117 protein-coding genes and 1 pseudogene (2 of these 118 cut by a window edge) are annotated in these 115,343 nt (G+C 40.6%); 61 read left to right on the top strand and 57 right to left on the bottom strand.

The features are described 5' to 3' along the window. Together LDM98_RS10045 and LDM98_RS10040 are read left to right on the top strand one after the other, a co-directional pair. Positions 1-41, top strand: partial view of a response regulator transcription factor gene (locus tag LDM98_RS10045; RefSeq protein WP_223899272.1) — the end only. The gene continues 613 nt to the left of window position 1, outside the view; 41 of the gene's 654 nt are visible here — the last part of the coding sequence; its start codon lies beyond the left edge, outside the window; it ends in the stop codon at positions 39-41. After that, on the top strand, positions 38-1,228 hold the full coding sequence (locus LDM98_RS10040) for an ArsS family sensor histidine kinase (RefSeq protein WP_223899271.1): 1,191 nt from the start codon (positions 38-40) through the stop codon (positions 1,226-1,228). The genes LDM98_RS10045 and LDM98_RS10040 overlap by 4 nt, the downstream gene beginning before the upstream one ends. A gap of 1 nt (position 1,229) precedes the next feature. Here the strand turns inward: LDM98_RS10040 and LDM98_RS10035 are convergent, their stop codons facing one another. Further along, a complete protein-coding gene (locus LDM98_RS10035; RefSeq protein WP_223899270.1) occupies positions 1,230-2,576 on the bottom strand; it encodes a class II 3-deoxy-7-phosphoheptulonate synthase in 1,347 nt (448 codons plus the stop codon). Between the two features lie 117 nt (positions 2,577-2,693). After that, positions 2,694-3,401 carry a carboxy-S-adenosyl-L-methionine synthase CmoA gene (cmoA, locus tag LDM98_RS10030; RefSeq protein ID WP_223899269.1) on the bottom strand — a complete coding sequence of 236 codons (708 nt, stop codon included), beginning with the start codon at positions 3,399-3,401 and terminating at the stop codon, positions 2,694-2,696. Between the two features lie 146 nt (positions 3,402-3,547). Here cmoA and LDM98_RS10025 point away from each other — a divergent pair, with 146 nt between their 5' ends. Next, on the top strand, positions 3,548-5,392 hold the full coding sequence (locus tag LDM98_RS10025; RefSeq protein WP_223899268.1) for a diguanylate cyclase domain-containing protein: 1,845 nt from the start codon (positions 3,548-3,550) through the stop codon (positions 5,390-5,392). A 34-nt stretch (positions 5,393-5,426) separates the two neighbouring features. Here LDM98_RS10025 and LDM98_RS10020 read toward each other — a convergent pair whose 3' ends face one another. The 9 genes from LDM98_RS10020 to LDM98_RS09980 are packed head-to-tail and all read right to left on the bottom strand — an operon-like array spanning position 5,427 to position 13,569. Then, a complete protein-coding gene (locus LDM98_RS10020) occupies positions 5,427-6,245 on the bottom strand; it encodes a bifunctional riboflavin kinase/FAD synthetase (protein ID WP_223899267.1) in 819 nt (272 codons plus the stop codon). Between the two features lie 2 nt (positions 6,246-6,247). Beyond that, positions 6,248-6,967 carry a TlyA family RNA methyltransferase gene (locus tag LDM98_RS10015; RefSeq protein WP_223899266.1) on the bottom strand — a complete coding sequence of 240 codons (720 nt, stop codon included), beginning with the start codon at positions 6,965-6,967 and terminating at the stop codon, positions 6,248-6,250. Next, positions 6,964-8,910, bottom strand: a complete 1,947-nt coding sequence (gene ligA, locus LDM98_RS10010; RefSeq protein WP_223899265.1) for an NAD-dependent DNA ligase LigA — start codon at positions 8,908-8,910, stop codon at positions 6,964-6,966. Before ligA ends, LDM98_RS10015 begins: the two co-directional genes overlap by 4 nt. Next, entirely contained in the window at positions 8,907-9,554 is a 648-nt protein-coding gene (locus LDM98_RS10005) for a vancomycin high temperature exclusion protein (RefSeq protein WP_223899264.1), read from the bottom strand. The genes ligA and LDM98_RS10005 overlap by 4 nt, the downstream gene beginning before the upstream one ends. 4 nt (positions 9,555-9,558) lie before the next feature. Then, positions 9,559-10,698 carry a dihydropteroate synthase gene (gene folP, locus LDM98_RS10000; protein ID WP_223899263.1) on the bottom strand — a complete coding sequence of 380 codons (1,140 nt, stop codon included), beginning with the start codon at positions 10,696-10,698 and terminating at the stop codon, positions 9,559-9,561. A 27-nt stretch (positions 10,699-10,725) separates the two neighbouring features. Then, a complete protein-coding gene (locus LDM98_RS09995; protein WP_223899262.1) occupies positions 10,726-11,340 on the bottom strand; it encodes a DNA polymerase III subunit delta' in 615 nt (204 codons plus the stop codon). Then, a complete protein-coding gene (locus LDM98_RS09990; RefSeq protein ID WP_223899261.1) occupies positions 11,337-11,885 on the bottom strand; it encodes a HobA family DNA replication regulator in 549 nt (182 codons plus the stop codon). The genes LDM98_RS09995 and LDM98_RS09990 overlap by 4 nt, the downstream gene beginning before the upstream one ends. 4 nt (positions 11,886-11,889) lie before the next feature. Next, positions 11,890-13,095 (bottom strand): aspartate kinase, encoded by a 1,206-nt coding sequence (locus LDM98_RS09985; RefSeq protein ID WP_223899260.1) that lies wholly within the window; start codon positions 13,093-13,095, stop codon positions 11,890-11,892. Further along, on the bottom strand, positions 13,096-13,569 hold the full coding sequence (locus LDM98_RS09980) for an RNA pyrophosphohydrolase (RefSeq protein WP_223899353.1): 474 nt from the start codon (positions 13,567-13,569) through the stop codon (positions 13,096-13,098). A 238-nt stretch (positions 13,570-13,807) separates the two neighbouring features. On the opposite strand from LDM98_RS09980, the gene hemW reads away from it, so the two are divergent. Genes hemW through LDM98_RS09950 form a run of 6 tightly spaced genes read left to right on the top strand, consistent with a single transcriptional unit; the run spans position 13,808 to position 18,741 of the window. Next, positions 13,808-14,863: a radical SAM family heme chaperone HemW gene (gene hemW / locus LDM98_RS09975; protein WP_223899259.1), complete on the top strand. Its 1,056-nt coding sequence runs from the start codon at positions 13,808-13,810 to the stop codon at positions 14,861-14,863. 37 nt (positions 14,864-14,900) lie between these two features. After that, positions 14,901-15,362 (top strand): Sec-independent protein translocase protein TatB, encoded by a 462-nt coding sequence (gene tatB, locus LDM98_RS09970; protein ID WP_223899258.1) that lies wholly within the window; start codon positions 14,901-14,903, stop codon positions 15,360-15,362. After that, complete coding sequence (gene tatC / locus LDM98_RS09965; RefSeq protein WP_223899257.1) at positions 15,362-16,153, top strand: twin-arginine translocase subunit TatC; 792 nt, start codon at positions 15,362-15,364, stop codon at positions 16,151-16,153. Before tatB ends, tatC begins: the two co-directional genes overlap by 1 nt. Before the next feature lie 8 nt (positions 16,154-16,161). Next, entirely contained in the window at positions 16,162-17,199 is a 1,038-nt protein-coding gene (queA, locus tag LDM98_RS09960; RefSeq protein ID WP_223899256.1) for a tRNA preQ1(34) S-adenosylmethionine ribosyltransferase-isomerase QueA, read from the top strand. A gap of 12 nt (positions 17,200-17,211) precedes the next feature. Continuing rightward, a complete protein-coding gene (locus LDM98_RS09955) occupies positions 17,212-17,844 on the top strand; it encodes a C40 family peptidase (protein ID WP_223899255.1) in 633 nt (210 codons plus the stop codon). Between the two features lie 12 nt (positions 17,845-17,856). After that, positions 17,857-18,741 carry an NlpC/P60 family protein gene (locus LDM98_RS09950; protein WP_223899254.1) on the top strand — a complete coding sequence of 295 codons (885 nt, stop codon included), beginning with the start codon at positions 17,857-17,859 and terminating at the stop codon, positions 18,739-18,741. A 12-nt stretch (positions 18,742-18,753) separates the two neighbouring features. Here LDM98_RS09950 and LDM98_RS09945 read toward each other — a convergent pair whose 3' ends face one another. Then, positions 18,754-20,901: a response regulator gene (locus tag LDM98_RS09945; protein ID WP_223899253.1), complete on the bottom strand. Its 2,148-nt coding sequence runs from the start codon at positions 20,899-20,901 to the stop codon at positions 18,754-18,756. A 206-nt stretch (positions 20,902-21,107) separates the two neighbouring features. Between LDM98_RS09945 and ruvX the strand changes: the two genes are divergently transcribed. Next, positions 21,108-21,494 (top strand): Holliday junction resolvase RuvX, encoded by a 387-nt coding sequence (ruvX, locus tag LDM98_RS09940; RefSeq protein ID WP_223899252.1) that lies wholly within the window; start codon positions 21,108-21,110, stop codon positions 21,492-21,494. Positions 21,495-21,498: 4 nt separating this feature from the next. Here ruvX and LDM98_RS09935 read toward each other — a convergent pair whose 3' ends face one another. Then, on the bottom strand, positions 21,499-22,587 hold the full coding sequence (locus LDM98_RS09935; protein ID WP_223899251.1) for a glycoside hydrolase family 3 protein: 1,089 nt from the start codon (positions 22,585-22,587) through the stop codon (positions 21,499-21,501). Between the two features lie 480 nt (positions 22,588-23,067). Between LDM98_RS09935 and LDM98_RS09930 the strand changes: the two genes are divergently transcribed. After that, on the top strand, positions 23,068-23,601 hold the full coding sequence (locus tag LDM98_RS09930) for a TlpA disulfide reductase family protein (RefSeq protein ID WP_223899250.1): 534 nt from the start codon (positions 23,068-23,070) through the stop codon (positions 23,599-23,601). Between the two features lie 35 nt (positions 23,602-23,636). Here the strand turns inward: LDM98_RS09930 and LDM98_RS09925 are convergent, their stop codons facing one another. The 3 genes from LDM98_RS09925 to ilvC form a co-directional block, all read right to left on the bottom strand. Then, positions 23,637-24,413 carry a DNA-processing protein DprA gene (locus LDM98_RS09925; RefSeq protein ID WP_223899249.1) on the bottom strand — a complete coding sequence of 259 codons (777 nt, stop codon included), beginning with the start codon at positions 24,411-24,413 and terminating at the stop codon, positions 23,637-23,639. A gap of 137 nt (positions 24,414-24,550) precedes the next feature. Further along, positions 24,551-25,648, bottom strand: coding sequence for a divergent polysaccharide deacetylase family protein (locus LDM98_RS09920; protein ID WP_223899248.1), 1,098 nt, complete (start codon positions 25,646-25,648; stop codon positions 24,551-24,553). Between the two features lie 185 nt (positions 25,649-25,833). Next, positions 25,834-26,859 (bottom strand): ketol-acid reductoisomerase, encoded by a 1,026-nt coding sequence (gene ilvC, locus LDM98_RS09915; RefSeq protein ID WP_223899247.1) that lies wholly within the window; start codon positions 26,857-26,859, stop codon positions 25,834-25,836. A 127-nt stretch (positions 26,860-26,986) separates the two neighbouring features. Between ilvC and LDM98_RS09910 the strand changes: the two genes are divergently transcribed. From LDM98_RS09910 to LDM98_RS09890, 5 genes are all read left to right on the top strand, one after another. Continuing rightward, on the top strand, positions 26,987-27,448 hold the full coding sequence (locus LDM98_RS09910) for an NfeD family protein (RefSeq protein ID WP_223899246.1): 462 nt from the start codon (positions 26,987-26,989) through the stop codon (positions 27,446-27,448). Positions 27,449-27,462: 14 nt separating this feature from the next. Then, complete coding sequence (locus tag LDM98_RS09905; RefSeq protein WP_223899245.1) at positions 27,463-28,320, top strand: SPFH domain-containing protein; 858 nt, start codon at positions 27,463-27,465, stop codon at positions 28,318-28,320. Positions 28,321-28,938: 618 nt separating this feature from the next. Then, positions 28,939-29,787 (top strand): formate/nitrite transporter family protein, encoded by an 849-nt coding sequence (locus LDM98_RS09900; RefSeq protein WP_223899244.1) that lies wholly within the window; start codon positions 28,939-28,941, stop codon positions 29,785-29,787. Between the two features lie 39 nt (positions 29,788-29,826). Next, positions 29,827-30,267: a cyanase gene (gene cynS, locus LDM98_RS09895; protein WP_223899243.1), complete on the top strand. Its 441-nt coding sequence runs from the start codon at positions 29,827-29,829 to the stop codon at positions 30,265-30,267. 173 nt (positions 30,268-30,440) lie between these two features. Beyond that, a complete protein-coding gene (locus tag LDM98_RS09890; protein WP_223899242.1) occupies positions 30,441-32,162 on the top strand; it encodes a bifunctional protein-serine/threonine kinase/phosphatase in 1,722 nt (573 codons plus the stop codon). A gap of 266 nt (positions 32,163-32,428) precedes the next feature. Here LDM98_RS09890 and LDM98_RS09885 read toward each other — a convergent pair whose 3' ends face one another. Continuing rightward, entirely contained in the window at positions 32,429-33,064 is a 636-nt protein-coding gene (locus LDM98_RS09885; RefSeq protein WP_223899241.1) for a M15 family metallopeptidase, read from the bottom strand. A gap of 92 nt (positions 33,065-33,156) precedes the next feature. Between LDM98_RS09885 and htpX the strand changes: the two genes are divergently transcribed. From htpX to holA, 3 genes are all read left to right on the top strand, one after another. Beyond that, positions 33,157-33,987: a zinc metalloprotease HtpX gene (gene htpX, locus LDM98_RS09880; protein WP_223899240.1), complete on the top strand. Its 831-nt coding sequence runs from the start codon at positions 33,157-33,159 to the stop codon at positions 33,985-33,987. Between the two features lie 66 nt (positions 33,988-34,053). Beyond that, positions 34,054-36,024 carry a ribonuclease R family protein gene (locus LDM98_RS09875; protein WP_223899239.1) on the top strand — a complete coding sequence of 657 codons (1,971 nt, stop codon included), beginning with the start codon at positions 34,054-34,056 and terminating at the stop codon, positions 36,022-36,024. Beyond that, positions 36,024-37,001: a DNA polymerase III subunit delta gene (holA, locus tag LDM98_RS09870; RefSeq protein WP_223899238.1), complete on the top strand. Its 978-nt coding sequence runs from the start codon at positions 36,024-36,026 to the stop codon at positions 36,999-37,001. The genes LDM98_RS09875 and holA overlap by 1 nt, the downstream gene beginning before the upstream one ends. A 153-nt stretch (positions 37,002-37,154) precedes the next feature. On the opposite strand, the gene LDM98_RS09865 is transcribed toward holA, so the two are convergent. After that, the gene (locus LDM98_RS09865; protein ID WP_223899237.1) at positions 37,155-38,519 is read right to left on the bottom strand and encodes an FAD/NAD(P)-binding oxidoreductase; all 1,365 of its coding nucleotides are present in this window, start codon (positions 38,517-38,519) and stop codon (positions 37,155-37,157) included. A gap of 196 nt (positions 38,520-38,715) precedes the next feature. Continuing rightward, on the bottom strand, positions 38,716-39,441 hold the full coding sequence (locus LDM98_RS09860; RefSeq protein WP_223899236.1) for a Rieske 2Fe-2S domain-containing protein: 726 nt from the start codon (positions 39,439-39,441) through the stop codon (positions 38,716-38,718). Positions 39,442-39,668: 227 nt separating this feature from the next. On the opposite strand from LDM98_RS09860, the gene rpsF reads away from it, so the two are divergent. The 6 genes from rpsF (at position 39,669) to LDM98_RS09830 (ending at position 46,097) form a co-directional block, all read left to right on the top strand. Further along, positions 39,669-40,070: a 30S ribosomal protein S6 gene (gene rpsF, locus LDM98_RS09855; RefSeq protein WP_223899235.1), complete on the top strand. Its 402-nt coding sequence runs from the start codon at positions 39,669-39,671 to the stop codon at positions 40,068-40,070. A 25-nt stretch (positions 40,071-40,095) separates the two neighbouring features. Further along, positions 40,096-40,593 (top strand): single-stranded DNA-binding protein, encoded by a 498-nt coding sequence (locus LDM98_RS09850; protein WP_223899234.1) that lies wholly within the window; start codon positions 40,096-40,098, stop codon positions 40,591-40,593. Between the two features lie 320 nt (positions 40,594-40,913). Next, positions 40,914-42,029 carry a site-specific integrase gene (locus LDM98_RS09845; protein WP_223899233.1) on the top strand — a complete coding sequence of 372 codons (1,116 nt, stop codon included), beginning with the start codon at positions 40,914-40,916 and terminating at the stop codon, positions 42,027-42,029. Beyond that, positions 42,026-43,555: a site-specific integrase gene (locus tag LDM98_RS09840; protein ID WP_223899232.1), complete on the top strand. Its 1,530-nt coding sequence runs from the start codon at positions 42,026-42,028 to the stop codon at positions 43,553-43,555. The genes LDM98_RS09845 and LDM98_RS09840 overlap by 4 nt, the downstream gene beginning before the upstream one ends. Continuing rightward, a complete protein-coding gene (locus LDM98_RS09835; protein ID WP_223899231.1) occupies positions 43,552-45,678 on the top strand; it encodes a hypothetical protein in 2,127 nt (708 codons plus the stop codon). The genes LDM98_RS09840 and LDM98_RS09835 overlap by 4 nt, the downstream gene beginning before the upstream one ends. Then, a complete protein-coding gene (locus tag LDM98_RS09830; protein WP_223899230.1) occupies positions 45,675-46,097 on the top strand; it encodes a hypothetical protein in 423 nt (140 codons plus the stop codon). Before LDM98_RS09835 ends, LDM98_RS09830 begins: the two co-directional genes overlap by 4 nt. Positions 46,098-46,199: 102 nt before the next feature. On the opposite strand, the gene LDM98_RS09825 is transcribed toward LDM98_RS09830, so the two are convergent. Beyond that, positions 46,200-47,342: a hypothetical protein gene (locus LDM98_RS09825; protein ID WP_223899229.1), complete on the bottom strand. Its 1,143-nt coding sequence runs from the start codon at positions 47,340-47,342 to the stop codon at positions 46,200-46,202. 86 nt (positions 47,343-47,428) lie between these two features. On the opposite strand from LDM98_RS09825, the gene LDM98_RS09820 reads away from it, so the two are divergent. Then, positions 47,429-47,692 (top strand): helix-turn-helix domain-containing protein, encoded by a 264-nt coding sequence (locus LDM98_RS09820; RefSeq protein WP_223892381.1) that lies wholly within the window; start codon positions 47,429-47,431, stop codon positions 47,690-47,692. Positions 47,693-47,736: 44 nt separating this feature from the next. Here LDM98_RS09820 and LDM98_RS09815 read toward each other — a convergent pair whose 3' ends face one another. Further along, a complete protein-coding gene (locus LDM98_RS09815; protein WP_223892380.1) occupies positions 47,737-48,132 on the bottom strand; it encodes a hypothetical protein in 396 nt (131 codons plus the stop codon). A 513-nt stretch (positions 48,133-48,645) separates the two neighbouring features. On the opposite strand from LDM98_RS09815, the gene LDM98_RS09810 reads away from it, so the two are divergent. Continuing rightward, entirely contained in the window at positions 48,646-49,266 is a 621-nt protein-coding gene (locus LDM98_RS09810; protein WP_223892379.1) for a hypothetical protein, read from the top strand. A gap of 190 nt (positions 49,267-49,456) precedes the next feature. Here LDM98_RS09810 and LDM98_RS09805 read toward each other — a convergent pair whose 3' ends face one another. Both LDM98_RS09805 and LDM98_RS09800 read right to left on the bottom strand, forming a co-directional pair. Next, positions 49,457-49,741, bottom strand: a complete 285-nt coding sequence (locus tag LDM98_RS09805; protein ID WP_223899228.1) for a hypothetical protein — start codon at positions 49,739-49,741, stop codon at positions 49,457-49,459. Between the two features lie 9 nt (positions 49,742-49,750). Further along, positions 49,751-50,881 carry a porin gene (locus LDM98_RS09800; RefSeq protein ID WP_223899227.1) on the bottom strand — a complete coding sequence of 377 codons (1,131 nt, stop codon included), beginning with the start codon at positions 50,879-50,881 and terminating at the stop codon, positions 49,751-49,753. A 133-nt stretch (positions 50,882-51,014) separates the two neighbouring features. On the opposite strand from LDM98_RS09800, the gene LDM98_RS09795 reads away from it, so the two are divergent. From LDM98_RS09795 to LDM98_RS09785, 3 genes are all read left to right on the top strand, one after another. Continuing rightward, positions 51,015-51,455, top strand: a complete 441-nt coding sequence (locus LDM98_RS09795) for a hypothetical protein (protein ID WP_223892376.1) — start codon at positions 51,015-51,017, stop codon at positions 51,453-51,455. A 114-nt stretch (positions 51,456-51,569) separates the two neighbouring features. Beyond that, positions 51,570-52,190 (top strand): hypothetical protein, encoded by a 621-nt coding sequence (locus LDM98_RS09790; RefSeq protein WP_223899226.1) that lies wholly within the window; start codon positions 51,570-51,572, stop codon positions 52,188-52,190. A 3-nt stretch (positions 52,191-52,193) separates the two neighbouring features. Continuing rightward, a complete protein-coding gene (locus tag LDM98_RS09785; RefSeq protein ID WP_223892374.1) occupies positions 52,194-52,931 on the top strand; it encodes a YHS domain-containing protein in 738 nt (245 codons plus the stop codon). On the opposite strand, the gene LDM98_RS09780 is transcribed toward LDM98_RS09785, so the two are convergent. From LDM98_RS09780 to LDM98_RS09770, 3 genes are all read right to left on the bottom strand, one after another. Then, positions 52,928-54,256 carry an APC family permease gene (locus LDM98_RS09780; protein ID WP_223892373.1) on the bottom strand — a complete coding sequence of 443 codons (1,329 nt, stop codon included), beginning with the start codon at positions 54,254-54,256 and terminating at the stop codon, positions 52,928-52,930. The two genes, LDM98_RS09785 and LDM98_RS09780, sit on opposite strands and share 4 nt — an antisense overlap. A 22-nt stretch (positions 54,257-54,278) precedes the next feature. Continuing rightward, positions 54,279-54,749, bottom strand: a complete 471-nt coding sequence (locus LDM98_RS09775; RefSeq protein WP_223892372.1) for a hypothetical protein — start codon at positions 54,747-54,749, stop codon at positions 54,279-54,281. 404 nt (positions 54,750-55,153) lie between these two features. After that, complete coding sequence (locus LDM98_RS09770) at positions 55,154-55,462, bottom strand: helix-turn-helix transcriptional regulator (protein WP_223892371.1); 309 nt, start codon at positions 55,460-55,462, stop codon at positions 55,154-55,156. Positions 55,463-55,570: 108 nt separating this feature from the next. On the opposite strand from LDM98_RS09770, the gene LDM98_RS09765 reads away from it, so the two are divergent. From LDM98_RS09765 to LDM98_RS09730, 8 genes are all read left to right on the top strand, one after another. After that, positions 55,571-56,698, top strand: a complete 1,128-nt coding sequence (locus LDM98_RS09765) for an SO_0444 family Cu/Zn efflux transporter (RefSeq protein ID WP_223892514.1) — start codon at positions 55,571-55,573, stop codon at positions 56,696-56,698. Positions 56,699-56,774: 76 nt separating this feature from the next. Then, a complete protein-coding gene (locus LDM98_RS09760; protein ID WP_223892370.1) occupies positions 56,775-57,164 on the top strand; it encodes a DUF302 domain-containing protein in 390 nt (129 codons plus the stop codon). Between the two features lie 65 nt (positions 57,165-57,229). Then, a complete protein-coding gene (locus tag LDM98_RS09755) occupies positions 57,230-57,769 on the top strand; it encodes a c-type cytochrome (protein WP_223899225.1) in 540 nt (179 codons plus the stop codon). 157 nt (positions 57,770-57,926) lie between these two features. Beyond that, positions 57,927-58,241: a hypothetical protein gene (locus LDM98_RS09750; protein ID WP_223892369.1), complete on the top strand. Its 315-nt coding sequence runs from the start codon at positions 57,927-57,929 to the stop codon at positions 58,239-58,241. 63 nt (positions 58,242-58,304) lie between these two features. After that, on the top strand, positions 58,305-59,480 hold the full coding sequence (locus LDM98_RS09745; protein ID WP_223892368.1) for a TolC family protein: 1,176 nt from the start codon (positions 58,305-58,307) through the stop codon (positions 59,478-59,480). After that, positions 59,473-60,612 (top strand): efflux RND transporter periplasmic adaptor subunit, encoded by a 1,140-nt coding sequence (locus LDM98_RS09740; protein ID WP_223892367.1) that lies wholly within the window; start codon positions 59,473-59,475, stop codon positions 60,610-60,612. Before LDM98_RS09745 ends, LDM98_RS09740 begins: the two co-directional genes overlap by 8 nt. A gap of 6 nt (positions 60,613-60,618) precedes the next feature. After that, a complete protein-coding gene (locus tag LDM98_RS09735; protein WP_223892366.1) occupies positions 60,619-63,669 on the top strand; it encodes an efflux RND transporter permease subunit in 3,051 nt (1,016 codons plus the stop codon). 4 nt (positions 63,670-63,673) lie between these two features. Beyond that, on the top strand, positions 63,674-64,024 hold the full coding sequence (locus LDM98_RS09730) for a DUF3147 family protein (RefSeq protein ID WP_223892365.1): 351 nt from the start codon (positions 63,674-63,676) through the stop codon (positions 64,022-64,024). A 102-nt stretch (positions 64,025-64,126) separates the two neighbouring features. Here the strand turns inward: LDM98_RS09730 and LDM98_RS09725 are convergent, their stop codons facing one another. The 4 genes from LDM98_RS09725 to LDM98_RS09710 all read right to left on the bottom strand — a co-directional run bounded on the left by LDM98_RS09725 (position 64,127) and on the right by LDM98_RS09710 (position 67,865). Beyond that, on the bottom strand, positions 64,127-65,098 hold the full coding sequence (locus LDM98_RS09725) for a HAMP domain-containing sensor histidine kinase (protein ID WP_223899224.1): 972 nt from the start codon (positions 65,096-65,098) through the stop codon (positions 64,127-64,129). Positions 65,099-65,267: 169 nt separating this feature from the next. Then, positions 65,268-65,921, bottom strand: a complete 654-nt coding sequence (locus LDM98_RS09720; protein ID WP_223892363.1) for a response regulator transcription factor — start codon at positions 65,919-65,921, stop codon at positions 65,268-65,270. Between the two features lie 824 nt (positions 65,922-66,745). Next, positions 66,746-67,627: an ADP-polyphosphate phosphotransferase gene (locus LDM98_RS09715; RefSeq protein WP_223892362.1), complete on the bottom strand. Its 882-nt coding sequence runs from the start codon at positions 67,625-67,627 to the stop codon at positions 66,746-66,748. A gap of 10 nt (positions 67,628-67,637) precedes the next feature. Beyond that, on the bottom strand, positions 67,638-67,865 hold the full coding sequence (locus LDM98_RS09710) for a hypothetical protein (protein ID WP_223892361.1): 228 nt from the start codon (positions 67,863-67,865) through the stop codon (positions 67,638-67,640). A gap of 179 nt (positions 67,866-68,044) precedes the next feature. Between LDM98_RS09710 and LDM98_RS11825 the strand changes: the two genes are divergently transcribed. Both LDM98_RS11825 and LDM98_RS09700 read left to right on the top strand, forming a co-directional pair. Next, positions 68,045-68,152 (top strand): heavy metal-binding domain-containing protein, encoded by a 108-nt coding sequence (locus tag LDM98_RS11825; protein WP_223892512.1) that lies wholly within the window; start codon positions 68,045-68,047, stop codon positions 68,150-68,152. Then, positions 68,149-70,131 carry a copper-translocating P-type ATPase gene (locus LDM98_RS09700; protein ID WP_223899223.1) on the top strand — a complete coding sequence of 661 codons (1,983 nt, stop codon included), beginning with the start codon at positions 68,149-68,151 and terminating at the stop codon, positions 70,129-70,131. Before LDM98_RS11825 ends, LDM98_RS09700 begins: the two co-directional genes overlap by 4 nt. Before the next feature lie 549 nt (positions 70,132-70,680). Here LDM98_RS09700 and LDM98_RS09695 read toward each other — a convergent pair. From LDM98_RS09695 to LDM98_RS09675, 5 genes are all read right to left on the bottom strand, one after another. Then, entirely contained in the window at positions 70,681-70,932 is a 252-nt protein-coding gene (locus LDM98_RS09695; protein WP_223899222.1) for a DUF5676 family membrane protein, read from the bottom strand. Positions 70,933-71,448: 516 nt separating this feature from the next. Continuing rightward, positions 71,449-71,889, bottom strand: coding sequence for an ion channel (locus LDM98_RS09690; RefSeq protein ID WP_223892358.1), 441 nt, complete (start codon positions 71,887-71,889; stop codon positions 71,449-71,451). Then, positions 71,883-72,155, bottom strand: coding sequence for a hypothetical protein (locus LDM98_RS09685; RefSeq protein WP_223892357.1), 273 nt, complete (start codon positions 72,153-72,155; stop codon positions 71,883-71,885). Before LDM98_RS09685 ends, LDM98_RS09690 begins: the two co-directional genes overlap by 7 nt. Before the next feature lie 9 nt (positions 72,156-72,164). Beyond that, entirely contained in the window at positions 72,165-72,407 is a 243-nt protein-coding gene (locus LDM98_RS09680) for a hypothetical protein (RefSeq protein ID WP_223892356.1), read from the bottom strand. A gap of 39 nt (positions 72,408-72,446) precedes the next feature. Then, positions 72,447-72,614, bottom strand: a complete 168-nt coding sequence (locus LDM98_RS09675) for a hypothetical protein (protein WP_223892355.1) — start codon at positions 72,612-72,614, stop codon at positions 72,447-72,449. Positions 72,615-72,906: 292 nt separating this feature from the next. Between LDM98_RS09675 and LDM98_RS09670 the strand changes: the two genes are divergently transcribed. The 6 genes and pseudogenes from LDM98_RS09670 to LDM98_RS09650 all read left to right on the top strand — a co-directional run bounded on the left by LDM98_RS09670 (position 72,907) and on the right by LDM98_RS09650 (position 76,472). Next, complete coding sequence (locus LDM98_RS09670) at positions 72,907-73,275, top strand: DUF1104 domain-containing protein (protein WP_223899221.1); 369 nt, start codon at positions 72,907-72,909, stop codon at positions 73,273-73,275. 25 nt (positions 73,276-73,300) lie between these two features. Continuing rightward, positions 73,301-73,568, top strand: a pseudogene (locus tag LDM98_RS11820) (amino acid permease); the annotation flags it as partial. A gap of 8 nt (positions 73,569-73,576) precedes the next feature. Further along, the gene (locus LDM98_RS11815; protein ID WP_374706131.1) at positions 73,577-73,762 is read left to right on the top strand and encodes a DUF302 domain-containing protein; all 186 of its coding nucleotides are present in this window, start codon (positions 73,577-73,579) and stop codon (positions 73,760-73,762) included. A 67-nt stretch (positions 73,763-73,829) separates the two neighbouring features. Continuing rightward, positions 73,830-74,036: an SHOCT domain-containing protein gene (locus LDM98_RS09660; protein ID WP_223892352.1), complete on the top strand. Its 207-nt coding sequence runs from the start codon at positions 73,830-73,832 to the stop codon at positions 74,034-74,036. 11 nt (positions 74,037-74,047) lie between these two features. Then, on the top strand, positions 74,048-75,778 hold the full coding sequence (locus LDM98_RS09655) for a copper resistance system multicopper oxidase (protein ID WP_223892351.1): 1,731 nt from the start codon (positions 74,048-74,050) through the stop codon (positions 75,776-75,778). Between the two features lie 10 nt (positions 75,779-75,788). Further along, positions 75,789-76,472 carry a copper resistance protein B gene (locus LDM98_RS09650; protein ID WP_223892350.1) on the top strand — a complete coding sequence of 228 codons (684 nt, stop codon included), beginning with the start codon at positions 75,789-75,791 and terminating at the stop codon, positions 76,470-76,472. A gap of 100 nt (positions 76,473-76,572) precedes the next feature. On the opposite strand, the gene LDM98_RS09645 is transcribed toward LDM98_RS09650, so the two are convergent. Continuing rightward, complete coding sequence (locus tag LDM98_RS09645; protein ID WP_223892349.1) at positions 76,573-77,229, bottom strand: class I SAM-dependent methyltransferase; 657 nt, start codon at positions 77,227-77,229, stop codon at positions 76,573-76,575. Positions 77,230-77,584: 355 nt separating this feature from the next. On the opposite strand from LDM98_RS09645, the gene LDM98_RS09640 reads away from it, so the two are divergent. From LDM98_RS09640 to LDM98_RS09615, 6 genes are all read left to right on the top strand, one after another. Next, on the top strand, positions 77,585-78,031 hold the full coding sequence (locus LDM98_RS09640) for a hypothetical protein (RefSeq protein WP_223899220.1): 447 nt from the start codon (positions 77,585-77,587) through the stop codon (positions 78,029-78,031). 74 nt (positions 78,032-78,105) lie between these two features. Further along, entirely contained in the window at positions 78,106-79,071 is a 966-nt protein-coding gene (locus LDM98_RS09635) for a cation diffusion facilitator family transporter (RefSeq protein WP_223892347.1), read from the top strand. Positions 79,072-79,446: 375 nt separating this feature from the next. Continuing rightward, on the top strand, positions 79,447-80,640 hold the full coding sequence (locus LDM98_RS09630) for a TolC family protein (protein ID WP_223892346.1): 1,194 nt from the start codon (positions 79,447-79,449) through the stop codon (positions 80,638-80,640). Continuing rightward, positions 80,640-81,824, top strand: a complete 1,185-nt coding sequence (locus LDM98_RS09625) for an efflux RND transporter periplasmic adaptor subunit (protein WP_223892345.1) — start codon at positions 80,640-80,642, stop codon at positions 81,822-81,824. The genes LDM98_RS09630 and LDM98_RS09625 overlap by 1 nt, the downstream gene beginning before the upstream one ends. Beyond that, positions 81,824-84,952: an efflux RND transporter permease subunit gene (locus LDM98_RS09620; protein WP_223899219.1), complete on the top strand. Its 3,129-nt coding sequence runs from the start codon at positions 81,824-81,826 to the stop codon at positions 84,950-84,952. The genes LDM98_RS09625 and LDM98_RS09620 overlap by 1 nt, the downstream gene beginning before the upstream one ends. Then, on the top strand, positions 84,949-85,338 hold the full coding sequence (locus LDM98_RS09615) for a hypothetical protein (RefSeq protein ID WP_223899218.1): 390 nt from the start codon (positions 84,949-84,951) through the stop codon (positions 85,336-85,338). Before LDM98_RS09620 ends, LDM98_RS09615 begins: the two co-directional genes overlap by 4 nt. Before the next feature lie 681 nt (positions 85,339-86,019). Here the strand turns inward: LDM98_RS09615 and LDM98_RS09610 are convergent. From LDM98_RS09610 to LDM98_RS09600, 3 genes are all read right to left on the bottom strand, one after another. After that, on the bottom strand, positions 86,020-86,943 hold the full coding sequence (locus LDM98_RS09610) for a sulfurtransferase (RefSeq protein ID WP_223899217.1): 924 nt from the start codon (positions 86,941-86,943) through the stop codon (positions 86,020-86,022). A 139-nt stretch (positions 86,944-87,082) separates the two neighbouring features. After that, positions 87,083-87,436, bottom strand: coding sequence for a DsrE/DsrF/TusD sulfur relay family protein (locus tag LDM98_RS09605; RefSeq protein ID WP_223899216.1), 354 nt, complete (start codon positions 87,434-87,436; stop codon positions 87,083-87,085). Continuing rightward, positions 87,436-87,873 (bottom strand): DUF302 domain-containing protein, encoded by a 438-nt coding sequence (locus LDM98_RS09600; RefSeq protein WP_223899215.1) that lies wholly within the window; start codon positions 87,871-87,873, stop codon positions 87,436-87,438. Before LDM98_RS09600 ends, LDM98_RS09605 begins: the two co-directional genes overlap by 1 nt. Positions 87,874-87,960: 87 nt before the next feature. Here LDM98_RS09600 and LDM98_RS09595 point away from each other — a divergent pair, with 87 nt between their 5' ends. The 5 genes from LDM98_RS09595 to rpsR (LDM98_RS09575) all read left to right on the top strand — a co-directional run bounded on the left by LDM98_RS09595 (position 87,961) and on the right by rpsR (LDM98_RS09575) (position 91,309). Then, a complete protein-coding gene (locus tag LDM98_RS09595) occupies positions 87,961-88,335 on the top strand; it encodes a helix-turn-helix transcriptional regulator (protein ID WP_223899352.1) in 375 nt (124 codons plus the stop codon). Positions 88,336-88,634: 299 nt separating this feature from the next. Then, positions 88,635-88,922 carry a hypothetical protein gene (locus LDM98_RS09590; RefSeq protein WP_223899214.1) on the top strand — a complete coding sequence of 96 codons (288 nt, stop codon included), beginning with the start codon at positions 88,635-88,637 and terminating at the stop codon, positions 88,920-88,922. A gap of 441 nt (positions 88,923-89,363) precedes the next feature. Further along, a complete protein-coding gene (locus LDM98_RS09585) occupies positions 89,364-89,816 on the top strand; it encodes a transposase (protein ID WP_308443048.1) in 453 nt (150 codons plus the stop codon). 415 nt (positions 89,817-90,231) lie between these two features. Next, positions 90,232-90,495 (top strand): 30S ribosomal protein S18, encoded by a 264-nt coding sequence (rpsR, locus tag LDM98_RS09580; protein WP_223892334.1) that lies wholly within the window; start codon positions 90,232-90,234, stop codon positions 90,493-90,495. A gap of 550 nt (positions 90,496-91,045) precedes the next feature. Beyond that, positions 91,046-91,309: a 30S ribosomal protein S18 gene (gene rpsR, locus LDM98_RS09575; protein WP_008245396.1), complete on the top strand. Its 264-nt coding sequence runs from the start codon at positions 91,046-91,048 to the stop codon at positions 91,307-91,309. Positions 91,310-91,451: 142 nt separating this feature from the next. On the opposite strand, the gene LDM98_RS09570 is transcribed toward rpsR (LDM98_RS09575), so the two are convergent. Then, entirely contained in the window at positions 91,452-93,434 is a 1,983-nt protein-coding gene (locus LDM98_RS09570) for a molybdopterin oxidoreductase family protein (RefSeq protein WP_223899213.1), read from the bottom strand. A gap of 167 nt (positions 93,435-93,601) precedes the next feature. Here LDM98_RS09570 and LDM98_RS09565 point away from each other — a divergent pair, with 167 nt between their 5' ends. From LDM98_RS09565 to LDM98_RS09550, 4 genes are all read left to right on the top strand, one after another. Then, entirely contained in the window at positions 93,602-94,978 is a 1,377-nt protein-coding gene (locus LDM98_RS09565) for a CmpA/NrtA family ABC transporter substrate-binding protein (protein WP_223899212.1), read from the top strand. 171 nt (positions 94,979-95,149) lie between these two features. Next, complete coding sequence (ntrB, locus tag LDM98_RS09560) at positions 95,150-95,965, top strand: nitrate ABC transporter permease (protein ID WP_223899211.1); 816 nt, start codon at positions 95,150-95,152, stop codon at positions 95,963-95,965. Then, positions 95,965-96,762 (top strand): ABC transporter ATP-binding protein, encoded by a 798-nt coding sequence (locus LDM98_RS09555; RefSeq protein WP_223899210.1) that lies wholly within the window; start codon positions 95,965-95,967, stop codon positions 96,760-96,762. Before ntrB ends, LDM98_RS09555 begins: the two co-directional genes overlap by 1 nt. Positions 96,763-96,855: 93 nt before the next feature. Further along, the gene (locus tag LDM98_RS09550; protein ID WP_223899209.1) at positions 96,856-98,097 is read left to right on the top strand and encodes an alginate export family protein; all 1,242 of its coding nucleotides are present in this window, start codon (positions 96,856-96,858) and stop codon (positions 98,095-98,097) included. Positions 98,098-98,157: 60 nt separating this feature from the next. On the opposite strand, the gene LDM98_RS09545 is transcribed toward LDM98_RS09550, so the two are convergent. The 17 genes from LDM98_RS09545 to secD all read right to left on the bottom strand — a co-directional run. Next, complete coding sequence (locus LDM98_RS09545; protein ID WP_223899208.1) at positions 98,158-98,865, bottom strand: class I SAM-dependent methyltransferase; 708 nt, start codon at positions 98,863-98,865, stop codon at positions 98,158-98,160. Then, a complete protein-coding gene (gene hisG, locus LDM98_RS09540) occupies positions 98,858-99,478 on the bottom strand; it encodes an ATP phosphoribosyltransferase (protein WP_223899207.1) in 621 nt (206 codons plus the stop codon). Before hisG ends, LDM98_RS09545 begins: the two co-directional genes overlap by 8 nt. Further along, complete coding sequence (locus LDM98_RS09535; RefSeq protein ID WP_223899206.1) at positions 99,472-100,107, bottom strand: type III pantothenate kinase; 636 nt, start codon at positions 100,105-100,107, stop codon at positions 99,472-99,474. The genes hisG and LDM98_RS09535 overlap by 7 nt, the downstream gene beginning before the upstream one ends. Next, complete coding sequence (locus tag LDM98_RS09530; protein WP_223899205.1) at positions 100,097-100,426, bottom strand: hypothetical protein; 330 nt, start codon at positions 100,424-100,426, stop codon at positions 100,097-100,099. Before LDM98_RS09530 ends, LDM98_RS09535 begins: the two co-directional genes overlap by 11 nt. Continuing rightward, the gene (locus LDM98_RS09525; protein WP_223899204.1) at positions 100,423-101,247 is read right to left on the bottom strand and encodes a tyrosine-type recombinase/integrase; all 825 of its coding nucleotides are present in this window, start codon (positions 101,245-101,247) and stop codon (positions 100,423-100,425) included. The genes LDM98_RS09530 and LDM98_RS09525 overlap by 4 nt, the downstream gene beginning before the upstream one ends. Further along, positions 101,240-102,253 (bottom strand): hypothetical protein, encoded by a 1,014-nt coding sequence (locus LDM98_RS09520; RefSeq protein WP_223899203.1) that lies wholly within the window; start codon positions 102,251-102,253, stop codon positions 101,240-101,242. Before LDM98_RS09520 ends, LDM98_RS09525 begins: the two co-directional genes overlap by 8 nt. Beyond that, on the bottom strand, positions 102,253-102,831 hold the full coding sequence (locus tag LDM98_RS09515; RefSeq protein ID WP_223899202.1) for a hypothetical protein: 579 nt from the start codon (positions 102,829-102,831) through the stop codon (positions 102,253-102,255). Before LDM98_RS09515 ends, LDM98_RS09520 begins: the two co-directional genes overlap by 1 nt. 58 nt (positions 102,832-102,889) lie before the next feature. Further along, on the bottom strand, positions 102,890-105,112 hold the full coding sequence (locus LDM98_RS09510) for an endonuclease MutS2 (protein WP_223899201.1): 2,223 nt from the start codon (positions 105,110-105,112) through the stop codon (positions 102,890-102,892). Between the two features lie 4 nt (positions 105,113-105,116). Beyond that, positions 105,117-106,433: a UDP-N-acetylmuramate--L-alanine ligase gene (murC, locus tag LDM98_RS09505; protein WP_223899200.1), complete on the bottom strand. Its 1,317-nt coding sequence runs from the start codon at positions 106,431-106,433 to the stop codon at positions 105,117-105,119. Positions 106,434-106,435: 2 nt separating this feature from the next. Continuing rightward, positions 106,436-107,038, bottom strand: a complete 603-nt coding sequence (locus LDM98_RS09500) for a hypothetical protein (RefSeq protein ID WP_223899199.1) — start codon at positions 107,036-107,038, stop codon at positions 106,436-106,438. A 72-nt stretch (positions 107,039-107,110) separates the two neighbouring features. Continuing rightward, entirely contained in the window at positions 107,111-108,235 is a 1,125-nt protein-coding gene (locus LDM98_RS09495) for a succinyldiaminopimelate transaminase (RefSeq protein WP_223899198.1), read from the bottom strand. Between the two features lie 44 nt (positions 108,236-108,279). Further along, complete coding sequence (gene dacB, locus LDM98_RS09490) at positions 108,280-110,022, bottom strand: D-alanyl-D-alanine carboxypeptidase/D-alanyl-D-alanine-endopeptidase (RefSeq protein ID WP_223899197.1); 1,743 nt, start codon at positions 110,020-110,022, stop codon at positions 108,280-108,282. Beyond that, positions 110,016-111,170, bottom strand: a complete 1,155-nt coding sequence (locus LDM98_RS09485) for a MalY/PatB family protein (RefSeq protein WP_223899196.1) — start codon at positions 111,168-111,170, stop codon at positions 110,016-110,018. The genes dacB and LDM98_RS09485 overlap by 7 nt, the downstream gene beginning before the upstream one ends. Next, on the bottom strand, positions 111,163-113,265 hold the full coding sequence (gene ovoA / locus LDM98_RS09480; RefSeq protein ID WP_223899350.1) for a 5-histidylcysteine sulfoxide synthase: 2,103 nt from the start codon (positions 113,263-113,265) through the stop codon (positions 111,163-111,165). The genes LDM98_RS09485 and ovoA overlap by 8 nt, the downstream gene beginning before the upstream one ends. 56 nt (positions 113,266-113,321) lie before the next feature. Continuing rightward, the gene (locus LDM98_RS09475) at positions 113,322-113,660 is read right to left on the bottom strand and encodes a DUF6394 family protein (protein WP_223899195.1); all 339 of its coding nucleotides are present in this window, start codon (positions 113,658-113,660) and stop codon (positions 113,322-113,324) included. A gap of 38 nt (positions 113,661-113,698) precedes the next feature. Further along, positions 113,699-114,670, bottom strand: a complete 972-nt coding sequence (gene secF, locus LDM98_RS09470; RefSeq protein ID WP_223899194.1) for a protein translocase subunit SecF — start codon at positions 114,668-114,670, stop codon at positions 113,699-113,701. Beyond that, positions 114,670-115,343, bottom strand: partial view of a protein translocase subunit SecD gene (gene secD, locus LDM98_RS09465; protein ID WP_223899193.1) — the 3' portion only. It continues 907 nt past the right edge of the window; the window shows 674 of its 1,581 coding nt (coding positions 908-1,581); the start codon falls outside the window, past its right edge; it ends in the stop codon at positions 114,670-114,672. Before secD ends, secF begins: the two co-directional genes overlap by 1 nt.

Here is a 115,343-nt window from a genome sequence, read left to right as displayed (position 1 = left end):
GTATACAGGCCGTGCGTGGTGTAGGATATAAACTCGTATGATCATCACATCGTTACGCAGTAAAATAAGGCTGGTTTTTTCTGTGACACTGCTTTTGCTGGGGGCACTCTTTATCTTTTCCATCAAATATGATCATGCGATGATAGAAGAGAGGAATATTGCGCAAGAACAAGCCATTTCCCATTATCTCTATACCTATTATCTAAAATACGGAAAGATCGATGAGGCATACCTTGAGGCACAGAATGTTTCGCTTATTACCGACAAAGGCATGGTAGTTCAGATAGAACGTTTCTTCAAAGAGAAAGGGGAACTCAAACGTTATGCCGTAGACACTTTTCATTTAAAGCGTATTATTATTATCAACAATGATCGATTTAAACTCATACTGGAGAACAAGAATAAACCACAGTTCCCTCTTAAACGTGTACTTATTTTCGCCATTGTCTTTCTACTCATTATCCTTTTATATTTGTGGATCATGAAAAGTTTACAACCACTTTCTACGCTCAAAAGCCAGATCAAAACCTTCTCTAAAGGAAACCTGGATATAGAATGTAAAAGTGATAAAAAAGATGAAATAGCCGAGGTAGCAAATGAGTTTGATCATGCCGTCACCATGATACGTGAACTTCTTCACTCCCGTCAACTCTTTTTGCGTGCCATCATGCACGAGCTTAAAACACCTATAGCCAAAGGGCGTCTTGTAAGTGAAATGCTCGAGGATGAGAAAAATAAAGCCCGTATGCATAGTATCTTTGAGAGACTTAATCTTCTGATAGATGAATTTGCAAAGATCGAACAGATCACTTCTAAGAACTTTGAACTGACGATCAAACCTTACAAAATGAGTGACTTGCTTGAAGCCAGTGAAGATATGCTCATGATAGAAAATCCAAAACGTCTTATCACAACAAAAATTGAAAAAGATTATACTGTATCTGTTGATTTTGAACTTTTCACTCTCGTGATCAAGAACCTGCTGGATAACGGTATAAAGTACAGTACCGATAAGCATATTACCGTGTTGATCGATGGCAACAGACTGAAAGTCATCAACAAAGGCGAAGCGTTACCTGAGCCATTAGAAAATTATTTCAAACCTTTCCATGCCTCTAAAAAAGGGTTAGGGTTAGGACTGTATATTGTAAAGAGTATTTTGGATATTCATCAAATGGAGTTACACTATCAGCATGAAGATGGAGAAAATATCTTCACGCTGGCATAGATCATTCAGATTCTCCGTCTGTATGTGAAAGCATAAATGCAAGCTCCAGGGCTTGGGATGCATTCAGTCTTGGGTCGCACTGTGTATGGTAGCGGCTTGCAAGACCTTCTGCGGTAATCGCACAAGAGGTACTACCTGTACATTCGGTGACATCATTTCCTGTCATCTCCAAATGGATACCTGCAGCGACAGTTCCCATCTCTTTATGTATAGCAACAAACTGTTTAACTTCTGAGAGTATGTTATCAAAATCTCTGGTTTTAAACCCGGTCGAACTCTTTTCAACATTCCCATGCATAGGGTCACAGGACCATACGACATTTTTCCCTTCATCTCTTACACGTTTAAGCAGTTTAGGGAAATACTCTCTGATCTTACTGGCACCCATACGAACGATAAGGTTCAATCTTCCCTCTTCGTTATCCGGGTTCAATGCATCAATCAGTTCAATGAGTTCATCTTCTTCCATCGTTGGACCGACTTTACAGCCAATAGGGTTTTTGATCCCTCTGAAGTACTCGATATGTGCTTCATTCAGATCTCTTGTTCTGTCACCGATCCATAGCATATGGGCTGAGCAGTCGTACCATTCACCTGTCTCAGAGTCCAGTCTTGTCAATGCCTCTTCATAGTTGAGAAGCAGTGCTTCATGTGATGTGTAGAGTGTGGTTTGGTGCAGTTGAGGCATCGTCTCACTGTTAAGCCCGCATGCTGCCATAAACTTCATCGCATGATCGATTTTGGTACTGAGTTCATCATAACGCTTACCAAGCGGATTGTCTTTAATAAACTCAAGGTTCCATTGGTGCACTTTGGTAAGGTCTGCCAAACCACCTCTTGCAAAAGCACGCACAAGATTCAGTGTCGCTGCAGACTGATTATAGGCTTTGAGCATATTTTTAGGGTTCGGTACCCTTGCCGCTTCATTAAACTCGATACCATTGATAATATCACCACGGTAACTTGGTAAACTTACGCCATCGATCTCTTCAAAATCAGACGATCTTGGTTTTGCAAACTGTCCCGCGATACGCCCTACTTTTACAACCGGTTTACCAGTACCATACATGAGAACCATATTCATCTGAAGCATCAGCCTAAAAAGGTTTTTTATATTTTTTGCATTAAAATCGGAAAAACTTTCTGCGCAATCTCCACCCTGAAGTAAAAATGCTTCCCCGCGTCCTGCTTTTGCAAGCTTCTCTTTCAAGTCTCTTGCTTCACCGGCAAAAATAAGTGGCGGGTAAGAACTTAATTCAGCTTCTACTTTTTTAAGAAGTTCCTGGTCTTGGTATGTTGGTTGTTGCTTTATGGGAAAATCTCTCCAACTGCTCGGTGTCCAACTCATAGTATATCCTTAAAATAAATTGGATGATTATAGCTAAAAAAAATGAAAAGAAGGAATCAAGTTATTCACAGGGGTGAAATAGAGGTGAATAACTTTACTTTATGATCAAGATAAGATTTACTTTTTCACAACAAATGTCACGAAATTAGCCCATTGAAATATCGTTTCAACGCTTTTAAATCCTGCATCTCTACACATTTGTATATTCTCTTTGATCGTAAAAGGAATCAAGACATTTTCCAGTGCTTCGCGCTTTTGTGCGATCTCATATTCACTGTATCCCTGCCCTTTTTTATACTCATAATAGATATCTATAAGCTCCTTGTCAAGCTTCTTGTCTTCAAAAACCACTTTCTCGGAAAAAATGAACAATCCCTCCTCATTCAACCCTTTATAAAGCTTCTTGACAAGTTCAACACGCTGCATAGGCCGAATGAACTGTAAGGTATAGTTTGCCACTATGATATCTTCGTTTTCGTAGTCATACGTCAACATATCGGCCAATTCCAGCTCTATGCTCGCACCGAAAGCCTGACATTTCTGCTCTGCCCTGTCCAGCATTGCCTGTGAATTATCCAGACCTTTGAGTTGCATCTTGACATCCATTTTACTGTGAAGGTCGAGCAGGAACTTTGCTGTAGACGAACCAAGATCCAGTACTTTTTTCCCCTCTTCCTGTTCTGCAAGTATCAAAGAGATGATCAGCTTGCGTACCTCATCATAAAAAGGGACCGAACGGCTTAACATATCATCAAAAACAGACGCGACGGCTTCATCGAATTCAAATTTTTTTTCTATAGGCTTATTAAACACTTTATCTTGCATCATTTTTTCTTTACATTTTATTTTTATCATTATATTCAAAGAGTATACTAAATAAGTTGAAGTATTAAATTTGCTGATCTCATGTTTTTTCATGAAAATCAAAGCTTTTTCTATTAGAATTAGAATAAGGGATTAGAATTGGAAATATGGAAAAATTAATTATACTTATTGTAGATGATGACAAAACAACTACCTCTATACTTAACCATATGTTATATGGGTATACAGATAATATTCTCACGGCATCCAATGGACTAGAGGGACTTGAACTCTATCAGGAACATCGACCGGATATTATCCTCTCTGATATCAATATGCCGCATATGAACGGCCTGGAGATGGTTGAGCAGATAAGAAAAAAAGATGAACATGTGAAGATAGCCATCTTTACAGACTTCGAAGAACGTGATATTCTTCTTAGAGCGATCGAGCTTGGAGTGAATCAGTTCCTTTCCAAGCCGTTTGCTTCTAAAAGCTTTTCCAAGACCATACAAAGCCTGTATGATGATGTCATAGAGAAAAGATATAGTAACAGAGAGATTCAACGACAGCAGAACATCCTTCATGCCATCAATGAAATGTCCCATAATTTTTTACAACAATCAGACTGGATGCAAGCACTCAAACAAGAGATGCAGAACCTTAAAGAAGCTTCTGACATGTCATCCATATTTATCTACCAAAATGATCAGGATGAAAATAACCTCTCAGCACATAAACTTCTCTACATCAACGATAACCCTGAAGCGAAAAGTAAAAAACGTATCCACTACCGCAAACACTATGTCATGCGATGGAAGAACCAATTAGAGAAGAACCTGCCTATCAATGGAAGCAGAGAAGATTATGACAACTCAAAAAAGAAACTCCTGGACCTCTTTAAGATCAATTCTCTTCTGATATTGCCTATCTTTGTACAGGATAAATGGTGGGGATTCCTGGGTATCGGGGATGAACACAAACAAACACTCGAATCCACCAATGTCGAAATGCTCAGTACTGCTGCCTCCATTATCGGTGCAGCTATCAACAACAGAAACAACCTCAGGTCACTTGAAATGTCTTCAGCGGTCTATGAACATACCATGGATGGCGTTTTGATCACAGACAGCCATAACCGTATTTTGCATGTGAATGATGCATTTATTGACATTACAGGCTATTCACTCGAAAATGTCGTAGGCAAAGATCCCAAGATCCTCAAATCCGGAAAACACGATAAACACTTTTACCAAAAAATATGGAACCAATTGTCTGTGAACGGATATTGGCAGGGAGAGATCACCAATCGTAAAAAAAACGGTGAGATCTATATCGAGTGGCTCAGTATCAATACGATCAAAAATGCTCAGGGTAAGATCGAAAACTTTATAGGTATCTTTTCCGATGTCACACACCAGCGAAAAGATGCGCATGACCACGCTTACTTGGCCACGCATGATCCCCTTACCGGTCTTTCCAACCGGCTTTTGTTCAACGACAGGTTGGAACATGCGATCAACCATGCAGACAGGTTCAATAAATGTATCAGTCTCATATTCTGTGACCTGGACAATTTTAAGCCGATTAATGATACCTTTGGTCATACCATAGGTGATGAGATACTCAAAAGAGTAGGAAGTTCGCTTCAAGGGATCTTAAGAAAAGAGGATACCGTGTGTCGTTTCGGTGGGGATGAATTTGTCATCCTTCTTGAAGAGCTGCACAGTTTTGAGTATCTGAACGACATTTTACACAGGATCAATGCACTGACACAAACACCTTACGTCATCGAAGGAAATACGATATCCATAGGTATGAGTATCGGTGCTTCGATCTACCCGGATGACGGCGTAACACCGGAAGCCTTGATCAAATCTGCAGATGCAGCGATGTACAAAGCAAAGAACAATGGTAAAAACCGTATAGAGTACTCTCAGATAGATCCTGATCACTACTGTCTAAAAAAATACAAAGAGATAGGGGAAACAGACGTACACTACTCTACATAATCTATGGTAAAAGATGATCGGTCAAACCTCTCCTCTAGACCTTACTGGAGGATAATCTCTTTTTTGTGACCTCTATATCATCAAGAATTTGTGCTCTCAAGGCATCCAAACTTTTAAACTTTTGATTGATACGGAGAAAGTCCACAAATTCCAACGCGATCTCTCCACTGACTTCGCCGATCTCTTGTTCTAAGATATGTGTCTCTACTGCATAGGAGTCATCCGTGGTCACACGATGGCCTAAAAAGCTGACAGAGTCTAACCATTGTCCCTCAATACATGTGCGTGTTGCATAGACACCTTCCAATGGGAGCTGGTACTCTTTGACATCTAAATTGATCGTAGGGACCAACTCTTTTTTACCCAATCCCTGTCCCGGAACCACCCTGCCTTCTATATGATAGGTTCTGCCCAGCAATTGATTGGCCCGTGCGATCTTCCCCTCACGCAGATACGTTTTGATGATACGGGAGTGGACAGGTGTCTCACCAAGCGTGACCTGATCCACGATGGATATCTGTTTATCCGTCAGTGTTTTCATCATCTGCGCATTCCCTGCTTTATTTTTACCAAAATGAAAATCATACCCCACTACGATCGTTTCCAGTGCAGGGAAATCAGCTTCCAGAGTCTGAACAAATGCTTCAGGTGTCAATGATTTTATCTTATCAAAATGGTAAAAACAGCATACTTTGGAAGTAAAGAGCGAACGTTTATATCCTGGTGTCAGGTAACCGCTGTTTCTCTCTATGATCACCAATGCATCCACCTTATCTATGAGCGCCTGATGTCCAAGATGTATACCGTCAAATGAACCTATAGCGATACGCTTGATCTGATTAAGCAACGGCAACGCTACTTCTCACTTTTTCTAAAATGATAGAGATACTCTTGATTGCCCTCTTTGCCCTGGACCTGTGAAAGTGCCTGGTAATTCAGTTCCCATCCCAACTTTTCAGCCTGGGCTTCAAACGCCTCTTTTCGTCTGGCTATCGCATCAAGATCCTGTACCACACCTCTGCTGTCACGTTTTACATCCTTACCCACTTCAAACTGCGGTTTGTAAAGTATAATGATATCTGTACCCTTCTGGCTAAGCCTGTCTATATCATCCATGATCTGCAAGATAGAGATAAACGAGACATCACAGGTGATCAGTTCAAATGCATCATCACTTTGAAATTCACGTATATCTGTCTCTTCATGCAATGAAAGTGTTTCATTGTTGCGCAGCGAGATATGCAGCTGGTCTTTGCCTACATCCACACAGGAGAGACTTGCCACACCGTTTTCCAGTACGATCTGAGCGAACCCACCTGTACTCGATCCGATGTCCAACGCTTTTTTCCCTTGAAACGCCATGGGATGCTCAGCCAAAAAGTTCTCTAACTTACGGGCGGCACGGCTTACATAAAATTTCGTATCTTCCACTTCGACTATGCTGTTCTCATCTACTTTAGATGAAGCCTTGGCCTTCTTGCCATCTATAAGGACCTGTCCGGCCTTTATCGCATCATTTGCACGGTTACGGCTCTCAAAGTACCCCTCTTCTACCAAATATTTATCCAGTCTCACAGCATTTCCCTCATCTCTTCTTCTGTCAGTGTTTTCACTCCCAGACTCTCAGCCTTGGTCAACTTGGACCCTGCATCCTCACCATAGACCACATAGTCTGTCTTTTTACTCACAGAACCACTGACCTTGGCTCCCAGTTTCTCAAGCATCTCTTTGATAACCCCGCGGCTGACAGACATAGATCCGGTCAGTACGACCGTTTTACTTTTGAAAGGGTTCTCTTCTGCTTCGACTTTCTCTTCTACGGTAGGCTGGATCACTTCAAAAAGTTTGAGGACAAAATCATGGTTCACACGCATGAACTCAAGCAGTGAATTTGCCATCTCTTCACCGATACCGTCTATAGCCACTACCGCATCAAATTCAGCATCTACGATACCCAAACCAAACTCCAGTGCCAACGCTTTACTCGCTACTTCTCCGATATGCTCGATACCCATCGCATTGATCAGACGGTACAGCGGTACGCCTTTGGTTGCCTGGATAGCCCCTATAAGATTGTTGATCCGCTTCTCTTTAAAGCCTTCAAGGTGTTCAAGGTCTTCATACTTGATGAAATAAAGATCAAGGATATCTTTGATGATCCCCTCTTTGACGAGCAGTTCAACGATCTTGCCTCCCAACCCGTCGATATTCATACACCCTTTTCTCGCAAAGTGTATGATCGAGTTGATCACACGGTCAGGACAGTGAAGGTTCTGACATTTGATAAGCGTGCCCTCATCAAGCAGTTCACTGTGGCATGTAGGACACACTGTAGGACGTGTAACGATCATTTCATTTCCGTCTCTGCGATCTTCCAGGACTTTGATGATCTTCGGTATCACATCCCCGCTTCGTATGATGATGACAGCGTCACCGATATGGATATCCTTACGCTCGATCTCATCGAAGTTGTGTAGTGTGGCACGGCTTACCATCGCACCTTCAATGTTCACAGGTTCGATCTCTGCTACAGGTGTGACTACGCCCGTACGCCCCACCTGAAGTGTGATTGCATTGATCTTGGTGACTTTCTCGACTGCAGGGAACTTATAGGCACACATCCACTTGGGAAACTTCACCGTGTATCCAAGCTCCTCCTGTTTGGCGACTTCATCGACCTTGAGTACCATCCCGTCCATCATCATCGGTATCTCATCACGCTTCTCGATGAGCATACGGTAAAAGGCTTCTATCTCATCGATGCCCTGACAGTCCTGTGCAAACGGCGGCTCTAAAAAGCCCAAAGTATAGACATAGTCCATCTTCTCTGAAAGCTTTCGATGTGCCAGGCTGTTCTCACCAAGCCCCCACGGATAGAAGACCAGTCTTCTTTTAGCCGTAATGGAACTGTCAAGCTGTCGTAAACTTCCTGCTGCGGCATTACGCGGATTGGCAAAGAGAGTTTCACCCTCTTCAAGCCTCTCTGCATTGATCTTCTCAAAGTCACTCTTGCGTATCACCACTTCACCACGTATCTCGATACGTCCATCATAATCGATCGTAAGTGGTACAGAACGTATGGTCCGTACATTATCCGTTACCTCTTCACCGATCACACCATCTCCTCGGGTGATGGCACGCACAAGCTTTCCACCTTCATAAAGAAGGTTCATACTCGCACCGTCAAACTTGGGTTCACAGAAATACTCACACGCTCCTACATTCTTTTCAACACGCTCCAGCCACTCAACCACTTCACTGCGGTCAAAGACATCCTCCATACTCCACATGCGTTTGATATGTTTCGCTTTGGAAAACTCATCACGCACCACACCCCCTACACGTTTTGTAGGAGAATCTTCAGCCACATCTGCAGGGTTCTCCCTTTCATACTCCAACACTTCATGGTAAAGGCTGTCATACTCTTCATCTGTGGCGACAGGGTTATCTTCGACATAGTAGGCATGGGCCCATTTTTTAAGGAGTTGGATCTTTTTTTGATATTGTTCGTTTGTCATTTTTTATAGTTTACTTTCTCTTTTTTTCCGTCATACTTCGGCACGGTATGCAGGATATACACATCCATAAAAGCTTTTGCCCTTGCAAAATACTCTCTTGCTTTCATCCTGTAGGCAGTCATCGTACCCGGTATATCTTTGGCTATAAAACCTATGGCTTTCTGTCCTTTGGCTCTGGCGATGAACAACGCCCTTTCAAGGTGAAATTTCTGAGAGACGATTATATAGTCTTTTAGGTCAAAAATCGCTTCAGCTCTTACCACAGAATCGAGGGTTCTTAACCCAAAAGGATCCATGGTAATATAGCGGCGTGGCACCCCTGCTTTTATCAGATCTTTTTGCATCTTGCTGGTCTCATTATAATACTTGGTACTGTTGTCCCCGGAAACCACTATGGCTTTTACTTTTCCTGCCTTAAAAAGATCGACCGCAGCACGTATACGATAGGTATAAAAGTAGTTTTTCCCGCCACCGACCATATATTTGGCTGTACCTAATACCAAAGCAGCTTTTTTTACCGGGATTTTGTCGACCGTGTCATAGAGATTCGGCTCTGCCTGTTTTGAGACAGAGATATATATGACAATCAGGGCTGTCACTGCAAGCAGGACAGAACCGAGTGTCCATTTTAGTATACGTACCACGATCTTACTGCATCGCTCTCAAAACTGCCAAAGCCTGTTGATGCTCAGCCACATCATGACAACGTACGATCGAAGCCCCGTTCTCAACCGCTTTAAGGTGGATCGCCAAGGTACCCGGCAAACGTTGCTCCGGTGTGGAAGTGCTGATTTTGTCTATCATCCCTTTCCTGCTTGCACCCACCAGCACTTCACAGCCAAAGACTTTAAAGTGCGCCATGTTCCTGATCAACGTCAGATTGTGTTCCAAGGTTTTGCCAAAGCCTATCCCTACATCCAGAATGATGTTTTTTCTCTGAATCCCCAATGCTTCACATTGAGCGATACGCGCCTCAAAAAAATCACTGATCTCCACCATGACATCATCATAGTGTGGGTCACTCTGCATGGTCTTCGGCGTGCCTTTCATATGCATGATGCAAAGCCTGGCATCATATTTCACTGCAAGCTTGATAAGCGTATCATCACTCGCTCCCGTGATATCGTTGATCAGCGTGAATCCGCTCTGAAGCGCATACTCAACGACAACAGGGGTATAACTGTCTACAGAAAATGTTACCTGCTCATAGAGTTTTTCCGCTTTGATGATGTCGCAGACAGGTTTCATGCGTGCCAACTCCTCTTCTGCACTGACCTCATCTGCCCCCGGACGGGAAGAGACAGCGCCGATATCGATGATCGTTGCACCCTTGTCTATCATCTCTTTGATCTTTCTGATGGCATCTTCAGCCTTGAATCTGCTTCCCGAAAAGAAACTGTCATCGTTCGCATTGATCACACCCATGATCTGTGTAGGATAGGTTTTAGCGGAGAGAAATCTCTTCAGTTCCATAGCAACCGTTTTAAGTCCAAAAGGCTGTGCCAACTCTTTTCTAGAAAGGGTCTCCATATGTTTTCTCGTTCCCATAAGAATACAGTCATAAGTGGGTTTTTCACAGAGTATGACCCCTCCGGGCACAGCAAGTTCTGCGCCTATGCTGAGGGCATCTTGTTTGAGTATATTTGCAGCGGGAGTTTTAAGGTCTTTGATGAAAAAATGGAGAAGTTCCATCTTCTTTGCCATTATATCCACACCGCCACTCTCTACATTGAGTGCTTTAAGGGCTGCTTTTTTGTCTGTGATATGTCCAAGTTGATATATTTTCATGAGGCCCCTTTAGAGTCTTAATATATTTTACCGTTTTTTTCGAGCCAGAAGTTTCAAAAGTAGCGTATTCAGTACAAATGGTGGTGGGGATCCCACATCCAAAGCGATAAAGGCATTCGAAAATAGATTTAACGTTTTTTCATCCAGATAATAGGCCTGTGAATGGATAGCCTCTTTGCTGATACGTTCCACAAGTGTTTTCATTGCTTTGGCATCTGTACGTTTATGGGTCTGTACAAACCCATAGACCGTAGCCAAAGAGAGTTGTGCTACATCCAGTTCCAACGCTTCCTCTTCTACATACGAAGCACATACCGTGATAGGCAAACGTGAACGGATCGTATCCAGGATCGTCGCTTTATTCGGTGTAATGAGAACAAACTCTGTTCTGGGCGGGGGTTCTTCTATCACTTTTAAAAGTTTGTTCTGTACCACTGGAGAGAACGTTTTTGCCGCAAGTATGATGACAGTGGTCTCATCGCTGGCCATATGCGCCTTTTCTATCGCCAGTTTTGCATCTTCGACTAAAAAATTATCTTCTTTGATGATCTTTACAAAACGTTCATTTTGCTGCAGTCCTTCGAGCTGGATCACCGTGTCATCGATATCGCTGCTGATGATCACTTGGCTAACTAGTCTCATGACTCTAGATCTAGGTCCCCGAAAAGTGCTGCTGAGAGTGTATTGTCAAAAAGCTTGTAGAGCTGTAGGAGTTTAATATCCAGTAAAGGATCCGAACTACGGAAGGCAAAACTGTCTTGGACCTCTTCATCCATGACCCACAAAAAACTGTTTTCATTTCTGTAGGCGAGTTTTGTCAAAGGGTGGTCTCCCTTGCCGATATACCAGATATAATAACCGTTAGGATAAGAGATCTCCAGCATATCTTCAAGCAGTTGCAGATCTTGTGTCGATTTCATCGCATGAAGATGCGGGAAGCAGCTCAATAAAGCATAAAAAGGGAGAAGCGGCCTGTTCTTTTTCAGATCATTGATATGATTCAAGATATATTTAGCAAACCACTCATGGGATTCATCCGTAATGATCAGTGCTGTTTTTCCTTCAATACTCTGTGAAACTGCACTTTTGGCTAAAGGTGCCCACTCATAACGGTACTCTTCCATCCATGAGAAAGAGGACTCCTCTTCACGAATGGTCTCCAGTGTCCACTTTAAAAGCTGCTGCATCAGGCTACTTGTCTAATTCGTAAGCTTCATGAAGTGCGCGGATAGCAAGCTCGCCATACTTCTCATCTATCACCATAGAGACCTTTATCTCTGATGTAGAGATCATCTGTATATTGATGTTATTTTCAGCAAGTACAGTAAATGCTGCAGCAGCCACTCCTGAGTGAGATTTCATACCTACACCCACCACAGAAACTTTACAGACATGCTCATCAAAATCCATCCCCTGAATATCATGGTCAAAACTTTCCATCAGTCTTTTGGCATTTTCATGTTCACTTTGCGGTACCGTAAAGCCAAGATTTGTAGAACCGTCGGTCCCCATATTCTGAATGATCATATCGACATTAATGTTCGCCTCTGCCAACATGGTAAATATCTCTGCTGCGATCCCCGGTCTGTCTGAAACACCTCTGAGTGTCACTCTTGCTTGGTTTTTGTCAAGGACAACACCACTTACTAATACCTCTTCCATACTATTGCTCTCCTTTGTAATAAGCGTACCTTCATTGTCGCTAAAACTGCTTTTAGCGTAGAGTTTTACATTAAGTTTTTTTGCCAATTCCACTGAACGGTTCTGTAACACCTTCGCACCCAGTGACGAAAGCTCCAACATCTCATCATAAGAGATCGTGTCGAGCTTCTTTGCATTGGGTTCAATACGCGGATCTGTTGTATAGATACCATCCACATCAGAATAGATCTCACACTGGTCAGCCTTCAAGGCTCCAGCCAGTGCAACAGCAGAAAGATCCGAACCGCCACGTCCCAGTGTCGTGACCGAACCGTCTTTATTGATACCCTGGAAACCTGCAACAATGACGATCTTACCTTCACCTATGGCATCCTGCATTGCAGACGGATCTATAGACTCGATCCGTGCATAGGTATGTGTATTGTCTGTCACGATACCCGCTTGGCGTCCGGTCATGGCTACGGCATCATAGCCTTTTGACTGCAAAGCAATAGAGAGCAGTGCAGCCGTAACACGTTCTCCCGAACTCAGCAGCATATCCATCTCTTTTTTTGCAGGATTCTTTGTAAAGTGCTCTGCATAGCTTATGAGTTTATTGGTTTCACCGCTCATCGCAGAGACAACGACCACAATGTCATTACCCGCTTCTTTTGCTTTGGCTACACGGTTGGCCACATTTTCAATACGATCTAAATCTCCAACACTTGTACCGCCATATTTATGTACAACTAACATCTATATCAAACCCTCTTCTATAAAATAATCGATCACCCTACGATAGACTTTGCGTTTAAAGTAGGTCACCTTTTTAAATAACTGTTCATACTCTACAAACTCATACTCTTCAAATTCAGGAATATCATATGCCTGTAAATTGATGGTTGCACTCTCTTTAAGGCGTACCAAAAAATATTTTTGTGTCTGCCCGTCAAAAGGGTATGTCTTACCTCGTGATCTTTTGGGAAAGTCGTACGTGATCCATTCCGGAAACTCCCCCAGTACCTCTACATTATCACAGCCTATCTCTTCCAGCAATTCCCGTTTCAGTGCTTCTCGAGGTGTTTCACCTTCATCGATACCCCCTTGAGGAAATTGCCATGCGTTCTTGATATCACTTCGATGTGCTACAAAGAACTCACACTTGTCCGGATATCTGGAAGAGAGTATTACAGCTGCAACATTGGGCCTATAGCTCTTTTTCTTTTGCATACTTTTACTCATTTCACTATCTAATTCAATAGGACGCAACAAAGATTCCATTCTTCTATTGCATTGGTACTGTGCCTTCTTCTTCCAAAGGAAAGCAAAGAGATGCGCCTCTTTTGATAATCAGCACCAAATTGTATTTTTACTCTAAATTGACTAAAGTTTATCGATACATTCCTGATTTTCTGATATTATTCTATCTAAACTGCGGTTACAAACATTTGAAAAGTGAGAAAACTATTTGCTAATTTATCTTCATATTCCCTACTGTGATTCTAAGTGTCACTACTGTAGCTTCAACACCTATGTCGATAAATTTGAAACCCAGTCCAAATATATGAAAGCGCTCTATCAACAACTTACTTTTGAACTGGGACGTTTTGATGTCAAACCGCAAAGTGTAGAAACGCTTTTTATAGGCGGAGGGACACCTTCAACGGTAGACCCTGAACTCTATGCTCCCATTTTTGAACTGCTTCATCCCTATCTGAAAAAAAATGCGGAGATCACTACAGAAGCAAACCCGAACTCTGCAGACAAAGCGTGGCTTGAGGGGATGAGAAAACTTGGTGTGAACCGTGTCAGTTTCGGGGTGCAGAGTTTTCATGCACAAAAACTCAAAGCCCTGAACCGGGCACATAACCCGCAACAGGCCAAAGACGCCATACATACTGCCAAAGCGCTTGGATTTGAGCATCTCTCTTTGGATCTGATCTACAACTACCGGGGTGACACAAAAGAACTGCTTTTAGATGACATAAAGGAAGCCTTTTCTCTGCCTATCGATCATATATCTGCCTATGAACTGACCATAGAGGACGGGACAAAGTTTTCAATGACCCCTGAGTTGAGGCAGGACAATGAGGATCTTGCTTTCTTTGTCTCCGATGAGATAGAAAAACGAGGCTTTAAGGCCTATGAGATCTCAAACTTCGGTACCTATCAAAGCAGACATAACAGAGGGTATTGGGAACTCAAGAACTATATAGGTGCAGGCGCCGGTGCCGTAGGATTTTTAAAGAACAGACGTTTTTATCCCCAAACCGATATCGAAACCTATGTGGCAGATCCGCTTAGCATCACAGAAGAAGCACTCACCCCGGATGAACTGCTGACAGAAAAGATCTTTTTGGGCTTACGAAGCAGCGTAGGTGTAGAAAAGGCTCTTCTTACAGAAGCGATGCTACAAAAAGCATATACACTTTGTGAAAAAAAGAAACTGCGCTGCGATACTACACATTACTATAATGATAATTTCTTCCTGAGTGATGAACTCGCACTCTACATTTTAGGATAATTTGATAAAATACAGCAATTAAATTACAAGGTATATTATGTTTGGTATCGGCTTTACTGAGTTACTTCTTATTTCCATTGTTGCTATACTCTTTTTGGGGCCAGATAAACTACCTCAGGCAATGATAGAGGTCGCTAAATTTATCAAAGGTGTTAAAAAGACCGTAAGTGAGGCAAAAAGTTCTCTTGAAGAAGAGATGAAGATCGCAGACCTTAAAGAAGAAGCGCTCAATTATAAAAAACAACTGGATGATGCAACCAACGAACTGAGAAATTTTAAAAACATAGATTTTGATGAGTTTGAGGAGGAGATCTCAACAGAGTCTCCTAAAGCAGTTTCGAAAGAGAATCAATCTGACACTGCAGAAACAGCCCAAAACGAAGGTGTTGCCACACAGGTTGAGGCAAAGAATGACACGGTCACATTTACAAAGCCAAAAAAGCAAAAGAAAAAAGAAGCGACGGATGAAACAACAGACAAACCTGAAGGTGATGCATAATGTTTAGTGAATTAAGGCCTCACCTTGTTGAACTACGAAAAAGACTCGGACTCTCAGTACTCTCGGTATTTATTGCATTTGTCATTGCATTTTTCTTTCATGAAGCGATATTGGCATGGATCACTGCACCTTTGAACGAGGCTCTGGACCAAGTGGCACACCTTTCAAAAAAGGCTGCTGATGGCATGGTAACGACCCACCAGGTCGGCGGTGCATTTTTTGTCGCACTGAAAGTTTCATTTTTTGCGAGTATCTTGGGTGCACTGCCGTTCATACTCTATCAGATCTGGCTTTTTGTTGCACCCGGCCTGTACAATAATGAAAAAAAGATGATCCTTCCATTTGTGATAGGCGGTTCCGTCATGTTCTTTGTAGGTGTGCTGTTTGCCTACTATGTCGTGACGCCATTTGGATTTCAGTTCCTCATTACCTTTGGTTCTTTTCTCTATACGCCACTGATCAATATCGAAGACTATGTCGGCTTTTTTACAAAGATCATGATGGGATTCGGTATTGCATTTGAACTGCCGGTATTTGCCTATTTCTTAGCCCTTCTCGGCCTTGTTACGGATAAAACACTTAAAGATTTTTTCAAATATGCTGTACTGATCATCTTTGTCGTGGCTGCACTGCTTACACCACCGGATGTACTGACCCAGCTTCTTATGGCTGCACCGCTTGTCCTCCTTTATGGTCTCTCTATCCTCATCGTACGTGTCGTGAATCCACACGTTGAAGATGAAGATGAGGATGAAGATGCAGATGAAGAAACTGCCCAAAGCACACTCTAACCCTCTGTATGAATGAAGAGCTTCTGACAAAAAATTATGACTATGAACTCCCCGAAGGGTTCATAGCCACTGCACCCGTTCAGCCCAGAGACCATGCAAAGCTGCTGGTGTATGACAGAAAAACCGACACAGTAACCCATACTACGTTTAAACACTTACTGGAGTATCTTCCAAAAGAGTGTGATGTCTTTCTCAATGATACACGTGTCATCAAAGCACGTATCTTTGGTCATAAAAGATCTCTCAATAATCAGGGTGGGGGTCAGGTAGAGCTTCTCTTTAACAAACCCTTGGATGCACACCATTATCTTGTACTCATCCGGGGCAAGGTCAAGATAGGCACGGAACTTGTTTTTGATGATGCACTTGTAGCTACGGTGACAGGATTAAATGATGACGGTTCACGTATCGTGACGTTTACACATCATGGCAAAGAGATACGTTTTGAGGAACTGGTGCTTGTGCTTGATACCATAGGGCATATCCCTTTGCCGCCCTATATGCAAAGAGAAGACAATCAAGAAGATGAAACAGACTACCAAACGCTCTTTGCCAAAAATGCCGGTGCTGTGGCCGCCCCTACTGCTTCTCTTCATTTTACCCCTGAACTTTTCACCGCGTTAAAAGCGAGACATAAAACACATACGGTCACACTCCATGTGGGTGCGGGCACTTTTAAACCTGTCGAAGCCGAAGAGATACTGGACCATCCTATGCACTCTGAGTATTTTGAAATTCCTGAAACCTCTGCAAAAGTACTTGACAGCGATACTCCTCTGTTGGCCATAGGGACAACCGTGACCAGAACGATCGAGTATTATGCACGGACGAAAAAGACACAGGGGGAGTGTGATCTCTTCTTAAATCCTTCCAATCCGCCCCAAAGAGTCACCTATCTACTCACCAATTTTCATTTGCCTAAAAGTACCCTTATCATGCTTGTCTCTTCTTTTATCGGAAGAGAAAAAACGTTAGACTTATATAAAGAGGCCATAGAGAAAAAGTATAGATTTTTCTCCTATGGGGATGCGATGTTAATATTGTAGAGAGGTATACCTATGAAAGTCAAATGTGAATATATTTTACTCTTTATTTCAACCCTGTTTCTTTTGAACGGGTGTGCGCAGAAGAAGCCCTACAGTTACCCCAATTATGAAATCATCAAACCTGAAAAAACCTGCACTCCCAACAGAAATAATATTCAGGATCTGCTCTATTCTTATCTTGGAAAACCTTATGTATGGGCAGAAGAAGGGCCTTATGCCTTTGATTGTTCAGGACTTACCTATAATATTTACGGATCTATGGGGATAGAGATCCCCCGTGTTGCAAGGGAACAGGCAAAGATGGGTAAACAGGTGAAGTTTAAGAACTTATATTACGGTGACCTCATCTTTTTCGGTTCTCCAAACAAAAGAAGCAAAACGATCAATCATGTAGGTATCTATCTAGGTGATGGGTGGTTCGCACATGCGAGCAGTAAGGATAGAAGGGTCACGGTCAGTCACTTTGACAAAGAACCCATCTATGTCAAACGTATGAAAGTATGTAAACGCTATTTGAGTGAAGATGAACGTGCAAAATATATGAATTGTGATGTCCCTTTGGAAAAAATGGAAATTACGACTTCACGCTATACCACACCGTGGCAGCCAGGCATGAAACTGCCTAAAAAAGCTGTACCGAGCTAAAGCGTTGATCCAGTGAATTTCAATGGAGTCATCTATCCTAAACGTATGAAAAAGATCGTCTCTCTCTCCTTCACCTTTACACTCTTAGTGCTGCTTACTGCATGTAAACCTGATCCTCATCCTAAAAATCCCAATTATGCGATTCAAAAACCGATGATCAAATATGCACCCAGTAAACAGCACCTTGACAAAATGGTGAAAGAACTTCAGGGAAAGCCTTATGTGTGGGCAGAGGAAGGTCCCGATCAGTTTGACTGTTCCGGTTTTACCTACTATCTGTACGGCAGTATGGGTATAGAGATACCCCGAGTTGCCAGAGAACAGGCAAAAAACGGAAATGAGATCAAAATGAATGAACTGGTCTATGGTGACCTCATCTTCTTTGACACGGACAAAGATCCCAAAGGAAATATCACCCATGTAGGTATGTATCTGGGTAACGGCTGGTTTACCCATGCAAGCACCACTGAATATGAGATCGTCTATTCCAACCTCAATACTTCACCATATTATAAAAAAAGACTGCGTATCTGCCGAAGATATTTTCCTGATTCAAAAGAAAAGATCGCAATGGACGATACCAAACCATGGAAAACAAAAGAAGCGTTAAAAGACAAAGTTTCTCCCGTCACTACATTGCCTAAAGTCACACAGAAACATGTTTTAGGCAACTTTTATGTACAGTTAGGCTCCTTCTCCGGAAGACCACAGGATGCATTGCTTCAGAAAATTACTAGAGCAGGATACCACTATAAGCTTATCGCATTTTCTCTCCAGGGCAAAGAGATCATCAAACTTCTTATAGGACCCTACAGACAAAGATCCGATGCTGTGGCACTTTTAGATACTATCAAAAAACAGATCCAAAAAGATGCCTTCATTGCGGAGATCCGTTAATTGCAACAGTGATCAAGCTGCTGTAATATACTGTTCGATAGAACGATTCAATGTTTGTATCCCGGATTTATACTTCTCATCATAATTGGCAAGGAGTTCATACTTCTTATAGAGGATCTGATGCAGGATATCATTGATCAAATCATGCATATCCTCTGCACCGATAGCGCCTGTCAATCCTCTCATATCTACACATAACATCTTTACCTGTTCATATCGGTGTTCTTTTATCAATTTAGTGAAGATCTCATCACTGGTACCATAGGCGGTCGTAAACTCTTTCAATATTTCTCGATAGAGCGCTTCACTGTTATTGGCATGGCTGATACCCTCATGAATATTGATCCCCTGATAACTAAGGGTCTCTTTAGGCTCACTGTCTTTCTTCTCGGATTCCGCATCACCAAGATAGGTAGAGAATACCGTATAGAGCTTGCCTATATTGAGCGGTTTTGATAAAAACGCATTGATACCGCAGTTGAACATCTTATCTATTTCACTCTCAAGGACCAATGCTGTAAAGGCAACGATAGGCATAGCATCATACTGACTGTCAAGACGTATCGTTTGTGTCGCTGCAAAACCATCCATGATCGGCATATTGATATCCATAAGTACCAGATCAAATGGGATCTCACTCTGCTTCACCATATCAACGGCTTCTTGTCCGTTGTTTGCCACACTGATATTCATTTCGGAAAGATGCAGCAGGTTAAGCAGTACTTTCTGGTTAATGAGGTTGTCTTCTACCAGCAGAATATTTTTTCCGGAAAACGCTTTAAAAGAGTTTTGCGTGATACCTTTTGTCTCGATCATATCTTTTCTGAAGGTTTGTGCCTGTTTCGTTTCATCTTTCTGTTCTTCTTCCTCAAGAGGTACTTTAATATCATACATATTGACGATCAGTTCAAACACACGCTCTTGATTGAGTGGTTTAAAGAGATGTGCATCGATCACCTCATCCAGAACTTTATTTTGATTGGACACAAGCAGTGAATGAAGCGCGATCACTTTCAGTTCTTTGTCCATCTTGATAGTATTGAGGTACTCTATCAATCTGATATCGAAGAGACTTTCTTCCAAAATAACGATATCATAAGAGGTAAGGTTAGGCATAGTTTTCATGAATTCTTTTTTAGAAAGCACCGTCACCTCATGTCTGAAATAGGTGAACATTCTTTTGACAGCCAGCGCTGAATTATAATTACTGTCAACAATAAATACCTTTTTCTCTATCAATGTTTTCTCAGGCAGGCGGTATCTTCTCTGATCCGATTTGTTCACTATGTCAAAAGGCAGGGTCAGTGTAAAGGTACTTCCTTTTTCCTCTACGCTCTCTACTATGAGTTTTCCCTTCATCATATCCACCAATGCATTGGCGACAAAAAGCCCTAAACCTACGTATTTACCCGTTTCAACATCATAATACGGTACAAACAGATTTTCCAATGTTTTAGGATCAATCCCTTTTCCTTTATCAGAGAAGTGGAACTGAAGTTCCACTTCTTCTTCAAATGAATCAAACATAGAAACTTCTAATTTGACTTCATCCAGATCCGCTTGTCCCATCAGGTATTCAAGTATACTTTTGAGTGTTTGTCCCAAATGCAAAGAGTCTCCCACCAAGTGTCGTGGAACATTTTTATGTATATCAAAAATAAGTTCGGCCTTGCTGCCCAAAAATTGTGAGCATATAGATCCTGACACTTCATTCAATACGTTATTGATATTAAACGCTTCATTGACGATCTCAACCTGTTTTGATTTTAACCTGAGAAAATCCAAAAGATCATGTGTCACATCTAAAAGTCTACTTTCAGGGTTTCCTAAAACTGTATCTTTATGTGTGGATGTTTTGGAGAGTTGCTGCGTTTCTTCAAGTGTCTGCTTCGCAATATTATGAACATTTTCACTCATATTGGCAAGCAGGAGATTTTGATTTCTTTCCATCTCCAACTGTTTCTCGAACATGGACTTGTAAAACTCTTTCAACTTCTGTGTTTGATAAGATGTAACAAATAATATAGCTATGCCCACTATTCCCAAAGCGAAGAGAGCGATCCATAGCCAGAAAGTTTCCGATCCTGCACCTTGGTCTGTCTGTGCATACCCCATACTGCTTAAGCCTACAATGGCCATACTTATTTTGTTCAAATACATACGATATTACCTTATTTTGATAATTTAATACTCTCCATGCTGACATTTCCCTACTACAATTTTATCGAAGGATTTTATTTTTTTACTTATTTAGAAGTATAATATTTTATATTCTGACAAACCCGAACAAGAGAGTACAATTATGATACATCATAGATACAACCGCCTATGAGAGAAGATGATAAAAGTTTGGGTACAATTTCACTATGAAATTAGCCAGTATAGATGTAGGACTGAAACGTATAGGTGTGGCGATCTGCCTCGATGGGAGTATCGTCATACCTCAAAATGCCATTTTGCGAAAAAACCGTAATCAGGCAGCAAGGGACCTCAAGACATTTTTAGAAGAGTGGGAGATAGAAAAACTCATCGTAGGTCTGCCTAAAGATGCTGAAAGCTCTGAAGAGATGGAAAGACGTATCAAACATTTTGTGTCGCTGCTTGATCTAGATATAGAGGTCGCCTATCAGGATGAACAGAGTTCAAGTATTGAGGCCAAAGAACTGACCATGGGCCAGTTCAGACACAAAAAAGACGGGAAACTTGATTCCATTGCTGCAAAGATCATCTTGGAACGATGGCTTGGAAAGTAAAAAACTAGAGTCTCTTCTTTAATCCCTGAATTCTCTTATATGCTCTGTTGATATGCTCCTCTGTGACCTCTCCGCTTTGAACCAGTGAGCTAATGGTCTCGACCAGTGTCTGTGTAGTGACCGTTTTTTTAGGATCAAGCTGGTTCCCTATCAGTAAGATGTCATCTCCTGCATTGATCGCCAGTCTGAGTGTATTTTTTAACCCATACTTTTGACTGATCGCACCCATTTGAAGGTCATCCGTGATCACCACACCATGATAGCCCAGTTTCCAGCGCAACAGCTTGGTGATCGTCTTATAAGAGAGACTTGCAGGGTATGTGGCATCTATCTTTTGGTTAAAAACATGGGCCACCATAACGGTATCGGCTTTCTCTTTCAAAAGTCTGTAAGGTTCCAGTTCGACTTCCTGCCAAAGGTTCGTCACATCCACAAAACCTTTGTGGGTATCACCAACCGACGAGCCGTGTCCGGGAAAATGCTTGATGGAGGTAAGTACACCGTGACTGTGCATGGCATCGATGAATGCAGAAGCATACGCTGCTACCACTTCAGGATCTTTGCCAAAGGAACGTCCTAAGCCATGAATAACATGGTTCTTTCTATTGATATCCAGATCTACCACAGGGGCAAGATCGTAATTGATCCCCACACTGCTGAGTTCCTCACTCATTTTTGTATAGGTCTCTTTGATGCTGTTTTGATCCATTTTGGTCACATCAGAAGCTTTGGGGAATTGACCGTAAAAGCCGTACCTGCGTTTAAGTCGTTGCACCTTTCCGCCCTCTTGATCTACAGCGATCAGTAATTTTCCGTCACTGCTGCATGCCTGCAGGTCTTGGGTCAGCCTGGCCAATTGTTCTTTGCTGGCAATATTCTTCGGTTTCGTTTTATCCACCGGGTTATAGTCAAATAGAATCACCGCTCCAAGGTTATAGGTTTCTATATCTTTACATATCTGACTCTCTTTGGATGCATGCGTGCCATGAAAACCGACCATAAGCATTTGGCCTATTCTCTTTTCAAGTGCCAACCCTTGTGCCCATGTATACGTACCTAAAAACAGACACAGCAATAAAACTTTTTTTATCATCAAATATCCTTTCTCTCACTGCACTATTATAGTGTAACTACTCTTTATTTGCATACGGTTAACCTTCATGTATTACACTACACTTACAAGAGCATCGAGGGACAGAAAACCTAAAATCTTCCCCCCTCCCTTTTACAAAGTATTTTAGGACTCCTTTTAAAAACATTTTCTCCTCTGTCCCAAAGATGCTCTTTGAAAAATACCTGATCCATTTTCACCTCCCCCTATATCTATAATATGATCTTCTATTAGTGTTCAGTTAACCTTATATCACTATAATACTTTTACAAGAGCATCATAAAAAGATAGACCTCTCTCCCTAATATTTTTTAGGTCTATTTTTTAAATCATTTTTCCCTCCCCTTTTACATACAACTATGATGCTCTTTGAAAAAATCTTTTACATAATTTGAACCAATTACACGATTTTTACATCTTCATAGTGTATAATCTGTAAAATTATCTATAAAGGTGCATTTTATGAAAAAATTATTCTCGATATCTCTTCTACTCTTCTCACTCGTAACCTATACCCACGCTGCTGAAGATAAAAGATATTTAGCAGAAATGACCATGACCGATATCACGGGGAAAACCTATGATGTATCAGGTACGGAACAGGGGCTCAACATTAAAGGCCTTGAAGGGAAAGTCATCTTTCTAGAATTTTTCGGACACAAATGTCCTCCTTGTCTCGCTTCCATTCCACATTTGATCAAACTTCAAGAAAAATATAAAGAGACCTTAGCCATTGTCTCTATTGAGGTGCAGGGCTATACCCATGAAGAGGTCAAAAAATTTGCAGAAGAGAAGGGGATGAACTACATTGTAGCCTCCGAAGAGAAAGCACCTGAATTGGTAAACTATATTCAGCAGAGAGCACAATGGAGGGGAAGTATCCCTTTCTTGGTCGCTATGGACACAAAGGGAGATGTACAGTTTGTACAGGCAGGTATGCTCCCCGAAGCTTCACTGGAAGAACTCATTTCACAACTCTCCAAAACAGCCAAATAGTCTATCTCCCTCTTGCAGCAGGGAGAAATGTTTCACTAAGACAATCTTACAATTCCATTTTGTATCGTAATGATCCCCGCAAGCTCTGCTTCATACACCCTGTCACCAAACTTTTTAAGACTCTCATCAAACGTAGGTGATTTTTGGCAAAAATAAAAAAAATCATCTTTTTCCAGCCCATCATCCGCGATCTGCCCAAACGTAGAGGCAAATACCTCTATATCATGTATCGCTGTGGCTTTCATCGTGTGCAACAACTGATTCGTGCCCAAACTTTCGTTGAGCCTTTGGGGAAGTACAAAGATCTCTTTACCCATCTTTAACGCATACTCAACCGAACGCATGGAACCACTGTTGAGATCCGCTTCTGTAACGACAAGGATATCCCCGAGTGCAACGACAAGCTCATTTCGTACCACAAAACTCCATCCTGTAGCTCTGAAACCATCATTGAACTGGCTAAGCATTAGTCCCTTATCCTCTATACCGGATATAAGATCTTGATTGACCGCAGGATAACGTATATCCAATCCGTTGGCTACCACTGCTATGGTATTCTCTTCTCCTGCTCCGGTGTGTGCGATCGTATCGACTCCCATGGCTGCACCACTGACCACGCATACCCCTCGTTTGGCTAAAGCATTGGCAAGCATGTAGGTAGAGTGACGTGTGTAGTTTGAAGGGCGTCTTGTTCCCACTATAGAGACCTTAGGTCGCTGCAGCAGATCCAAATGCCCCTTATAAAAAAGTGTGGATGGATACTTCTTCATTCCCTCTAAAGCAGGTATATATTGGGTGAGTATTTGACTCATACATTGCCTTTTTACACCCATGATATCATAGAGGTATAGTCAACCTTAAAAATATTGCATATTGTCATACTTTTGAAAAGAGTATGGCAATTCATCTTGTGCCCTGACCAAAAGGAGAAATGCCATTGGGGTGCATATTATTGGTAAAGCTCATCCAAATAGACCAGTTCTACCTCGTTCAAAATGGCTGCTGCACTTGAGAGCGCTTTCATGGTCATTGGATGCGGATGCCCTATAGCGATGGCATACCCTCTTTTCTTGGCCTTCTTCACTGCCTTTTGAAGCTGTCTATGAATATAAGGGACAGTCTGTTCATTGTCTATAAAGGTATCTCTTGCCACATAGGTATCACCAAACTCTTCGGCTATCATGGGGACTTTGGTCGAAGCGATCGTTCGACTATCCACAAAGACAAATCCTTCTTTACGAAGTGCCCTATAGAGTGTCCGCATCTCAACATAGTTGTCTGTAAATACAGAACCTGTATGGTTATTGATATAACGTGCTGTAGGGAAAAGTATGCGAAGCTCTTTCACTCTGGCTTCAATCTCTTCTTGATCAAAATTCGTCATAAGTGTTTTGGCCTGTCGGTTAAATTGTGCAGTGCCAGACTCCATCGGGAGGTGGATCATATAATGTTCTAAGCCTCTTGCCAATCTGTGTGAAGCCCCGGAACGCTGCGACGGGGGAAATATGGATGGGGTGATCTTGATACCTGTTGCTTGTATATCCTTGAGCTGACTGCTTGTAGAGACATCATCTATAATGATCACGAGTTTTGGTTTTTGCATACTATCTGAAGCTATCTTGTGATGTGTGATCTTAGCCTTTGGGACCTCTGCTTTTGTAACGACCTTCTCATGGTTCACTTCTTTTGGGAATAAAGGTCTGGTAGAAGTCTTTTTTTCTTCCTTTGGTGTCTTTTGAACAGCCACTTCCTGTTTTTCACGTGGTGTCTCTGTTTTGATCTTTGAGAGACCCTCTAAAAGTTTCTTTGTACTCTCTTTGGTATCTTGCTTAAAGGTCTGTGTTTTTGGCCTTTGAGCATGTATCCTATCCTGCCGACCCAGAAAATATCCAAAAACAACCATAGCTATCATCAAAAAAACACCTAGAACGATCAAAAGACTTTTTTTGAAAGTAGAGCCCTTTGCAGGCTTTCTACCTCTGCTCTTTTGTGCCGGTTTTTTTCTGGGAGAAGATTTCGTAGTTGTTCTTTTGGGTTGATTTGCCATGAGGTCCACTGGTTTTTAAATTTCAGCTATTGTAACAAAGTAGCATTAAGAATATGTAAAGAAATAAAATTCACTGAAGATTTTTGATTATTTGTGCTTAGATTATGTTGCTTGAGTAAAGGAGGCTACGTGCAAGTAGCTGACTGCACTCATCAACATAAGATGAGTGCAAATAACCAAAAAGACTAGTTAGTTTCTTGGTCTACGATCTTGTTTGCTGATATCCATGGCATCATTTCACGAAGTTTATTACCTGTTTTAGTAATCAACTTCTCTTTGTCATTGTTACGCTCAGCATTCATTCTTGGGTAACCTGCTTGTCCTTCAAGGATAAAGTCTTTAGCAAATCTACCATCTTGGATCTCTTTTAAGATCTCTTTCATCGCTTGTTTTGACTGCTCGTTGATGACTCTTTTACCAGAAACATAGTCACCATATTCTGCTGTGTTAGAGATAGAGTATCTCATGTCAGCGATCCCGCCTTCGAACATAAGGTCAACGATAAGCTTAAGCTCGTGAAGACATTCAAAGTATGCAAGCTCGGGAGCATAACCAGCTTCCGTCAATGTTTCGAAACCAGCTTGTACGAGTGAAGCAGCTCCACCACAAAGTACTGCCTGCTCTCCGAAAAGATCCGTTTCAGTTTCATCTTTAAATGTAGTTTCGATGATCGCTGTTCTACCACCACCGATAGCTGATGCATAAGAAAGTGCCAACTCTTTAGTTGTACCAGATGGGTTTTGACCAACCGCGATAAGATCCGGGATACCACCACCTCTTACGAACTCAGAACGAACCGTATGTCCCGGTGCTTTTGGTGCGATCATTGTAACATTGATGTCTGCTCTTGGAATGATTCTTCCGTAATGGATGTTGAATCCGTGTCCAAATGCGATAGTCGCACCCTCTTTAAGGTTAGGTTCGATCTCATTTTTATAGATCTCAGCCTGGTTCTCATCCGGAAGAAGGATCATAACCACATCGGCTTTTGCTGTAGCATCTGCAACGCAAAGTACTTCAAAGCCTTTAGCCGCAGCTTTTTTCCAAGATGAACCACCTTCTCTTACACCAATAACAACATTGACACCTGAATCTCTAAGGTTTTCTGCATGTGCATGTCCTTGTGAACCGAAACCGATCATTGCTACTGTTTTTGACTTGATGATGTTAATATCACAGTCTTTGTCATAATATACATTTAAAGTTGACATTTATTATCCTTGATGTACGAAGTACGAAAATTTTCGCGATTATACCCAAATAATACTTATTATCAAAAATTTTAACCACATTTGTCTTTTATGCTATAATAAATCTTTATATTGGAAAGGAGTAAATTTGATCGAATTTCTCAACGAAACTGTTTTGTGGTGGCATTGGATCGTTTTTGGTGTGGCACTGCTTATTTGGGATATGAGTATGGGGACATTTTTTGTCCTTGGACTGGGAATTGCTGCCATTATCGTAGGTATACTGGACACGTTTTTAGACACCTCTTTTACCATGGAACTCACCATTTGGATGATACTCTCCATAGTTGTCATTGCTGTATGGTTCAAGTGGTTCAGAGAAGAGCCTGTGACGGAGAGCGGACAGTCGAACTACAGACTCGATACCTTGGGTGTGGTGATGGAAGATATACAACCACACAGCAGAGGAAAAGTCACTTTTGACACACCTGTGCTGGGAAACACTTCCTGGCATGCGATCTCTAAAGTAGATATAGACCAAGGTACACGTGTGAAGATCGTACAGATCAGTGGACAGCTCATAGAAGTTGAGCCTATCACTACAAACTAACTCAAGGAAAAAGAATGGAAATGTTAAATATCGTTATTATACTCGTCATTGCGGTGATCGTTACGCTCTACAAAGGGATCAATATCGTTCCTCAGGGAGAAGAGTGGGTAGTAGAGAGACTAGGTAAATTTACGCGAACACTTACCCCGGGTCTCAACATTATTATCCCTTATCTTGAATCCGTAAGAGAGCGTGTCTCTACGAGGGACCTTATTTTGGACATTCCTGAACAAGAGGTCATCACCAAAGACAATGCAGTCATCCACACCAATGCTGTCACATTTGCTCGTGTGACCAATCCTAGAGATGCCATTTACGGTATAGAGGATTTTAGGGTTGCCATACAGCAGCTTGTCATGACCACCTTACGTTCTATACTTGGAGAGATGAGCCTTGATGATGCACTCTCAAACCGTGAACACATTAAAGCTAAACTCAAAGACTCCATTATTGATGATGTTGCCGACTGGGGTGTCACAGTCAAATCTGTTGAGATACAAGACATTAATCCCAGTGCTTCTATGCAGGCCTCCATGGAGAGACAGGCAGCAGCAGAGAGAGAAAGACGTGCCATAGAGACCACCGCTGAAGGTAACAAAAATGCTGCCATCTTAGAAGCAGACGGTAAACTAGAAGCGGCTAAAAGAGAAGCACAAGCGCAGGTTGCACTGGCAAATGCTTCAGCAGAAGCTATCCGTATGATAAGCGAAAACATAAAGGATCAGGAACTTCCTGCCATGTTCTTGCTGGGTGACAGATATATCAGTTCTTTAGAACAGATCAGTAAAAGTGACAATTCAAAATTTGTGATTTACCCTGCCGATCTGCAAGGTGCGATTAAAGGTATGTTGGGGAATGTCTTTAAAAAGTAACTGACTTGTGCCAGATAACATAAAAACCTTATGTCAAGGATATATTGATGGAGCTTAACATAGAATCTTTCGCTAGCTCTTGTACGTTATTCTAAAATTTCGCCACGCTAACACTGATACTGAGTCTAATGCAAGTATGAGTGTTAGAGAGTGAGCGTGCTGCTTCATTTACTCACACGGTCATCACGACCCCTATCAAACCAATACATCATATTTTAAATTTCATTTTCTTTCTTGATTTTGTCTCTATGCATGGATAAATATAACTCTACAGAAGTCTAGGTTTTTATAGGTTACCGGTTTTGCATATCATTGTATGACCTTATAAATCAATATATTTGATACGTTTGTCTCTGCCTATCAGAAGCTTCTTGAATTCAAATGATTATTTTTTATACAATAAGATGAACACTATTCACTCAAAACTACATTATACTACTCATAAGCAAAACATATAACGCTAATAAATGTTATATCCTGCTGGACAAAGGAGTGATGATTATGTCTATCATCCAGAGGCAATCAAGTTATAGGGTAATCATTTTGCCTGTAACACTATTATGAATGAAAAAAAGGAATGAAAATGTCAAAACTACTGATCACAACATGGAGTAAATCATGTCTTATTTAGCCCCTACAGAATTTGTGAAAAAAATGGTTGATTCTGGAGAATCAAAAGTCTATATGTCTACAAAAGATACACTGATCCGTGCTTACATGGCGGGAGCAATTTTAGCACTAGCGGCTGTATTTGCAATTACTGTTGCGATGAAAACAGGTTCAGGTCTTGTGGGTGCAGCGTTCTTCCCTGTCGGATTTATTATGCTCTACTTAATGAGCTTTGATCTCTTGACAGGTGTATTTGTATTGGTGCCATTGGCATGGATCGATAAACGACCGGGAGTGACTGTAGGTCAGATACTTAGAAACTGGGGTCTAGTGGGACTTGGTAACCTACTAGGTGCATTAACGGTAGCAATTATGATGGCGTTCATCTTTACATTCGGTTTTGATACGGATGGTGGTGCTATCGCTCAAAAAGTTGCAGGTATCGGTGAAGCCAGAACACTGGGGTATCAGGCACACGGTATTTCTGGTTGGTTTACGGTATTCATCCGTGGAATGCTTTGTAACTGGATGGTGGCCATGGGTGTCGTGGGTGCAATGATCTCTACAACAGTGAGTGGTAAAGCGATCGCTATGTGGATGCCGATCATGCTGTTCTTCTTTATGGGCTTTGAACACTCGATCGTTAACATGTTCCTTTTCCCGTTCTCTTTGATCATGGGTGGTGACTTTACAGTCGTAGACTATCTTCTTTGGAATGAGGTTCCGGTTGCACTGGGTAACCTAACAGGCGGTCTTCTCTTTACAGGTCTAACACTGTATGCAACACACATCAAAACTGGAGCAAAACGTGAACTGAACAATGCTTCATACAAATCAAAAAACCCTTCAGCTGCATAAGTTGAAGGGTAAGAAGACTATCAAAAAGGATATATAGATATGAAAAAAATAGAAATGACGGAAGCGATCATCCTGGCAAGAAAAAGTGCCAAGATGAGTTGGGAAGCATTGGCTGAGAAAGTGGGTCTCTCGGCCACATTCGTTACTTCAGCGTGTTTGGGAATGAACAGCCTCAAAAAAGAACCTGCAGAAAAACTGTGTGAGGTACTCGGTTTAGATGAAGAAGTGGCTGTCACTTTACAGGAATATCCTAACAAAACCTGGGATTTTACGATACCTCAAGATCCTCTTGTCTATCGTCTGTATGAAGTGGTCGGTGTGTATGGTGAAACGATCAAAGAGATCGTGGGTGAAAAGTTCGGAGATGGTATCATGAGTGCCATTGATTTCTCTTTGGATATCGACAAAGAAAAAAATACATTGGGTGACAGGGTTGTGATCACGATGAATGGTAAATTCCTGCCATATAAATCATGGTAGTGTAGTGATCAAAGATTAAGTCCGACTGGTCTTGATCTTTCACTACCATCACAGAGAAGATCGTCAAGTTTTGAATTAAGGGCGTTTTTTACTTGAAAAGCTTTTAATTAAACACTTTTAACATTGAATCTGACTGCATAAAAAGTATAGGCTCAAGAAGGCTACTGAACACTATGGACAAGCAAGTAACCATATCTATTGGCGAATATTCCACTAAAGGACGCAAAGAGGTCAATCAGGATTTTCATGATATCTGTGTACCTCAAGAACCCCAATTGACCAACAAAGGCATAGCCATTGCTCTGGCTGATGGGATCAGCAGCAGTGAAGTCAGTCAAACCGCAAGCAAAACAGCGGTCACCTCATTTCTCATGGATTATTTCAGCACACCTGAATCCTGGTCTGTGCAAAAGTCTGCCCAACGCGTGATCACTGCGACGAACGCTTGGCTCTATGCGCAGACAAGACAAAGCCAGTATTGCTATGATGCCGATAAAGGCTATGTCTGTACTTTCAGTGCGATGGTGATCAGGTCAACAACAGCCCATATTTTCCATGTGGGGGATGCACGTATCTATCGATTGAGAAATGACAAGATGGAGCAGTTGACCGAAGACCACCGTATGTGGATCACACAGGAAAAAAGTTATCTTGGTCGTGCCCTGGGTGTGGATTCAGACCTAAAGATCGATTACGATGCTTTACCCGTCGAAGTCGATGACATTTTTTTATTTATGACAGATGGTGTGTATGAATATGTCAGTTCTGCTCTTATGATCAGTATCATAGAGGCATACCATAGAGATCTGAATGCTGCTGCACAACGCATTGTAGAAACGGCGTATGAAAATGAGAGTGATGACAATTTGACCATTCAGCTTGTCAAAGTGGAGACACTGCCCGATAAAGGTGCCAATGAGATCCAAAAACAACTGAGCGAAAAACCCCTGCCGCCCCTACTTGAAGCACGTATGATGTTCGATGGGTACAAGATCATCCGTGAGTTGAGTGCCAGCAGCAGAAGTCATGTCTATCTGGCTGTGGATACTGAAACGGATACCTCTGTGGTTCTCAAAACGCCTTCCATCGACCTCAGCGAAGACAAGGCGTATCTCGAACGATTATTGCTTGAAGAGTGGATCGCCATACGTATGAACAATGCGCATCTGGTCAAGTCCTATCTGCAGACGCGTCAACGTAATTATATTTATAATGTGACAGAATTCATTGAGGGCCAGACCCTGACACAGTGGATGATCGATAACCCGACCCCCACTATAGAAACCGTCCGTGAAATAGCGGAACAGATAGCCAAAGGCCTGCTGGCCATGCATCGCCAGGAGATGATACATCAAGATCTGAGACCCGATAATATCATGATCGACAGCACAGGCACGGTGAAGATCATTGATTTTGGTTCGACCAGGATCAAAGGGATCGTGGAAAGCAATGCCTATATGGAACAGGAGAATATACTGGGAACGGCACCATACACTGCACCGGAATATTTTCTTGGAGAAGTCGGTACCACAAGATCAGATCTTTTTTCACTGGCAGTGATCATCTACCAAATGCTCTCAGGCAAACTTCCTTATGGTACACAGGTAGCCAAATCGACAACCAAAAAGTCGCAAAAAAAACTGAAATACAAGCACTTACATTCTGATACCCATGAGGTACCACTGTGGATCGATGAAGCCTTGAAAAAAGCACTGGAACCCACCCCATACAAACGATATGGAGAATTGTCTGAATTTTTATTTGACCTGCGCCATCCCAATAAAGTCTTTTTGAATAAATCCAGACCGCCACTCTTGGAACGTAACCCCGTACTTTTCTGGAAGATGGTCTCTTTAGTGCTATCCGTCATCATTGTGCTATTGTTAAATCGATGAGATCAAAATGGTTATTTTTTATACAGTTGATTCAAAACCATTGTTTAAATTAAGACTATAATAATCACATGAAAACTGTGAAGGAATCTTGTCCTCCTTTTTATTTATACTTCTGGTTTTCTAGTAACTTTTAAATTTTAAAGTGTATCATTCATCATTGTCTGCATACTTCCTTTAATCTTGTCCAAAGTCTTAAAAGTTACTTTTCTCAAAATCTTATAAAATGTGCAATGTATAGCATATTTTATAAGGGAGATATCAACAACTTATTTTGAAAAGTGCTGATAGTCTTTCACATCGGACCAGTCGCCGCCCCACTCCCAGCCATATTTTTTAAATAGCAGAACGGCTTTATCACTGTTCAACAACACCGCTCTATCTTCGTAGGTAGACTTTTGATGCACCCTTTTCCTATAGATTTCAGAGGCTTTATGGGAGATATGCCCTTTTCTTGAAATATACGGATTCTCTATCGGGTTGATATCGATGGCTTTTCCGTAAGAGTGTTTGGACCATTTTTTACTCCCGGTTGCAGCCCGGCAATTAAATGCTGAAGTATTGTCTGACTCTATGGATTGCCAGTCACTCCCTTTATAGTCACTCACCAATCGCATTTTGTTGATAGGATACCCTGCTTTGTAAAGTGCTTCAAATATCTCTGTCACCTCAGCAGAGACCTCTTTATGCACGATGAGTTCACCCATCTGCTCTTCGCCATTGAAGTTGATATGTGTGATGCGTAAATAACGCAGGTCTCTTAAGGGTACAGGACAACCTGTTCTCCATGAGTCACCCTCTACCATTCTTTGTTCGATCTGAGGCGTGATCTGTGAAACCTGAGATTCAAATCCGGCGAAGGTTGCTACAGTGACAGTGAGTATTGTATAAAATATTCTTACCATATTTTTATTATAACGTATTGTATGATTTACCTTCGGTTTGTACCTATATGGTATATTTATAATAAAAATAACTATTTTAAGGATAGAACACCATGGAACAATTTAAAACCTATGCCCTAATGACGGGTCTTACTCTGCTATTTATCTGGTTTGGGGGGATGATAGGAGGACAGACCGGGATGATCATCGCATTCCTTGTCGCAGCGGGTATGAACTTTTATGCCTACTATTATAGTGATACACAGGTATTGAAACATTACCATGCCATACCTGTAGACCAACACTCTGCCACAGGACTCTATACCATTGTAGAGAGACTCACGCATCGTGCAAATTTACCGATGCCTGCACTCTACATCATTCCTGAAGCACAACCTAATGCATTTGCCACAGGTAGAGACTATGACCATGCTGCCGTGGCTGTCACTGAAGGGCTTTTAGATCTGATGACAGAAGAAGAAGTGGAAGCCGTGATCGCCCATGAACTCAGTCACATCAAACACTACGATATGCTTATAGGGACCGTTGCAGCGACCATTGCCGGAGCCATAGCGATGCTGGCACAGTTTGGTCTATTCTTTGGCGGGGACCGGGACAGACCTACGAACCCTCTTGTGATGATCGCATTGATGATCATCATGCCGCTTGCTGCCACAGTGATACAGATGACCGTAAGCCGTAACCGTGAATTTATGGCAGATGCAGGCGCAGCCAGAATGACAGGTCACCCAGAGTGGCTGCAGAGTGCTTTGGCTAAACTGGATAACTATGCCAGAGGCACTATGATGCATGATGCAGACCCGCAAACAGCACATATGTTCATCATCAATCCTTTTACAGGGAAAGATATGTCACTCAAACAACTCTTTAGTACACACCCAAGTACGGAACAGAGGATAGAGAGACTTGAAGCGTTAAAGTAATATAATAACTCTTAATGAAAGTGACAGAACCGTTTACTTTACAGACCATTTAAGAGAGTTTTGACCATGTCCCCATTTGCTATACAACTTATCAACGGATGCCTCATTTCAGACATCGAACAAGAAGACCAGAACAGTTTTCAGGCGCTCCAGCAATTGGGTGCCGTAGAAGAGGTGGACGGACTTTGGAAACTGAAGTCCATCTATCGTGTGGGAAGACTCTATATAGGTAAAGATGGCAAAGGGTATGTGGAAGCAGAGTTTAAAGAGCAAAGAGACCTGCTGATAGAACCTGATGATCTTCGGGGTGCAAAGCATGGAGATGTAGTCGTTGCCAAGCGCATCATCGCCAGACGCGGACGTGCCAGTGGTAAAGTACAGCTTGTTATAGAAAAAGCCTATCTTTTCACTATCGCTTATACCCATAGAGACGAATCGGGTAATTTCCTTATCCTCAACATCCGTACCGGGGAACCCACACATGCCGTGATGGAGGGTATGGACCTCAAGGCATTTAAACTGGGCACTGTATTGAAAGTAGATGTCGATAATGATAAAGTCCTTGAAGTCATGGGAACTTTGGATGACCCTAAAGTCGATGAAAAGATCTCTCTTGCACTCTATGAACGTGAAGATGAATTCCCGCCAGAGTGTGTTACGGATGCGCTGAAGGTTGAAGTGGAAGTCACCAAGGAGGAGCATCCTGACCGTGTGGATCTCACGCATCTTGATTTCTGTACCATTGACCCGGTGACTGCAAAAGATTTTGATGATGCTATCTATTTTGATATGGAAACCTATACACTTTATGTTGCCATAGCAGATGTCAGCCATTATGTGCCTTTCTTTAGCAACATTGACAAAGAGGCAAAAAAAAGAGGTTTCACCACGTACCTGCCACACAAATCTTTTCCCATGCTTCCTCGTGAACTCAGTGAAAATATCTGTTCCCTCAAACCTAAAGTCGACAGGCTTGCCTTTGTATCGAAGATAGCATTGGACAGGGCCACCCTAAAACCGTTAAAAGAAGAGTTCTTTGAAGCGATCATCCACTCAAAGCACCGTTTTAATTATGACAATATCGATGAGATATTGGAACATGGGACGGGGGGTGTCACTGATACCGTAGCCCAGATCTTGACATGGCTGCTCCCTTTACAGAAAATCACCGTCAGATTGCATAAGGAAAGACTCAAACACGGTTTTGACTTTAGGTCCGAAGAGACCAAGCTCACGATAGATGCTTCACATCTGCTGGTCAGTACAGAGATAGAAACAGGCACACCGTCACATTCACTTATAGAAGAGTGTATGCTTTTAGCCAACCAGGCAGCTGCCAAACGTTTTACAGGTGAAGGTGACAGCATCTTCCGGATACATGAACCACCACAACTCCTCAAGATAGAAGATTTACTGAGTGAACTGGCATCTATCGGTCTTTATGTTGAAGAGTATGAAGACTCACCTTCGCTTATACGTGCCATACAAAAAGAAGCAGCCAAAATGGGTCTTTCAGCAGAAGTGGACTCAATGATCATCAAATCCTTGAAACGTGCAAGTTACGCAGCATACAATGTAGGACATTTTGGACTGGGCTTTAGTCACTACAGTCACTTTACCTCACCGATACGTAGATACTCTGACCTGATTCTGCACCGTCTTATCAAAACACAACTATTTGATGAACCGGAAGAGGCAAGCTATCTGTTAAGAAACATCGAGCCGCTCTGTGCAAGGGTCAGTGATCTTGAAAGAGAAGCGACCAAGGCAGAATGGGACTTTAGAGACCGAAAATTCGCACGTTGGGCAGCCACACACATGGGGGAGATCTTCGAAGCGGAGGTTGTCGAAGCGGAAGAGAGTGCCAAAGCAGTGCTCTTAGGCGAGATCAAAGGGGTCACCGTACATCTCAGGGGTGACAATGTGATGCTTTTTGATAAAATAAGAGTCAAGATCAATGAAGTCAATATCCCACAGGCCATCATCATGGTCGAATTTGTTGAAAAACTGAGTAAAGATGAAATGGAATTAGTGTAATGTACCAAAGGGAATTTGACCAGAAACTCAAGCAGGCTTTTCCGAAGGCTGTCTTGTTCTATGGTGAAAATGACTACCTCATAGACCATTACATTGATCTCTATATTAAAAAAACCGATGCCAAAGAGAGTATGCTCACACTCTACCACGACGAATGGGACTTTGAACAGGCAAAGAACTTTCTCTCCCAAACCTCTCTGTTCGGAGGAACGAATCTGGTCGTGGTCAAACATGATAAAAAAATACCCAAAAAAGAACTTGATACCCTCATAGAACTTGCCAACAAAAGTGAAGACAACTACTTCCTTTACGCGTATACAGGCGCTCCCAAAGATGCAAAGAGTATGCAGTCGGCCTTCAGTGAGAAAAAAGGCGGGGTATGGGTACGATTCTTCGAACCGAACATACGTGACGGTATCGCGATGCTGCAGCAAAAAGCCCAGCAGATACAGCTTGACATTGACCACTATGCCCTGCAGCACCTTATGCTCATACTCAATAACAACTTGGCACTTTGTGCCAATGAACTGGATAAGCTTGCCATTCTGGGCATCAAAGTGACAAGTAAAGACATTGACAGACTTGTCTACTCTACTGCACCTCTGGCAACAGAACAGCTGCTCATAGACCTTTTTAACAAAAAACCTATTACGGCAACCATTACCAAACTGCTTGAGTTGGGAGAAGATGAAGCTTCACTGCTTCGCTCCACACAATATTTTGTCAATCAGATCTTCCTCTTTCATGCCTATATCAAACTCCATGGACATGTAGATTCAGCAGCAATACTGGGCTATAAACTACCCAAACAGATAGAAGAACAAAAAGCACAGTTGGCCTTGCGTGTCAAATCAGCGGCATTGCTGAAAATATTTGAACATTTACTGGAGAGTGAAATACTCATCAAAAAAGCACCGGCTACACAAAAAGAGGTATTGGTCTACAGTATGCTGATCAAACTGCAGGGATATCTGTAAAGTTATTTTTTGTTTAATTTTGAAAAAATTTAATAGGTTAAGATTTTTAATAAGTTGTATTTAGATTTGAGGGTTTGAGTAAAAGAAGCTACATCGGTAGCTGACTGCACTCATCTCTCAAAGATGAATGCAAATCATTACAAAGATGACCTATTAAGAGAAGAGTTCTCTCATGACACCGCCAAACCACTCTCTGGTGGCTTTTGCGGTACCTTTAGAACGGAATTTACCGCCACCGTCATTTGGCTTAGGAACATTACCTGTACCTAGCAGTTTACCACTTTCATCGGCTGTGAACGTATGTGTAACCATGATCGCTTCTTCCGGTTTGCTTCCTACCATTGAGTAACATACATTGGCCGCTTTAGCCGGAAGGCCTTCTTTAGGATCATTTACCCTAGAGTTCAGTTGATCTGAGATCTGCCCTGCTGCTCTGTGGGCTGTCCAGATAGCTGTCTGTCCACTTGCTGGGATCGCATGACTTACAGCATCTCCGACCACGTAAATGTTTGAATCCGTTTTAGATCTGAAGCTATACCCGTCCATCATAGCAAATCCTGCGCCATCTACTTCAATGCCGGCCATGGCAACGACAGGGGAACATTTGTTAATAGGTATAAGGTTACACACTTCATATTTCTCCGTCTTTGTTACACCTTGTTCATCAACTTCATCCTCAAACACTTTGTATGTAATTGTTTTTTTAGCTGTATCGACATCAATGACCTCAGTTAACCCATGGTACTCAATGATATCCGGGAATAGATCGTTCCAAGACTCCTGAAATGCCTTACCTTTGGCAAAATTACCGTTTCTTGTATCCAGTACGATCACTTTCCCTTCTATACCTTCATTCTTCATATAATTCGCTAACATCGCTGTTCTCTCATACGGTGCCGGAGGACATCTGTATTTCCCACTTGCCGGCGGTACGATGATCACATTGCCATCATCCATATTCTCAAGTTGACGTTTCAGTGCAATGTGTTCATTACCTGGCATCAAGGCAGCCGGACAAGCTTGTGATACTTCTGCGATTTTTTCTGCTGACCAGGCGGGGAATTGCTTTTCATAATCATAGGCGATACCCGGAGAAAGGACAAGAATATCATAAGCGATATCACCAGTAGTCGTTGCAACCGTTTTTGATTTTCTATCGATATCCGTTACTGTCGCATGCACAAAATTATACGCATACTTCGCAGCCGGCTGATAATAGTCACCTACCAAAGTGTCTAAACTTACCCCATCCAGACCGCCAAGCAGTGTATTGGAAAAAGGACAAGCCATGAAGATATTGTTTTTTTCGATCACGGTTACTTCAATATTTTCATCTTTCTTTCTCAGTGCTTTGGCTATAGTCAATCCCCCAAAACCTCCACCTACGATCACAACCGATTTACCCGTTGTCTTTTTTGCGGCTGCTTTTTTCTCGCTTGCTACTGCCATACTCGGCATCGCTGCAACAGCTGCAGCAACACCGGCAAGCTTAAACGTATCTCTTCTATTCATTGCCATAATGTCTCCTCTTAGAATGGTATTTTAAACACTTTACCTAACGTAAAGTGTTTCCATTATGACAAATTTTTACTTTAATTCAACTATTTTGAAGATGATAATGAATAATTTTGAAGACATAACAAAAAACTACATTCAAATTTGGATCCCACAACGATAAATATGATGTTGTGTATCCTCCTCTTATAGCTTGCGTTTACAGTCGGATGATGTCAGCAGAAAAATTTTTGAGTGGCTGTACTTTTGCTTCTTCTTTTGTAAGTTTTTTCGCTTTTCTTCTGTTCCCGTAGAACTTTTGAAACTCGTCTTTAAATGCATCAAAGTAATCCTGGAACTTCACCGGACCCAATACTGCAACTGCCCAGATGTTATCTTCTGCATCCACTTCCAAAATAATAGATGCCAAACCTTGAGCAGCCGGTCCGCCTACGACTTTCCCCCCTTGTTTAGGTTCAAATCTCGACAAATGTGACATACATACAAATGAACCACCCTTGTAAGCTTTTGTTGTACCTTTTTCCTCAATATAATGGAACATACTCATCTCAGGCTGAGGATGTGTCAACTGATGGGGACAGATAGCAGAATAGGCAACGATCGTACCCTTCTCACCTACGCCTCCTCTATAGATATATTTCGTACCATCTTCTGCTGTGAGTTCAATATCTTTTTCTGCCGGTGAAGTAAGATTGACCATGATAGCCGGTGTCCCCACATACGGATAATTGAATACATAATTTTCCTCAACTACCAATGCAGAGGCTTTGATAGGATTTCCTTCAGCGTCTTTCAGTCGTACTTTTTCAAAAGGTTGAAACAGACTTCCGTCTTCGGCATAAAGTCTTTGAGTAATCAATGATGGAGCAATGGCCACTGCCAGAGCTGACGTAGCTGATAACCTTAAAAAATTTCTTCTTTCCATGATGTCTACCTTGTATAATAAATTTACTTTATTACATCATACAAAAAAACTTATTAACCTTACGTTTACTGTGCCTAAAAAAGATGAAAATAACGCTCTAATGTGCAGCTAAGAAATAATATAGTAAACTATCGCTTCCAAAATTCTTGCTCATTTTTGGACAGCTCTCTTCACATCAGTGAATGATACAGCTGTATACATGGGCTATTAAACCAAAAGGAAACAATATGACTTGTTATGAAACACTGTTTGTAGTCAAACCTACACTTACAGAAGAAGAGATTGCAGCACAAATTGCGAAAGTAAAAGATGTTCTTGCTAAAGAAGGTGCCGAGCTAGTTGCTACCAATGACATGGGTATGAGAAAACTTGCATACCAAGTAGAAAAACATAACAGAGGTTACTATACTGTTCTTTTCTATAAAGCAGCAGGTGCAACGATCCAAGAGCTTGAGAGAAACCTTAAGATCAATGAAGATATCATTAAGTTTTTAACTGTGAAGTATACTAAAAACAAAGAGATCGCACAGTTTGATAAACTTGTAGCAGAAGCGAACAAAGGTACTACAGCTGCAGCAGAGACAAAAGCACCTGAAGCGACAGAAACAGCAGAAGCGACAGAAGCATAATCAACTATAGATTAGGAGCCACCTTATGTACAACAAGATCATTTTAGCAGGAAACCTCACTAGAGATATTGAGATTAAATATACACAAAGTGGAAGTGCTATCGGTAACACTGCCATCGCAACTTCACGTAAATTCAAATCTTCAACTGGTGAACAAAAAGAAGAAGTACTCTTTATAGACCTTACTTTTTTTGGTAGAACTGCTGAAATTGCAAATCAGTACTTACGTAAAGGTAGCAAAGTTTTAGTAGACGGAAGATTGAAACTAGATCAGTGGACAGCACAAGATGGAAGCAAAAGAAGTAGACACTCAGTCACAGTGGAAAACCTTCAAATGCTAGGAGGGAAAGACGAAGCAGCACCTATGGGTGATAATGGATATGGTCAAGGTGGACCATCAGAGTATGATACCCCATCACATGACAACTATAGCCAACCTGCACCGTCTGCTCCGAAAGCTGCACCGCAACCTACGTCAAATATTCCAGAAATTGACATCAATGAAGATGAAATACCGTTTTAAAATATAACAAAATGCAAATGTAAATAACTCATATCATATCTCCTATTTCAAGGAAAGTATACGTTATTTACACTTTTTCAACTCCTTTCCATTTTATGCTATAATGTGTAACAAGAAAAATGGAAATAAATATGACACCCTATTACATTAAAAAAGTATTGTTTTCTAGTGGAGAAAGATTCCCAATGTTAATTGAGAAAGAAAGTGGTATGCCTGATTATTGGAGCACTGTTTTTTCAATTACACAGCATAGATCAAAAAGTGATGCCGTAAACACAATTGAGCAGGTCTTACGCTCATTAATGCTGTTAAAGATTTTTTTGAAGAATTACAGTCTTGAGGGGATAGACCTGAAGAAAAGACTCCAAAAAGGAATGATTCTTCATCTGCATGAGATTGAAAGTCTCTGCGATACATGCAAGCTGCCACTCAAAGAGATTTGTGCGGATATCGCTGTACCCCAGAAGTCAAAGCAGTCTATCAATACTCGCTCTTTAGAAAAATTCCGTTCCACCACTTCCAAGAAACAAATCATTACAATAAGTTCTGATGCCACAGGAAATCGTATTAGGGTGATCAGGAATTTTTTAGTATGGATGGCCAATATTCATATGGCAAAACTTCCTGAACAAGATATGAGATTCATGTTACTTAAAGATGCAAAAGACTTTCTTGAATCCACTCTGAATTCAAGAATCCCGGGGACTTCACATAATTCATCAGAAAATGCACCAATGGGATTATCTGAAGAAGCCATTGCCAAACTCTTTGAAGTGATTGATCGAGGTTCACCTTATAATCCATGGACAAATAATTTCACAAAGATCCGAAATGAGTTGCTCATTTTGTGGCTGTATCAGTTCGGTATCAGAAGAAGTGAACTTCTAGGTCTCAAGATATCAGATCTTGATTTCAGATCAGAGACATTTAATATTGTACGTCGCCCCGATGACCCGGAAGACCCTAGGCTTAATCAGCCTACCCAAAAAACACACGGACGTAAAATTGCCATGCCAAAGAAAATAGTCAGACTGACACTTGATTATATCACCAAGCATCGAACAGTTCTAGCGAAAGCGAATAAACATGAGTTTTTATTTGTTGCATCCAAGACAGGTGCAGCTATGAGTCTGGATACCGTGAACAAAGTCTTTTCAAAATTGAAAAAGACTTATCCTGATATATTTGCAAACTTAACACCTCATATACTCAGACATACATGGAATGACAATTTTTCTGCTTTAATGGATGAAAGAAATGAATCCGAAGCGAAAGAGCAGAAGATGCGTTCATACCTAATGGGATGGGATGAAACATCAGGTAGTGCGGAAACATATACAAAGCGTCATGTTCAGCGTAAAGCCAACGAGTCGATATTAGAAATGGATAATAATTTTCCTCAAGAGGAAGATCTACCTGACTGGGCTAAAGAATGAAAAATACACCTCACCATCAAACCGGACACTTTCTCTCCAAAGCCAAAACAAAAAATGACCTGATATTTGATCCAAACGATGATGTTTGGATATTTAACGATATCTCCAATACATATAGATTAGACTTTAACACGTTACATATTTCGAAGTGCAGAATCTATGGTCTCAAACGAACATTTGTTTGGTATCTAGAAAACAATTCGCTCGGTCATACAGATAATATGTTTCGCTTTATAAAACTACTACTGGAATACTTATATGAATTGTCAGGTGATAAAATAATATTGATAACATCATCAGACCTAATAAATTACAAAAGTACTCTAACTACTAAACGTGAGTGGTATTTAGGATATTTATCTGGTTTCTTAAAGAAATGGTATAAAATGGGCTTCATAGGGCTCTCCAAGGATGCTTATAATTATTTGCTTGAAACTACTTTTAAAGGAGCGGAAAAAGGTAAAGCCGTCTTAACTATGGATCCATATGATGGTCCCTTTACCGATCTAGAACTTGAAGGCATTCAAGCAGCCATCAATAATGCTTACGCCAAAGGAAATATCTCACAAGCAGATTTTCTTCTTGTCTGGCTCTTAATGGTCTACGGATCCCGACCTATACAATTTGTGCAATTAAAGGTCTGTGATCTGCTTGTAGCAAAAAGGAAAGACAGATCAGAAGAATACATCATCCGCATTCCAAGAGCTAAAAATAGAATGAAATTCCGCTCGGAGTTTAAGGAGCGTATCATTCCTCCATCATTAGGGAAAGTGCTTTTTTCATACGGCGAACAAGTTAAAAATAATTTTATCGGGATTTTAGATGATCCAAGTCAGGCTCCCCTTTTCCCGGCCAAAGAAGAAAAACGTTCAGGATTACTGGCATATCATTTACATGCTGATGAAATAACAGACACGATTCAAAAAATCATAGATGGTTTAGATCTGAAATCGGAAAGAACTGAAGAAAAGCTTCATATCACTTCAACTCGATTCCGGTATACAATAGGTACAAGAGCTGCATCTGAAGGGCATGGCGAACTGATCATCGCTGAGATACTTGACCATAAAGATACCCAAAATGCAGGAGTATACACTGCATCCACTCCTGAGATAATTAAACGAATCGATAAAGCCATGGCATTACACATGGCTCCCATAGCACAAGCATTTGCAGGTATTTTGTTTGTTGACAAATCAAAAGCAACACGTGCAGATGATCCAACAAGCGACATTATTGATCCAAGCATCGATAGTGAATGCAGAGCGATGGGAAAATGTGGTAGTTTCGGATTTTGTGGGCTGTTCGCACCTCTTGCCTGTTACACTTGCAGTAGTTTTCAGGCATGGGATGATGGTCCACATGAACAGCTTCTTATAAATCTTCTGAAGGAGCGTGAAAGATTAATGAAAATAACCGATTACAGAATTGCCAGCATTAATGATAAAACCATCTTTGCAGTTGCACAGGTAGTTGTAGAATGCGACCAAATTAAAGCACAAAACAGACGGAAATCAACACAATGAATGAATTCATTCAATTTGAACCAATCGAGACATCGAGTTCACAAGAAAATCTAGATAAGTTCATTGCTGTGTGTAGAGATGATATTACTGTTTTTGGAACAGATCTTTCCTTTGATAAAAATGTGTGGGATATTACCCCTTATGTCCAACAGAAAGCTCAAACAAAACGTATTTCTGTAGTTTTTACAACGCATAAGTTTGCTTCTGCAAATAAAAGTGGAACTAAAGCGACCCATGAAAATATCAGTCCAATGCAAGAGCCCTTCTTAAGTTTTGCCAAGTCGTATTTTAGATATAAGTTTGGGCTCAATTCTTTCAAATCTCCTGGAAACCTATTAGAGCCTTTAAGGATTATAGAAGAGGCGCTTATTCAAATCACAGGAACCGCAAATACAAATGCTATTGACAACTATGTCTTGGACAAGGCTGCAAATATCACAAAAACCTCTTATTCTAAAGGGAGAGCATATCGTATTGGCGGAACATTAGAAAATATTGGAAAATTTCTCTCTATGAAGCGCTTGACAAAAATACAAATTGATTGGAAAAACCCCATCAAACGTCCAGAGAGTGGTTCTCGAGTCGGGAAAGAAGCCGATGACAAGAGAAACAAAAAGATGCCCTCAGAAGCTGGCTTAGAAGCAATACCAGAAATATTCAACAAGGCCATCACACCTTATGAAAAACTGACAACCTCCCTAATTTCTCTATTGATCTGTGCACCAAACCGTATTAACGAAGTATTTCTATTGCCATATAATTGTGAAGTAACGCAAAAAGATAAGGATGGTACTGAACAATATGGCCTAAGATGGTTTCCCTCAAAAGGTGCAGCCCCTATGATCAAATGGATTATTCCTTCAATGGTTCATGTTGCACAAGAAGCAATCAATAGAATTAAGACAGTTACCAAACAAGCCAGAGAGGTTGCTAAGTGGTATGAGAATAATCCAGGCAAGCTGTATCTCCCTGAAGAACTCGAATACTTAAGGGGTACTGTCCTAAGCACCACAGAAGTTTCATATATTATATTTGGTAAAGATATTACAGATAACAATCTTACACGTCGTAAACAGATTACAGCATCATGGATAAACCAGAAATCCGTACCCTACTCAAGAAATGGAAATAAACTCGTCGTTCACTTTTCTGATCTTGAAAAAGTAGTACTTACTCTCCTGCCAGAAAGATTTCCCTACTTGAATGAAGAAATAGGTTTGAAGTTTTCAGAGGCACTTGTTCTTCAAATGACTAATGAGTATCATAGTAAAAAAGGTACTCTTATCCCTACTATAAATACTGTCCGCATGGATATAGTTACTGATGCTTTAAAAAACAGAGGGAACCTCTCTTCACTATTTGATCGTTTTGACTATAAAGAGAGTAATGGCATCTCAATAAAGATGACATCACATCAATTCAGGCACTACTTAAATACGCTCGCACAAAAAGGTGGGCTGAGTCAGCTAGACATTGCTAAATGGTCTGGACGGATCGACATTCATCAAAACCAGGTATATGACCATGTTAGTGCAGATGAGATGTTAGAAATGGTCCGTGATGCAATAGGAGATGAAAATGCGATGAAAGGCCCTCTCTCCAATATTGAGGATATTAAAAAGAAGGTCGTTATTTCACGTGATGAATACGCTAGACTAAAAGTGAGAACAGCCCATGTAACAGAGGTAGGTGTATGTATACACGACTTTACCATGACTCCGTGCGAACATCACGGAAATTGTATGGGATGTATTGAACATTTATGCATGAAAGGCGACAAGGTAAGAACTGAAAGAATCAAAGAGATGAAGAAGGATACTGAAGGCTTTCTGATAACTGCTAAAAATGCGCAAAAAGAATCTTATTTTGGAGCAAACAGATGGGTAGAATCTCACACTAGGTTTCTGGAAATTCTGAAAAGTACTTGTGATATTTTGGATGATCCAACTGTACCAGATGGTTCATTAATACAGCTTTCTAATATTCAAATGGCATCACCGATTGAACAAGCCTGCTTAAGAAGAAATGAAATAAATACAATTGAACACGATGATACTGACTCTGGAACCGTCAATTTAGATGAAATGAAAAAACTGTTAGAAGATATGGGAGACAAAAAATGACACATAAGGCAAAACGGGAACGCTCAAAAAACTTGAATGATGACAGTATTGAGAAAATTGTAGAAATTCTTGATGGTTGGTCAAAAAAATTAACATGGGATGATCTAATTAATGAAATTGATTTTCGGTTAAAAGAACGCTACACTAGGCAGACACTCGCCAAACATGCTCGTATAAAGTCCGCTTTCAACCTCACTAAAAAAAGGATTTCAGCCCGAGGAAATCATAAAAGTACTAGTTCAGTCGAGGTTGAAGTTCTGATACAACAAATTGAAAGAGTTGAGGCAGAAAATGCAAGACTGAAAAAAGAAAACCAAGACTTACTCGCACAATTTTCTCGATGGTCTTACAACTCTTATTTAAAAGGTGTGACAGAAGATGAGCTTGACAAGCCGTTACCAATGGTCGACAGAAGATAAACGAAAAATTAGGTTTTAAAAATATTATTTCCTGTAACTTTCATACAGCAAGGAGATATAATACTTTTGATGCTTGTTCTCAATTTACTAATATCTTAAACGCTATGTAATCACTTGATAGAAAGAAGATTCTCCTATATCAAGCAGCCTATTACTGACAAGCTTGGATAATTCAGTCTGCTTTCCTTCCCAAGCACGTCTAAAGTTAGTAATCTTCCAATTGTTTGTCCGTGCTTGTTCATATCTGTCTGAAATTTTTTTGTATATATAGTTTGAAATAGGTATATACCCTTGCTTACTAGTCTTACTATATGCTGCTTGATTTCTTATTGCACTGTAAATAAAATTAAACAATTGTGCCAGTGAATAACTATTGAGTATTTGCATAAATAATAACTCATATCGCCGCTCAGATTCAAACGTAGGCAATTTAAATTGCTGAAGTGTAAGTTTCATATATTCAATTGTCTCATTTAGCTGAACTTCCCTCAATAAAATAATCGCATTATCATACTCATTTAAAGATATTTTGTCAGGATACATTAAATACGTGATTAAGTCTTCTTTATTTCTATTTACATCACTAATACATATATCGTAAAGTGTTTTCCCAATAATATCACTAGAAATTTGATTACTTGAAATATAGGAACTGATTATTTTTCTTTCCAATAGCTCTGCAACAATCAATTCTCTATACTCATGTGTTGGAGCAAGTTCTTGGGGGATACCATAATCCATTCCAATCAGTAAATATTTCTTATCTAATCCCGCCCTCAACAGTGCTCCTAGATAGGCTTTTTCTTTTATTGATAGCATATCTAAAGATGGTGAGTTAGGATATTCACGTATTTTCAATATACTATCTTTTTTCTTTTTTCTTTGTAGGAGTCTTGTTGTCTCAGATTGCTGTTTTAACTCATGTTTTAGCTTCATGCACTGTATACATTCACAGCCAAAAATACTTTCAGTATGCTGGCATGTAGTGCAAAAATATTCTTCTCTTTTTTGAGCATTTTTTGGAGGTGGTACCAAATACATAAAAGAGTTGCAATATTTGCAAATTTTCTTCAGGGAATATACAAATGGAAAAGTAGAGCACAGATTGTTTGCTGATATATCTATGTTATATTTTTTCACAAGTCCATTAACATTTTCTCCCGCATAATACTCTGATTTTAGATTTTCTATTTCTTCTGTAGATAAATGGCTTGTTTTGCTTCTATTTTTAGTTTTTATTCGCATATCCTGCACCCTTAATGTGTTATAGCAAGTTGAATAATAACCTATATAACATTAAGCTTCAATAACTTCTTATAACAAGGTGAAACATGCGAGATGTAGAATCACTACCAGAGAATTTTGTTGACAGTTTATATAGGGATATAGGACTGAATGTAAAAAAAGAAAGAGAAAAAAAAGGCTTATCTCAATTACAGTTGTCTCAGTTGATTGGACACAAATCTGTTACTATAGTTTCTAGAGCTGAAATCTTTTACAAAGGTCAGCATTTCAATATAGAACACCTTGCGAAAATCGCTTTTGTTTTAGACATTGATATCTGTAATCTTCTAGTGGAGTCACCAGAAAAATAGATCAAACTCATCAAAGTCCAGTAAATGCTTTAACGAGTCATCCTTCATAAAAATAGCCAACGAAGCTTTTGAATAAAATTCATATTGTTTAATTTTTTAATTTCGGTTCTTAAGCTCTCTATCTCTTGACGATTTTCCTTGCAATCCTCTGTATACGGTTCAAATAATGATGGAGTATTGCTTAAATCGTTTTCAATAAGCTTTAGCAGGTATCCCGATATATTCCCATCTGCACATCTGTTTTTAATCTTATCATACAACTCAGGCTTCACATTTGCTTTGATTTGTTTAAAGTTTTTTTGTGCTTCTTTGAGCTGCTCTTTTCGCTTCTCTTTTTTAACATCAATGCGCTGTTGCCTTTCATTTTCCCTCGTAACAACTACCTCTTTAACCTCTTCAGTATTACTCAATATTTGTTCTAATATATTTTTGTCTGGCATAGCAATATTCCTTTCCTTGGACTATGTCATAATCATAAATTTTGATTAGACATAGTTTATTTTACACAAAACACGAGCATCTTAAAAGGTTTCAACTGCCTTTTGTCATAATTTCTTGTTAAAAATTGAAGATTATTTCAAGTCCTAAATTCTAGCCTGTCATAATTTGGTAAATTGTTGACAGAGTCGCACTTCTGTTATTAAAAAGTCTTCAATACAATAGATACTGGGAAACATGGAGCTAGGTATTATGAAGTACAAAAAAGAACATATCTACCTATTAGATCATTTGTTGTAGCCTAGGGGAGTTTTGGTGTGATTGGGATGTAATAAATTAATAGATGAAGAGCTTCCATAGTGAAGCAAAAGATAAACCTCATAAAGTCATATATTTTATAAGACCTTACAGATAGAACATTTTTGCTATACTCTTAATATGGAAATATAGTAATAACAGGACAAATTGTTCGGCGATTAGATCGTTAGACAAATTCAGGAATAAGGTAGCAAAAAATGATCGATGATGCGGCAACTTTTCAAATTGCATTTTACATAGTCAGCCCTATTGCAACATTTCTTGCTGTAGGTACTGCTTATCTCGCAATTTATAGACAGTCCAAACCTAGTATTGTAATCTATTATGAACCCAGTCCTGATGTTCAAACTGTAATTGATTTGGTAATATGTAATCATGGCTCAGGTGCAGCTAGGGACATTGAGTTTTCGAATCCAATACCAATTAACTGTTGGGGGCTTGATTCGCCTGAACCTGTTGATTCTTCAAAATTCATGAATTCAAAAATCCCTGTACTAGCACCTGGAAAAGAATTGAGATTTCAAGCCGGTCAATATAAAGGACTTATCTCACAAATAAATAACAACTTCTCCATTAGGGCTAAATATACATACCGAACTCCACTCAGGAATAAAAAAAATGGTGAGGATGTATCTATACTTGATTTACGTTACATGAAATACATGAATACTAAGAATAGTGCAGCCCATGATTTATCGGATGCTCTAAAAGGCAGAAACAACACCATTTTTTTAAAAGTAAACAGAAATCTAGAGTCTATCGACAACAAATTAGGGCTAATTGCCTCTTCTTTGGCAAGTAAAGATGAAACAGAGTAACTAGATGTCTAACAAACCAAAGGAGACCAATCCTCCCTTGGCTAGCTTTTAGATAATAACGTTTTAAAAAATAAATATCCTTGAATGTATTTTTGTATACAACACCTAATTCTCAAGACAATTATCAAACGGTGAAAAATGGACATACTCTTTCACCTGAAACTGACACTAAACTAAAGAGTTGAGTTATTTACTTTGTATCCTCTGCTACTTTAGACGCCAAAATAAAAGCCAAAATGTCTTTTGTCTCTTGCCCTGTAAGTCCAGCACGAACACGCATATGGCTCATAGAAATTGACCAATTACTTTTACTACGATCCGATATGGTTCGTAAATTATGACAACGCATACAAGTATCAGCCCAAAGTTGTGCACCATTTTCAGTATTACCAGTATTTTCATTTGCTACAGAAGTTGTTCCCATTGCCGCAAGCAATAGCGTAGTAATTGTTGTTATTTTTAATATATTTTTCATCTTTTTCTCCTAAAAACCAATTGCAAACTGTACAAGGAAACGATCGTTATTCGCATGTGAATCAATTGCTGTATCATCTTCATCTTCATTGAACTCATATGCAACTTTGGCGATCAGATTATTAGCAAAAAGATAGTTCAATCCAAGTGCCCATTGGTTGCGGTCGGTCTCAGGATTATGATAATCACTGTAACGAACTACGGGTTCAAGGTTCACCGATGAAAATTGATAGGCTGCCTGAGCATACCATGCTCTCCATGTGCCACCTTCTAATGTGCTCAAAGCATTTTCACCAATTTTTTGCTGGATATACTCAGCTTTTAAATTGATCGCATTAATGTTATACATTATATCTGTTCCAAATACATCGTAATCACGTACAACAGTTTCTTCTGAGGGTAATTCCTCTTCAACTTCTCCAGTTGCCAAAGAAACGCCAATTTCCATATTTCCCAAAGGATTAATAGCATAACGTCCACCAATTGTCATAGTTGCATCACTAACGTCTGTTTTAGCCTCGGTATCAATTATCACGTCACCATCATCTGCTACACCAAAGCTCGGTGCATTTGCCACAAAAATAGTATAGTTACTTCGTATGTCTCCCATTTTCGGCAAACCTCCCCGAAGTGCAATACCAATATTGGAAGAAGGTGCTGCCCCATCATGACCAAAGCCGACTGGTGCACTTGGAAGTTTATTGATCCAGGAAGGATGTAAGTTTTGTACAAACTGTCCTATAGGTGACAAAAACTTCCCTACTTGTAACCCCATATAATCATTGATAAAGAATGTACCTGCAGCATATTCAAGGTTAGTTTCAGTTTCACCTTCATCATTGATCTCAAATTCTACTTCAGCTTCAAACAGAAAGATATCACCATATGTGTAAAGTAATAAAGGGGAGAACTTAAGCTCAGAGAAGGATCCATCTTCATTCTCTTCATTTATATAGTCAAGAGAAGCGTAGCCTGCCAATTGAAAAGCAGACATTGAATGATCTTCAATTTGTTTATCTCTTGCTTTCAAGGCGTCTACATCTTCACGTAACTGTTTTATATCAACATTCTGTATTTCTGCTACTAAAAGTGTTGATGTCATCATCGAAGTTAGTGCAATACTAGCCATTAACTTTTTCATACAATACTCCTTACTGCTTCATATTTCATTATAAATATTTCATGTGCAGTCTACGTGTAATTTATATACGTAATGCACACCAAATACACACTTTGGTAGTAGACTAGATATAACTTTAGTGAAAGGATGGATAATGTTATATAAAAAATTATTTATTTTCTTATTTTTAATGTTTGGTACAAATTTAGTTTTGGCTGATCATGCACAGCGCCATCAAATAATTGATGATATGAGTATTTATCTTGGTGTTATTCCTGCGCAACTCACACAGAAGTATGGCATTATGCACGGAGGGGCTACAGATGAAGAGCATAGCTATCATATAGTAATTGCGATATTTGACACCAAATCAGGAAAGCGTATCACTAATGCCAAGCTCAAGACTACTGTAGCATTATTAGGCATGAAAGGAACTACTAAAGATCTTGAGCCAATGCATGATGTATTATTAAGTTATGGTAATTATTTTACTATGCATCAAGCTGCACATTATACTATCAGTATTGAAATCCAGAGAGCGGGGGGAAAAGCTAAATCAGTCGCACACTTTATATTTAAGCGTCCAAAAGATTAGCAAATTTAGAGAGGTTACCGATGGAAGATCACACACAACACCGTAGATCAACAAATATAAAGATAACAGCAAGACACTTGTTGATGCTCTATCAATGGGTAGAGGGAGGGAAGAATGGATAATGCAGTTGCCATAGTGGAGGCCTATCTCTACATCAACGGATATTTTACAGTGACCGAATATCCGGTCATCGAGGCTGTCGAGGAAGGGGGCTATCGGATGGTTACCGATCTTGATGTTCTTGCATTGCGCTTCCCTGGAGCCGGGAGATTGATCCCGGGCAAGAGAGGCCTGGAAACAATATTTGCGACAGATCAGAAACTGGCATGTTCAACCGATCATACGGAGATGATCGTTGCAGAGGTAAAAGAAGGCCGTGCGGAGATCAACCAAAATGCTAAAGATCCTATCGTGCTTCGAACAATGTTGACTCGATTTGGCTGTTGTCCTGCTTCAGATGTGGATCAGGTGGTAAGAAGTTTGCTGCGAACAGGTGAGACAACTACACAGGCAGGGCATCGGATACGTCTGATGGCCTTCGGTTCGATAATGCCCGAAAAAAAAACAAAAGGGTATAAGATCATTTTACTGAAGCATGTTGTCCGGTTCTTGCAGGAGTACTTAAAGGAGCATTGGGATATTCTTCGTCATGGCCAATTCAAACATCCGGCATTCGGTTTTTTAGTCACTTTGGAGAAAGCTCTGTATGATGGAAAAATTGGGTATGAGAGGTGATTTATGGTTCGTGACCCCGTATGCATGATGGAACTGGATCCGCGTAGAGCCACCGCAACAGCTGAGTACGAAGGGAGGCTTTACTATTTCTGTTCAGATAAATGCAAGGATAAGTTTCTTGCGCAGCCGACGGTGTACGTAAATAAAGCTCCCGATATGCGTCTGACAGTGGGTGTCATGGGTTCATCAAGCCATAAACAGGACCCAAAAGTGGAAAAATTGGTCTTTTCTCTTGGTCAGGCAATTGCAAAGCGGGGTTTCATACTGATTACAGGGGCGTGCCCGGGACTCCCTTACGAATGCGCCAAAGGTGCCCGGAGTTTGGGCGGGCTATCCATTGGTATCTCCCCGGCACTCAGTCTGGATGAGCATGTACACAAATACCAATCCCCCTCGGATACCTACGATGCCATCATCTATACGGGTAGCGGACTCATGGGACGAGAGGTGACCAACATCCGCTCCAGTGACATGGTCATCATCGCAGGAGGTAGCTCCGGGACACTTGGGGAGTTTGCCATCGCTTATGACGAAGGTAAACTGATTGGGATTCTGAAGGGAAGCGGGGGGATTGTTGAAGAAATCCCCAAAATCGTAAACCAGTTTGACAAAGATACTGGTGCAAGACTCATCTATAGTACCGACCCTGATGATTTGATGGACAAATTGTCCCACATGTACAGTACAGAACACTACAAGCACCCCTCCTGTTTTTGTGAGAGTTATAATAAAAGCCTTTAGACTTCTTCAGTTCTATACTTTCTTAAAAAAATGCTCTCGCCTATAAATATAAACAAAAACCCTATCAATGCAGCATAAATTATCATTATGTCTGTTGATGCTTTCACTATAAGAAAGGCACCAAGCACTATAACATCAAATATGATCGCAGATATTAGAATAAATGCGTTAGCATGAATCTCTTTACGAAGATGCTTGAAAACACCCCAGTGAACAGCAATATCCATAATAATATAAAAAATAGCCCCCAGTGATGCAATCCGACTCAAGTCAAAAAATATCGTCAAACAAATAGCAATGACAATGGTATATACCAATGTATGCTTTTGGATGTCTCCGGGCATACCAAAATGGCTATGTGGTACAAGCTTCATTTCAGTCAACATAGCAAGCATACGTGAAACTGCATACACACTTGCAATCACTCCTGATACGGTTGCTATAATTGCTATTGCTACAGTAAACCATAAACCATAATTACCAAATGCAGGTCGTGCTGCCTGTGCTAGTGCATAATCTTTTGCATTGATGATTTCCGGCAAAGTTAGATTTGCTGCCACAGCTATAGCGACTAAAAAATAAATCACTACGCATATCACAATGGAAATGATAATGGCACGTCCAACATTCTTATGTGGGTTCACAATTTCTGAACCGCTATTGGTAATAGTGGTAAAACCCTTATACGCCAAGATAGCCAAGGCCATTGCGGCAATGAAGCCTGTAGCAGATGTATCTGCCATATTTACAGAAGTGTTTTCAAATGAAAAACCGGCAACCCATAATCCACCGAGTGAAAATATAATGATACCGCCAATTTTTATAAGAGCCATAAGTAAAGAAAACAGGCCAATCATGCGATTCCCCGAAATGTTAAGCAAAAAGGCAAAAAGTAGTACTCCTATACCCAATGCAGGCACGATCCAACTACCATGATCAACATCGAATAGCTGAACAGTATATGTACCAAAAGTACGTGCGACAAGACTTTCGTTGATAACCATGGAAAAGTACATTAAAAGTGCACCTACTGCTGTCATCACTCCTTTTCCATAAGCCTTTTCCAGGAACATCGCGATACCTCCGGCAGAGGGATATGCATTAGACATTTTTACATAGGAATAAGCACTGAATGCAGTGACTACAGCAGCCACAAGAAATACAAGAGGAAACAGTGAACCTGCAAGCTCAGCAATTTGCCCTGTCAGTGCCAGGATTCCGGCACCAATCATCACACCTGTACCCATTGATATAGCACCAACAAGCGTCATACTGCCTTCTTTATATTTTGTTGATCTATCGTGTTGGGAATGATCTTTCATCATACTCTCTCTTTAATTATTGAACTTAATTGTTCATCATACCTTGACCCTGTTTCATACCTTTCTTGCCCATCATTCCTTGACCACCCATCATACCTTTGTTGCCCATCATTCCTTGATTACCTTGCATCATACCTCGACAACAACAGCAACAACAATGCATACTTTTGTTGCACATCATACCTTGACCATCCATCATACCTTTGTTACCCATCATTCCTTGATTAGTTTGCATCATTCCGATTTTACAATTTTTAATTTCTTGAAGCGTAGTAGCAGCATTAACACACTCTTTGACTTTGTCGACCTGTTGCTGAGAATTAGAGTTTTGCATCATGCCTTGATTACCCATCATACCTTTTTGGTTCTGCATCATTCCAGACTTGTTTTTCATATTTGAATTCTGCATACCACTGCATTTTCCCATTTCACCATATGAGAAACTTGTAAATCCTATGATCAAGAGTGCTATCAGTGTAACGTTAATATTTTTCATCGATAATCCTTTATATTAATTGATCTCAAAGTATAAAATGTTAATGTGCAAAGAGTGTGCAATAAAAGTATTCTTCTCTGGTTTATGATAAAAATCATATCTATAATTCTAAAACCTTATAATCTAACATAGAATATAAGGGGTAAGAAAACCTCATAATGTTATATATGCTATAAGGTTTTGAATGTTATCTAAAGCAATTCGTATTTGGCATTAAGTCACACTCCAAATATCTTTTTTTGCTTCTTTGCAGGCATCTACAGATAAGCCATATTTGGGCCTCAATACAGCGTGGCCAAATAGGTTTTCAGACTCACATTTTTTACTAGCCAAAAATAAGATGAAGTAAAGGGAGTAAATTTTATCAAAATGTATTCATTTTCATTTGTTCACAAATAAGATGCTTAGCGTTTTGAGCAGCCAATTAGTTTGGGTAAGGAGTCCATATGTTTTCTAACCTCTTCGATCCAGCAAAGCAAAAATGTATTTGGTTGGGGTGTCAATGAATACACCATCCACCGGCCTTCCTGCTTGCTCTCGAGTATCCCCGCCTCTCGCATATTCTTTAGATGACGAGATACTAGTGGTTGAGAAAGGTTTAGTGTATCACATATTTCGCAGACACACAGGTCTCCATTACGAATAATAAGAGCGAAAATATCGAGCCGGTTGGCGTCACTGAATATTTTTGCTATTTGAACTAATGTTTTCATTTAACTTCTTTCTAAGTAAACTTATATAACAATGCAGTTATATAACATATTTGTTATATGATTATAACATAACTTTTGCAATAATCATATAGCTATCAGGAGGCCATGATGGAATACGTCACCCCTTTTTTCATAGCACTATTTGAACTCAGCAATGCTATGGCTCCCTATATTCTATTTGGGCTTATATTTGCGGGCATACTGCACGAATTAGTCCCCAATACGTTAGTTACAAAGCACCTAGGTAAAGAAAATATTTCATCGGTTGTCAAAGCGACAATCTTTGGTGTGCCCTTGCCTGTCTGTTCTTGTGGAGTAATACCTTTGGCAACCAGCATTAAAAAGAGTGGCGCAAGCAAAGGCTCAACGCTCTCTTTTCTTATCTCAACACCAATTACAGGAGTGGATTCTATTCTTGCAACCTATGGAGTCTTCGGGTGGATCTTTACGCTCTATCGGGTCATCACATCAATGATCATTGCTATGGCAGCAGGAATACTCACCAACATTTTTGACAAAGATGAGCAAGAGAAACCCAAGCCAGTTTTTAATGCAGCACCAACAACAGGTTTTTCTATGGCCTCCGGCTTTTCCGAAAAAGAGAAAGAAGTCCCCTGTAGTTCTGGCACATCCTGTTGTGACACAGAAGAGAAGAAAAAATTTTCAACCAGTTCGGCACTGCGCTATGCTTTTGTCACTCTGCTCGGTGACATTGCCAAACCTCTCTTCTGGGGTCTCATTATTGGTGCAGCCATCGCGGTAGCCATCCCTGAGAACCTTAGTGAAATGCTAATGGATCATGCTTGGCTCTCTTATCTTGTCGCTATCGCTATTGCCGTACCGATGTATATTTGTGCAACAGCTTCTCTGCCTATCGCTGCTGCATTGATGTTGTCTGGCGTCAGTGCAGGAGCCGCTTTTGTATTCCTTAGTGCGGGACCTGCAACCAACACAGTGACAATCAGTGTAGTCAAAAAGATGCTCGGGGCTCGATCTCTTTATATTTACCTTGGCAGCATTATTATAGGAAGTATGCTTTTTGGACTAGGACTGGACTACGTTTTTGACAGCAACTCTATTGATCCAAAATCACTTGTGCATATTGAGGAGGATGCCGGGGCAATAGCCATACTTAGTTCATTGGTATTGTGGGGATTTGTAGGTTATTTTCTAATCAAGCCTTACTTTGGCAAAAGGAGTTTGGCATCTTGTTCAGATGGAGGTTGCGCATCATAAGATATACAGAAATGGTTTACACAAAGTTTGCAAGTTTTAACAAAACAGCAATGAAAATAAAAACAAAAGGAAAAAAATGATTTACAAACTAAAAACACATCGTGACATTATAGACATCAAGTCAAAACTAGAAGCCAAGGCAAAAGAGGTCGGTTTTGGGGTATTGGGTTCCTATGAGTTCAAAAAAATCCTGGAAAACAAAGGGTTTCCCATTGAACGCGATATCGTTGTCTATGAACTCTGTAACCCGGGAGGAGCACAGCAGGCACTCTCTACTATCCCTGAAATCTCAGTCTATCTTCCTTGTCGTCTCTCTATCTATAGGGAAGACGGCTTGACAGTTCTCACCACCATAGGGATCGAAGATATACTGCAGTCTGTCAATGTCGATGATGCATTCAGGGCATACATGAATGAAATTTTCGAGAAAATCAAGACATTGATGCATGATCTGTCTCTTGCCTAAATACTTTACTCACTCTTTGTGCAATTGCCCATTGTAGTAGTTTTAAACCAAAAAAAAGGATTAACATGAAAATGAATAAAATTATCGTAGGTCTGCTTTTTGCAGCAGTGAGTCTGAGTGCCAACGTCACCGGCGAGAATGTTTACAATGCCAAATGTGCCAAATGCCATATGCTAGAAGCTCCAATGAATATGGATAAAGTTGAACGCATGGAGACCATGCAGGAAATGATGAGGAGCATGAAAGCACCACCAATGGCCATGGTAAGCGCAAAAGTAAAATACGCTGTAGGCAATGACGAAGCTGCGTTTACTGCATTTGTCATGGACTATATCAAAAACCCGAGTCGAGATAAAGCAGTCTGTATGCCAATGGCCATCAGAAGATTTGGACTGATGCCACCGATAGGTGCTTCAATGAGCATGGAAGAACGCGTAGCGGTAGCGGTGTGGCTCTATAAAAACTTCGATGAAAAATGGGACGATAACAAATGTATGCCATGGAAAGGTGGCATGGGCATGGAAGGCAAAGGAATGATGCAGGACCAAAACAGCATGAGGTGTGCTGCTGGAAAATGTGGAATGGGAAAGAACTCTTCATACTAGAGACACTACCTGCGGTGCGATGTCGTAATAATAAAAAAGTATAATGACACAATCGCTCACCAAAGAAAACCTTATGGAGGAATATACCCTATAAGGTTTTCTAACGGAATTAAAGATTTTTAAGATATAGTAATCTAAACACAACAAGGCTAACACATTGAAAAGAAAAATGATAAAACTTTTACTGTTACTTTCATTATCTTTTAATATTGCTCATGCCGCTGTTATTGCTATAGCAGATGACTGTACCGAGTGCCACAATAATACACTTTATGATTATGTGCATGAAACAAATGTTATCACCGATTCTGATGATTTGTGTACTATGCACCACCTCTTTCATTTTGCAGCTATTATTGACGTATCCGATATAAATTTTGATGCTTTTGCATATAGTGAACAACCTACACAAAAAAGTACATTCTATTCACCACCATCCAAAGAAGCTTTTATCAAGCCACCCATTGCTTAACTTCACCATTACACCATAGTTCTATCCAAAACATATAAAAATATTATTTTACAGGAATAAACAATGAAAAAAATCATCATGATTTTTTTAACTTTGTCGCTCTCTCTCTTTGGGATGAGCTACGCAAAGCTTAAAAAACATATAGAAGAAAACTCAAAAGTACTCAAAAGTCAACAACTCTCACTTGAGGCAAACAGGCAAGAAAATAACATACTTTTAAGAACACAAAACCCAACATTGGGCCTAGAGGCAGCAAGATACAACCCTGATTTTACCGATTCTGAATATGGCTATACGATAAGCGCATCTCAGACTATCAGAACTGGGAATTATTTAGGGGGGCTCCAAGATAAAGCCAATGCTTCTAATCTCCTCCAGCAAGCCTATGTGCTTGAAGGGAAAGCTGGATACATGAAAGCACTTGAAGGACTTTATACAGAATATGTCTATCAAAGCAAACTGCTTTCATTACTCAAGCAAGAGTATGCACTTTCAAGCGAAGTGACTGGCATTGTAGAAGAACGATACAAGAATGGCTCGGAAAACAAAGCAGCATACCTGCAGGCAAAAACAGATACCTTGGCGCTAAAAACACAGATATACACAACAAAACAGCAGATGAACTCACTGCACTATGAGCTCTTAGCTATCGCTGGTTTTAGTGATAAGGTGTCTTTGGATAAAAAGTTTGTCTATTCTGTCTCGTCTCAAGCAAAAAGCGCATCAAAAGTCAGCCCTCAAGAGAAAATTCTTGCTGCAAAAGAAAAGATGTTAGCAAGTCAAATGCGCATGAACGAAAGCAGCTTTAATAGCTATGTGTTAAACACAGGTATAGAGCAGGAGCCTGACCAGTCTATCATAAGACTTGGTATCTCTATCCCCTTAACCGTACAGCACAAGAAAGAAGAAGAAAAAGCCCTGGCAAGATTAAAAATGAAACAACTAGAACTTGACAGTGCACAACTTAAAATAGATCTTAGTTTGAAAAAACAAATGCTCAAAGATTCCATAAAAGAACTTTCACAGCAGTATCGCTCACTTAAAACACTTAAGACAGAGCAGGAGGCACTTAGTACATTACTTTTGGAAGGCTACAAGATAGCTCAAGGGTCTATCTTTGTGATGATGAATGCAAAAAACAAACTCATACAGACGCAAAAGTCACTACTGCAAACACAAGCAATGATCAACAATAAAAAAATAGAATTACGTTTTATACAAGGACAATACAATGACTAAATACATATTATTACTACTGCCGCTACTCTTTTCGATGCAGAGCTTGGCAAATGAAATCAAAATTGAACATGCTTCACTAAAACCTTTAGGAAAAGTTATCCAGACCAATGCACAGATCACACAACTCTCTGGCCAAAAACAAGAGATTGTTTCCAGGTTGTCTGGGCATCTAGAAGCTTATTTTGTCACACCTGGACAACAGGTAAAAGAAGGCGACAAAACAATACTTATAGAGTCTATAGAACTCTCTAGAATGACTGCCGAGCATCTTGCATTATTGGAGCAATCCAAAGCTGCAGAAGCACAGAAAAATAACACTATGAAGCTTTATAAAAAAGGTCTTGCTTCACAAAATGATTTAAGTAGCGTTATCATAGCCCTAGAAGAGATACGTTCTAAGCAAAACACTTTATCTTCACAACTGAAGTCTTTAGGCATTGAACCGGAAGAGCTTAAAAGTGCAACTGATCAGCTTATACTTTATGCACATGCAGATGGTGTTGTTGGGGAAATTTTAGCTCCACTGCACAGTAATGTAGATGCACAAACACCTTTGATGACATTGGTGAATCAAAGCGATTATTATGCTGTTGCATACCTGGCTGTTGATGATGCGATGCAGATATCAAAAGAGACCAAAGGATGGTTAAAAGTTGCAAACAAAACATATCCTTCATATTTTTTACAATTATTGCCAAACATTGATGAGGAGACGCAACGCGCAAAAGTACTTTTTCAAATAGAGAAAAGTCCTTCAAACCTCCTCTTTGGATCCTTCGCGGAGATGGATATATCACTTGCACCTTTTCATGATGCTGTCATGGTTAAAAAATCAGCTTTGACACTTTTTCAAGGGGAATGGGTAGTATTTGTAGAGGCGAAACACGAAGAAGCGGATCACCATGAGGAAAAATCAGGTCTTAACCATGAAAAAGAAGCGAATGAGCACGATGAGCACGACGACGAGGATGAAGAAGCTCCATACATAGCAAAAGTGGTCAATATCATCGCGTATGCTGGTGAATATGTGGCTATTGAAGGCATTAGTGCAGAGGAAGAGTATGTAAGCGAAGGTGTTTATTTTGTGAAATCTATGATGTTGAAGTCTTCGCTTGGCGAAGACGGTCACTAGGAGTCTATGGTGAAACGTTTTTTTGAAATACTTATACAGTATAAACTTCTCATGCTCGCGCTGTTTATAGTCATCTCAGGATTTGGTTATAAGGCGTATCAAAATATACCTATAGACGCATTTCCAGACATTACTCCTAAGCAGGTGGTCATCTATACAGAAAGTGCTGGTAACTCTGCGGAAGACATAGAGAAACTCATCACCTACCCTATAGAGGCAGCCATGTCAGGTTTGCCTGGGGTTAAGATGATACTCTCGAACTCAATTTTTGGACTTTCGTATGTTTCTATTTTCTTTGAAGACGGCTATGATACTTACCTATTGCGTCAACTCGTTACTGAAAGACTCAATACGGTAGATATACCTCAAGGATGGGGTGTTCCGACCATGGGTCCGAATACAACAGGCTTAGGGCAGGTATTATGGTATGCCCTTGAAGATAAGGCCAATAAATATACACCTAGCCAACTCCGTCAACTGCATGAATATACAGTCACTCCTTTACTCAAATCTGTGGATGGTGTAGAAGAGGTCATCTCTTGGGGAGGCTTTGAGAAACAATATGAAGTTCTTGTGGACCCTAAGCGTCTTCAAGCTGTTGATGTCACCTATAATGAAGTGATAGAAGCGCTAGAAAAGAGTAATCAATCCGTAGGTGGACAATACCTAGAGTTCAATAGAGAGCAGTACCTTATACGTGGTGCAGGACTCTATGAAAAAATGGATGATATTCGAAATACTGTCATACGCACAAAAGATGCAAAAGTGGTGACGATAAAAGATGTTGCTACAGTACAAGAAGGAAAGGCTCCCCGTTTTGGAGCAGTAAGTGTTGATGGGAAAGAAAGGGTCTTTGGAATGGTGCTTCAGCGTTCAGGTACCAATGCAGCCAAGGTTGTTGAGCTTATCAAGGACAAAATACTACTGGTTGAATCAGCACTCCCCAAAGGTGTAAAGCTCCAAGTGATTTACGATAGAACAGAAATAACGCATAAGGCAGTCAGCACAATGACTTCCGCACTTCTAACAGGCTCAGTGCTTGTTGCGATCGTGTTATTCCTCTTTTTGTTCGAACTACGTTCTGCATTTATCGTCATCATCTCTTTACCTATCTCTTTGCTTATAGCATTTTTAATGATGAAAGAATATGGCATATCTGCAAACCTTATGAGCCTTAGCGGACTAGCTATAGCTATAGGGATGATAGTTGATGGAACCATTGTGGTTGTCGAAAACAGTTTCAGGTTATTGCATGATAACCCCAAAGCCTCACGTGCAGAAGTGATCGCAGAAGCTACTGCAGATGTGGCAAAGCCAGTACTTTTTGCCCTCCTTATTATTGCAGCTGTCTTTATTCCGCTGTTGAGCCTTGAAGGACTTGCAGGAAAACTTTATACCCCTATGGCATTGGACATTGTCTTTGTGATGCTTGGCTCGCTTGCGGTGGCTCTTCTACTGGTTCCGGTACTCTCATATATGATGCTCAAACAAGGGAAGCACTCGAACAGTCCTCTTATGGCAGCCATTAAGGCATTCTATACACCTATGCTGGAGTTTTCTTTGCGCCATGCAAAAAAGCTGGTGGCCATTACTTTCTTTATATTCTTTGTCTTAGCAGGACTACTCAGTCAGCAAGGACGGGAGTTTATGCCGGAGCTCAATGAAGAGACCATTATGTACAGGGTTATCGCTATCCCTGGAACCTCACTTACTCAAAATGTAGAAAATGCACAAGCTATCGAAAACTTTATACTTAAAACCTATCCTGAAGAAGTACTCTCTGTACTAAGCATGATCGGAAGAAGTGAAAAAGGTGAAACGGCACAAGCTAACTACATGGAGGTTCTCTTGACCCTTGATCCAGAGTTTGAAGATATTCCAGCTCTTGACAAAGAGATGACAAAAAAACTCAAAGAAGAGTTTAACTATTTACAATTTATCTCTACTCAACCTATTGCTATGCGTATAGAAGAGCTACTTGAGGGCGTAAGCGCAGAACTTGCAGTCAAAATCTACGGAGAAGACCAAAAGGTTATGTCTGATGTTGCTGCGCAAATATCTAAAGTCCTGCAGGGCATAGAAGGGCTTGATCATGCCGAGGTTGAAACACAATTAGGACAAGCACAGATCAATATCAAGCCAAACTACCTAGCACTTTCGCGATATGGCCTCAATGTGGAAGATGTAATGCAAGTCATTCGTTATGGAATTGGGGAAGAAACTGTTACTCAAAAGATAGAAGGAGTGAAACGCTTTGGTATCGTGGCAAAATTAAAAAATGCCAAACAAGATATAGAAACAATAAAAAAACTGATCCTTCGTTCAGGTACCGGAAAAATAGTTTCCCTGGAGGAAGTGTGTGACATCAGTGTAGCACAGGGGCCTGCCTTTATTAAGCGTGAGGACTTGAGTCGATATATGGTTCTTTCACTGGAAGTTGAAGATCGTGACATTGCTACGTTTGTTGAAGAGGCAAGCATAAAGATAAGTAAACAAGTTGTCCTGCCTGATGGCTATTACATTAAGTGGGCAGGCGATTTCAAGAATATGCAAGAAGCTACACAAACGCTTGCAATGATTATACCTATCACGATTTTACTTATTCTATTGTTGCTCTATACGGCATTCAACTCTCTTAAAAAAGCGTTTCTAATTTTACTGGGCGTGCCATTAGGGCTTATGGGAGGTATTGTTGGACTACTCATCTCAGGCGAATATTTGAGTGTCTCTGCCATTGTAGGGTTTATTGCCATCTTTGCTATAGCAATACTCAACGGGATAGTACTTGTGTCATTCATAGATGAATTACGTAAAAAGTTCCCAGAAGTGAAAATGATAGATATGGTAAAAAGTGCTACCTTACTAAGGCTAAGACCTGTACTCATGACAGCCTTCACCACGCTCTTTGGTATTCTCCCGCTCCTTTTTGCTACAGGTGTAGGCTCGGAAATACAGTATCCGCTCTCAGTGGTAGTCACAGGAGGAATTATCTCTTCAACAATCTTGACCTTGCTGGTCTTACCTTCATTATATATTCTATTTTTTAACAAGGAGTAACAAATTGGCTTACTATATAACAAAATTAATTATTACAACATTTTTAATTGTATTAATCTCTGAAATAGCCAAAAGAAGCAGTTTAGTAGGTGCACTATTAGCTGCTATCCCTTTAGTATCAATATTAGCTATGACATGGATGTATGTAGATACAAATAGTAGTAGTAATGCGGTAGACTTTTCAAATAGAATTGTTTGGCTAATTGCCCCATCAATAACATTATTTATAGTTTTTCCAATCTTAATAAAAAAAGGTCTCAGCTTTTATCTTAGTATGGGTATCTCAATCTTGATGACTATTTTTGCTTACTATAGTGTCATTTTTATTCTTGATAAATTTGGTATTAAATTATAAATACAAATTTCTACATAATTAAAATCAAAACCTTATAATCTAACATATTTTATAAGGTTTTAAAACTATAAGCTTTCAAGAAGTATAAAATCACATATATGCTTAAGGAAATTGAAGCCTAAATTCTGTTCCCTTATTGGGTACAGAGTCTAATTCAATTTTAATCCCATATTCATCGCAAATACTTTTAACAATGCTAAGCCCTACACCAAATCCACCTGAGTACTTAGTTGCACGCTTAAATCGTTTAAATATCTCTTTTTGTTTTTCATGCTCTATGCCTATCCCCTCATCCTTAATGCTGAAAACACCTTCTTTGAGCCATAAAGTTATAGTTGAACCCCTAGGTGAATATTTTATAGCATTTCCTATGAGATTGCCAAAAAGAAGCTGTAGTTGTGCCTCCGGTATGGTAAAAATATATTTCTCCAGTTCTGTATCCATGGTGATACGTTTACTTTCACACAAAGGCTGATAATAAACAATACTTTTTTGAGCGGATTCAGCAATATTTATGACACTACCTTCTTCTTTTGAACTTGAAAAATTCAAATATGTTAATGAACGATAAATATCATAAAGTTGTTTGGTGCTGATGGAAATATTTTTTAAAGTCTTTTGTGTGTAGCTTTCCTGTTTTAGTGCTTGACTTGTCGCCATAGTAAGTGCAGTTATAGGAGTGTTTAGTTCATGGGTTACGTCGTTAATAAAACGTTCTATCTGTTCTACTTTTTGACTAATGGGTTTCATAAAGAGTTTTGAGAGAATCCATGCAATTATAGCCATGAGTATTGAAGAACCTATGATCACTTTTAATACGGTATTCTGTAGTGTTTTTAACTCCATCAACAAAGAGTTTGACTGCGCAACAACATAGGCTATACCTAAATGTTCTTTAGGAGCATCAGATACAAAAACATTATAGCCTTTTACCTCAAAATATCCTGGGCTATTCAATGTAAAAGGCTCTATAAGCTTTCCATCTACTACCTTCCCTTTTGTATCTATAAGTGCCAATTTTATCTCATCGGGTACAATTGATTCTTTAAGTTTGGTCTCTTTCATATGTGCCATAATAATGTCACCTGCTTTCATGTCAGCTATATGTTGCAACTTATAATACGTTTCGTTTTGTAATGCATTTTTTTGTGCCGCATAATACCAGTACCCAATAAAAGAGATAAACAAAAAAGAGGATACGATATAGAGTCCCAAAAAAGAGTGGAATGAGCGTTTTTCCAAGTCATTCATAGCGATATCCCATCCCTCTTTGTGTAACTATTTTTTCACTGCCTATAATTTCTCGTAGTTTTCTAATATAGGAACGCAAGGTGGCATCACTTGGCAATTGGTCAAATTCCCAAATATTCTGTACCAATTCATCTTGACTGATGAGTCTTTTCGGGTGAGCAATAAGATACTCCAGTATCTCCATCTCTTTGGGGCGTAATCCTTGTTCTTTACTTCCGTCGCTAACCATTTTCCTTGAAGGGTAATAGGTCAATGATTCGCTTAATTTTACAGGAGTGTCTTGCTCTATATGAAACAATACTCTACTTTTTTCTATCCGTAACTTTAATTCTTCCAGCTCAAAAGGCTTACGTATATAATCATGTGCACCTGCATCAAAACTAGCTTTTAGATGCTTGGTGTCACCATATGCAGTGATAATGATGGCAGGTGTTGTATCATTGAAGCTACGTAATTCTTCAAGTAATTCTACTCCACTTATTCCAGGAACGTTAATATCAAAGATGAAAAGATCATAGTGTGCTTGATCTATCATTTCTTGTGCCTCTTTTGAATCAAACACCCTATGTGTTGTGTAAAATTCTTGCAGATAATCTGCCAAGATGTCTCCCAATACAGGGTCATCTTCCATAAGTAGTATTTTCATTTTTTGCTTCCTCGTCTTGTATTGTATTGTACGCTATTGTCCTTATAATTTTAAATTTCTACGTCGTAAAGAGTTTACTGCAACAAGAAACAGACGAAAAGCTCATTGCCGCAAACAACATCTTATGCTGAGGGATTTATTATGTCTCCTTTGCATGATGATACATCATAATCTCAAAGTGTGCATATAGTGTGCAAATTATCTGAACATTATATGCATATTATCCTATTATAATTCACTTGTAATTAGGGTGATTGCTCACCTTAAAAATTTATTACAAAGGATACATTATGAAAAAGTTAATTTTAGCGAGTATTCTCGTAGTAGGTTTGGGTTCAGCATTTGTGTATGTGAATCAGGTACTCTAGATTGGAACATGCCAACAAACTTCTCACTAGTGTAAATGGGCACACAAAAGATATGGGAAACATGAAATCCCAAGGTAAGTGTGGTAGTAATTAGTTCTTTTTAAGTAAAGAATAATACTATAATTGAACAAACTAACTAACTCTGAATTTGATTGAATCTCCTGATGTACTCCTGAGCAAAGTTTCAAGAGTGCGTTGCCTAAAATTACTCTTATATTCTCTAATAATCACAACTATACAAAAACTGACTTTATGAAGAAAACGAACGCTTAGATCATGGTTTCTTATTATAGTAACTAAGCAATCTTCAAGCAGTTTAATAAGCTTTTTAAGCCGGGTAAAAACTTCCTCATCAAATAAGTTGGTTATTTTAGGTACATTAAGACTATAATGCTTTGCAATTCGTATTGCAGCTTTCATCAACGTGAAGGGTGACCGAATGTATCGCACCCAGTATCAACTTTGATCTTTCTGCATCAGCCGTTGGCGTATCGACAACAACTCCTTCAATCTTTTTGCATCAGTTTCGGGGTAGTGCATTTGGAGGGACTTGAACGTATCAAGAATAATTCTCGAGATAATGAGACGGGCATTTTTTTTGTCGTCAGCGGGCACCACATACCAGGGCGAATTTTTTGTACTCGTTGCGCTAAGGCACGACTCATAGGCCTGCATATACTGTTGCCAGAATTTCCGCTCTTCAATGTCGGCTAAATTGAATTTCCAGTTTTTTTCAGGCTCGTCGATACGATCGATAAAACGCTTTCGCTGTTCTTCCTCTGAAAGATGAAGAAAAAACTTGATAATCCGCGTGCCGTTACGGTAGAGATGGTTCTCAAAATCCACGATGGATCGGTATCGATTCTGCCAGATCGTTTCCTCGTCGAACATCCCATCCGGAAACCCTTGGCTGCGTAAAATCTCTGGATGCACACGAACGATCAATACTTCCTCATAATAGGATCGATTAAAGATGCCGATATGGCCACGTTCGGGTAGATTACGAGTGGTTCGCCACAAAAAATCGTGCTCCAATTCTGTGGCACTCGGATGTTTAAAGCTGAAGACCTGGCACCCTTGAGGATTGACGCCAGACATAACGTGCCGTATGGCACCGTCCTTACCGGCTGCGTCCATTGCCTGAAAAATCAGCAACAACGCACAGTGGTCGGATGCGTAATGAAGATGTTGCAGTTCACTTAACTCTTCTACCTGTTCTTTGAGGTGTTTTTTGTACTTCTTCTTCGACTTGTACGCAGGCTTTACGATTGTCGGCCACTTCTTAAGATTGACCCTTTTGCCTTCTTTTACTTGGAAATCTTTTGATTTGATTTTCATCTTCATCCTTTCAGCCCATCTCAGTCACGTGTTTAGAGACTGTATTTTCATTTGTTTTCTCTTGCTGCTTTTCAGTACTCCCATTTTTCACTTTAATATACTCTTGAGGATTTTCATTAAAATGATGTTGACAATTTTGTGAAAAAAAGTAATAGATGATTGAGGAAAGTGCTGTGTGAAATTCCGAATCCGTTGAAGTGTCCATGCCGCAAACCACATCTTTTACGATAGTATCCATCTTAGCTCCTCTATGTATTTGAGATGATTAATAATAATACTAAAGTGTGCAAATAGTGTGCATCGCGTACACGCTATTTGCACACTTTGATATTAAACTAGTGTAATAGAAAGGGTTAATGAAAACAATCTCATAATTTGTGTGAGACTTTGATTTAACAAGATTATGACAAGTGTGATATCGGCCAGGACTTTTACGTCTGTCCCTTACATCCCGAGACACATCAGGATCATCCGGGAATATGCACCAAGTGCAGCATAACGAAGAGAGGAGATTACCCATCATGAAACACAATACTGACCATTCAGAGCACCACGACCATCATAGCCACATGGCGGCGGATTTCCGCAAGCGTTTCTGGATCTCGCTGGTCCTGACCCTACCGATTCTCGTTCTTTCGCCACTGCTGCAAAATCTGGTCGGTCTGCGCGAAACCATCTCTTTCTCCGGCGACCTCTATCTTCTATTTGGGCTATCATCGGCAGTCTTTTGGTATGGCGGCTGGCCATTCCTTAAAGGTTTGTTCAATGAGCTCAAATCCTTGCAGCCCGGCATGATGACACTGGTTGCCGTCGCCATTACCACTGCCTACCTCTACAGCAGCGCAGTCGTGTTTGGACTGACCGGCAAAATGTTTTTCTGGGAACTGGCGACACTTGTTGACATTATGCTGCTGGGCCACTGGATCGAGATGAAGTCGGTGATGGGTGCCTCAAAGGCCCTGGAGGCCCTAGCCAAACTCATGCCTTCCGATGCCCATAAACTAATGCCCGACGGCAGCGTAAAGGACGTTCCTCTTGGCGAACTAGCAGTGGGCGATAGGGTGCTGATCAAACCCGGTGAGAAGATCCCCGCCGACGGTATCATCGTGAAGGGCGAAAGCTCGGTCAATGAGGCGATGCTTACCGGCGAGTCTACTCCTGTCACTAAAATAAGTGGTGCCGAGGTCATTGGCGGCGCAATCAACGGTGAAGGCTCGTTGACCATCGAGGTCAAAGGCACAGGAAAGGACTCGTTTCTGTCACAGGTCATCGACCTGGTCAAGCAAGCTCAGCAAAGCAAGTCAAAGACCCAGAATCTGGCCAACACTGCGGCGGTGTGGCTCACAATCATTGCTCTGGGTGGTGGCGCTGTCACCTTTTTCATCTGGCTGGGTTTTATGGGCAAGGAATTTGCCTTTGCTATCGAACGTAGCGTCACTGTCATGGTCATTAGCTGCCCGCATGCCCTCGGTCTGGCTGTGCCGCTGGTGGTGGCCGTATCTACGGCATTGGCCGCAGGCAATGGCCTCTTGATCCGTAATCGTACTGCTTTCGAAAGCGCGCGGAAACTGCAAGCTGTCATTTTTGACAAGACCGGTACGCTGACAGAGGGGCGCTTTGGCGTGACAGATACACTGATGCTTGCACAGGACATTGATGAAGAGACATTGCACCGATACGCCGCTGCTGTGGATGCGAATTCCGAACATCCTATTGCCAAGGCTATTGCCGCTTCCGCTGAAAAGAAACTGCCGGTCGAAAACTTTAAAAGTATCCCTGGAAAAGGTGCGCAAGGCAGGGTCGAGGGTAAGGAGATCAAGGTGGTTAGTCCCGGCTACCTGCGTGAACAGAATATCGAACTTGATGAGCAGCATATTGAGCCTCTGCAAGCTCAGGGGAAAACAGTCGTCTTCGTCCTAGTCGACGAACAGTTGAAAGGCGCGATTGCCCTTGCCGATATCATACGGCCCGAAGCGAAACAGGCGATCAATGCGCTAAAGGCACTGAACATACGCTGCATGATGCTCACAGGCGATAACAAGGCGACGGCTCAGTGGGTCTCGGAGCAAATAGGGCTAGATGAATATTTCGCCGAAGTCCTGCCACAGGACAAGGCCGAAAAAGTGAAAGAGGTCCAGGCCCGAGGGGTACTGGTAGCCATGACCGGTGACGGTGTAAACGACGCTCCTGCGCTGGCTCAGGCTGATGTAGGAATCGCTATCGGTGCAGGTTCTGATGTGGCGGTAGAAACCGCCGATGTGATACTGGTACGGAGCAATCCACTGGATGTTGTAGCTATCGTGCAGCTTTCCCGCGCCACATATCAAAAAATGATCCAAAACTTGATCTGGGCCACGGGATACAACGCTGTCGCCATTCCTCTAGCAGCAGGCGTGTTGTACTCATGGGGTGTACTTCTCTCTCCTGCAATAGGTGCGGTATTGATGGCCGCAAGTACGGTAATCGTTGCTATTAATGCTCGATTGCTGAAAATTAAACGGTGACAAAAGAGTAGGATGGAATCGATATTGATTGCCCCAGATCGGGCCGGCCGAAACACAATATAAGAAGAGCGTTATAATGGATCAAACTTACGGTTGGATAGGCAAAAGAATGTGGCTTTGTGCATTGATCGGTGTTCTGGCATCACTTCTGCTAGTCGTTTCCCTCATGAACCTGTCCAATAAATAGCCACACATACATACAATCTGAAAGTTCTTCAAGCACCTCATGAGGTGTTTTCTATCCCAGACACTTTCTAGGTCTACTGTTGAGTTTGTCCATAGCTTGTACGACTTTATGCACAGCTATATCATGAAGCTTCGTATAGCGTTCAAACCAGCCAGAAAACGCGGAGATTATCTGGCCACTCTTTAAGAGATATTTTCTGTAAGACCATTTTAGCATAAAGTGGCAGGTTACTACTCTACCCGTCCAGCCTCACAATATTTTTGTATGTTATCCAACATATGTAGAGGCTGAGAAAGTACGCCAATTGAGACTGCTACATCTTTATTATGCCTTGGGTAGAGAAACAGCTTACAATAAGGGCATTACAACCTGTTGTATATAGAGGCTATCAGCCAAGCACTTATACCTGCTAAAGTAGACCAAGCTAATAATCCAATTGAAAAACTCAAAAAGGTTAGCGTCCACACAATCTCGCTTAAATCAGCATGCAGCATATACTCAGTAATCATCATCGTAGGATCTGGAAAAAAATGCACTAAAGCACTACAGATAATCCAAAGTATCCCAAAAGAAATAGCACTAGAAACTCCTATTTTGTTCGCATTAATATTCATGACTTCCTCCAAATTTAAATGTAGAAACCATAACTAAAGAAAAATAGTTATTTATGAGTAGAACATAATGTAAAGCTTCTACTTTAGTTGATCTCATATTATAAGTATACAATAAATATAATAATTTAATATACTTTTATACTTTCTAAAAATATTAATATTAATAATAATAATTTGGTCAAGACAATTTAAGAGGCTCTTTTCTAAAGATTTTGAATAAAACTTGATACAGATCTTTACCTCTAGGTAGAGAGATAATTTGCCAGGTGGATCAGCAAGACGGTGGCGATCATGCCAAGGACAATAGCCGTGGCACCGGATATTGTTCCGCTGAAATACAGTGCGGTAATAGCGATGACCAATGTTAGGCGGATAACGCGATCTATGTTACCCCCTATTCTGTAACAGAATTTATGACCCCTTATTGTGCTGACTGCGATTATCATGACCGATAGGAATGATGAATGCATCGAAAATTCGCAATCTTTATCTGCTCTTGTGATGGGTATTACATGATCAGGGTGTGTCGCGTTCCCAGATGCGCCGCATCTGCAAATACATAAAGGATGCCGTCCAGGTAATCAATACCAGACCAGTGAGTGCCTCCATACCAGCCATAAAACGCAACGGTCCAGACGGCACCAGATCACCATAACCCAGCGAGGTGTAATTAGCGAACGAGAAGTAGGTGCATTCAGCAAGGCCGGGGGACTGGCTGCCAACAATCGCGCCGTAAGTGTTGCCGTTAATTAACCCACAATAGGTCAAACCGAACAGCATCACCTCAAGCACGTGGGCAAGTAGCAAACCGCATACCAGGATCGATAAATGCCAGCGATGCCAGGCATTGTTTCCATGTAACCAGTTACCTGCCCGTTGCATGATCCGCATGGCCTCATAGTGCAGGATAACACATAGAATAACCAGTACCAATGTAACACTTAGTGTAATCAGCATGCACAGGACCCTTCGGTTTGCCTTAATGCGCCCGCACCGATTTTGATCACCACCATCACCAGGGAAAATGTCCCGATCAGACGATTGCCGGCGATGCTCACCACAAAGACGAACCTTAGCAGCGCAACGACCAACAGTGGTACCAACAGGCTGACCGGCTCGACATCGAACAGTTGCAAGGTATAGGCGTCAAATGTCCTCGCCACCAGGCTTTGATTGATGACCATGTAAAAATACATGAGCAAGGCAAAGAAAACGGTGATCATCCCGGATCCTTACGCTTTTCCCAGATACATGACAATGCCGTCGGACGAGGGATAGGCATTAGACATTTTAATGTAGGAGTAGGCGCAGAAAGCGACAATTATCGCCGCCACCAGAAAGGCGACGGAAAACAGGTCACTGGCCAGTTCGGCCACTTGTCCGGTCAACGCAAAGATGACGGCACCGCTCATCTCCCAGGTGCCCATTGCAACAGCGCCAATGGGCGTCAAACTGTTTGGTTTATATTGTTCCAATGATTATCTCCATTTTTGGCGGCGAATTGAATCACTTCATTATATCGTCTGTACATCGTCAAAATAGATCATACGGCCGAGTAGTAATCGATTGTTGTGCAAAATATTCGCAATACCTGAATTCGCTTTCCAAGGGAATACCCTGAACCACAATTCTAGCATCCAATCCTGAAAGTTCTTCAAACACCTCATAAGGTGTTTTTCCATACCAGACACTTTCTAAATCTACTGTTGAATTTGCACAAAGAATACACACTTGAATCATACAATGTGAAGATAAATGATACATCATGGAACAAAATTTTCTTATTAGAGAAGACATTAGAAATACTGCTAAAGAAGAATATACCATGCTCGTTTGGATAGAAAAATCAATAACATTGCTAAAAAAATAAAATAACTAAGAAAGGAGTTTGAAAGACTATGACAAACGGAAATATGTTGACAGGATTTAAACTTGTTTAATAAAGATATGAATTTACATGAAAAGGAAAAAATGATGAAATATATATTAACAATAGCGGCGATGATGGCTTCGCTTTACGCAACAGACTTTACGCATATGGATACTGAAAAGATGATGAGTATGCGAGGCAATGTACCCATGGAACAACAAGAAGATTTCAGAAAAGAGATGCAAAAACGGATGCAATCCATGACACCTCAAGAGCGCCAAAAATATATGAAAAAAAGTAAAAACAAAAAGAATAATCAAGGAATGACGGGCAACCAAGGCAAAGGTATGATGAACGACCAGAGTAAAGGCATGATGAGTCAGGGTCAGGGCATGAATCAAGGTCAAGGTATGAAGACTAAGCAAGATCAAAACATGATGATGAATAAAGGCAAAGGTATGATGAACAATTAAGTTCAATCATTAAACAGAGAGTAGCATGAAAGATCATTCCCAACACGATAGATCAACCAAATATAAAGAAAACAGCATGACACTTGTTTGGGCTGTATCAATGGGTACTGGTGTGATGATCGGTGCTGGTATCCTGGCTCTTACGGGGCAAATTGCCGAACTTGCAGGCCCATTCTTTCCTCTTGTTTTTCTTGCAGTCGCAGTGGTCACCGCTTTCAGTGCCTATTCATACATAAAAATGTCTAATGCTTATCCTTCCGCAAGGGGGCATTGCTATGTTTCTTCAAAAAGCCTTACGAAACTGCCGGAAATTTCTGTCTATCTTCCCTGTAGGATATCTGTGTATGAAAATAATGGCATGACAGCATTGTCAACTATTGGAGTGGAAGAAATTATTAATGCTGTTGAAACAAAGGAAGAGTTTAAAACATACATGATTATACACTTTGAAAATCTAAAACGAGTGATGCGCAGTTGGGATACATAGACTTGCACACTTTATGCACACTTTGCTGGTACACTAAAATAAGAAAACAATTTAGAAAGGATCTAAAATGAATTATTTTAATCACGGTTGGGGTATGGGCTTTGGGTGGTTAGTTCCACTCTTAATCATAGGTATTATTTTCTATTTTTTACAAGATAAGAAAAAAGATAAAAAATCATCTGCACAAGATATTTTAGATAAACGCTATGCCAATGGCGACATCAGCAAAGAAGAATATGAAGAGAAATCAAGGCATTTAAGTGAGCACGAATAAAAGGGATTAACATGCAAAGAAGAACATTTGTCAAAGGAATAGCGGTTGCTTCCATTATGGGAATGACAACTACAAGCATCGACGCTAGACCTACACGAAAAAATATAAATAACCGTAATATCCTTACGGGAAATGAATTTTTTCTGGACATCGACTATACCCCGGTGAACTTCACAGGCGCAAGCGCTGTAGCCACTACCATCAATGGACAGATACCGGGTCCCACCCTGGTTTGGAAAGAAGGTGAAACTGTCACACTGCATGTGACCAATCATTTAAAAAAAAGCTCTTCTATTCACTGGCACGGCATCATTTTGCCTGCCGGTATGGATGGTGTTCCCGAGATCAGTTATGACGGTATTGCTCCGGGAGAGACGTTTACCTATACCTTTAAAGTACAGCAGCACGGAACCTACTGGTATCACAGTCACTCAGAATTTCAAGAGCAAACAGGGATGTATGGCACCATCGTCATCAAGCCACGGAAAAGAGAGCCGTTTGCCTATGACAAAGACTATGTTGTACTGCTTTCTGACTGGAGTGATGAAAAACCGGAAACGATCTATAAAAAACTCAAACAAATGAGCCACTACTATAACTTTTCTCGAAGGACGGTAGGTACTTTTCTGGATGAAGTGAAAGAAAAAGGCTTTTCAAATGCGTTTTCTGACCGAAAAATGTGGAATGAGATGCGTATGAATGACCGGGACCTCTCTGATGTCACAGGATATACCTATACGTTTTTGATGAATGGAAAAAATCCTGCAACCCAATTTAAAGCACTTTTTAACAAAGGGGAAAAGATACGTCTGCGTTTTGTCAATGCATCGGCCATGACATTCTTTGATGTACGTATACCCGGACTCAAAATGACCGTAGTAGCTGCAGATGGCAATCATGTCAAACCTGTAAGCATCGATGAGTTTCGTATCGGGGTAGCAGAAACCTATGATGTCATAGTAGAGCCTGATGAGCATAAAGCCTATGCCCTATTTGCACAGAGTATCGACCGTTCAGGGTATGCCATGGGGTCACTCACACCGAAAACTTCTATGTTGGCAAAGGCACCTGCCATGGATCCCCGACCTGTTCTCACCCACACCGATATGGGAATGGATATGGGCCAAATGGATCACGGAGAAGGCATGAAATGCGGTTCAGGTATGATGTCTTCTAAAAAAGACTTGGAAAAAGACAAATATACAAAGATGGGGTCACAGAGGTATCCTATCACTCAACTGCCTATGGAACGCGGATTACAAACGACCATGAAGGCTGTAGCACCCAAATACAGACTGGACGATCCCGGAGTAGGGCTGAGAAATAATGGCCGAAAAGTACTGACCTATGCAGATCTGAAGAACAGATACTCCACGCGTAAAGCCAAAAAACCCGACAGAGAGATCATTTTACACCTCACAGGCAATATGGAACGTTATATGTGGTCAATCAATGGTATTAAGTATGCCGACTCCAAACCTTTGGCATTCTACTATGGTGAACGTATACGCATTACATTTATTAACGATACCATGATGAACCACCCCATGCATCTGCATGGCATGTGGAGTGACCTGGAAACGGGTGACGATAACCATTTGGTAAGAAAACATACAGTCGTTGTACAGCCGGGTGCCAAGATAAGTTACAGGGTGACCGTTGATGCCAGAGATGCATGGGCATACCACTGTCATATGCTTTATCATATGGCCGGTATGTTTAGAAAAGTGGTAGTGGTATAAAGGAACAGTGATGAAAAAAATAGTATTAAATTTGATGGCTATGATCGCCCTGGGGCAAACTGCACAGGCAAGTATGGAGGATGACCCATTGGTCACCATGTTCCTTATGGATCGATTTGAAGTACTGGACAATGATGAAAATACCAGAGTGTGGGAAGGCAGCTTTTGGATAGGCTACGATATCAATAAACTCTACATCTACAGTGAAGGGGAAGCGACTTCTGACGGCTTGGAGTCAAGCCAAAATGAACTGGTCTATTCCAGGGCTGTAGCACCGTTTTGGGATGTACAGATAGGGTTGGCCTATGACAAAAATGATGATGCATCCAAAACATGGGGAGAGATCGCGATTTCAGGTTTGGCACCTTACTACTTTGAGACAAGAGCAGCTCTGCTTGTCAATGGAGATGGGAATATCGGTTTACGTTTAGATGCAGAGTATGAAGCACTGCTGACACAGAAACTGATACTCACACCATCACTCGAAGCAGATCTCTACACAAAAGACGATCCGGATTTGCACATTGGTTCCGGACTCTCCAACATAGAAGCAGGATTACGGTTACGCTATGAATTTATACGTGAATTTGCACCCTATATCGGTGTCACCTGGGAAAAGACATTTGGAAATACCCGCGAATACAATCCTATAGATGAAACCAGTTTAATGGTGGGTGTGAGGTTTTGGTTTTAATCTAAATGAGGACAATGGACAAAGAAAACTTTGATTAGTCCATTGGTTCTCCTATCTCCATAGTATGTTGCTTCTCAAATACTCAATTATTATTCCGTTGCTAACTACCTTTTCTCGCTTCACCGACGGAGAGATAACTGAAACCAAAGTAGAACTCTTGAAAATAGTTTATCTGAAAATACTTTTCGATAGCTTCCCACGGATGTCGGTCTGCAAGATCAAGAGTCACACCAAACGGTCTCATTGCGCGGGCTAGTAGTTTTATAATCCACATTGGACGATTTTCTGGTTTTTTAAAGTCAAGGATTGCAAACCGACCCCCTGATACAAGTGATTCACTTCCTTTTTTAATTACCTGTTCATATTCGGGAATTAGTGTTATGGCAAATGTCGAGAATACACCATTTAAACCTTTCGGGAATTTAAATTGGGTCGCATCGGCATTTATGAGTTCTACATTCTTCCAGTTCTTTGACTCAATGCGTTTTTGAGCCTGCTCAAGCATTTTGTCTGTGACGTCAAGACCGATAATTTTACCGCTTGGTCCTACTGCATCATGGAGTAAAGAAAAGTTCAGACCTGTTCCGCATGCTATTTCCAATACAGTATCGCCTTCTTTGAGATTAAGAGCTTCTATAGTTTTCTTTCTATAATAATATTCTCTGTATCCAATGAGATAATACAGGTTTGCAGTAAAGTCGTAATATTGTGCTCTTTTATTATACAAATTGACAAGTTCTATCTTACTAAAAGCCATGATTACCTCCATGCATTGAATAGTGTACCATTTAATATCCATCAATTTTATATGGCTAATGCTAAACAAACCATACTCTCTTTCAAATCTACTCTTTATTATACTGATGGGCATTGTTTATTTTCTCTGCTTGCCTTTGATTATTTATCATACCATTTCTATTTTCAAAACCTTATAAAATTATATATTGGCACCTATAAAAATCCTATTCAGAAACTTCTGCACATACTTTACACACCATATGTATAAAATAAAAATAGCTTGAATACCGTAAATAGAGAAATCTATCAATCGTATTTCTCCTATTTAAAAGAGTGGTACTCTGGGAAAAGGACAACAAAAAGAAAGGACAGCAATGTTGTATAAAAAAATATTTATTTTCTTATTCATAATGGTTGCCACGACTTCAGTAATGGCCGAGCATGCGGAACGTCATCAGAAGGTTGATGGGCTGAGTGTTTACTTTGGTGTCATCCCGGCACAACTTATAGTTGGTCATGGAAATATGCACCGCACCACAGATATGATACATGGAAAACATACCTATCATATACTTGTTGCTCTTTTTGATAACAAATCAGGAGAACGCATTACCGATGCCAAAATAAAGGCTACCGTAATACCTTTAGGAATGAAAGGTCTAAGCAAGAAGCTTGAATCTATGTACGGTGACCTGATAAGTTACGGCAATTACTTTACGTTATCCGAAGTAACACCATATATAATAAAAGTCGAAATACGACGTGCAGAAAATGGAGTAAAATCTATTGCCGAATTTACATTTACACGACCACGTGACTAGTAATTTACTTGTTCAGTAATAATTGTCCTGACATCGTTCTGTTCAATTTAATATAAAACAAAAAGGAACAAAAGATGAACAATGAAATGAAAAGTGCACATTTCAGTCACGGCATGCCTACAGGTGATGCACGCGCCTTAAAAATAACCGGATGGCTGACCGGTATATATTTTATCATTGAAATTAGCATAGGATACTGGAGCGGTTCAGTAGCGGTCATTTCAGATGCTTTTCATACCTTCTCAGCTGTTGGCGGTGTTTTGATTGCCCTGACGGCAGGGTACTACTCCACTCGACCAGCTTCTCAATATGCAACTTTTGGTTTGATCCGTGCTGAAATCATCGGTGCACTCTTTAACGGACTCTTTTTACTTCTTATGGCACTCTATGTTTTTTGGATGGGATACCAACGTCTTCGTGCTCCGATCGAAATCCCTACCGGACCTATGCTATGGGCTGCAGCCGGTGGGCTTGCGACTGAGATTTATGCATTATGGCTGTTATTTGGAAAACAAAAGAACAATCTTAATATGAAAGGAGCGATCTGGCACATCATACAAACTTTTGTAGGTAGCTTCATTATTATTATTGCGGCTCTTGTCATCAAATTCACAGGTTTTTATCAGATCGATCCGATTTTAGGAATGCTGTTTGGAGTAGTTTTATTCTGGGCTTCATGGGGCATCATACGTGAAGCAACAAATATTCTTCTGCAAACTGTTCCTGAAGATTTTAATCTGGCTAAAATGGTAAAAAGCATAGAAAAATTTAATACAGTTGAGAATGTACACCACACACATGTTTGGGCTTTAACCAGCGGAAAAAATATTGTATCAATGCATGTGCTTGTCAAAGACACAACAGATCAAAAAGAGGTACTTAAAGAAATCCATAATTTGTTGAAAAAAGATTTTTCAGTCTATTTTTCTACGATACAGATTGAAACAGAGTGTTTGGACGACAAAGAGGCATCTGATATAGCCGTCAATGTATACTCATCCTACAGTAATCATGTACAAAACACAAAGAATAAAACATGAGAACAATAACCTCAAACAAATATATTGAGATCGCTATCTTGGCTTTGTCTCCTACTCTGGTGTAGACACATGGGGACGTCAGTCATAAAAATGAGGTGACGACCGAAACAAACAAAGCTACCATACAATCCGCTAACATAATCAAACTATAATTGGCTACTTTTTTGAGTTGAATTTACAAGTGGCTCTTTATTATAATTTTTTGAATATTTTTTTAAAAACATCTCTACAAAGCTCCTATATACGTAATGTATAATCTCTAGTAAAAAGCTTATCTTTTACATATAAAACATGAAATAAACTAAAATATGATGTGCACACTTTGTACACACTTTTTAAATAAAATATCTATAATTTATAACTTAGGAGAGACTCATGCATATCATACTCTTAACTATACTATCTATAGGTATAGTGCATGCACAAAGTATACAGCAACTTATTAATAATGCGATAGAAGCACATCCATCCCTGCAAGCTATTGAACATCGCCTTTCTGCCATGGATGAGAAAATTGCACTGTCTCAGAACTTTTCAAATCCGGATCTATCCTTTACCATTAATGACATACAACTTGGAGATCCTTTCAGTAGAGACCTTGAACCCATGCAGTATCAAGCCATCAATTTTAAACAAAAATTCCCTTGGTTTGGTAAGTTAGATGCACGTAAAACATATACAGAAGCTCAAAAAAACGTTATCCTTAATTCCTATGATGCAGCTAAGGTTAAACTTGCCGAAGAGATACGAATGACTGTATATACTATAAAAGAGATAGAAGCACGTATCGATATAGTAAAAAAATATATTGAAGTATCACAACAGAACATCAAACTTTACACTTCATATGCTTCAACAGAAAGTAAGAGCCATACCAATAGTATGAATGCCAGTTTACTTCTGACCAAAGTCAAAATAAAAGCTGCCAACTATAAGGCGATGCTTAAAACTCAAAAAGCAAAACTCAAGTACTTGGTGAACGCTAACATAAATTCAATCTCAACTACACTAACCATGAAAAAGCCTAAAAGTTTACACTATTACCTTGCTAAACTTGAAAACAATCCAGTCTACCATATGAGTCTTTCTCAAAAAAGTGTTGCTGATGCGAACAGAGAGATACAATCTCTCGATACAATGCCTGATCCTTATGTAAAAGTGGGATATTTTAGTCGTAATGACTTTAATGACTTTGCAAGCATTACGATAGGTGCCACTATCCCGCTTTATGGTAGTGAAAAATTAAAAACTGAAGCTGCCCGTAAAGAAGTCCTAGCTGCTGCCAGTGCCTCTTTGGACTATCAGTCATCATTAGAAAGTGACATTGAAACTATGTATGCAAAACTCATCGAAGCACATACTATCTATAACATTTTAAACCATGAAACTTTGCCTCAACTCGAACACATGTTTGAACTTACACAAGCAAGTATACAACAAGGTGGAGATCTCTTCGCCTATACAAACCTTCTTGAACAAAAACTAGACTTAGAAGAAGAAAGTATTTCTATAAAAGCGGAATACTTTAGAACACAAGCAAAATTAAAATCACTCATAGGAGAATTATAATGTTAAAAAACATCACTCTTTTAGTCGCATCGGCTTTCATATTAAGCTCTACACTTTTGGCAGAAAGTACCATGAAGACTGTGAAGCAGGTAAACGTAACAGAGGAAAGTGCTGTTACAAAAAACGTACCCAAAAAAGAGATTAAGACTTCTGCTATGAAATGCGAAACAGGAAAATGTTCTTCCGGAGATGCCAATAAATCAAAAGTTATTCCAAAGAAAGAAATCGCGCCAACAAAATCAACAGTAAAACAACTTTTCAATGTCAAAACTGTCGTAGTCAAAGAGCTTAGTACTGCTAAAGAAAAAGTCAACTATGGCTATATCGTTGCAGAAGATTCAGCTATGGTAGATGTACTTACTTGGTACAATGGTTTTGTAGAAGAGCTTTACGCTGATACGCTTTATAAAAAAGTAAAAAAGGGTGATGCGCTGGCAAAAGTCTATTCACCAGAAGTATACAAAGCAAAACAAGACTACTTAAATTCTATCAATTACAATAAAAAGACCTCCATGCCTGAAATGCTTGAAAGTGCAAAAATAAAACTTAAACTCCTCGGTGTAGATGAAAAAGAGATTAAATGTATAGAAACGGATAAATATGCAGATATATATACAACTGTCTATGCACCTATTTCTGGTTGGATCTTTGAAAAAAATATCAATCAAGGTGCATCGTTTACATCAAAAAAAAGACTCTTTAAGATTGTAAATCTAGAAAAAGTATGGATGGAAGTGAAACTCTTTCAAGAAGAACTAAAAATGCTACCGATGCTAGAGAATTTCATGGTAAAGCCCAAAGGTGTGGAAAAAACATTCAAAGCACACAAATCACTACTCTATCCTATGCTTGACACTAAAGAAGCCACAGCAACACTGCGTCTTGTTTTAAACAATGATTCACAAGAGAGTTTAAGACCCGGCATGTATGCAAAGGTGCATGCTACTGCAAAATCAAAAAAACGTTTGCTTATCCCACGTACAGCAGCTATGCGTAAAAATGGTATATGGTATGCATTTCTTGCGACAGAATTCAAAGGTGAATATGAACCAGTCATCATTAATGTTAAACCATTGGATAACAAATATTTTGAAGTTACCAAAGGTTTACATGCAGGTGAAACACTTGTGAACAATGCTCTCTTCATGATGGATTCTGATGCACAAATAAACGGGATATATTGATGATAGAAAAACTTATATCCTTTAGTGTAAAAAACCGATTTCTAGTCTTAATGGCAACACTCTTTCTCATCCTCGGTTCTGTCTGGGCTATGAAAAACACGCCGTTAGATGCACTACCTGACCTCTCCCCTCCACAGGTCATCGTGCAGGTAACATGGAAAGGACAAAGCCCTGAAATTATAGAAGACCAGGGAACCTATCCTTTGGTCTCACAGTTTCTTGCCATTTCCAACATTGAAACGGTTCGTGGTTTTTCTACCTATGAAAATGCTCTTATATACATCATTTTCAAAGAAGATACAGACCTTTACTGGGCAAGAAGCCGCGTACTTGAACAACTCGCATCCATACAGAGCCAGCTTCCGGACACCATGGAAGTCACACTTGGACCTGATGCTTCAGGTGTGGGTTGGGCATATGAATATGCACTTACCTCTAAAACAAAAACACTGGATGAACTTAGAACCTTGCAAGATTACTACTATAAGTACGCACTTATGGGTGTCGATGGTGTCAGTGATGTTGCGACCATTGGTGGCTTTGTTCCAACCTACCAAATAACGGTCAATAATGATGCATTGGTCCAATACAATCTTTCAGTGAAAGACATCGCAAGAACACTCAAAGAGAACAATAATGATACGGGTGGGCGTATTGTCATTCAAAATGGATTTGAGTGGATGGTACAGGCAAAAGGGTACATTAAAGATCTCGATGAGATCCAAAAACTTGTCATTACTACCAAAGATGGTGTACCTCTTACGCTAGGCGATGTAGGTCGTGTAGAGATGGTCCCTGCAGCACGTCGTGGTATGGCAGATCTTAATGGCGAAGGAGAAGTCGTCGGCGGTATAGTTATGGTACGGTATGGTGAAGATGTCTATTCTGCCATCAACCGTATTAAAACAAAGATGAAAGAGCTTGAAGTTGAAGATGTAGATATCATGATTACTTATGATCGTTCTGAACTTATAGAAGCTTCTGTTGAAACACTACAACATACTCTTCTTGAAGAGAGTATCATTGTTGTGATCATCATTGGGCTGTTTTTGATGCACTTTCGTTCAATAATCATTATGCTTATCGTGCTACCGCTTACCATCGCTCTACCATTTTTACTGATGAAACTTTTTGGTATAGGTTCTAATATTATGAGCTTGGGAGGGATAGCCATTGCCATCGGTGCCATGGTAGATGCTTCCATTGTGATGATAGAGAATGCCCATAAATCTATCCATAAAGAAGAAACAAAAAAAGGTGCCAAACTTAACAATGCTGAACGTATCGCCATTCTCGTCAAGTCTTCACAGCTTGTCGGGCGTCCTATTTTCTTCGCCTTAGCCTTGGTTGTGGTATCATTTTTACCTATCTTTGCACTCAACGGACAAGAGGGATTACTTTTTTCACCATTGGCATTTACAAAAACTTTTGCGATGACAGCAGGTGCATTACTCTCTGTAACCTTGGTACCAGTATTGATGGTGTTTTTTGTTAGAGGGCATATCATCCCTGAAAGTAAAAACCCACTCAACCGTTTTTTTATTTGGCTTTACCATCCTATTTTGATTTATGGATTAAAACTCAAATATGTGGTTATCGCTCTAGCTATTGGGCTTCTCGCTTTTTCAGAACCTCTTTATGAAAAGTTAAACTGGGAGTTTATGCCAATGCTTGATGAACAGACTATGATGTATATGCCAGTGACACCCTATGGGATCTCTGTCGATCAAAGTAAAGCACTGACTCAAAAAACAGATGCAATCATTAAAAGTTTCCCTGAAGTAGCCACTGTGTTTGGTAAAGGAGGCCGTGCAGATTCTGCTACTGACCCAGCGCCACTTGGTATGTTAGAGACTATCATTACCTTTAAGCCTAAAGATCAGTGGCGTCCAGGTATGACACGTGAAAAACTCTTAGCAGAAATGGAAAAAGCACTACAGATACCTGGGTTGGTCAACTCGTGGACCTATCCTATCCGTGGACGTATAGATATGCTTCTCTCAGGTATCCGTACCCCTATAGGGATCAAACTCTTTGGAAAAGATTCTGATGGACTGCAATCAGTAGCCCTAGAGATAGAGCATAAACTACGTGATATGAAAAGTACCCAATCTGTCTTCTCAGATCAAGCAAGTGCAGGTTTCTTTATAGATATCAATATTGATGCAGAAGCCCTTCAACATTACAATATATCTAAATCGCTCATAGAAGAGTATACATCAGCTGCCATTGGTGGTAAAAAAATAACTACTATGTATAAAGGCTTGGAACGCTATCCTATTGCACTGCGTTTTGAAGAAGAAGAGAGACGTGATCTAGATGCAATACGTAACATTCAAGTCAAGACAGCACTGGGGTTTGTACCACTTTCCACTTTTGCAAAAGTCGAATACAGAGAGAGTGCTTCAGTCATCAAATCTGAGATGGCAACACCAGTGACCTTTGTGTACATTACTCCACAACAAGGGATGAGTGTTGTCACCTATAAAGAAGAAGCTATGAAAGTATTGGCTGATCTAAAGCTGCCTGCAGGATACTATTTTGAATGGGCAGGACAGTCAGAATATCTTGAATCAGCGATGAAAAAGATCAAATGGATCATCCCCACAGTACTCTTAGTTATTTTAGTACTCATCTATTTTGCACTTAAAACTATGATACCTACCCTTATTGTTTTCTTCACTCTACCATTTGCTTTAATAGGAGGACTTATCTATATACAAATGTTAGACTTTAATATGAGTATCGCCGTAATTGTCGGATTCCTAGCTTTGCTGGGTATTTCTGCAGAGACTGCCATCGTGATGATAGTCTATCTACAGGAAAGTGTAGATGAAATGCGTCAAAAAATAGGAAACGCATTTAATTTCAAAGATTTAGATGCTGCCATCTATGAAGGTGCTGTACAAAGAGTAAGACCTAAGCTTATGACTGTCTTTGCCATTTTAGCAGGATTATTTCCTATAATGATGACTTCTGGTGTAGGTTCGGAAGTAATGAAACGTATTGCTGCACCAATGATTGGTGGAGTGGTAACTTCTGCTGTACTTAGCCTACTTCTTATACCTATCTTCTTTGAAATGTATGAGAAACATAAACTCAAAAAAATACTTAAGGATAGAAAATGAACCCTAAATTATTAACTACAACCCTACTCTTTGTTGCCCTTGCATCCATAACTTTATTGTCAGGCTGTAATGACAAAGAAAAAACCAAATCGCTCACTGAAGGTGGCATGAAGTGTGGTGCCGGTAAATGTGGAGCAAGTATGGTGGATGGTTCTGCTCTACTGGTAAAAAAGAAAATGAATATTTTAAACCAACTCACAGAAGATGACAATAGGCGGGACTGTGTACTTAAAGCCATGACAACCAAAGAGTTATACGCTTGTGTTCGAGTAAGGAAGACTGGAAGACTAAGTACAAAATGTTCTTCTGACAATAGCCTTCAGATACCAAAAAAAGAAACCTCTGTTATGAAGTGCGAAACAGGAAAATGCGATAAGGGTATGTAGTATAAATTTCTATGTAACCATTTTTAAAATTTCACTAATTAACTCAACTTTGGCACATAAAATCTAACTCTTTTTGCGTATAAACCCTTAATACCGCGATAATGTAAAGCAGATCTTTATTTCCCTTGACAATATTTTCAATATCGGAAATATTGTCAGGTATCTGAATAAAGAGTTGCATTGATATGACAAGTGCTTCAAGTTCACATTATAACTTCTGAAAGAGCTCTCCAAGCATTTGTAGTTCATTGCTGATTCTGTTGATGCAACTAGTGATGCTATAAGCAAACATTGAAAGCATATATTGGCAATAAGGGCAAGAATAGAACACATCTTTGGTTTTATGACCAACTCTATGCATAATGCATTGATTTTCTAAACCTGACATATAACCTCTTTAGATATGAACAGCGTGTCAGGCTGGAAAAGGTGAAAATGATCTAAAACATAAAAAGTACCATAAAAGCTGTATGTATCTAGGCAAACTGATCCTTACTCCACCCAAATAATGCCCAGTTCGTCCAATATACAACACTGCCGTGAGGTGCACTCTCAATCACTCGTGAACGTAAGTGTCATATCTTTGATCGGTTCCATACTTTGATGAGTGTTTAAGTCACTTCTTTTGCTTGCCTGGATGCTACCTTCTTAATAAGTGTAATCACATCAAGCAAACCTTGATCAGTCCATTGGTTCACCAGTCTCCATCGGCATATTACTTCTTGAATACTCAATGATTCCACCATCATAAACTTTTACATCTTTCATTTCAGCTAAAAACTTTGCAACAAACCATAATCCTCTCGTTTTATGACCCGAATTACAATATAAATTTAAAGGTTTATCAAGTTCAACACCAAATCCATTATTGTATAATATTTGTTTTGTTTCATTTTTATCCAAAAATGCAAAATATTTGCCACTATCTTTTACATATCTGATCATTGGTGTCAGTTTTGCTGTTGGTATTCTTCCGTGCCTTGCTAAATCTTCTCGAGTGTCTTCACCTCTATAAAATTTTCCTACTCTTGCATCTGCAATTTGTTTATCCTCATCGTATATAGCTTCAAAAATATCATTGATAGAAGCAACGGCACTTTTATCATAGGTTTCAAGCTCTATATCACCTTTAGTAATGGTTGGTAACTTAGTGGTCGTTGATCTTTTTTCATAAATCCACTTTGCATATCCGCCATTCAGCAGTGCTACATTTTGTAATCCATATATCCAACTGTTCCATAGTCCACTTGCAGCATCTGCAAAATCTACACTATTCTTTCCCCCACTGTAAAAAACAATGGCAGACTCGTCTGTCACACCTGCATTTTGCAACATCTCTTGCATTTGTGCAGGGGTGCTGGGAAGCTCCATTACTGTTCCCAACTTGCCTTGAAAATATATTTCTTTTGGATAGTTTACTGCTCCTTCAATATGCCCTTTATTATAATCCTTAGCCTCTCTTGTGTCTATGATGACTAAATTCTCATCATTTATATGTTTTGCCAACCAATCTGTTGAGACTAAATGGTCTGTTGGCACTTCCAATGCAAACATCATTGTTGTCGTCGCCATGATCACTGCCATTTTTTTCATTAAGTTTTTCATTTTATTTCTCCTTTATTTACTCACTTAAGTGCTATATAGCACAACTTTTATTATCTGTATCTACTCTCTGTAGTTGTTTCCAATCCTCTACAACCCAATACTTCAAAGAATGCTTATAAAATCCAAACGTAAACTATAACTAAAAGGTTAAAACTTGTTTACTTTGGCTTACCCAGTCAGAAAGAACTTGCATTGTAGAAGATATACTCTCATCGAAATAAGGCTCATTTTTAAACAATCCACACCGTGCATTGCATGTACCGCAAACCTGCAATGACACACCGGCTTCATACATATTTTTAAGCATAGAGACCAAATCATGGTCATAGCTTTCAGGCTTACTCATTTTGTCTCTGGCAAGATCAACGGCATCATTCATCAAGAAAATGTTTACCTCCTCACCATTTTCATGTAGAGTTGAAGCCAAACGAAGCGCATTCCATGTAACATCTGAACCGTCATATGGATGGTGGTTAAGTATGATCGTTATCATTATTTTAGATCCTTCATTAGTGATTTTAATGTGTTAAACAGTGTATTTGTCTGCACATAAAGATCGGTGTTTTTATCTAGTGTATCTAGTAGCATTTGCATATTTTGTGTTGAAATCACTACATTGGATTCATCTTCATAGATGGCAACCCGACATGGCATAAAAGGTGCGAATTGTGCCTCTTCTGTTAATACCAGTGCTGCAACCTTGGCTTGACATACCTCATAAATATATACTTTCCTTTTAATTGGAAAGCCTTTATCTTTAACAACTTCATGATACACATAATGGTGCAAAAGAGCAAAATTATATTTTTCACATGCAGGTTCAACCACACCAACTACCTCAAATATCTCTTTTGTGCTTTCAACTTTATAGGTCATCATCTCAAACAACTTTTTTTTACTGAGCAAAAGCTTCATTAACGCTTCCAACATTTTATATTTCCTTTTTAACAAATTAGGCATTTAACTAAATACTTGTTCTTATGGTATAATAAACTAAATAGAATGTCAAGGATGATTATGTTGGATATGCAGCAAAAGATTAAAATCTTCAAAGCACTGGGAAACGAAACACGTTTTTTAATTTTTAAAAATATCTTTACGGGTGGGTACACATGTTCATTGGATAAAAAAGATCCAAATGTTACAGTCAGTGCACATGCTACGTGTGTAAGTACTATCGCTGAACACTTTGACTTTTCTTTACCTACTATCTCAAAACATTTAAAAGAGTTACGTGAAGCCAATATTGTCACAATGGAGAAAAAAGGAAATAAGATTTATATAGAACCAAATATTGAAACTATAAGAGAATTAGGAGAGTGCTTTACAACCCTTGTAGAAAACTTTGAGGAGAATCGTGAACTCTTTTTTGGGGATGTTGTCGTAAGTTAAGCTTACTTCAAAAAATAAAGCCCTAAAAGTACTTCCACTATTACTGCTATGTTTGCTTCGCCAATAATCTCAATTTTTTGGAACTTATTGCTTTAAAACCTTATAATCTAACATAAAATATAATAGGCAAAAAATCCTCATAAAGTTATATATTGAGCCACTTGCAGATCATCAAAAAAGAGGGGTTATTAAGGTTTAAAACGAAGAAAAAAAGCTGATTCTGATTTCAAAAAGTTATACCCTCAAGGGGCACCCCGTAATTTTTTACGACAAAAATCACTATCAAAAAGAGTCAGCTTATGAAAAAAATTATACCTTCACTTTCAAAAATGTGGCTGAAAGTCATGAATTTAGAGCAGAGTCTTTTTCCCAGACTAGAAGAGTCTATGGGGAGGCTAAGCTCTAAAGAAGAGAAACTGATAAAGATCCTTGACTTTGCCCAGATCGAAAAGTTTATCTTTTCATCATCGATCACCAATCCACCTAAAGACAGAGAAGAGCACCCCAAGGGCATTTCCTCCCTACAGTCAGGGCATGGCACGTGCCTTTGTTGCAAAGCAAGTCTACAATCTTCAGACCAGACATGATCTCATAGAGAGATTAAAGATCGATAGAACATTAAGGGTGATATGTGGATGGAGACATTAAAATAAGATCCCTAGTGAATCCAAATTCAGCCGTGTCTTTAAAGAGTTTAGTCAACAACGTATTGCAACCAAAGCCCATGATGTTTTTATAGAGAACTATCTAAGTGAGACCCTTTTCTTCTATCATAGTATTGATGCGACTGCTGTAGAACTCAGAGAAAGAGCTGTAAAGCAGGAAAAGGAGATCAAACCTAAACGCAGACAGGGGCGTCCCAGAAAAGGTGAAGAGCTTCCTGCCAAGAAACCCTCCATTTTAAAACAACAGGAGAAGATGAGTGATGCAAAAGAGATGCTCTCTCTTATAAAAACAGAGTGTAATACCAGTATCAAACAGAACTCAAAAGGTAACCGGCACAGATGGATAGGAGGTAAACTTCATTTATCAGTGATAGGAATATCACAGCACTATACTCTTCTGCATCTGTACATGACAGTTCATTAGCACTACCTTTGATTAACCAGAGTAGCCAAAAAATTAACTACTTGTATGATCTGGCTGATGCAGCGTATGATAACACTATTATAAAGAACTTTTCCGAACTTCATAACCATAGACCCATTATTGATATTAACCCAAAGAACTCCAAAAAACTCAAAGTAAAAATAGCTTTAGACAAAAGTGAAAAGAAGATATTGAGTGCACTGAACCTCTATAATAACTCTGATGACCTACATTACAACCAGCGAAGCAGTGTTGAAAGAGTCAATGCCTATTTGAAAGACAGCTATGGATGCAGTAAGATCTACTATCAAGGTGCACAAAAGGTAGCTTCTGTGTTTGCCTTTGCTGTGTTGTCTGTTTGTATAACGCAGTCTTTGAAGCTTGTTACTTAACTTCTTTTAAATACTAAAGACAAAAACACCATTTCCCCAAATCTAAACCATAAAGCACGCCCTAAAAATACGATTTTTAACAATTTTTAGATGTTTGGTTGTAAATAATTTCAATAGACAGCTTTTTTCAATGGTTGATTGCAGACTATTGAAAATGAGCCACTATGTGATATTGAATCTGCAAGTGGCTCAATATATAACTTTATGAGGTTTTACAAAAGTAATCTATTTAACATAATGATGTTTGAAACAAACAAGTCTAATATCATGTTGATGAACTTTGATATAAGTCACCCCCCCATAAGAAAAATCAAAGTCTATTTACTGTAATATACGACTTTAAAATTCTTGCTCATTATAGGACGAGTTATAAATTACTCGTATTTATCTGGGCTATTAAACCAAAAGGACCATCATGGCAGAAAGAAGAAAATTCAAAAAAAGATTTTGTAAATATTGTGAAATGAAAGTAGACTTTATAGACTACAAAGACTTGGGACAACTTAAATTCTCACTAAGTGAGAGATTTAAAATTATGCCAAGAAGACTCACTGGTAACTGTAAAAGACACCAAGAGCTTGTAACAGGCGCAATCAAAAGAGCTAGACAAACAGCACTTATTCCTTATATCGTAGATAGAAAAAATGTTGTTGAAAATCCATTTGAAAACGTAAAATAGATTGTATCTTCCTCTTGTTCCCATTTTAAAAATGGGAACAAATACCTTAAATATCCTCTAAACTTTTTAAAATCAAAAATATTGTATCAAATCAATATTATCACTATTAGAACACACCTATTTTAAATAATTTGTCTAAAGAATAACTAACTAAAAATAAAATAATAGTCTCAGATAAGGGAAGTAAAAAATGTATATTTATACAAGTTAATGTATTATCTTATATTAATTTTACCAAATATATATTTTTGGTTTTTTGTGTTTATACACAATCCAAGTATCCACTGTGCCTCTATAATTTATTATCTAGGAAACCTTGAAAACACAGTCTTTGCCTAAGGGATATTTTTAAAATATACTTCTTCAAGGAAAAGTCTATAAAAAATATTCTATAACCACTCAAAATGTAAATATAATTAATTGTTTTTTCTAAAATAATTGGATTTATTTACATTTAACGTAATATCATTGTGTTCTAATCCCATAAATAAGGGCACTACACAGTTATTTACACTATATTTGTTATACATAACCTTTTTAGGAGAACACCATGGCAGAAAGAAGAAAATTCAAAAAAAGATTTTGTAAATATTGTGAATCAAAGGTAGACTATATAGACTATAAAGACTTGGGATTACTTAAATTCTCACTAAGTGAGAGATTTAAAATTATGCCAAGAAGACTCACTGGTAACTGTAAAAGACACCAAGAGCTTGTTACAGGAGCGATCAAAAGAGCTAGACAAACAGCACTTATTCCGTATATCGTAGATAGAAAGAATGTTGTTGAAAATCCATTTGAAAACCTTAAATAGATTTTAACCCTATTTTATATTTGAGTGTTGTTCTCACCAGATTGGTGAGAACAACCTCCACCAAATACCTTATTTAGTATTTTCCCCACACACTACAATCATACAAATACCATACTATTACCAAGAAATGTACAGTATAGGCCTAACCTATCCTTTCTATCTTTACAGCATTGTGATTATAGTCAGGCTGCAGGGATTCTCTGTCAAACAAATCATTGGTAAGATAGTTGATCTCACGGTTACTTATCGGGATGAAGATACATTTTTCATGCACATCCCCTGTGATTAGTGCTTTTGTGACCAATGCTCCCCTTTTGGAGATCACTTTGATCCTGTCGTCATTCTGGATACCCAGTTTTTGGGCATCATAAGGATGGATCTCACAAAAGTTCAGTGGCTTGTGCGTTAGCAATGTCTGAGGAAGATTTGTTTTAGTGCCACTATGCCACTGATCTCTTGTTCTCCCTGTCAAAAGTAAAAATGGAAACTCCAAATTTGTCTTTTCGCTCTTTAACTTGTTTTCTACGAAGAACAGGTTCCCTTTTTTGTCCGGAGTTAAAAAATGTTTGATCTTTTCACCCCAAACAAACGGTTTGTAGGTAAGCGCATCATAGTCTGCCTCCGAGATATCCATATAGTCATTGAGTTTGGTCATTTGTTGATACTCTTCAAAGATCTCTTTTGGACTGTCAAAATCAAATGCCTGACTAAAACCTAACTCTTTTGCCAGTAGCTGAAATATTTCCCAATCCGCTTTACAGTCAATGGATGTACGGGTGAGGCGTTCCTGTTTGGTGATGGTACGGTCGAGATTGGTCTGCGTACCTTCTTTTTCACCCCAGGGTGCTGCAGGAAGTCTGATATGTGCATATTGGGCTGTTTCTGAATTATCATAGGCATTGATCTCAATGACCAAAGGGATCTTGGATATCTGCTGTTCCACTCTTTTTCTATGAGGCAGATGATAGACAGGATCAGTATGACAGATAATCAGGATATCCAGATCCGCATCAAGCATTTCTGTTGCGGTCAATCCGGGTTTGTTGTCTATCTTATCGGTTTTCCAAAATTTTGATACCTTTTGGATACTCTCTTCATCAAAACCTAAATGTACCGCCAACATGGTAGAGAGTCCTCCCACTTCTCTTCCCCCCATCGCATTGGGCTGCCCGGTAAGGCTAAGGGGCCCATTTCCCTCTTTAAAGATCTTTCCTGTAAGAAGATGTGTATTGAGCAGTGCCAGATTTTTGTCTACACCCTGTACGGACTGATTGAGTCCCATGGTCCATGCAGTCATGATGTTGTCACTCTCACTATAGAGTTCCCAGAAGGCATCAAACGCTTCTTGTGTCAGTCCTGTACGTTTGAGCATCTTGGTCACCGGTACTCGTTTGAACTTGTTCTTAAGCAGTTCAAAGTGATTGATATGTTGTGCCACAAACGCTTTATCGTATTTTTCTTCATCTATTAAGCGTTTGGACAGTAGATTAAAAAAGTCAATATCACTTCCCGGTCTTATCCTCAGATAAAGATCTGCGATTTTCGCAGTATCTGTTCTTCTTGGATCAATGACCACGACTTTCAGACCATTTTTTTTGGATTTTTTTATTTGATTATGAAAGACCACATGCGCTTCCGCTGTATTTGCACCTGTCAATATAAGCAGATCAGACTTGAAAATATCATCCATTCTTACCGGCACGAAGTCTGCGCCTATCGCCTTTTTATACGCAACCACTGCACTTGCCATACAGGTACGGCTATTGGTATCCACATTATTGGTACCAAGAAAGCCTTTTGCAAGTTTATTGGCAATATAGTAATCCTCTGTCAAGAGTTGTCCGGACAAATAAAAGCCGATCTTTTCTTTAGAGGTTTTTTTGATACGCTCCGCGATCAATGCAATCGTATCTTTCCAATCAGAAAGCACAAATGGCTTCTCCAATGAGTCTCTCATAAGCGGCCTCAACAACCTGGTAGGTGTCTGCATACTTACCAGTTCCGAGATACCTTTTGAACAGAGATTTCCTTGATTCGTAGGATAGGCTATATTCCCTATGAGCTGCTTCTCATCATACTCCAATCCACACCCTACACCGCAATACCCGCATACTGATTTGATCATTTTATTTACCTCAAATAACTTTTTCTTTTCCCTATTCTAACCATACTTTAATGTAAAGTTAAGTTTTAATTGATTAAAAAATAAACATATTATTGATTAATTAATATATATATCTATGATACTATTTTCACACATAAACATTTTAATGAAAATTTAAGGAGTAAAAAATGTTAAAAAAAGCTTTGAAGCTCGGATTAGGTCTCTCGTTGGTCACTACTGCTCTGCTGGCAGATGTAGAAAAGAAAAAGTTGAAAATTGGGTTTATTGCACTGACAGATTGTGCCCCTATCGTGATCGCCAAAGAAAAAGGATTCTTTAAAAAATATGGTCTGGATGTGCATGTAGCCAAAGAAGGTGGGGGATGGCCGGGGATCCAGCAAAAAGTGATCAGCGGGGAGTATGACTTTTCCCATGCACTTGCAGGTATGCCGATTGCTGCAACACTTGGGATCAATGGAGATGCGCATCTGCAAGCTCTGCTCTCTTTGGATTTTAATGGGAATGGTATCACTTACGGGAATAATATCATTAAAGAGATGGAAAAGTACGGTATGGATCAGACCAAAAGACCCTTAGGGTCGGAGTCACTTAAAAAGTATATCGATGCCAAACATCAAGCAGAAGGTGAAAACTATCAACCACTGAACTTCGGCATGGTACATCCGGTTTCCACACACAACTATGAACTGAGATACTGGATGGCGAGTTCGGGGATCAAGCCTGATGAGGATACAACGATCAAACCCTTCCCGCCGCCTACTATGCCTTCAAACCTGATCGCAGGCAATATCGAAGGATATTGTGTGGGTGAACCTTGGAACGAGCGTATCGTACTCAAGAAAAAGGGTTCTACACTGGTAACCAACTATGATATTTGGAACAATAATCCTGAAAAAGTACTTCAAGCAAGGGCAGATTTCGTTGAGAAATACCCTGAGACGACCAAAGCGGTGATAAAAGCGGTCATTGAAGCACAGATGTGGCTGGATGAAAGCTGGGAACACAGAAAAGAAGCAGCGAAAATACTCAGCAAACCAAACTACGTAAAAGCACCCGTAAAAGTCCTTGAAAAATCTATGACCGGTACCTTCCAGTATCTCAAAGGACAAGACTCCGAGCCAAACCCTATGTTCAACGTTTTTGCCAATTACTATGCGGCCTACCCTTTTTATAGCCATGGAATGTGGTTCATCACTCAAATGTATCGCTGGGGACAGCTGGATAAAGCGGTGGATATGAAAGAGGTGATCGAAAAAGTCTACAGACCTGATCTTTTTGCCGAAGCGGCAAAAGAAGTGAACTACTCTCTGCCGCCTAGTCCATGGAAAGTAGACGGTGTGGATGAGTATAACAAGTTCATGGATGGAAAGGTCTATGACCCTAATAAAGCCGTCGACTATATCTATAGTTTTGAGGTCACGAATCCAAAAGTAAGCAAAGAGGATCTTTTGAAAGCAAATAACTGGACGGTTGCAACCAAACAACCCGATTACGTGTGTCCTTACGGTCCTGCAGGATGTGCAGATCCCAAGTATGTGAAATAGGTACGTCAAAAATTTACAAACAATACAAAGCTGAATGCTTTGTATTTATACGTGCCTGAAGTGAAAGTAGTCCAGTTATTTCCTTGAGTAAGAATAACGCTTCAGGTACCTATAAATATAAAATAGAACAAAGTGTCCAGTACGGACAGGGCACACGCAAAAAGGAAAAAAATGAAAAATGAAATTGCCAAAAAGATCATCTTGCCTATGATGGTGTTTTTTGCCATCCTCATGGTCTGGTCATTGATCGCGAACAATGTTGAGGAGTTCCCTACCCCAAGTGACACCTATGTCTCTGCTTTTGGCGGAATAAATGCTGATGGGGATGAGATCGTCGGTGTACTTTCCGATCCTCTCTATATAGAAAATGAGGATGACAAAGGAGTCCTCTGGCAGATATTTGCTTCATTGCAGAGGGTATTTGCCGGATTTTCACTTGCTATTCTCATTGGTGTACCTTTGGGATTGTTTATCGGTATGAGTAAAAATGCACAGTATGCCTTTGATCCGTTCATTCAGATCTTTAAGCCTGTTTCACCGCTGGCATGGCTGCCACTGTTGCTTTTTATCTTCCAGGATATCAATTTGACAGCGGTCTCGACGATCTTTGTCACCTCTATCTGGCCGATCATTATCAACACTGCTTTGGGTGTACGTAATGTCAGCGAGGACTATATGAATGTCGCAAAAGTATTACAGTTCAGTCCAGCGAAAAAGATCACAAAGATCATTTTGCCCGTAGCCGTACCCTTTATCTTTACGGGGATGCGACTCTCTCTTGGGATCGCATGGCTGGTGATCGTAGCAGCAGAGATGCTGACGGGCGGTATCGGTATCGGTTTCTGGATCTGGGATGAATATAACAATCTGAATTATCATCATATCATCATCGGTATCATCATCGTAGGTATTGTCGGTTTCATACTGGATCTTCTGATGGGGATCATCGCAGATTTTTTTGACTATAGAAAAAAAGGAAGAGCATAATGGGTGAACAAAAGTTTTTACATTTAGAAAATATCGAAAAAAGATTTCCGATTCCGGGCAAAGAGGATTATATCGCTGTGACCGGTGTAGATATGGTCATCAAAAAGAATGAGATCATCTCTATCATCGGACACAGCGGGTGTGGTAAATCTACACTGCTCAATATGATCTCCGGTTTGGACGGCCAGACAGAAGGCCATATATTTTTACAGGGTAAAGAGGTCAAAAGTCCGGGACCTGATCGTGCAGTGGTGTTTCAAAACCATTCATTGCTTCCATGGCTAAGCGTCTATAAAAATATAGAAATGGCAGTGAAGCAGGTCATGCCTGAGCTCAATAAGCAGGAGCTTCAGGAGAGGGTTGAAAAGTTTATTACCATGGTCAACCTTGATCAGGCCAAAGATAAACTGCCTGATGAGATCAGTGGGGGTATGAAACAGCGTGTAGGTATTGCAAGAGCACTTGCGATCAAACCTAAAGTCCTTTTGATGGATGAACCTTTCGGTGCATTGGATTCATTGACCCGTGCCAACTTGCAGGAGCATCTCATGCGGATACAGCAAAATGTACAGAACACGGTCATTATCATTACACATGATGTGGATGAAGCGGTACTGCTCAGTGACAGGGTGATCATGATGACAAACGGCCCTGAAGCTACGATCGGGGAAATACTCGAGGTCAATCTTTCCCGCCCCAGAAAGAGGGTAGAACTTCAACATGATCCTGAATATATCAGATGTAGAGAAGCCATACTCAGCTTTCTATATGAAAAATTTGCCAAGGAGGATGAATAACATAGAAAAATTGATTTGCTTCATGCATCTTATGGCCATCCAGCAGCTTTAAACATCGTGTTTATTCAATCGAACATCTATAAAGGGGAAACAATGAAAAAAACAGTACTACTTTCACTCGTGACATCAACACTTATCATGGCAGGCGGCTCCATTGCACCGGTTGAACCCACCGTTGAAACAGCAACAGATATAGGGATCTTTCACAACATAAAATTCAGCGGTGAATTGCGTCCGCGTTATGAATTTGCTGATGACAATGTGAATGATGAAGCCAATGCGTTTACCACACGTTTTGCACTCACTGTAAAGACCGGGCTTGCAGGTATTGAGGGTTTGAGTGCTTTTGGACAGATCATGGCAGTGACGAATTTCGGATATGATGAATATGCTCCAGAGCAGACGGGATATGCATTGATCGCTGATCCACAGAATTCACGTGTGACACAGGCCTATCTTGATTATACCATAGGTGATACTTCACTGCGTGCAGGACGACAGATGATCAATCTGGATGACCAGAGATTCATAGGTGCCGTAGGGTGGAGACAAATGCCTCAGACCTTTATGGGATATACCTTAAACAACAGCTCGATAGAAAACCTGGATATCATGGCCATGTATGTGACAGATCGCTATGGGATTACGGATGCACTGACTACAGGGACAGAATCTGTATTTCTTCATGCAGATTACAAAGCAATGCCGGAGCTGAAACTTTCTGCGTATGGCTATCTCTTAGGTCACCAAGTATTTGGAAGTGATACCTATGGTTTAATGGCTTCGGGAAAAATAGGGGTGTTCAACTATATTGCAGAGGCAGCTACACAGCAGGATGCAAGTATGGAATATGAAAGTATGGGGAAACCGGATGTGGATGCGATCTATTTTAGAGGTGATATCAGTACGAAGTACAACGGGTTTATTATTGGCGCAGCCTATGAATCACTGGGAGATGCAGACGGGAATACACATGGGTTCACGACACCGCTTGCAACATTGCACAAGTGGCAGGGGTTTGCAGATGTTTTCCTGGGATACACTGCCGTAAGCAATACCTACGGGTTGGATGATCTTTACGGGAAGGTAGGATATGTGAGTCCCAAATTCGGTAAACTACTTGCGATCTACCATACCTTCAGTACACAGGAGACGGACGGTGTACTCAGTGACGATGCAGGAGATGAACTGGATCTGCTCTATACGTATAATTTCTCTAATGGTCTGAACTTTCTGGCAAAAGCAGCTTTCTTCTCTGGAGAAACAGACTCTGTCATCGGTGCTGCACAAAATGATGTGACAAAGTATTGGGTACAGCTTGACTATACCTTTTAAGCTCTCTTACCCAAAGTTCGTCTAAAAAGACGGACCTTGTGAGAAAAATACTCTCCCGCTTTACACTTTTCTCAGTACAAGAAACAGTTTATCCGCTTCTTCAAGCTCATAAAGAGTCACATCATCACTCTGGACCAGTGCCAAACCGCTTAGCTTCACTATCTCATCTACACTATGATAGTATTGCCTGATGGTCTCTTGAGATTTTTTAAAACAGCTTCCCTCTTTTTCAAAAAGTGTGAACTCCGCACTGTACTCACCCTCTTCAAAATCACTGTCCACCGTTAAAAACCGCTCTTCATCATCTACGATATAGGAACCCACGGCGACATTTTCAAAACCATGCAGTGTGTTGATATCACACAAAAAGTATCCACCGTCATTTAAATGCGATTTGACACACCCCAGGAATCGTGCCAATTCTGCTTTATCCAGATAGTTCACCATATCAAAAACCGCTGTCAATACATCATAACGACCTTGCAGATCACATAAATCTGTACACTGGGCATCATACCCTTGTTCAAGTGTTTTTGAGACCATAAGTGGACTGAGGTCTATCCCTTTGACTTCGGATATCTCCAATGCACCCTGTATCTGACGCAAAAAGTCTCCAGAACCGCATCCCACGTCCAAAAGCGTGTCAAAATCTATCGTGTTTAAAAAAAGAAGATAATGGGCATAGAGATTTGGTGCAGCCTCTTTGACACCAAGAAGATCCTCTACTTTTGCATAGAGGTCAAGAGAGTCTGAAACAGAATTAGCCACGGCTCTCTACAACAGCTTTGATCTTTTCATATAAAGAGAGGATCTCTTCTTTCTTTCCGTAAAAACTATTTTTATTAGATATCAGATGTGCAGAAGAATCCATGATGTCTTCGGCCACTTTCAATCCGTTCTCTCTCATGGTTGAACCTGTTTCGACAATATCCACAATAGCATCAGCCAGACCGACAAGCGGTGCCAGTTCTATAGATCCGTAAAGCTTCACTACTTCTACCCCTACAGCTTTTTGGGCAAAATAGTTCTTCGTGATGTTGACCATCTTGGTAGCCACTTTGATGTGGGGACGCGACCAGTCCAGTTCATCTTCATTTTTGATACCGATCGCCACTTTACATTTTCCTAACTGCATATCCAGAAGCTGGATGATATCCAGCTCTTTTTCAGTGATCACGTCAAGTCCAACCACACCGATATCTGCTGCACCGTGTTCTACATACGTCGGTACATCCTGATTACGTACATTTAAAAAACGGAACTCTCCCATATCCAAGATGAGTTCTCTTCCTTCAAACTTAAATTCTCCACCGAAAATTTCAGCAAATATCTCAAGCGTCTGTTCTGCTATTCTTCCCTTTGGAAGTGCTACTGTTAACATATCTCCGATTCCTTCATCACTTTCCGCATCCCGTTAAATACCAACATTTCATCATACGTGGCTTCTTCAAAAAAACTTGATAAAAATTTTCCGTCTCCACCGGTAAAATATAGTGTTTTACCATCACTGTGCTTATCTATGAGTGCTTTTATAGACGCGATTATACCATAGCTTATCCCATCTTTAGTTGTAGAGGGTAATTGCTCCATCGATACCGTTTCATTCAATGTCGTATCCAAGACCGGAGAGATAGAAGCATAAGCCTGTAACATCGCTTTCAGTCCTGGCAATATAAATCCACCCCTGTACTTGCCCTCCTCCATCATATCCACGGTAATAGCAGAACCTGCATCCACAAATAACCCGTTTTCATGACTCAGACACAATGCTCTTCTGTCAACCCCCATCGTTTCATAGGCACCCTCCAAGCGGATCTTCGGTGAGATATTTTTCCACGTGGCTATATTCTCTATGGTACTGTTCAAGTGCTCTTTGACCGAAATATAACAGAGTCTCTCTTTGCTATATTTGGCAATCGCCTCCTCATAGGACAAATGCTCTACTTCAGACCCGTTATAGATATGGAAATGGGTATTCCCTATATCTGCGAGTAATACCTTATCCTTCATGCCATACCTTCCAGCCATGCTCTTCGAGCATCGCTTTGGCATGTGAGCATAAGGGTGCTTTGATCACTATGTATTTTTTGGTGATCTTACTATCGAGATATTTTTCCGCCTTTGCATGCAGTTCCATGAGTTCAGCTGCTTCTTTCCGAAGCACCCTGCTCTTCTTTGCAAGTTCCATGACCAGTGCATAATACCCCTTCAGGTCTACCCCTAAATAGAGTGCAGCCTTTTTACGGGACCCCAGCTCTTTAGGCAGGATCTCTTTGAGTGATTTAAAAATGATGTTTTTATGGTTCAAATATTCAACCAGTGCTTTCATGATACTCCTTTTAGCGGATGATAACTCTTCATGGTCTCGGCCAGGTTCTGTTTTTGTATATGGGTATAGATCTGTGTGGTCTCAAGAGAACTGTGTCCCAGCAGCTCTTGTACCACACGCAGATCTGCACCGCCGATGATCAGCGATGAAGCGAAAGAGTGTCGCAATACGTGAGGTGAGACACCCAGATACTTCTTCACGATCTTATACGCAGAGATACGGCTGAGAACAGCACCTGTGTAATTGAGCCAAATATAACTGCTTCCCATGTCCTGCTCCTGCATATACCTCTCCAACGCCTGCAGAGCGATCGGTGCAAGAGGTACGATACGTTCTTTCTCCCCTTTGGCAAAACGTATCTTCAACCATCCCTCTACAATATCACTGCGCTGCACATTCAATGCTTCGGAGATACGACACCCACTGGCATACAAGAAGAGTATCAGTGCATAATCACGCAGTCCCATGAGCGTGCTTCTGTCAATGTGCTTTATGCCTTGCAGTATCTCTTCACTGCTCATGTATTTGGGTAGGTTTTTGGGTACTTTCGCCATAGGTATCTTGATTTTTTCGTGTTTGAAATCCTGTTTATGACAAAAATCAAAAAAAGCATTGATAGAGGAGAGTTTTCTGTTGAGTGTTCGTTTGTTCTCAAACGTAGATAAAAATTTCAGTATATCCGTAGTATCGAGTTTCGTCAGTGTTTTTTGAGTGACCTCTTCGAGTTGGGTCAAGTCACCCAAATAAGAAGAGATCGTAAGGGTATCGAGTGCCTTTGTGACACTGAGATACTCTTCAAAAGCCGTCAGTAGATCACTCATAACCTAATTTGGATAGTTCAATGATATCACCGTCTTTATAGAGCTTTATCCCGCTGATGAATGCCGGCTCATCCACTTCTCCAACATCATAGATCTTGTACTTTGTCAAAGCACTGTCCATCACGATCAGTGAGCCTCCCTGGTCCAAACCATACACCCTGCCATCAAAAGCTGTAGCTACAGAATAGTGTGCAAATTTATACTTCGCTTCTCCCACTTTTTCAAGATCGCTGTTTAAGGCAAATATCTCGCCTTCTTTGGTAAAGAGATAAATGATCCCGTTATCATATGCCACTTCAGAGATATTCGCACTAAACTCCATCTGTCCGCCACTGCCTAAAGTAAGCAGTTTTTTTGGCGTTGCAGCGATCATCATGTTTCCTTTACGGGAGAGATAGATAATATTGTTAAATGCTTTTTCCGTACTGAGATAGACCACTTTTGCATTTTCGCTGTCTTCTATGTTGACAATAATAAGTTTTCCGTCAAGCATAGGCATGACGACCAAACCATCGATAAAGATCGGGCTTGCCGCTCTTGTATCAATAGCAAAGGTCGCCTCAGATCTACTTTCAACCACTTTTCTATTGTCTGATATTTGATAAATACCAAAAGTGTTGCTGTTAAGAATATATGCGATCACATCATTGTTGATCGCTGCAGAGACCACAGGTACTTTTAAAGAGACTGCACGTACCGTTTCTTTTGTTTTTTTATCAATGATCTTTAAAATACCCTCAGCATTTGTAGCCAGTATATAGCTATCGTTTTCATTTAAAAATCTATACCCTTCGCCAAGATTGACACTGCTTATACCCTCTTTACTGATAAATTGGCCGCTTTTCAGTGTCCCTCCCTCACGGCTAAGGTCATTCATACTTCCACCATATGAAGTGGATGCATTCGATGCTGAAAATGTCTGTTCAGGTTCAAAATATTTTTTACTGCTGCATCCTGAAAAGAGTAATGCGGCTACGGTAAATGTAAGTAGTGACAAGCCCTTCATTAGTTTGCCTTAATGGTAGAGTGTTTAAGGAACTCTTTGATCACGGAAAGAGATGAACGATCGTCTATAAGTTCCAATTTATTCTGGGCCGTTTTTGCATCACCTGCAAGGATAGCCAAATAGGCTTCTTCAAAGAGTGACATCTCTTTATAGAGCTTTGAATCCACAGGTTTTTTATTGAGTACACCTGCCGTATAGGCACTTGCATCCGCGACCACACTGTTCGTACTTGAAGATAAAGACTCCAACGTCTTGACATCTTCTTTTTTCACTGCCTGCGCATAATGATACAGCTCTAAAAGTGCCGGGTTGTTCTCCTGAAGTACCTTCAGTGCATCGGTATCGTCACGGTTACGCTGCAATGTCAAGAAAGCTTCATTGGCTTTCTCAAGCTTGGCTTCATGCAGTACACTCATCACAGATCGTCCGCCAAAGAACAGGATCACTACAACGATCACACCCCACAATTGAAACTTGTATTTTTTATAGAGTGATTCCAGTTTAAATGCACTCTCAAGTACCTTTTCATCACCACTTAACTCTCTCTTTACATAATTCACATCATCTTTAATGCTCACGTAGCTCTCCTGCAACATTTTTATGCATATATTATACCTTTTGGAGTTAAAAGAGGGGTTATAGTTCGACGACTGTAATACCTAAGTTTCCGGGCAGTCTGTAGAATTTCTGTATCTTAGGATGCTTTTTAAGATACTCTGTCACCAGTTTGGCCAATACACCCCCGCCTGTACCGTGAATGATCTGCACTTCATGCAGTCCGTTCACCAGGGCGTCCGAGAGAAATTTATCGACGGTATCTATGGCTTCATCTGCATACATACCGAGCAGTTTGACTGAAACGGCAGCTCCTGACTTTTCAACATTGACATTGACCTCTTTTGCTTTGGGTTTGACCTTGATCTGAGGGGTATCGCCTCTTCTTTTGAGTTGTCCAAGAGGTACTCTCATCTTCAATCCGTCCACGATGATCGTCGCATCTTTACCGCGGATCCCGACGATCTCACCTTTATGGGAACGGTACTTCACTTTGTCCCCCTCTTTGAGTGGCACTTCCTCTTGTAATTTCACTTCTTTTTGCTTGAACTCTTTATGTTGATGTGCCACGTTCAGCAGTCGTCGTCCTTCTGCAGACTCTTGTGCCCTCAGCGCTTCCCTTGCTTTTTTTGTCGCTGCATTATAACGGTTTTCCAGGGTTGCAAGGGCTTTTCTGTGACTCTCCTGAAGTTTTACTTCCTCATCCTGAAGTCTCTGTTGTTGTCTCTCTACGGATTTTAACTCCTCATCTATTGTGGCGATCTTCATACGCATTTCACGCTCAAGTGAAGTAGATTTCTCTATGAGTTCATTGAGGTTTTCTTTGTCCTCTCCATAAACCTTTTTTGCTCTGTTCACAATGGCTACAGGTACACCGTAACGCTGTGCTGTTTCAAACGCATAGCTCTTTCCTATACTTCCCTGCAGGAAAGTATAGGTAGGTACCCTTCGCTCTTCATCGTAGAGTGCAGCAATGAGCTCCACCTCATCATCTCCTGCCATCAGTGAAGCCAAACGTTTATGGTGTGTCGTCACGATAAAGGTGATACCTTTTTTCCGTAGTTCATCCAGCATCACACGGAACAGGCTGGCTGCCTCGTCACTGTCCGTACCCAGTTCTATCTCATCGACGCCTACGATGGCATCTTCTTTGTGAAAGAGTTTTGCAAACTCCTGCATACGTCCTGCAAACGTAGAGATGTCATTTTTGACCGATTGGGGATCATCTATGACCGCTTCTATGCTTTTGTAATGCCCGACCTCTGTGTGTGCTGCATCACATTGAAAAGGAAGCAGGTACTTACTCATGTAAACGGCTGAGAGCATGGACTTGAGCAGCATCGTTTTACCACCGGCATTGACACCTGTGACAAGCATGATCTGTTTAGAGAAATCCATGGTGATCGGTACGGGGTTCTCGATGGCAGGATGTGCAAAATCCTGCAATTTAATGCGTTTGTGCTTGCTTGGCAAAACAAATTCATACTCTTTGGCCCTTGCAAAACTGACACGTGCCTGATAATGGTCAAACCTGTCATACTCTTTGTTAATGAACCCCAAGAAACGTTCCCACTTGAAAAAGAGCGCCGAGATGTTTTTACAGTAGGTGTAGATCATCTCCTCTTTTTTACTGAGCAGTGCAGACTCTTTCTCTTTTAAGTGAGAAATACTTTGGGGGATAATATAAAAAAATCCTCCGGGGCTACGTGCAGCCACCGTAGCTTTAATGGCATTGTTGAACCCTCCACGTACCAGCAGGGTCTCTTCCCCGCCGTTGAAATGCACCTGTGTGTCCACAAGATAATCTCTGAGCTTGCTGGAGTGTGCCAGCTTATAGAGCGTCTCTTTGATCTCTATCTTGTTCTGCTTGATGGCACGTTCAAGTTTAAAAAGTTCCGGATCACGTTCAGGATTGATCTCTCCTTCAGCAGTAAAATACCCTACGACCTCGATGATCTCATCGGGTATCTCTATCCCTTGTATCCAGGAGATGAGCGGTTCTGTGAACCCCACGGTTCTTAAAGTATTGAAGTAGGAGATCATGGTGACAAAGGCATAGATCTCATCCAGAGAGAGTACCCCCTGTTTCTGAATGAGGTTCAATTCTCTCTCCAGGTTCGGTACTGCATTGGGTAGAGGGAATTGGACTTTTGAGAGTGCTTGGATATACCGGTAATGCTGGTTGATATCCCCCATCATCGCCACAGGTTTTTCTCTGGCTAAAAACTTTTGGAACTGCTGGATATACCCGTCCAGGTCCAGTTTCTGTATAATGGTTTTTTCACTACTCTCCTGAGAATGCATGACCTTATGCCTCTCCGCGTATCTGATACGTGATATCTCCCGCACCAAAGGCTGTCACAAGCCCGTCACTGTACTCTTGTATAATATGCCCGTCTTTAAAGACTTTGACGATGCCGTCTTCTTTCGTGACAGAATCTGCCATATGAAGGGTATAACGGCTGAAGGCTCCCTTGAGGTCTATGTCTACCTTTAACTCACCCGCAGACCATATAGGAAGGATCACCAGTTCATCCACCCCTTCAAAACACTCTACAAAGCCTTGCAGGTTATCCATCGTACGGCTGTACTTATGCGGTTGCCAAATGACATTGAGTTTGGAAAAATTGCGCAATACTTTATAGGTTTGCAGTGACTCCATGGTGACTTTTATCTCTGTCGGGTGATGTCCATAGTCATCTATCACCACACACTCTTCCTGGTTCTGTACAATGTCAAAACGTTTTTTGATCCCTCTGTAGTGTAAAAGGTTTCCCCTTATATCTTCTATTTTTTCACCCAGCTCCAAAGCACCGAGTATCGCCAATGATGCATCCAATGCAATATGGTTTCCAAAACCGAATACCTCAAATGTACCCAGGTCCAAAAGTTCAAATCTTGTATGTGGCTCACCGCCTACCAATACAAACGCTGTGTTTTTGATATCTTTGGAAGGATAAAGCTTAATACTCTCCATCTCCAAAGAGGAAAGGAATGGATCTTCTGCATTGATCACACGTGTTTTCGCCAGTGACAAAAAGTTTTTATAGGCGTTGTAAAAACGCTCTTCATCATACCCGTAGTATTCCATATGCTCCGGTTCCACATTGGTCACGATCGCAAGATGGGGGTTAGAGTTTAAAAAACTCTCATCACTCTCATCGGCTTCAAATACCACTTTGTTGTTCGGATAATTCCGTACATTTGAACCGAACTCTTTACTGATCGCACCGATCAGTGCATTGGACTCAGGCATGATGGATGCAAGCATGGCTGAAGTCGTACTCTTACCGTGTGCACCACCTACCGCATAGACCTCTTTTTCACCCAGGATACTCTTGAGCGCCTCTTTACGTGAAAGCAGTTCTATCCCCAGCTCTTTCGCTCTTTGATACTCAGGATTGTTGGGACGTACCGCCGCAGAGTAGATCACCCTGTCGACACCCTCTACCGCATCAGCGTGGTGAGGGATGGTGATCTTCGCATTAAAGTTGGTTGCCAGGTCATTGGTGATCTCTGTCTGTTTGATATCCGAACCGGAGATCTTATGTCCGTCATTGAAGAGAAACTTGGCCAAGGCAGAGAGTCCGATACCCCCGATACCTATAAAATGGATCTTTTTCATTGCTATTTTTCCTTGCTTTCATCAAGCACTCTGAGCTCTTCTTGTGCCAGCTTGACATGCGTGTCAAATTTTGCAAGCAACGCTTCGGTAGGCTCTGTAAATGTCTGTATGAAAAACGCCAGAGGGTCATGGGCATCTACCCCTTCCACATCGACGAGATTTTCTATAAAATCTTCAAAACTCTTTCCTTCCATGACTGCAGCCACATGTACCATCATCGCATCTTTCAAACCTGCATGGTCGATCGTATAGTGCAATACAAGAAAGATCTCCTTGGCCCCCTTTTTGTCATTTTCACTGTAACGTTGTATCCCATGCTCATAGATAGCTCTTGCTGTAGCAAGGTCCTCAGTATCATTCATATCAAATGACTGGGAGGTAGTGAGTTTTTCAGCCAATCTGTCAAAGGCTGTATTGACAATGAAGGTGAATATCTCGTTGATCTCATCTTCCGAAGCTTCAATGATGAGCTGTGCATCTAAAAGCTGATACCCTTTTGCAATGCTCTCTTCTTCCTTGCACTCTTTCTCAAGTCTTTCAATGTTTGCCAGAAACTCTGGGTCTTTTTTTAACTCTTCTACGTGTATTTCCGGTGTTTCCATCATGATTGCTCCAATACTGATTTTCTGGCACTAAATGCCGATACCCTCGTCGCTAAAGCGTAAGTGGGGTGTCTTCTACTTTTCCAGGCAACGTGCTATACGTTGCAATGCTTCTTTTGTTTGCTCTGCTTCATACACAAGGGCGAGCCTTATATACCCTTGACCTTCACCCTCACGTCCCAAAAATGAACCGGGCAGGACCTTGAGATTGTACTCTTGATAAAGTTTCGTGGTAAAGGCTATCTCATCTTCCACTTTCAACCAAATGTAAAAGGTCGCTTCAGGCGCCTCTACCCCTAAAACTTCTTTGGCCATTTCAAAATTCTTTTTGTATTTTGCTCTGAATGTATTGACATGCTCCTGGTCCGCCCATGCCATCGCGGCGGCATGCTGCAGCGGTAAGGGTGAAGCACACCCCACATAGGTCCTGTATACCATATATGCTTTGAGTATCTCTGCATCTCCCGCTATAAATCCCGAACGCAGTCCCGGTGCAGAGGAACGTTTGGAGATAGAGTTGATCACCAACACGTTTTTAAAATTTTTATTGCCTGCTTCTATACTTGCATTGAGCAGTGAAGGAAGTGGCTCATCCAGATAGAGATCCACATAACACTCATCATTGAGAAGGATGAAATCATGTTTCAATGCCAATCCTACCCAACGCTTTAGATCTTCCATAGACATTACCGATGATGTAGGGTTGTTAGGAGAATTGAGTATCACCAGGTCCGCTTTTGCCAATGCCTCTTCATCCACTACGGGTTGGAAGTGACTGGTTTCATTGAGGTTCAAGTAAATGACCTCTGCTCTGCATGCCTTGGCTGCCCCCTCATAGATCTGATAAAAAGGGTTGGGGAAGACCATCACAGGGTTTTCCACATCATGCAGTAAGAACTGGGGAAAATTAAAGAGCACTTCTCTGGTTCCAAACGTAGGAATGATCTGAGCATCTGTCAGTGTAAGACCAAAACGCTTTTTATTGTACGCCAACATCCCTTCTCTCAGCTCCGCTTCACCCGCCGTTTTGGGATATTTGTTCAGCAGTGCAGAAGCCTCCTTGAGCGCATCCAGTATAAATGCCGGTGTCTCGAACTGAGGTTCCCCAATCGTCAGGCTAAGTGCAGGGTAATCGTGGTTGGGGATTACATTTTCAAGTAATTGGTTGAGTTTCTCAAAAGGGTAAGTTTCGAAGTTCATTGTTGCCCTAAATTTTTAAGGGATTATAACGTATTTGGGGTAAACTACAACTTTACTATAAATGCCCTGACATTGATATCTCTGCGTACTTTTTCCAACACTGCTCTTGCACTTTTTTCATCTCTATAGCCACCTATAAGTACTTTATAATTCTCTGCACGGCGTACCTTGTAAGGTAATCCTAAAGTGCTTATCTTTGCTAAATATGTTTTGTTGGGCATGCTGGAAAAAGACCCCACTTGAATATAATACTGGACAGTGTTCTCTTTGCTTTCCTGCTTCATTACAGCTACTCTTTTTGTTTTGACATTGCTGAATAATGATTCTGATGCAGGCATTTTCTGTTGAATCGTTTTGACAGAGGTGGGTACGGTAGATGATATGCCCGGTTTCGCCGTACTTTTGGCCAGCCATTTCACGATCTCATCTTGCAGTTTGGCTCCGCGGTATTTTGCCTTGGAACTGTTGATGATGATGACAGCCGTATAGAATTTTCCTGCCCTGTTCTTGACATACCCGCCTATATTTTTCACTCGTCTCAGTGTCCCTGTCTTCATCCATGCACGATTTTTTACCACGGTATGTCTAAAACGGCGTTTGATGGTACCGTCCACGCCTGCTATAGAGAGTGTCTCCATCCATCTGGATCCGTAACGGTCATAGGCATCATCATACATTTTCGCCAAGAGTTTTGCATTCATTTTTGAAGTACGTGAAAGACCGCTTCCGTTATCGATCTCTAATTTTCCTTCACCTAATGCACCTCTTGAATCCAATATATATTTGATCGCATCTCTTCCTTTCTCCACTGTAGCGGGAGCACCATAGAGTTTTGCGCCCAAAAGAAGCAGTAGATGTCTTGCATAGAGGTTATTGCTCTCCTTGGATGTCTCAGCAATGATCTCTTCCAAAGGCTCTGAGTAGTGGGTAAAAAGTGCTTTTGCCTCTTGAGGTATCTTATGTAATTTCAAGCCGCCTCTTACAGCTACCCCCTCTTGAGCCAATCTATCTTTCAGTGCATAATAGAATGACTTATAGGGTTTGGTGATGACTTGGCAGATATTCCGTTTTCCGCATCGTTTGGAGATCTTTCCTTGAAGAAACACCGTAGGGACCACTTCACTCTTGTCAATTTTCACCCTTGGCCAGGAGTATTTTCCTCTGCAGGGTTTGTTGACATGTTCCAATTGATCGACCACTCTGTAACTTTCATCCGCATCTTTTTTATGGACTCTCTTTTCTTTGGGGATCACACAGACGGTGACCACACGCTCGTTGAACATCATCGCATCGGGCATGGCATTATAGGCACTGTAAAGATTTTCGTCAAAACCTGAAGTGTCTTGACTCCCCACTTTAAAGTAGCTTCTGTCTATCACGATATCACCGCTGATCTGGCGTATCCCTTCTGCACGTATAGCCGAGACGATCTTCTCAAGGTCCTTGGCATTTAAAGTAGGGTCGCCGAATCCTTTAATAAGCAGATCCCCTTGAAGCACGCCGTTTTGTACTTTCCCAGTAGTGTAGAATTTCGTAGGCCAACGGTAATCAAAACCGAGCTTCAGTACCGAGGCATAGGTGGTCAGTACTTTGATCACGGATGCAGGGGTCCTGCTTTTGGAAGCATTGAGTGAAGCCACGACCTTTCCATGTTGACCCGCTTCTTTAATATAGATACTGATATCTTTTTTCGAGATCCCTGATCTGCGTATCTCTTCATTGATGACCTGAGGCAGTGCATAGAGCCATAGGGACAGGATCACATAGACAAACAGACTTCTCAACACGCTTCCTTGTAGGCATTAAGCAGTCGCTGCATCGCTTCACTGAGCACTTCTTTGGATGTCCCCACATTTAACCTCATAAAACCTTCTCCTGCCTTACCAAAACTTTGACCGTCATTCAGCCCGAGTTTGGCTTGATGTAAAAAGAAATCGACCAGTTGGGCATGGGACAGTCCCATGCCTCTACAGTCAAGCCACATTAAAAAGGTCGATTCTGTAGGGACTGCCTTGATAGGCAGTTGATGCGTTTTTAAAAATCCGTTGACATAACTGATGTTTGAGCGTAAGTGCTCTTTGAGCTGTTCCAACCATGGCGCACCTTCCCTGTAGGCGCTCATCAACGCTTCGATACCAAACGGGTTTCCATTGGTAATGCCTGATCTGTCCTGTTCAACACTGTAAGCTTGACGCAGCCTGGTATCAGGAATGATCGCATAAGAGGTGTTCAACCCTGCAACGTTAAATGTTTTGGAAGGGGCATTCAAAACAACGCAATAATGCATGATCTTCTCAAAACTGCCAATGCTGTGATGTGTTTTCTCATAGACAATATCCGCATGGATCTCATCAGAAATGATGAGGACATCATTCTCTATGCAGATCTCAATGATCTTTCCCAATTCCTCTTCAGACCATACCCGTCCGGTCGGATTATGCGGCGAACAGAGTAAAAAGAGTTTGGCTTCTTTGGCCTTACGCCCAAAGTCTTCAAAATCTATGTGATACCTGCCGTTTTCATACACCAGTCTGTTATCAAGTACCCTTCTTTTTTGATGCTTGACAGAACTTACAAAAGGCGGGTATATCGGTGTCTGTATGAGTATCCCATCACCCTCTTTCGTATAGGCGGAGATAATGAAGTTCAAAGAGGGCACCACACCGTAACAAGGAATGATCCACTCTTTTTCTATCTCCCATGAAAAACGCTCTTGCATCCAGTTCTGTATCGATGCATAATAGGCATCCGGATAGACAGTATAACCGTACAGAGGGTGGGAAGCCCTTTTCACCATTGCCTCCTGTACACATGCCGGAGAAGCCAGGTCCATATCCGCAACCCAAAGAGGAAGCAGATCATTTGTACCGAATTTTTTCTTGGCCTCATCCCATTTCATGCTGTGTGTCCCTTGACGGCTGATCGCTTCAAACATTTTTACTTCTCCTTTCCCATATGGTCATCTGTGCTATCGTATGCTGGTGTTTCCGTGCAGTCTCCTGTATCACAAACGGCACCTCTTTCGTCTCTATAAGCGTAAACGCTTTGCCCAGTATCTCTTTAAGCCCATCGAGTGTCGTAATGGTCTCACCGTCTCTTTTGTATCCGCCTATCCATTTCTCTTTGGGGGTTGACTCCTCCTGCCATGTGTAGGGAGACGTTAGAATGAGTAATCCTCCCTCATTGATACGCGATGCCATAGCCTCTAAAAACTTTTTAGGATCATAGAGTCTGTCTAACAGGTTACCCCCAAAGATCAGGTCAAAATCTTTGTAGACAGGTTTTAAATTACAGGCATCTGCTTGCCAAAATGAGACCCTGTTTCGTTCTTCGTCCAGATCAAGATCGGAAAGTTTTACCTCATGAAAATTTTCCAGTTCACCCTCGGTCGGCATAGTATAACGTAATAGACCATCCTCTTTAAGCTTCTGTGCTTCCTGTATGAAACGCGCAGAAAAATCCAAACCGATCACTTCATCAAAACCGCGTGCCAGTTCAAAAGTACTTCGTCCTATGGCACACCCAATGTCCAATGCGCTTCGCTTAGGCTTCTCTTTCATCGTTTCTAATGCGATCCGTGCACACGCTGCGGGGTAATTTTCCACACCCAATGCATTTTCACCCCAACCAAAATGGCAATACTGGGAAATAAGGGTGTCCGTATTATAGATATTGGTGATCACCCTCTCTTCATACCTACTCTGTATATACCTAAATCCTGCGTGTTGATAAAAATGTCTTCTAAACCCATAACGGCTCTTTTGGGTAGCAAGGTTCCCGCAGCTGATCCATGATCCTCCCTTGATAATATCATGTTTACCATCAAAGGTCGGTACCGAAAAATCATCATAGACAGGATGGACCTTAAAGCCATCAAACGGATAGATCGGTGTCCGTGACCACTGCCACACATTTCCTATCACATCATAAAAATCCCCATGTTTATAGGTATCCACAGGCACGCACGAGGCAAAGCCTTCAAGATTGATGTTGGCGATCGTTTCACCTTTCTCGGTCCACTCCAGGTAAGGGAGCACTTTACTTTCATCACGCAAGCGGATGTATTCATCCTCGGTCGGCAGAGTGATGTTGACACCCTCTTTGTGACTTTTCCATTGACAAAATGCAGAAGCTTCCAGGTGATTGACCTCTACTGGCCAGCTCAAGGGAAGTTCTATCTCTCTACTCAAAGTACGAAGTCTGTACCCCTCCTCACACTTACGCCAAAACATAGGATGTGCTGCCCGGGTATAGGCTTTCCATGCTTTTCCCTCTTCACACCAAAACCGATCATTGCTGTATCCGGCATCTTTTACAAATTCTAAGTATTCAGCATTGGAGGTAAGATATTTGGCCGCTTTAAATGCCGGTATATGTGCCTGATGCTCTCCATATTCATTGTCCCAGCCAAAAAGTTTTGCATCTTTGTTCTTTCCCAGTATCACTGTCCCTTGAGGTACATCAAGAAGTACATTCTGGGGTACAGGAGAGACCATTTCACACTCTTCCCATTCGCTGTTTTCCCTTATGGACTCCAATGGAAGTTGACGTATCAGTACCGAAGAAGTTTCAAGATGGATGTTCTCATGCTCAATGCCCATCAGGATCACCCACCAGGGTGAATCTTCCGTGATAGGAAGTTCTAAAGGAAGTGTGTCGATAAGAGAGGTGACCTGCATATACACTGCATCACGATACGCCTGGGTCTCTTCCAGCGTAGGCCAATCATAATGTGCTGCATTCAGATCATCCCAGCTCATTTCATCGACACCCACGGCAAAAAGTGACTCGAGTCCGGGATCGATACGTTCATCGATGATCTTGGCAAGGTTTAGTTTATTTATGAAAAATGTAGCCGTATGGCCATAGTAAAAAAGGATAGGGTGACGAAGTGGATCCGCTTTTTGAAAATAGGCATTTTTGTCTACAACGATACGAAAGAGAGATTCATATCGGCTATAACAACCTTGGAAATAACCTTTGATCTCTTTTCGTTTCGCTTCGGGGTCTGTTCCATGAAGTGTAGGCATCTTTATCACGTCTCATTCCTTGGAATTGCTATAGTAGGTAAGATACCGAACAACGCTTAAAAATCTGCTTTCTCTTTTGCACTCTCGATCATAGAGATAAAAATGGTATAAAGGTTCGCGATCACCGCACCGATCACTAATCCTGTTGCCAACCCGTCATTTCCATAGAACTGTAAAGCAAAAAATGCAGGTAGAAGGTGTAGGTCTGCAACCAATGAACCTGCCAAAAGCTCAGCGGAAAGAAGATTTCTTACCCCTATCTTCAACAGTGTAGAGATCACATTCACAGAACCTGCTATAAACAGTGCTACAATAGAGTGATCATACAAAAATGCTGCCGATGTCGTCAGTGACATCAACGTAAAAAACATATAAAAAACTTTACCCCAATTCATCCAAACTCCTTAAACTTTAACTATAGTGTATCATTTTCTTACAGCGTTCCATTTTCATACATGGCACGCATTTTTTCTTTCTCTTTTTCTCTTTTGAGTTTTTCTGCTTCCTTTTCCCTGAAACCGCCTACAGAGAAACCAAGCCACATCAAGATAGGTGATGCAACAAAGATAGATGAGTAGGTACCCACGATCACACCTACAAGCAGGGTAAAGCTGAACCCGTTAATGATCTCTCCGCCAAACAGATAGAGCGTCAGAACCACAAAGAAGGTTGTGAGTGATGTCAACGTTGTACGGGAAAGTGTACGTGTGACAGACTCATCAATGATAGCCCCAAGGTCCGGGTCTTTGATCGTTCTGATACCCTCACGAATACGGTCAAAGACAATGATCGTATCGTTCAGAGAATACCCGAGTATGGTCAACAGTGCTGCAAGAATGTCAAGGTTTACCTCAACATTGAACAAGACGATCATACCCATAGCTATGGTGACATCATGCATGAGCGCCATCACAGAAGCCACAGCAAAACGCCATTCAAATCTAAAGGAGACATAAATAAGGATACCGATAATAGCAAGCACCATCGCCATCAGTCCCTTTTCACGTAGTTCAGATCCCACTTTGGCACCCACCATATCCACACGTCTCACTTCAAAGTCACCTGTCCCTTGAAGCAGTGCTCTGATCTGGTCACCGACATCGACACCCAGGGCTTTTGAACTTGTTTTGGTACGGATGACCACTTCATCTTCGCTCCCGAAGAAAGTCACTGTTGCACCTTCATAGGATGCATCGGAATCGATCGCCTCCCGTACTTTTTCTATAGGCGCTTTGCCTTCGTATTGTACCTGTATGAGAGTACCACCCGCAAAGTCTATACCGTAGTTAAATCCTTTTCCGATCATCAGTCCCAATGATAGTATCAGCAGTGTGACCGAAAGTAATCCAAAACGTTTACTCTTGTCCATCAAGGAGAGAGGTTTTTTATATTTAAAAATTTCCATTATTTTGCTCCCTCAGTCTTGATACCAAACCAGAGACCCAGTTTGTTCTTCTCTATCTTTGGCAGTATCCATTGGTAAATACCATGTGTTCCTACAATCGCTGTCAGCATCGATGCCATAATACCGATACTCATCGTAAGTGCGAACCCTTTGATCGCACCCGTACCATACGCATACAGTACTGTGGCTGCGATCAGTGTGGTCACATTGGCATCCCAGATCGCAGTAAAGGCATTACTGTACCCGTTCTCTATCGATTTAGCTATAGACTTGCCTTCATGGAGCAGTTCCCTGATACGCTCAGAGATAATGACGTTCGCATCGACTGCCATACCGACGGTCAGAACGATACCCGCCATACCTGGCAGTGTAAGTGTGGCACCGAAGAGTGACATGATCGCGAGTATCAAAAAGAGGTTCCCTATCAATGCGACATTTGCAATGACCCCGGCCATACCATAGTACACGACCATAAAAATGACAACCAGGATGAATCCTAAGACCAAAGCAATAGAACTTGCCTTAATACTGTCTGCCCCCAGACTTGGTCCCACCGAACGTTTTTCCATCACATAGACAGGTGCAAGCAGTGCGCCTGATCGAAGTGCAATGGCAAGGTCATGGGCTTCAGAAAGTTCAAATCTTCCGGAGATCTGTACACGCCCCCCGCCGA

It is taken from the genome of Sulfurovum sp. TSL1 (assembly GCF_019972135.1).
Lineage (GTDB): Bacteria > Campylobacterota > Campylobacteria > Campylobacterales > Sulfurovaceae > Sulfurovum.
The sequence above is the reverse complement of the archived record's forward strand: the minus strand, read 5'-3'. Positions and strand labels throughout refer to the sequence as shown.

Bases quoted from the DNA above. Each gene is read 5' to 3' on its own strand.
- LDM98_RS10040 (WP_223899271.1), top strand. From the start codon at position 38: ATGATCATCACATCGTTACGCAGTAAAATAAGGCTGGTTTTTTCTGTG.
- LDM98_RS10035 (WP_223899270.1), bottom strand. From the start codon at position 2,576: ATGAGTTGGACACCGAGCAGTTGGAGAGATTTTCCCATAAAGCAACAA.
- cmoA (WP_223899269.1), bottom strand. From the start codon at position 3,401: ATGCAAGATAAAGTGTTTAATAAGCCTATAGAAAAAAAATTTGAATTC.
- LDM98_RS10025 (WP_223899268.1), top strand. From the start codon at position 3,548: ATGGAAAAATTAATTATACTTATTGTAGATGATGACAAAACAACTACC.
- ligA (WP_223899265.1), bottom strand. From the start codon at position 8,910: ATGACAAACGAACAATATCAAAAAAAGATCCAACTCCTTAAAAAATGG.
- folP (WP_223899263.1), bottom strand. From the start codon at position 10,698: ATGAAAATATATCAACTTGGACATATCACAGACAAAAAAGCAGCCCTT.
- LDM98_RS09995 (WP_223899262.1), bottom strand. From the start codon at position 11,340: ATGAGACTAGTTAGCCAAGTGATCATCAGCAGCGATATCGATGACACG.
- LDM98_RS09990 (WP_223899261.1), bottom strand. From the start codon at position 11,885: ATGCAGCAGCTTTTAAAGTGGACACTGGAGACCATTCGTGAAGAGGAG.
- LDM98_RS09985 (WP_223899260.1), bottom strand. From the start codon at position 13,095: ATGTTAGTTGTACATAAATATGGCGGTACAAGTGTTGGAGATTTAGAT.
- LDM98_RS09980 (WP_223899353.1), bottom strand. From the start codon at position 13,569: ATGCAAAAGAAAAAGAGCTATAGGCCCAATGTTGCAGCTGTAATACTC.
- tatB (WP_223899258.1), top strand. From the start codon at position 14,901: ATGTTTGGTATCGGCTTTACTGAGTTACTTCTTATTTCCATTGTTGCT.
- tatC (WP_223899257.1), top strand. From the start codon at position 15,362: ATGTTTAGTGAATTAAGGCCTCACCTTGTTGAACTACGAAAAAGACTC.
- queA (WP_223899256.1), top strand. From the start codon at position 16,162: ATGAATGAAGAGCTTCTGACAAAAAATTATGACTATGAACTCCCCGAA.
- LDM98_RS09955 (WP_223899255.1), top strand. From the start codon at position 17,212: ATGAAAGTCAAATGTGAATATATTTTACTCTTTATTTCAACCCTGTTT.
- LDM98_RS09945 (WP_223899253.1), bottom strand. From the start codon at position 20,901: ATGTATTTGAACAAAATAAGTATGGCCATTGTAGGCTTAAGCAGTATG.
- ruvX (WP_223899252.1), top strand. From the start codon at position 21,108: ATGAAATTAGCCAGTATAGATGTAGGACTGAAACGTATAGGTGTGGCG.
- LDM98_RS09935 (WP_223899251.1), bottom strand. From the start codon at position 22,587: ATGATAAAAAAAGTTTTATTGCTGTGTCTGTTTTTAGGTACGTATACA.
- LDM98_RS09930 (WP_223899250.1), top strand. From the start codon at position 23,068: ATGAAAAAATTATTCTCGATATCTCTTCTACTCTTCTCACTCGTAACC.
- LDM98_RS09925 (WP_223899249.1), bottom strand. From the start codon at position 24,413: ATGAGTCAAATACTCACCCAATATATACCTGCTTTAGAGGGAATGAAG.
- LDM98_RS09920 (WP_223899248.1), bottom strand. From the start codon at position 25,648: ATGGCAAATCAACCCAAAAGAACAACTACGAAATCTTCTCCCAGAAAA.
- ilvC (WP_223899247.1), bottom strand. From the start codon at position 26,859: ATGTCAACTTTAAATGTATATTATGACAAAGACTGTGATATTAACATC.
- LDM98_RS09905 (WP_223899245.1), top strand. From the start codon at position 27,463: ATGGAAATGTTAAATATCGTTATTATACTCGTCATTGCGGTGATCGTT.
- LDM98_RS09900 (WP_223899244.1), top strand. From the start codon at position 28,939: ATGTCTTATTTAGCCCCTACAGAATTTGTGAAAAAAATGGTTGATTCT.
- cynS (WP_223899243.1), top strand. From the start codon at position 29,827: ATGAAAAAAATAGAAATGACGGAAGCGATCATCCTGGCAAGAAAAAGT.
- LDM98_RS09890 (WP_223899242.1), top strand. From the start codon at position 30,441: ATGGACAAGCAAGTAACCATATCTATTGGCGAATATTCCACTAAAGGA.
- LDM98_RS09885 (WP_223899241.1), bottom strand. From the start codon at position 33,064: ATGGTAAGAATATTTTATACAATACTCACTGTCACTGTAGCAACCTTC.
- htpX (WP_223899240.1), top strand. From the start codon at position 33,157: ATGGAACAATTTAAAACCTATGCCCTAATGACGGGTCTTACTCTGCTA.
- LDM98_RS09875 (WP_223899239.1), top strand. From the start codon at position 34,054: ATGTCCCCATTTGCTATACAACTTATCAACGGATGCCTCATTTCAGAC.
- holA (WP_223899238.1), top strand. From the start codon at position 36,024: ATGTACCAAAGGGAATTTGACCAGAAACTCAAGCAGGCTTTTCCGAAG.
- LDM98_RS09865 (WP_223899237.1), bottom strand. From the start codon at position 38,519: ATGGCAATGAATAGAAGAGATACGTTTAAGCTTGCCGGTGTTGCTGCA.
- LDM98_RS09860 (WP_223899236.1), bottom strand. From the start codon at position 39,441: ATGGAAAGAAGAAATTTTTTAAGGTTATCAGCTACGTCAGCTCTGGCA.
- rpsF (WP_223899235.1), top strand. From the start codon at position 39,669: ATGACTTGTTATGAAACACTGTTTGTAGTCAAACCTACACTTACAGAA.
- LDM98_RS09850 (WP_223899234.1), top strand. From the start codon at position 40,096: ATGTACAACAAGATCATTTTAGCAGGAAACCTCACTAGAGATATTGAG.
- LDM98_RS09840 (WP_223899232.1), top strand. From the start codon at position 42,026: ATGAAAAATACACCTCACCATCAAACCGGACACTTTCTCTCCAAAGCC.
- LDM98_RS09835 (WP_223899231.1), top strand. From the start codon at position 43,552: ATGAATGAATTCATTCAATTTGAACCAATCGAGACATCGAGTTCACAA.
- LDM98_RS09830 (WP_223899230.1), top strand. From the start codon at position 45,675: ATGACACATAAGGCAAAACGGGAACGCTCAAAAAACTTGAATGATGAC.
- LDM98_RS09825 (WP_223899229.1), bottom strand. From the start codon at position 47,342: ATGCGAATAAAAACTAAAAATAGAAGCAAAACAAGCCATTTATCTACA.
- LDM98_RS09820 (WP_223892381.1), top strand. From the start codon at position 47,429: ATGCGAGATGTAGAATCACTACCAGAGAATTTTGTTGACAGTTTATAT.
- LDM98_RS09815 (WP_223892380.1), bottom strand. From the start codon at position 48,132: ATGCCAGACAAAAATATATTAGAACAAATATTGAGTAATACTGAAGAG.
- LDM98_RS09810 (WP_223892379.1), top strand. From the start codon at position 48,646: ATGATCGATGATGCGGCAACTTTTCAAATTGCATTTTACATAGTCAGC.
- LDM98_RS09805 (WP_223899228.1), bottom strand. From the start codon at position 49,741: ATGAAAAATATATTAAAAATAACAACAATTACTACGCTATTGCTTGCG.
- LDM98_RS09800 (WP_223899227.1), bottom strand. From the start codon at position 50,881: ATGAAAAAGTTAATGGCTAGTATTGCACTAACTTCGATGATGACATCA.
- LDM98_RS09795 (WP_223892376.1), top strand. From the start codon at position 51,015: ATGTTATATAAAAAATTATTTATTTTCTTATTTTTAATGTTTGGTACA.
- LDM98_RS09790 (WP_223899226.1), top strand. From the start codon at position 51,570: ATGGATAATGCAGTTGCCATAGTGGAGGCCTATCTCTACATCAACGGA.
- LDM98_RS09785 (WP_223892374.1), top strand. From the start codon at position 52,194: ATGGTTCGTGACCCCGTATGCATGATGGAACTGGATCCGCGTAGAGCC.
- LDM98_RS09780 (WP_223892373.1), bottom strand. From the start codon at position 54,256: ATGATGAAAGATCATTCCCAACACGATAGATCAACAAAATATAAAGAA.
- LDM98_RS09775 (WP_223892372.1), bottom strand. From the start codon at position 54,749: ATGAAAAATATTAACGTTACACTGATAGCACTCTTGATCATAGGATTT.
- LDM98_RS09770 (WP_223892371.1), bottom strand. From the start codon at position 55,462: ATGAAAACATTAGTTCAAATAGCAAAAATATTCAGTGACGCCAACCGG.
- LDM98_RS09765 (WP_223892514.1), top strand. From the start codon at position 55,571: ATGGAATACGTCACCCCTTTTTTCATAGCACTATTTGAACTCAGCAAT.
- LDM98_RS09760 (WP_223892370.1), top strand. From the start codon at position 56,775: ATGATTTACAAACTAAAAACACATCGTGACATTATAGACATCAAGTCA.
- LDM98_RS09755 (WP_223899225.1), top strand. From the start codon at position 57,230: ATGAAAATGAATAAAATTATCGTAGGTCTGCTTTTTGCAGCAGTGAGT.
- LDM98_RS09745 (WP_223892368.1), top strand. From the start codon at position 58,305: ATGAAAAAAATCATCATGATTTTTTTAACTTTGTCGCTCTCTCTCTTT.
- LDM98_RS09740 (WP_223892367.1), top strand. From the start codon at position 59,473: ATGACTAAATACATATTATTACTACTGCCGCTACTCTTTTCGATGCAG.
- LDM98_RS09735 (WP_223892366.1), top strand. From the start codon at position 60,619: ATGGTGAAACGTTTTTTTGAAATACTTATACAGTATAAACTTCTCATG.
- LDM98_RS09725 (WP_223899224.1), bottom strand. From the start codon at position 65,098: ATGGCACATATGAAAGAGACCAAACTTAAAGAATCAATTGTACCCGAT.
- LDM98_RS09720 (WP_223892363.1), bottom strand. From the start codon at position 65,921: ATGAAAATACTACTTATGGAAGATGACCCTGTATTGGGAGACATCTTG.
- LDM98_RS09715 (WP_223892362.1), bottom strand. From the start codon at position 67,627: ATGAAAATCAAATCAAAAGATTTCCAAGTAAAAGAAGGCAAAAGGGTC.
- LDM98_RS09710 (WP_223892361.1), bottom strand. From the start codon at position 67,865: ATGGATACTATCGTAAAAGATGTGGTTTGCGGCATGGACACTTCAACG.
- LDM98_RS09700 (WP_223899223.1), top strand. From the start codon at position 68,149: ATGAAACACAATACTGACCATTCAGAGCACCACGACCATCATAGCCAC.
- LDM98_RS09695 (WP_223899222.1), bottom strand. From the start codon at position 70,932: ATGAATATTAATGCGAACAAAATAGGAGTTTCTAGTGCTATTTCTTTT.
- LDM98_RS09690 (WP_223892358.1), bottom strand. From the start codon at position 71,889: ATGCTGATTACACTAAGTGTTACATTGGTACTGGTTATTCTATGTGTT.
- LDM98_RS09685 (WP_223892357.1), bottom strand. From the start codon at position 72,155: ATGATCACCGTTTTCTTTGCCTTGCTCATGTATTTTTACATGGTCATC.
- LDM98_RS09675 (WP_223892355.1), bottom strand. From the start codon at position 72,614: ATGGAAAAACACCTTATGAGGTGTTTGAAGAACTTTCAGGATTGGATG.
- LDM98_RS09670 (WP_223899221.1), top strand. From the start codon at position 72,907: ATGAAATATATATTAACAATAGCGGCGATGATGGCTTCGCTTTACGCA.
- LDM98_RS09660 (WP_223892352.1), top strand. From the start codon at position 73,830: ATGAATTATTTTAATCACGGTTGGGGTATGGGCTTTGGGTGGTTAGTT.
- LDM98_RS09655 (WP_223892351.1), top strand. From the start codon at position 74,048: ATGCAAAGAAGAACATTTGTCAAAGGAATAGCGGTTGCTTCCATTATG.
- LDM98_RS09650 (WP_223892350.1), top strand. From the start codon at position 75,789: ATGAAAAAAATAGTATTAAATTTGATGGCTATGATCGCCCTGGGGCAA.
- LDM98_RS09645 (WP_223892349.1), bottom strand. From the start codon at position 77,229: ATGGCTTTTAGTAAGATAGAACTTGTCAATTTGTATAATAAAAGAGCA.
- LDM98_RS09640 (WP_223899220.1), top strand. From the start codon at position 77,585: ATGTTGTATAAAAAAATATTTATTTTCTTATTCATAATGGTTGCCACG.
- LDM98_RS09635 (WP_223892347.1), top strand. From the start codon at position 78,106: ATGAACAATGAAATGAAAAGTGCACATTTCAGTCACGGCATGCCTACA.
- LDM98_RS09630 (WP_223892346.1), top strand. From the start codon at position 79,447: ATGCATATCATACTCTTAACTATACTATCTATAGGTATAGTGCATGCA.
- LDM98_RS09625 (WP_223892345.1), top strand. From the start codon at position 80,640: ATGTTAAAAAACATCACTCTTTTAGTCGCATCGGCTTTCATATTAAGC.
- LDM98_RS09620 (WP_223899219.1), top strand. From the start codon at position 81,824: ATGATAGAAAAACTTATATCCTTTAGTGTAAAAAACCGATTTCTAGTC.
- LDM98_RS09615 (WP_223899218.1), top strand. From the start codon at position 84,949: ATGAACCCTAAATTATTAACTACAACCCTACTCTTTGTTGCCCTTGCA.
- LDM98_RS09610 (WP_223899217.1), bottom strand. From the start codon at position 86,943: ATGAAAAACTTAATGAAAAAAATGGCAGTGATCATGGCGACGACAACA.
- LDM98_RS09605 (WP_223899216.1), bottom strand. From the start codon at position 87,436: ATGATAACGATCATACTTAACCACCATCCATATGACGGTTCAGATGTT.
- LDM98_RS09600 (WP_223899215.1), bottom strand. From the start codon at position 87,873: ATGTTGGAAGCGTTAATGAAGCTTTTGCTCAGTAAAAAAAAGTTGTTT.
- LDM98_RS09595 (WP_223899352.1), top strand. From the start codon at position 87,961: ATGTTGGATATGCAGCAAAAGATTAAAATCTTCAAAGCACTGGGAAAC.
- LDM98_RS09590 (WP_223899214.1), top strand. From the start codon at position 88,635: ATGAAAAAAATTATACCTTCACTTTCAAAAATGTGGCTGAAAGTCATG.
- rpsR (WP_223892334.1), top strand. From the start codon at position 90,232: ATGGCAGAAAGAAGAAAATTCAAAAAAAGATTTTGTAAATATTGTGAA.
- rpsR (WP_008245396.1), top strand. From the start codon at position 91,046: ATGGCAGAAAGAAGAAAATTCAAAAAAAGATTTTGTAAATATTGTGAA.
- LDM98_RS09570 (WP_223899213.1), bottom strand. From the start codon at position 93,434: ATGATCAAATCAGTATGCGGGTATTGCGGTGTAGGGTGTGGATTGGAG.
- LDM98_RS09565 (WP_223899212.1), top strand. From the start codon at position 93,602: ATGTTAAAAAAAGCTTTGAAGCTCGGATTAGGTCTCTCGTTGGTCACT.
- ntrB (WP_223899211.1), top strand. From the start codon at position 95,150: ATGAAAAATGAAATTGCCAAAAAGATCATCTTGCCTATGATGGTGTTT.
- LDM98_RS09555 (WP_223899210.1), top strand. From the start codon at position 95,965: ATGGGTGAACAAAAGTTTTTACATTTAGAAAATATCGAAAAAAGATTT.
- LDM98_RS09550 (WP_223899209.1), top strand. From the start codon at position 96,856: ATGAAAAAAACAGTACTACTTTCACTCGTGACATCAACACTTATCATG.
- hisG (WP_223899207.1), bottom strand. From the start codon at position 99,478: ATGTTAACAGTAGCACTTCCAAAGGGAAGAATAGCAGAACAGACGCTT.
- LDM98_RS09535 (WP_223899206.1), bottom strand. From the start codon at position 100,107: ATGAAGGATAAGGTATTACTCGCAGATATAGGGAATACCCATTTCCAT.
- LDM98_RS09530 (WP_223899205.1), bottom strand. From the start codon at position 100,426: ATGAAAGCACTGGTTGAATATTTGAACCATAAAAACATCATTTTTAAA.
- LDM98_RS09525 (WP_223899204.1), bottom strand. From the start codon at position 101,247: ATGAGTGATCTACTGACGGCTTTTGAAGAGTATCTCAGTGTCACAAAG.
- LDM98_RS09520 (WP_223899203.1), bottom strand. From the start codon at position 102,253: ATGAAGGGCTTGTCACTACTTACATTTACCGTAGCCGCATTACTCTTT.
- LDM98_RS09510 (WP_223899201.1), bottom strand. From the start codon at position 105,112: ATGCATTCTCAGGAGAGTAGTGAAAAAACCATTATACAGAAACTGGAC.
- murC (WP_223899200.1), bottom strand. From the start codon at position 106,433: ATGAAAAAGATCCATTTTATAGGTATCGGGGGTATCGGACTCTCTGCC.
- LDM98_RS09500 (WP_223899199.1), bottom strand. From the start codon at position 107,038: ATGATGGAAACACCGGAAATACACGTAGAAGAGTTAAAAAAAGACCCA.
- LDM98_RS09495 (WP_223899198.1), bottom strand. From the start codon at position 108,235: ATGAACTTCGAAACTTACCCTTTTGAGAAACTCAACCAATTACTTGAA.
- LDM98_RS09485 (WP_223899196.1), bottom strand. From the start codon at position 111,170: ATGTTTGAAGCGATCAGCCGTCAAGGGACACACAGCATGAAATGGGAT.
- ovoA (WP_223899350.1), bottom strand. From the start codon at position 113,265: ATGCCTACACTTCATGGAACAGACCCCGAAGCGAAACGAAAAGAGATC.
- LDM98_RS09475 (WP_223899195.1), bottom strand. From the start codon at position 113,660: ATGAATTGGGGTAAAGTTTTTTATATGTTTTTTACGTTGATGTCACTG.
- secF (WP_223899194.1), bottom strand. From the start codon at position 114,670: ATGGAAATTTTTAAATATAAAAAACCTCTCTCCTTGATGGACAAGAGT.